The following is a 115,343-nucleotide window of genomic DNA, read 5'->3' on the forward strand; positions in this document are numbered from 1 at the left end:
ACTGCGATAGCTCAGTCGGGCATTCTTATGAATGTCCATTCGATCCTCCGAAGATTCCTAGTTGCTCGTCACAACCAGCTTCTCCGGTCCAAATCGAATGGACAACCTCCTGAAAGATCACAGGTGGCCCTGGTCTCGGTAACGCTTCCCAACCACGCTGAGGGTGGAAATGCGTGAACGATTCCACTTGTGCTTTCCTCGGACGGGTGGGACAATTGCGCAAAATTCATACCTCCCCTGCAAGGAGTTCCAGTGAAATTGCAGATGCGTTTCTTCGTCCGGGCCGCGTCCATGGCGGCTCTTGTGAGCATCTCTTGCTTGCCAGCTATCGTCAAAGCCCAGGCAGCCGTAGATGCGGTGGAGCAGCAGGACATCCAGGCGCGCACAGCCTGGCGCGAAACCATGCACCAAACAGTCGCACCCGCGAGAGGGTGTTTTCATGCCACTTACCCCAGCACGTTTTGGGAAGAAGTGGAATGCGCTCCGGCTCCGGCCTGGCGCTCGGCGCTGCCGTTGGCTCGCAACCGGGAACAGGTGGTCGGCAATGGACACGACTACGTCTTTGGAGCTCCCGCGGGCAGCTTGATCAGCCTGGCCAAGGGCAGCTTTCCGACGGTGAAGGGCGTGACCTCGGAGAAGAGCGTGGGCGTGGCGGCTTTTGGCGATGGAGGCATTCTGGGAACGAATGAATACACGCTGCAGGTCAACACGAACTTTTATCTGGGCTCAGCGGCTTGCGCCGGCTACAAGAACTGCGTTGCCTGGCAGCAGTATGTGCTCTCGACCAATACGCCTGTCTCATTGACCAGCGCCAAATTGACCCGAGACACAGAAGTCTTTATCGAGTATTGGCTGATCGATTACGGCGTCCATAATGGACGCAATATCTGCCCCACCGGATTTATCGACAGCGGCGAAGATTCCTTAGGGCCTGGCGACGATTGCGTGCAGAACACGCCTGCAACCCTGGTGGCCAAAGGACAACTGCCCATTACCGATCTGGCCAGTCTGACGCTTTCAGGCTCCGCCTCGGCCGGCGGTACGGACGCGGCCACCGTCACTTACGACGGGGAAGCGTACACCGCCACCGTCGTCAACAGCTACACCGACATGGCGAGCGGCTGGACGCAGGCCGAGTTCAATGTGTTCGGCAACGCGGGCGGATCTGAAGCGGACTTCAACTCTTCCGGCGTGTCGATCACGGTGAAAGTAGCGGCGACCGACGGCTCTTCGGCTTCGCCGACGTGCGTTGCGCCCTCGAAAGACGACGGCACTACGGGCGAAACCAACAACCTGAAGCTGGGCTCGTGCACAGCCACGGGCGGACGCGCGCCGTATATCGAGTTCACGGAGACGAACTAGCTCCGTTGCCGGGACGCCTTGGGCGCGCCAGTCGAATCGCAAAAAGCCAAAGGCTGCCGCGCCGAATACGCAGCAGCAGGTGCCCCATCCTTTCCGCGCTCTTTGCGGAAAGGGTGGGATAGCAGATGCTCGCAGCACCTAAGCAAATTCGTGAGCAGCACGAACCGCTTTTGCTTTTCTGTCTGTCATTCCCCTCAGGGGAATCTGCTTCTCCCTGAGAAAGCCTAAGACCCCAAGGCGGGTGGCCAGGAGGGGAGAGCCGAGTGCCCCATCCTTTCTACGTTCTTCGTAGAAAGGATGGGATAGCGATTGCTCGCAGCGCCTAACCAAATTCGTGCGCAGCACGAACGCTACAATCCAACATGCCCACAGGTCCGACGGACAAGCCTGTGCAGGAAACGAAGCATCGCTGAGTTCAAGTCTCAAAAGCAAAACCTGGGTAACCGGTAATTTGATTTCAGACCTTGCCACCCGCCAAACATAAGATGAGCCACCCATCAGCTCGCCGAGATTCGTCGTTACATACCGTAAAACCGTTGTTCACCAAAAATAACTATCTACTCATGGCAGAGCCATACTCTGACCTTTTAAGTTCGATGCTGCTTGGGATGACTAAAGTAAGGCTCAGATCTCATTCAAAACAAAAAAATCTCGCTTTACATTAACTATATTGACGCGTATTGTCTTTACCCATATATCACTCAACATGAAAGCCTCTTCGGAGACCTGAGACATCTCATATGGGCAAAAAAACTCGCTTTTCCGACTATTTCCAGTTAGATAAGACTCAAGCGCAGCTTGATTTTGTAGACGTTCCAGTCGAGACAGACATACCGCTCTTTGTGGACCCTTATGCCCTGCATATTTCTGGCCAAGACTGGCTCCGTGAATGTGGAAACTCTGTTGTCGAGTATTTTCAGAAGCTAGTTGATCAAATACGAAAGGGAAACAATAAGGCCGCTCTTCAGCTGCTAGATAACTTTCATGAGCCGAACGAAACACACCTGGGCTTTTCCAGTGCTCGGCCATCAGGACGTGGGTGGGGACCCACACAAGCAAGACAACTTCACGAAATTCTCAAAAATAGCGAAGTCGTTCGAAGCGGCGATTTAAAGGATCTCGGTGACTACGAAATGTTCGTGCCCGGAATTGGACCCGATAAAATCTCCGATTTGGCCACGAATATTCTCAAAAGCTAGCTTCTTATCTATACAGAAAATCAGTGTGAACTACATGGTATCCCGACCGAAGAAGTAAATTCTGGTAGATATTGGGATGTCGGCACAGGAAACTTTGTCTCACGCTATGCCAAACTGCCTTTGTATCGTGGGGCGCCGATCATTCTGGTTCCCAAAACAGCGGTTCGCTTTCGTCTGATTCCAAACTCCGAGAAGTTCTATTCCCGATTCGTACTCGACTATTTGGAAGCTGAACTAATCAATGCAAATGACTCGCTAGTAACAGTACTTAAGAATGGCACAAGGAAAATTCTTAGACGCGATTTGCGCGAACGGTTCCGGTTTAACCGCGAAGATTTGCATAGATTCTCACGCCAGCATCCAGAAATTCTCAAAAAATACAAGGAAACACTTCCTGCGCAAGCGAAACCCATATCAGACTTTGATATTGAGTTACGTCAAAAATATCCCCGGGAAATCAACCTCGCCGATTTGGTGTCTCAACTTGACGGAATCAAACCAGGTGGATCAGATGCTGGCAAGTACCATTCGGCAATACTCGGCATACTTCAAGCGATCTTCTACCCCTCACTCGCCAATCCGAAAAAAGAGGTCCCTGTTGACGAGGGACGAAAACGAATTGATATTACGTTCGACAATGCCGCGGAGTCAGGGTTCTTTTCTCGAATAGTTCATCACCATCAAGTTTTTGCGCCGTATGTGCTCGTTGAATGCAAAAACTATTCACAAGACCCTGAAAATCCGGAGTTTGATCAATTGAAAGGACGTTTCGGCCGTAAACGAGGAAATTTCGGGCTGCTAGTATGCAGAAGAATCGACAATCCCGATCTAATGCTGAAGCGATGCAAAGACATCGTAAACAACTCCGATCAAATCATCCTTGTACTCGAAGATGTCGACATAAGAGAACTAATCCGACTTCGAAATACAAGAGGCGAAGCTGGCGTCACGTCATACATGCAAACAAAATTGAATCAGATTTTAATGTAGGACTACTCGAAGGCGGGTGGCCCTGGCCTCGGTAATACTTCCCAACCACGCAGAGGGTACCCCCGGTCTCGATTTTTGAGACCGGGACAGCGAATCTTCATCAACGGGATAACTCAACGCCCCCTGCCATCTTTCATCCAAGGCTTCAACTTATCCATCTCGTTGGTTACACTATTCCGTCTTACCACCTCTTCCATCTTCGTATCCATCAGCTTATATAACTGATCCTTCCGGTCCACCACCTCAGGCTCCGGCGCGCGATTTGGATGATATGCCGCTTCCCTCGCCCGCTTGTCCCTGAGCCTCCGCGCCGTCACATCCGGCCTCATCCGCATCGAGAGCGCCGCCATCTCCAGATCCCATCCTTCCATCCGGACCTCCACTCGCATCACTCCCATCCGCCGCAGCGCCGCCAGACCCGCCGCCGGATTCAGAAACCTCCGTGGTCTGCCTCTCTTCACACTCACCAGTTCGGCAATTGCGTCTGTCTGTGTAGAAGCCCGAATCGCGAAACTCGCGTCCGTTGCTTCCAGCCACACCTGCCGGAATGCTCCCGCCTGCCAAAGCACTTCAAAGTCGCTCTGCGTGTAGTAGAGCCTCTCCGGAGCACGATCCTCCAGCTTCATCTTTCTCGTCATTCACTCCCCCGACTTTTATTGCGCATCGTCCGGCGCGGATTGCGCAGCGTCTCACCGTGATTGCGCAATGTCCGATTCCGATTGCGCAAAGTCTCACGCTGATTGCGCTTCGTTTCACGAACATTGCGCATCGTCCCGCAGTCTCTTGAATCGAATTTCCAGACGCGCACAGCCTATAATCAACAGTGAAGAATTGTCCCCAGACCCCTGAATTCATCCTAGGGAAACGCACCATAATTCCACGCAATCCTTCTGCATAAGGCCCATGTCGAACGATGCCATCCTCATCCGCGGCGCGCGGACGCACAATCTAAAGAACATAAGCTGCGACATCCCGCACGGAAAGCTCACCGTAGTCTCCGGCGTCTCCGGCTCGGGCAAGTCGTCCCTCGCCTTCGACACCGTCTACGCCGAGGGCCAGCGCCGCTACGTCGAGTCGCTCTCCGCCTACGCCCGCCAATTCCTGGAACGCATTGAAAAACCAGACGTTGACCTCATCGACGGCCTCGCCCCAGCCATCGCCATCAAGCAGAAAAACACCACCCGCAACCCCCGCTCCACAGTAGCCACCGCGACGGAAATCTACGACTACATGCGGCTTCTCTACGCCCGCTGCGGCACCGTCCACTGCATCCACTGCGACGGCCTGGTAGGCCGCGACTCCGTGGACGAGATCGCCGCCGCAATCCTCACCCTGCCCGAAAGTACGCGTCTACACGCCATCTTCCCCATCCGCAGCAAGGCAGAAGACGAGAAAAAAGAGGAAGAAAAACCAGTCCGCCGCACCCGCAAAGCAGCCGTAAAGTCAGCAGAATCAGTAGAAATCTCACCTTCACCGCTGACCGAAGCACTGAAAACTCGCCTCTCCGAACTACGCGCCAAGGGCTTCAACCGCCTCTATCAGCACGGCCAGATCTACGAATTCTCCAGCCCCGAATCGCTCATCGATATCGATTTTTCCCTGCCTGTTTTCGTCTTGATCGACCGCATTGTCGTCGATTCAGAGAACCGCGGCCGCATCGTAGATGCCACTGAAATCGCGTACCGCGAGTCAGGCGAAGTCATCTTCGAAGAAGTCCCACGCGACTCTGAAATCGACCCCAGAGACCGTATAAAGCATCGTTTTTCAGGCGCTTACGAGTGCCGTACCTGCCACAGGCCTGGCCGCGAACCCGAGCCGCGACTCTTCTCGTTTAACAATCCATTCGGCGCCTGCCCGCGCTGCCAGGGCTTCGGCAACACCATCGATTTCGACCTGAACCTGATCGTTCCCAACAAGTCGCTGAGCCTGAATGACGGCGCAATCGACCCCTGGAACCGGCCCAAATACCGAAGCTGGTTCACCGAGCTGAAGCGCCAGTCCAAAGCACTCGATATCCCTATGGATGTGCCGTGGCAGGACCTGACACCGCTCCAGCAGGAAATCCTGCTCTATGGCGACAAGAGCGCCGGAGGCACTGGATTCGCCGGCATCTATGGCTTTTTCAACGAGATGGAGCGCAAGAAGTACAAGCTGCACGTGCGCGTAATGCTCTCGAAATACCGGGGCTATGCGACCTGCCCCGAGTGCCGAGGTCAGCGGCTGCGCGCCGAGGCCCGCGCCGTGCGGCTCAGCGGCAAGAACATCTGCGAGGCCAGCGCACTGACCATCTCCGCAGCGAAGAACTTCTTTGACGCGCTTGAGCTCTCGCCGATGCAGGAGGAGATTGCAGGGCCGATCCTTGAAGAGGTGCGTGACCGCATCAAGTTTCTCGACGCTGTTGGGCTCGACTACCTGACGCTGGACCGCCTGGCCAGTACACTCTCCGGCGGTGAGGCCCAGCGGATTCAACTGGCGACATCGCTTGGATCGCGATTGGTTGGTGCGCTCTATGTGCTCGATGAGCCCTCGATTGGCCTGCATACGCGCGATACGGACCGGCTGATCCGTATCCTCAAGAACCTGCGTGATTTAGGAAACACAATCCTGGTCGTTGAGCATGACCCTGACGTGCTCCGTGCTGCGGATCATCTGCTTGATCTTGGGCCCGGAGCTGGAGAATTTGGCGGTAAGCTGCTTGCCGATGGCACGGTTCCAGAGATTCTTGCAAACTCCAATTCGCTGACCGGCCGCTATCTGTCGGGGCAGCTTTCGATTCCTGTGCCCACACGTCGGCGTGAGCCGGGACGTGAACAGCTGGTACTGCGCGGCGCGCGAGCCAACAATCTCAAAAACGTTGATGTTGAGATTCCGCTGGGAATGCTGGTGGCTATCACTGGCGTTTCGGGATCGGGCAAGTCATCGCTGGTGCATCAAGTGCTTTATCGGGCTGTGGCTCGCGCACTCGGGCAGTCCGACGGAGCAGACCCGACGGGACTATTCAAAGACCTGAAGGGGGCTGAGCGGCTCAATGATGTGGTGCTGGTGGACCAGACACCGATTGGGCGCACGCCACGCTCGAATCCTGTTACCTACATCAAGGCTTTCGACCTGATACGTGAGCTTTTTGCCGCACAGCCTGAGGCAAAGAAGCTCTCGCTTACTCCGGGTCATTTCTCCTTCAACATTCCCGGTGGACGCTGCAAGACCTGCGAAGGGGATGGAACTGTCACGGTAGAAATGCAGTTCCTTGCCGATGTGGAGCTGCCCTGCGAGGACTGCAATGGCACTCGCTATCAAGCAAAGATTCTCGGTGTGCACTACAAGGGCAAGAACATTCACGAGGTGCTGAATCTCACGGTCAAAGAGGCGCTACGCTTCTTCGTTGGCATTCCACGGTTGCTAGACCGGCTTGCTGTGCTGGATGAGGTTGGGCTTGGGTATTTGCGGCTGGGCCAGTCGGCAACGACGCTTTCGGGTGGCGAGGCGCAGCGGGTGAAGCTGGCGGCGCATCTGGCGCAGGTGCGCGCAGCGAATTCGAATGCGAAGCCGAGTCAGGCTAGCCGCGTGCTTTACATCCTCGACGAGCCGACGACTGGATTGCACTTTGACGATGTCTCGAAGTTGCTGACAGCTTTCCGCAAGCTGATCGATGGCGGTGGATCACTGATTGTCATCGAGCACAACCTGGATGTGATCAAGTCGGCGGACTGGGTGATCGATCTTGGGCCTGAGGGTGGTTCGGGCGGTGGGCAAATTGTGGCTACGGGGACACCGGAGGAGATTGCGGCGAACCTGCATTCGTTTACCGGGCAGTGGTTGGCGAAGGTGCTTTGACCTGACCATCCCCGGCGCGACGTACGCAGGAACGTCGTTAGCGCTGTTCTTTTAAGGCTTGGATAATCTAATGGCCAGCCCGGTTCCGTGATAAGAAAAAATCGATTGGCCCTTTGACTTGATCTTGTCGCGGCTCGCACGCTCTTTTCCACCGGCCGGGTCCACGTAGGTACCGTCTGGCCTCTGAAGTATCCAATGTACGCCCAAGGCTGGCCCAATGCACACACAGTGCATGGCACGCTCGTTTGCAGCCAGTGCCATATCACCAATGTCTGAGGACGTACTGTTCTCTGTAAAAGGCAGACAAGCCGCGATCTCGTGGGGATATTGCCATTTCAGCACACCTGCGCTGAAGGTTTTGGCCAAGACCACTGTGCCAGTCATTCCCATATATCTCGCGGCCTCAACCACTCCGCTCGGCATTGAATATCCTGCCTGTCCAGCACCGGAAACCTGATAAATGCCCCGCTGCCATTCAATCAGCCATGGCGCTTGAGCGGTGCTCGGCTTTGCTCTGTTGTTAATAAGTATGCTCAACTTACCGGTCGCGGGCAGACCCGTATTGTCCGGATCGGAATCGAGTTCTAAAGCGGCGGCCAGCACACAGGCAGCGCCGCAGCTTAGGTCAGTGTATTGAGCAATGGTGGCTTTGGGCATAGCCTCCTCTGTGCACAGTTTGTTGGGGTGCGATCAACCTATCACACTAGTAACGGTCTTTCGATTACAGGCTCTCAATCGCCGGCAATCTATAGCCGAGCAGAGTTCGCTCTAGCCATCACACACGCAGAAAGAGCTTCTTCTTGTACATCCAGTAGAGGACATACCAGTAGAGCAGCATGACGGCTATGCCGGTAAGTAGTGGTTCGTAACCGAGACCGAAGATCTGGAATGGGGCGCGGCTGAAATTGATGCGCAGGTTGTCGATGAAGAAGTCTTCCCAGAGATGGGCGATGAGGTAGGCGGCGATGGAGTTCATGCCCACTACGACGAGTGGGAAGGACCAGCGGCGGTAGCCTTTGACGTCAATGATCCATGAGAAGGCGGCGAGGAAGAAGAAGCAGACGCCGCCGCTCCAGAGGGTCCAAGCGGGGGTCCAGATACGCTTGACGATGGGGCAGATGTGACCGAAGTGGAGCGCTAAACCGCCAAGACAGAGCGCGGCTCCGGCAATGAGGAATTTCTTGACTGGAATGCGAGGGGCAGCTTCGCGAAACCACTCACCCGCGCGCAGGCCGAGGATCATGGTGCCGAGGGTGGGAATGAAGCTAAGGGTGAGATAGCCTCCGTCATTGAACAGGAAACGCGAGGACCTTGGAAAGAGATTTAGGAACCAGAGGTCGAAGGCCTGGCCCAGGTTGCTGTTCTTGTTCCAGTGCGATAAGAAACCGGTGAAGTTATATGGCCAGTCTGCCGGCACGCCTACGGCCTGGTAATTAAAGTTTGGTCCCGGTGGGGGATAGAGCGCCCAGGCGAGCCAGTAGCCGAAGAGAAGTAGGCCGAATGCGATCCACTGTACGCGCGGACGGCGGAAGGCAAGCAGGAAGCAGAAAGTGTAGCCGAGACCGATCTGGGTGAGGGTGTCCTCAAAGGTGAAGTAGGTTTGCGAATGGCCCAGAGAGCGCAGGAAGAAGCCTAGGAAGATGAGCACAAGGCTGCGCCAGATGGTGTGCCACAGCAGTTTCTGAAAGCTGTCTCCGCGACGCAGGCGGCTGGCGACGGAATATGGAAGCGCCACGCCAACGAGAAAAGTAAAGCCAGGTTGGATGGTGTCATGGAGGCTCATGCCGGCCCACTCGACATGGCTCTGGTTGTAGGCGAGGATGTGCCAGAAGACGCTGGTGGGATATGCCTTCCAGACATGCCAGAAGTGCATGACTTCGCCCATCATAAGCAGCATGACGAGGCCGCGATACGCATCGACGGCCATGTTGCGCGACATAGCGGCGGTGGGGCGTTCTGTTGCGGTTGGCGGAGGAGGAGCTTTATCTATGACGGCCGTGGCGCTCATAAGGATTCTCTCGTTTGTCTCGCGTCTGTCTCGTGTCGTGCTGGGGCGTAGTTCTTTGAATGCGAAATCATCGCACATCGCGGCGAGGGATTGAAAGCGTTTCCTTTTTAAGGTTTATAGTGTTGCAGTGCAATCGAGAAACAATTTAAGCGTCTGAAATCGAATAGCCCTGTGTGGCGGATTGGGAGAGTGATGAGCGAAGAGTTGCCGGAGTTGGTAAATGACCGTTCGCGAAGAGATTTTTTGAAGCTGGGAGCGGCGTCTGCGGTCGGCCTGGGGGCGGCGGGACTTGGCATTGCATCCTTGCATGCCTCTGAGGTCGAGGGTGCGCCTGCTGCAGCAACGCATGCGGAGACGATGATCGGTGTTCCGTTTGCGGCGGAAGAGGCGAGGATCGGAATTATCGGCGTTGGAGGGCGTGGCACGAGCCTGCTGCAGAATCTGCTGGGTGCGGATGCGAAGGTGCTGGCGCTTTGCGACGTTGTGGCTGAGAAGGCGGAGCATGGGCAGGGGATGGTGGTGAAGGTAGGGCAACCTGCTCCGGAGCTGTATACGAAGGGCGATCATCACTTTGAAGCGCTGGTAGCGCGCAACGATCTGAATCTGGTGATTATTGCCACTCCGTGGCAATGGCATGTGGAGATGGCCATTGCGGCGATGAAACATGGCAAGCATGCGGCGACGGAGGTTCCTGCAGCGACTTCGATTGAGGACTGCTGGAAGCTGGTGAATACGTCGGAGCAGACGCGGCGGCACTGCATGATGCTGGAAAACTGTTGCTATGGTGCGAGCGAGACGACGGTGCTGCGCATGACGCATGCCGGGCTGTTTGGCGATCTGCTGTATGGCGAGGGAGCGTATCTGCATGACCTGCGCGAGGAGTTGTTTTCGCACCAGGGCGAGGGATTGTGGCGCAGAGCCTTTCACACGACGATGAATGGGAATCTCTATCCGACGCACGGACTGGGGCCGGTGGCGAATTACATGAGCATCCAGCGTGGAGACCGGTTCGATTACCTGGTGTCCATGAGCACACCGCAGCGCGGACTGGATGAGTATCGCAAGGCGCATCTCGACAAGAGCGATCCGCGATGGGCAGAGAAATACATCGAGGGGGACATGAACACTTCGCTGATCATGACGGCGAAGGGGTTGAATATTACGGTGAAGCACGATGTATCGAATCCGCGGCCGTATAGCCGGATCAACATGATTGCGGGAACGAAAGGGTTGTTTGAAGATTATCCGCCGCGGATTTACTTCGATGGACAGGCGGGCGGCGAGGAGTGGGGATCGCTGGATGCGTGGAAGCAGTATGAGCATCCGCTGTGGACGAAGGAAGGCGAGATCGCGAAGAAGCTGGGCGGCCATGGCGGCATGGACTTCATCATGCTCTACCGGCTGCTTGAGTGCATGCGCGAGGGATTGGCGCCGGACATGGATGTGTACGATGCGGCGACGTGGTCTGCGCCAGGGCCGCTGAGCAGGGCTTCGGTAGCGGAGGGATCAGCACAGAAGAAGTTTCCGGACTTTACGCGCGGGAAGTGGCAGCAGCGGTCGGCTTCGGCTATCGCAACCTCTTGACAGGTGTGAAACGGACTGGGCGGGGCGCGGCTGAAAACTGCCGTTCTCTGCCCTGTCGCGTCTAACGGCAAGACCGCAGTGGCAAGTGGCCGCGTGCCGGTACACTTGAACTGAGGGTGTTTGTGCGTCGATTGCAGTTTTTGCCGCTTGTTTTGCTTGTTTGTGGATGTGTCTGGGCTCAGGATTCTGCGCCTGCCAAGGATGCAGCGCCTGCCGATAAGCAGGCAGAGGTTTCTCCTGAGATAGCAAAGGCTGAAGCGGCGCTTTCGAAGAGTGACTGGAAGACGGCAGAGCCGGTGCTGGATGCGTGGATTGCTGGGCACCCGAATGATGCGCGGGCGCTGTTTGATGCGGGCTATGCAGCCGATGAGCAGGGCCGGAATGACGATGCCGCGGCGTTTTATAAGCGATCGGTAGCGGCGGACCCAAATAGCTTTAACGCGCAGATTTCGCTGGGACTGCTGCTGGCGCGGATGGGAAAGTCTACTGAAGCGCGTCCGGCGCTATGGGCGGCTACACAGCTCGATCCGGGGCCGGTTGGGTCTGCAGCCAAAGCTAAGGCTTGGCGGGCGCTGGCGCATATCGATGCAGAGGGGAGCAATCCCGATACGCAGCAGGCATCGATCGACCTGCTGGAGGCGCTGAAGCTGAGTCCGGAGACTCCGGAAGATACGCTGCTGGCGGCGCAACTGGCGGAGCGCAATGATGATATGGCTGGCGCGACGGCCGCGTACCGGCGAGCATTGAAGGCCGATCCGGATTCGCGGGAGGCGACAGCGGGGCTGGCACATATTCTGATCACGCAGAAAAAGTATGCCGATGCCGAAGCGCTGCTGACGCCGCTGCAGAAGAAATATCCGACGGATGCGACGCTGACGGCGCAACTGGCCGCAGTTCTGGTGGCAGAGGACAAGGCGGACGCACTGCCTCTATTGGAGCAGTACCACCAGCAGCATCCTCAGGACAAGGCGATGACGCGGATGCTGGCGCAGGTGGAAGCGGATGCGGGCAATTACGAGCAGTCGGACCAGTTGTATGTGGCGCTGCTGGGTGGCGACCCGAGGAATGCCGATCTGCTGGCGGGGCATGGCCAGAATCTGATCCGGCTGAAGCAGTACGGAGAAGCAATGCGGGCCTTTGAGGCCGCAACGATGGCCGACGAGACCGACGGCGAGGCGTGGAATGGGCTGGCATTTGCCTCGTTTGAGATGCACCAGCCTCAAGTGACATTGAAAGCTCTTTCAGCCAGATCAAAATATTTACCCGAATCGCCCATCGTCCTCTTCCTTTATGCGGCATCATACGATACGCTTCGTGACAAGAAGCAAGCCGCCGCCTACTATCACCGATTCCTAGAATCCGCCCAAGGCAAGTTTCCCGATCAGGAGTGGCAGGCGCGACAGCGGTTGGCGCTCATGGAGAAAAACCCATAAGCTGCCGATGAACCGGAAAGTTCCGGAGGTTCGGTATGCGTTGCAAGATTTCGCTTTTCGCTGGCTCTCTGGCTGTTATTTCCATCCTGTTGGCTGCGGCTCCGGCGTGCAAAGCATTTGCGAGTCTGGACGATAAAATACCCAGCGCTCAATCCATTGCTGCGTTAGAGCTAAAGGCGAGTCAGGCTGCTCCTAAGGAGCAATGCTTCCTTTACGCGGAACTGGTGCATGAGATGATCGAGTACTCCTCCGCAGAGTATGCCGCTGGCAACTACGAACAAGGCGCTGACACCCTGAAACATGTGAATGAGTTTGCTCAGAAGATTCACATACTGGTGACGGACAATGAGAAACGCCTGAAGAATGCGCAGATTTTGCTGCGGCACACAGCCTTCCGACTGAACGAGCTGCTGCATTCCACATCCATGGAAGACCATCCACTCATTGAGAAGACGCTCGCTCAGGTCAACCAGGTACAAAACGAAGCGATGCTCCAGGTCTTCCGTAAGTAACGCTTTCCTTCCGAACAAAACTCTCCACGGCATGGCTACAGGTGTGCTTGAATGGTGGCCTGAGAATTCATCGTTTCAAGTGGGCTCTATGTTCAAGAAACTTTCGATTCCCTTCTCCTGTGCGGCATTGCTGCTGTTCGGCTCATGCGGCTTGATGGCCCAACATCAACGAACGGCTTCGCTGACGGATTCTGAAGTAGAAGCTGTGCGAGAAGCGGCTGTGTTTCCGACAGAGCGGGTGAAGCTGTATACGAAGTTTCTGAATGAACGGGCGGACAAGATCAGGGCGCTGACGAATCGGCCGAAGTCCGGACAGCGTGTGCTGAAGCTGGATGACGATTTGCAGGATTTTACGGCGCTGCTGGATGAGGCGAACGACAATCTCGATCAATATGGCGACAGGCATTCGGATATTCGCAAGGCGCTGAAGCCGCTGTCGGATGATTCATCGCAGTGGGCGACGATTCTGCGGGCATTGCCGGGTGAACCGGGGTTTGAACTGTCGCGCAAGGAAGCGATCGAAGCGGAAGAGGATCTGGCCGACCACGCGAAGCGGCTGCTGAGTGAGCAGGATGCCTATTTCGCTACGCATAAGGATGAAAAAGGACAGGAGCGCGACGACGATCAGGTGAAACCGGGAGACACTCCGAAGCCGGATCAGCCTAAGCCGGAATCGCCGCAAGATTAGAGTAGTCAGCCTGAAATATGTGACATTCTTCAGCCAACGGTAGAGCCTAAAGAGACTGCTGAAAACACCCCTCGGGGGCTGAAGCCCTATTGATCTGATTGAATTGAACGGCACGGCTGAAGCCGTGCCCTTTCAAAACAAGCGATCTCATGATTTTTTTGCAGCGGAGGCTAGCTGGAAGGGATTTACTTTGCGAGGAACGGCCGCAATAGCCGTATTGCGAAGATTTGCGCCAGGCCCGAGCCGAGGATTGCGAGCTTTTGTGCGGTTGGTACGCTGGCTCGTGATGTGAAGACGTCGTAGTTGGCGTTTTCGATGCGCTTCAGGAGCTGATGGTAAATGCTGACCAGAACGCGCAAGGCGGGCCGGCTCTCGGCATCGATCAAAGGCAATAGCGCTTGCGCCGAAGCATAGTAGGCCTCTGCCCGGTTGCCGATTTCGCGGAAGAGGTCTCGCTCCTGGCTTGTTGGTGTTGCGGCTGAGTGATGCAACAACTGTTCGAGAGTGACGCCGTGACGATCCAGGTCTTCGAGTGGAAGATAGACGCGGTTGCGCTCTGCGTCTTCGGCAACGTCGCGGAGAATATTGGTGAGCTGGAAGGCGATGCCTGTTTCTTCGGCGAGCTTTTCGGCGCGCTGGTCGGAATAGCCAAAGATGCGAATGCAGACGAGGCCAACGACGGAAGCGACTAAATAGCAGTAGCGGTATAGATCCTGAAACGTGGCGTAGGTATCCGGGGTGGCTGTGTCGGCGGATTCCAGATCCATGGTGGTTCCGGCGACTAGCTCGTCGAGCAGGCTAAAGGGGATTTGGAAACGCGTGGCCGCGTCACGGACAGCTATGAAGACCGGATCGCTGGTTTCTGCTCCTTCGCGAGCCTGCTTCCATGCGGTGAGCCATTCGGTTACCTGACGGCGCCGTTCCTCGCGGGTGAAGCTTTCGTCGTCGCAGAGATCGTCGGCCTTACGCATGAAGGCATATATGGCGCAGATAGCGTTGCGGCGCGCCGATGGGAGCGCCACGAAGGAATAATAAAAATTCTTGGCTTCGCGCCGGGAAATCTCGCGGCAGACCTCATAGGCTTGCTCGATTGCAGGGACAGGCGCGGCAGCTATCGGTCTTTCTGTTCCGTTTACCGTTTGAGGGGTCATGCGGAAGCGATTTCACTCCAGGCCGCGAGGAAGGATCGGCCTTTGAATCTCAGTCTTATCGCAGGCTTGATGGTTATGGTCATTGCAGGGCTGGGCTGACCTATCTATCGTACTGCTTTGCCGAGCGGGTGCGCCCCGTTTGGCAGAATCGCGGTCTTGATGTGGTTGCCATCGTTGCCGCGATCAAGCAGGCGAGCAAAAGCCGATTTCAGATCAGCCAGTGGTGCGTGGCCGGTGATGAACTGGTCAGCTTGCACCTTACCGCTGGCAATGAGGTGGAATGCCTCACGGCAGATTGCCGGCGTGTGATGGAACGTGGCCTTGAGCGTCAGGTCGCCGTAGTGAAGACGGTTGGTGTCGAACTGCACATGCGTGCCGGTTTCAGGGCCGCCGAAGAAGTTAACGACGCCGCCGTTGCGCACCATGTCCACCGCCTGCTCCCATGTCTCGGGGCGGGCAACGGCTTCGATAGCGATATCGACGCCGCGGGCAGCGGGGGTTAACTCGCGAACGGCGCGGGTAACATCGTTTGACGACATGGACGAGAGAATCTGAACAACATGCTCAGCGCCGAGCGCGCGGGCGACTCTGACCTGGGCGTCGTATTTGACGACGGCGATGACGCGGCATCCGTAAAGCGCCGCGGCATGAATCAGCATGAGGCCGAGCGGGCCTCCGCCGATAACGGCAACGGTGTCACCGTGGCGAGGATGCGAGTCCTGCAGGCCATGGAGCGCGCAGGCGAGTGGCTCGGTGAGAGCAGCGAATTCCAGGGGCAAGTCCGAAGGGGCAAGCAGTGTGTTCTTCTCAACGATGCGCGGGGTGATGCGCATGTATTCCGCGTAAGCGCCGTTGTTGAAGATGAGGTCTTCGCAGAGGTTTTCCTGGTGGCGCTCACAGAAGTAGCAGTCGCCGCAGGGAGCGGAGTTGATAGGTACGACGCGGTCGCCGATGGCAAATTCTGAAACGCCTTCGCCAACTTCGGCTACGATCCCGGCGAGTTCATGTCCGAAGAGCGCTGGGGGGCGGATCATTTTGGCGTGATAGCCGCGGCGAAAAACCTTTAGATCGGTGCCACAGGTGAGAGCGGCGGAGACGCGCACGATCAGTTCGCCTGGCTTGGCGCGCGGCACCTCCACCTGCTCAATGCGCACATCTTCCTGTCCGTAGAGGACGGCCGCCGTCATGGTCTTGGGCAGTGTTGCCGCGTCGGCCGTCGGGATCAGGTCTGGAACAGTGGGAGACATGACAGTTACGCTCCGGCCAACGACGTCGCGTGTTCAATGAGAATCTTCATCGAGGTGGCTGAAGGATTGGATGCAACATCAATCGCTTCGACTGAACTTTCTAGTGTAAAGCGATGTGAGATTAGACGGGTAAGATCAAATCCGTTACTGTATCCGCCGAAGACGAGCTCTTCCACCTCCGGCTCAATATCGATGGAGGAAGAGTAGGAGCCGAGCATGAATTTCTCTTCCATGCAGACGACGCCCGGATCGAAAGTGGCTTCGCCGTACTGGGTCTGCGCGAAGAGCAGTACTTTGCCTCCGGGACGGACGGCGTTCATCGCTGTCTTGATAAGCCCATTGCCGCCTACGGCGAGGATGACGGCATCGGCGCCGCGGCCTTCGGTAGCGTCGCGAAGACGCTGGGCAACATCTTCCGTGCCAGCATGAATGGGATGGCGCAGGCCATAGTTTGCGGCGATGACGTGGCGCTCGGGATAGAGATCCGAGGTGAAAACGGTTGCGCCAGTGCGCTGCGACAACGCTGCAAGCAGGATGCCGATGGGGCCCTGGCCGATGACGAGGACGGTTTCGTCCGGCAGCAGGTTGAGTGACTTTACGCCTTTGAGAACGGTGTTGACCGGCTCGACAAATACGGCCTGCTCGAAGGGGATGCCGTCGGGGATGCGGATTACGCCGCCGTCGCGGACGATCCAGTCCATGGCGCGGACATATTGCGCGAAGCCGCCGCCTGAAGGAGTGAAGCCTGCGGTAACTCCGGCGGGCTTATAGACGGGGCACTGAGCATAGGTGTGTTTGCGGCAGTAATAGCATTTACCGCAGGGAACGTGGTGATAAACCACTACGCGCTCACCGATGGAGAAGTTTTCGACGCCTTCGCCTACGGCTGCGATGGTGCCCGCTGTTTCATGGCCGAAGATGCGAGGGGCGGAGTGCGAGCCGGTGTGGATCTTCTTGAGGTCTGTGCCGCAGATGCCACAACATGCGACGCGGATGAGGATCTCGCCGGGACCGATCTCGGGCACCGGCACCGTCTCCACACGCATGTCGTTGACACCACGATAGACGGCGGCGCGCATGGTGGAAGGGATGGAAGTTGAGAATGTTTCCTGCGGTGCTGTCACGGTGCTCATGCTGGACGTGTCCTGCTCTCCTCAATATGGGCTCGGATTTCGAGTTGCAGCCTCTCCGCAGCCAGTTTAGCGCTCTTTGCCATATTGCGGACAGGCGACCATAAAGATGGCCGCAGAGCTACGTGCAGGCCGAAAGCGGCTTCGCGAAATTGTCCTTCGGGAGTCGCGAATTGTTCCATGTCAGGAATTTCGAAGTGGGACTCATCGGAGACTGCTTTGATTACGCGAAAGGAAATGTCATGGGCTCGTGCGAGGCGGGCCACAGCGGCTGCTTCCATATCGACAGCAACAGCGTAATAAGAGATTGCCAGACGCTCTTTTTCCGTGGCGCTCGCGGGAGTTGCCACTGTGACCAGGACTTCGGCCAGTTCGGTGGAATCGGGGTCAGAGATGAAGAAGCGCTCACCGGTTTTAACATCGATGACGATAGTGGGGTGAACGACGTCACCGATATGCAGGCGGGGATTGCAGGCTCCGGCCCAGCCGACGGAGATGAGCTCCGAAGCCGGGCAGAACTGGAGCGCGGCCTCGACGGCGAGGGATGCACGGTGCATACCCATTCCAGCGCAGACGATAACTGCGTCGTCATTCCAATAAAGATGGATGTGGCTGCTCTGCAATTTTTCATCGGTATGCCAGTTTTGAACGAGTGCTGCAACTTCACGCTCGAGAGCGGCGACAAAAATGGGGCGAGGCCGAGGATCGATGGTCATGATGCGGGCGCGTATCCGTGGGCGCGAAACCACTCGATGGCCGCCCGCATGGCTGGATAGACAGCTGTGACGCGGAAGCCGAGTTCCTGCTGCGCGCGTGCGGAGGAAGCGAACATCTTCTTGCGGCCCATCTTCACTTCTTCCAGAGTAGCGCGCGGCTCTTTGCGCAGCAGGCGGCCTGTGATGTTTTCTTCGAAAAAAGCGTAGGTTGCCGCGATGGCGAAGGGGATTTCAGTGGTGGGCGATGGGATGCCGGTAATGGCGGACATCTTGTCGAGTATCTGCTTGAGGGTGAGATTTTCACCGCCGAGAATGTAGCGTCGGCCGGGAGTTCCCTGATCGAGTGCGTCGGCATGGGTTTTGGCGACTTCACTCACATCGACAAGGTTGAGGCCGGTGTCGACGTAGGCTGGAAATCTGCGATTGAGAAAATCGACAAAGATGCGGCCTGTGGGTGTGGGCTTGCTATCGTGCGAGCCGATGGGCGTAGTGGGGTTGAGGATTATCACCTGCTGCCCTGCTTCGGCGGCCTTAATCGCTTCAAGCTCGGCGAGAAACTTGGATCGCTTGTAATGGCCAACCATGTCGGCGAGTGAGACTGGGGTGTCTTCGTTGACGATGAGGCCATCGGAGCGAAAGCCCATGGTGGCGACGCTGGAGGTGTAGACGAAGCGGCGGACGCTGGCTTCGCGAGCGAGGCGCAGCAGTTCACGTGTGCCATCGACGTTGGCGCGGTACATGGCGGCTGGGTCGGGAATCCAGAGGCGATAGTCGGCGGCTACGTGCATGACGGCGTCGCAGCCTGCGAGCGCGGGAGCGATGGTGGATGGATCGGATAGGTCGCCGATAAAGGTTTCGCCGGTGATGCCTTCAAGATTCGAGAGGTTACTGCTTTTGCGGACCAGCAGTCGCAGATCGGCGCCGCGCGAGGCTAGCTCGCGCGCGACGTGGTGACCGACGAATCCGGTGGCGCCGGTGAGGAATATCTTCATACGGGTGAACAGTGAACAGTGGTTAGGACAGTCTATCGCTATAGTCCTAGGCCGGTTCACCTTTGAAGGCAACGGATGGAACCCAATTAGTCCAGGGCTTCGGGGTGCAGGGCAATATTCTTTTCGCCTGCCGCTTTCTTCTCAGCGTACTTCTTGAGCCAGTCTTCCCAGTGCTTGCCTGCGGCGCGATCTTTGCCCGTGAACTCGATACGGGCGATGCTGCCGTAACTTGCTTTGCGCTTTTCCGTGCCCTTGGCTGGGAAGAAGCGCACGAAGGAATCGGCGAGTCCTTTGCCGGTGAAGCGATCGAAGACATAGCCCTCGACGCGCTCGCCATCCTTGAAGGTCAGCGTGATGTCGCCGCGATAATCGAAGGCCTTTTCGAGGGCACTGCGCAAGTCTTCTTCGCTGGCGAGCTCGGGAATCCAGCCTTCGAGATTTTCGTGCTCAAAGCCTTCGACTACCTCAAGCTCATCGATGTTGACTGCGTTGTGCTGCGTGGGCTGGCTCATTCGGCGCTCCTCATCGAATCGTCCTCAGGCATTTGTTTCGCCGAGCTTAGCGGCAGGGGCAATGGTGGTGACGAGGTGTTCGCGCTCGGCAACAAAGCTCGAATGATTGTCGAGCAGAGCGAGGGCTTCCTTGTCGGAGTAGGTAGAGAAGAGCGCAGCCTTGGCCATGGCGAAGAAGCCGGCGAGCGATCCAAAACCATGCGTGACGGCCGTTGGCTCGTAGCCGCAGCTCACCATGCAGTTGGCGCACTTGGGATTGCCGCTGGCGGCGCCGTAGTTCTCCCACTCGGTGGTCTCCATCAGCTCCTTGAAGCTGTCGGCGTAGCCATCCTGCAGCAGATAGCAAGGCTTCTGCCAGCCGAAGATGTTGTACGCGGGCGAACCCCATGGGGTGCACTCGTAATTGCGCTTGCCCATCAGGAACTCAAGGAAGAGCGGGGACATATTGAACTTCCACGACTTCTTGCGGTTCGAGAGGATGGCGCGGAAGAGGCGGCGTGACTTGGCGCGGCCGAGGAAGTGCTGCTGATCGGGAGCCTTGTCGTAGCTGTAACCGGGTGAAAGCACGATGCCTTCGACGCCGAGCGACATTACGGTATCGAAGTATTCACGGACCATGTTGGGGTCGGTGCCGTCGAAGAAGGTTGAGTTCGGCGTAACGCGAAAGCCGCGTTTAACGGCCTCCTTGATGCCTTCGACAGCAAGATCCCATCCGCCCTCACGGCAGACCGACATATCGTGGTGCTCGCGCTCGCCGTCGAGATGCACTGAGAAGGTCAGGTACTTCGATGGGGTGAACTCATGGATGCGCTTCTTGAGTTCGAGCGCGTTAGTGCAGAGATAGATGTACTTCTTGCGCGCGATGAGGCCGTTGACGATCTCGACGATTCTGTCATGCAGCAGCGGCTCGCCACCGGGGATGGAGACCATGGGGACGCCGGCTTCTTCGACGGCGGCGAAACATTCCTCGGGCGTGAGCTGTTTCTTAAGGATGTGCGGCGGATACTGCACTTTGCCGCATCCCGCGCAGGCCAGGTTGCAGCGGAAGAGCGGCTCAAGCATGAGCACCAGCGGATAGCGCTTCTCGCCCTTGAGTCTCTTTCCAACGATATAGCTTGCAACCGTCCACATCTGTGAGATGGGTACAGCCATGGTTCAAACCTCCTGCGCGGCGCTTAAGCCACTGCTTCCATCGCCCGCTTGTATGTGGTCAAAGCCAGCAGCGGGAAATAATTGCGGTACATGTGATAGGCAAGGTAAAAGACTCGTGGGAAGCCCGTGCCAGTGTAGATGGCCTGGCGAGTCATGCCCTCGCCGACTGACTCATCCCACTCGCCATTGGTCTTCTGCCGCTCCAGCAACCAGCGGATGCCCTTGGCGACCGAATCGCTGCGTGTGTCACCGGCAGCGAGCAGACCTAGAATTGCCCAGGCGGTTTGTGAAGGAGTGCTGACGCCTTCGCCGCGTGTGTCGGAATCGTCGTAGCTAAGGCAGCTTTCACCCCAGCCGCCATCGGTATTCTGCACCATGCGGATCCACTCGGCGGCCTGCTGCACCTGTGGCTCGTTGTGATCGAAGCCTATGGCTTCTAGTCCGCGAAGAACAAGGAATGTGCCATAGATGAAATTCACGCCCCAGCGGCCAAACCAGCTTCCATCCGGGCATTGCTCGCGCAGGATGAACTGAATGGCTTTTTCAACACGCGGATCTTTGCGCGTAAATCCGTACGTGGCGAGCATTTCAAGAATGCGTCCGGTGATGTCGACGGTCGGCGGATCCAGCATCGCGTTGTGATCGGCAAACGGGATGTACTGGAAGATCATCTTTGTGTTGTCTTTATCGAAGCTGCCCCAGCCGCCGGCCTTGCACTGCATGGAGAAGAGCCACGCGATGGCGCGTTGTGACACATCGTACTGGTAGCGCTCGCGGGGATTCTCAACCTTGCTGAGCGCCAGCAGTACCTGACCGGTATCGTCGGTGTCGGGATAAAACTCGTTGTTGAACTCGAAGTACCAGCCGCCCGGCTCAGCGCCGCGTACCTTAACCGCCCAGTCGCCCTTGTGACGAACCTCTTTCGAAAGCATCCAGTCAACAGCCTTGAGCAGCCGCGGATCTTCCTTGGAAACACCGGCTTCGCCGAGAGCGAAAACCGCATAGGCTGTGTCCCACACGGGGGACATGCAAGGCTGCATGCGGAAGGTTGGCTCGGAGTAGTCGGGAATGCCTGGATCTTCGATGCCGAGCTTCTCGAACTCATCGCGCGCGCGGATGACCTGCGGATCATCGTCGGAATAGCCGAGGCAGCGCAGGGCGATGATGGAGTTCATCATGGCCGGATAAATGGCGCCGAGGCCATCAGACATTTCTAGGCGCTCCAGCATCCACTTCTCCGCGCGCTTCAAAGCGATCTTGCGCAGCGGACGCAGATAGACGGCTTCGCCCCAATGGAGCATGCGATCTACGACCAAGAAGAAATTACGCCATGTAAAGAGCTTCGACTTGTCCATGCGCAGACGCAGATTTGCGTGTTCACGACCACCGACGAAAAGCTCGTCTATCCCCTGCTCCGGCGCGATTTTCTTATACGGCTTCTTCGCGTAGATGATCGACAGCGGCACGAGAATCGCGCGCGACCAGGAGGAAATCTCGTAGATGTTGAAGTAGAACCAGTTGGGCGCGAGAACGATTTCAGGCGGAACGGCAGGAACTGCGTCGTAATCGTACTGGCCGAGTGCACAGAGGTAAATCTTGGTAAAGGTGTTGCACCCTACGACGCCACCGTGCGCGAGGATCCATTCGCGGGCGCTGATCAAGATCGGATCGTCGGTGCTCATGCCCATGAGCTTGCAGGCGAAGTAACACTTGACCGAGAGCGAGATGTTGCCGGGACCGCCGGGGTAGATGCTCCAGCTACCGTCGTCGTTCTGGTAGCGGAGCATTTCGCGCAGAGCGCGTTCCATGCGTCCGGGATCGCCGCTCTCCAGCAGAACATGCAGGAAGATGTAATCGGCCTCAAGCATCGAGTCTGCTTCGAGTTCTCCGCACCAGAAGCCATCAGGCTGTTGCTGGGAAAAGACGTAGTCGATGGATCGGTCTACGGCTGTTTCGACATCCGTAAGATCTGCGTCAATTCTGCCGAAACGCGGCGCACGAGGCGACTCGCCGGCCGGTCCACCCTTGAACTCACTCGGCAGGCCAGATGCAGCGTGTTGTTTACTCGTCTGAAAATTACTCATGCGCTCTCAAAAGCTGCAAGTTCCCAAGAACTCGCGGTATTCCCCGATGCCCCTTACTCTGAGGCGGTACCTGAGTCATTGCACCAATCACTGGCGCACTGGAACGGATTGCCCACCGCCCGCGCCGCCGATGGCCTGAACGATTTCGGGCGGCAGACCGAAGCGCACATTTTCCGGCATCACTTCTACCTCTTCGACGCTGGAATAACCGTTGCGTTGCAAATAATTGATGACATCTTCGACGAGAACTTCAGGGGCTGAAGCGCCAGCCGTAACTGCAACTGTATCAGCGCCTTCCAGCCACTTCGGATCAATGGCCGCGGAGTTATCGATCAGATAAGCCTGAGTGCCGAGATTATTCGAGACCTCAACAAGGCGGTTCGAGTTCGAACTATTGGTCGAACCGACGACCAGAACCAGGTCGGCGCCATCGGCAACGTTGCGCACGGCAACCTGTCGATTTTCGGTGGCGTAGCAGATGTCCTGCGTATGAGGGCCGGCGATATTGGGGAACTTGACCTTCAGCGCGTGGATGATATCGCGCGCTTCGTCGAGCGAAAGCGTGGTCTGTGTAAGGTAAGCAACGCGGTTCGGATCGGGAACAACGAGAGACTCGACTTCTTCTGCGCTCGAAACAACCTGGGTTGCCTCGGGAGCCTCGCCCAGCGTGCCTTCAATCTCGTCGTGGTCGCGGTGACCAATGAGGATCAGCGAATAGCCCTGCTTGGCAAACTTGACAGCCTCGACGTGGACCTTGGTGACCAGCGGACATGTTGCGTCGATTACCTTTAGGCGGCGAGTCCTGCTGGCTTCGCGGACTGCGGGCGAAACGCCATGCGCGCTGTAAATGACGCGCTGGCCTTCAGGAACCTCTTCAATTTCGTGAACGAAAATCGCGCCCTTTTCCGCCAGTTCATTGACCACGAAGCGGTTGTGCACGATCTCGCGGCGAACATAAATAGGAGCGCCGAAGGTATCGAGTGCGATCTTAACGATGTCAATGGCGCGCACAACGCCAGCGCAGAAACCGCGCGGCTTGAGGAGCAATACGCGCTTTTTGACTTCGACAGCGTCCGAAGGACCGGAATGGGGAATGGGTTCCGAGGCTAAAAGTGTCACACGTCAAGTATACCAAGGAGTTAACCCTTTGGGGCGGCATCCTTAGCCGACCGAATATTAGCTTTAACTTCTTCTACTTGCCGGTCTTGGCGGGTTTCTTGGCGATAATCAAGCTCGCGATCTTATCGTAGGTGGCTGCGGGTACGATGCCACGGGATTTGAGTTGTGTCTTCATGGCGTAGGGGCGACCGTCGATGATCTTCTGCGCGTAAACATCGCCGATTCCGGGCAGCGCTTTGAGCTGGTCTTTCGTCGCGGTGTTGATATCGACGAGCGAGGCGGAAGCGACCGGTGTGGGAGGTGGAACTGCGGAGGATGTGCGAAGCGCAAGCGCCGGCCCTACACCAATAAACAGGGCCAGAATGAATGCGAAGAGGCTTGTGGCGACGCGATTGGCTTTCATTGGCATACTTTCCTCCGATGGGTTCTGAAGCTTTGATTTCGCAGACCCGCCATCATAATGCGAAGTGGGTTGGAGGATGCAAGACGAATCTGAAGCGTCCCGCGTGGGCCGGATTACGAGTTCGGAGCTCGTTCGATTTGGTCTGTATCTTTAAGCCGCCTGGCGTCCAATAGATCCTGCTCCCGTCCAGCTTGGAGCTTATTTCGAATGAGATCGGCTTTCGAGATCACCGGTGCAGATATATTTCCATCGATAAGCCCCTCGATACGATTTTCCCAGGCTTCTTCAAAAGAGACACCGAAAATCTGCTGCAACAGGTCTATTCGCGCTGGAGGCTGACCAATTTGAAAGGCTGAGTTATCTCGGAAATCAGCGGGTGTGAGCCCATCGAGAGGCGCGCCGAACTGCGCCAGTGCTTTGTATACGGCTTCGCTATTTACTACATCGGTTGCGATGAAGAGATCCAAATCCTTCGTAGCGCGCGGCTCTACATAGACACCAAAGGCGTAGCCATCAATGATCAGGTATTTAACTCTTTGCTCGTTGAATGCGAGTAAGAGTTCTTTGAGGTCTGGAGGCATCATGGCCTGCGGCTCCTTTGAAGGCTGCTGCAAAAGCGTACGCGGCTTCGCTCACATCCCAAACAGCCGTAAGACGATCGCCTACTGGCAGACTTTGCCAATAGCGATAAGTTTCAAGTTCCTGCCGGGACGGATCAAGCACCCGCTGAATTGTCCTTGCACTCTGCATGTACTCTTCCATTATAGCTTTCCTCGACAATAACTTACCGGCTGGCGGCGATCATCTGGCTGGCGTGGTGCTGGCTAGCTTCGGTGACGACTGCGCCGCTGAGCATGCGAGCTACTTCTTCTATTCGAGCACGGTCATCGAGCAGGCGAATCTGGGTCTTGGTGCGGCCTTGCGACTCGCGCTTTTCGATGAGGAAGTGCTGATTGGCAAAGGCGGCGATTTGAGGCAGATGAGTAACGCACAACACCTGCTGAACGCGGCTGAGGGCCTTCAGCTTCTGGCCTACGGCTTCCGCGGCGCGGCCTCCGATGCCGATGTCGATTTCGTCGAAGACGAGGGTTCGCGGTGTGACTTTTTTTGCCGAGGATTTGCCAGCGGGGCGGCCAGTTCCCTCTTCGACGCTGACTTTGAGCGCGAGCATGACGCGGCTCATCTCGCCGCCGGAGGCGATCTCGTCGAGTGGCTTTAGGGGCTCGCCGGCGTTGGTGGCGATGCGATATTCGACCTCGTCCCATCCATGGGCTGCCCAATCCGCCTCGTCCTTGCGTGGCGTAACCGTGACCTCAAAGCGCACTTTCATGGCGAGATCGTTAATCTGTTTTTCAGCCAAACGAGCGAGTTTTGTGGCTGCGGCGGCACGCGCCGCGCTGAGCGCCTGTGCATGCTCGGCATACCGCGCGCGAGCCTTTGCCAGGTCGGCACGAAGCTGCTTCAGGATTTCGTCGCGGTCTTCGACTTCAGTCAATTTGCGCGCTACGTCTTCGCCAAACGCGATGACCTCGGCGATGCTGCCGCCGTACTTGCGCTTGAGGCGGTCGAGAGTGACGAGACGTTCTTCTATCTCGGCGAGACGGTCGGGAGAGGCGTTGATGTTCTGCGCATAGTCGCGTAGCGTGTCGCTCAGATCATCGACGATGGCGCGGGCCGAGGCTAGCTGCTGCACTGAATCGGCAAATTTACTGTCGTAGCGTGCAAGTTCTTCGATATTTCGCTGTGCAGAACGAAGCGTTGCTTCCGTGGAGTTTGCCCCGTCGTAGAGCAGGTCGAAAGCCCCCATGGCTGCGGCGTAGATCTTTTCGGCGTTGGCGAGAACACGCTTTTCGTTCTCAATCTCTGTGTCTTCGCCAGCGATGAGCTGCGCAGATTCGATCTCTTTGCGCTGGAAAGCCCACATATCGACCATTCGCAGGCGATCTTGTTCGCCACGTTCCAGATCATCGAGCTTTTGAGCGGCTTCGCGCCATACTGCGTGCGCTTCGGCGACGTTTGTCGTGTCGAGTCCGGCAAAGCGGTCGAGCAGGATGCGCTGCTGGGACTGATCAAAACTCGACAGTGTTTCACTTTGGGCATGAACGAGTGCGAGCTCAGGTGCGAGCAGCCTGAGCACGGCGACGGTAGCCGGTTGATTGTTCACGAAAACGCGGCCTTTGCCGTTGGCGAGAATCTCGCGACGGAGGATGATTTCTGTTCCGGTGGCGTCGATGCCGTTCTCGTCGAGAATGGCGTCTGCGGCAGGCGTCGCTTCAAAAACACAGGAAACAACGGCCCGATCGGCGCCATGGCGCACTACATCTGCCGAGGCCTTGCCGCCCATCAGCAGAGCTAAAGCGTCTACCAGTATTGACTTGCCTGCGCCGGTCTCGCCGGTGAGCAGGTTGAGGCCGGGACCGAAGACAGCAATGGCGTGATCGATGACAGCGTAGTTCTCGGCGCGCAGTTCCACGAGCATGGTGTGTACATTTTCCGCTATCGAGATGCCTGAGGTCCCGGTCTACAATAAATAGTGCGGAAGCCCGGTCGACTGTGAAGCCCGTAGAGGAGCGGATCGAGCGCAGCATATCATGACCCGCACTTGTGGAACCGCTTGAGGAGGCTCCTGGGGATCAACTTACGCATAAGTTGACTCTTCTTGCGCATCTTTGCAGTGAGAATTCGCCTAACAACTTGGATGGTGAATTTTCATCTGCTAATTTTTTAGTTGAGGTATACGCCGATTTTTGCAGCTTCCCTTTTTCTGCTGTATCAGGCGGACGCATCCGCTCCACCTCCACAGGCCGGCTCTGCACTGGTCGAAATGGTCACCAACAGCGGGCCGGTAGCTATTGCTGTTTTGTTGGTGCTGGGCATCGCCAGCGTCTACTCCTGGGCGCTGATCTTCTCCAAAATGAGCAGCTTCGGCAAAGCGACCAAGCAGAGCCGTCGGTTCATCCGGACCTTTCGCAAGGCGACGCGGCTGCAGGAGATTGCCGCGATTACGGCCGACTATACGCCTAGTCCGCTAACGGCCGTGTTTGAAGAAGTCTATGAGGCTTACAAACGGCAGACGGGCGGGTATGGGCCTCCGCGCAATGTCACAACGCTGGAGCGCGCGGCGCAAACGGCAGCCAGCGAGGCGCTGACACGGCTGGAACAGCGGCTGACGTGGCTGGCGACGATTGCTTCATCTGCGACCTTTGTCGGCCTGTTTGGCACGGTTATGGGCATCGTTGAAGCCTTTCACGGCCTCGGAACCGCTGGATCGGCAACGCTGCGTGCGGTAGCTCCGGGCATTTCTGAAGCGCTGATCACGACAGCGGCTGGAATCTTCGTGGCTGTGCCTGCTGGCGTCGCATACAACCAGTTCACTGCCCGGTTGCGCCTTTTTGCCTCGGGTGTCGATGATTTCGCACGCGAATTATTGAATTCGCTTGAAGAGATTCCTCAGCGCTCCGCAGCGCAGGCACAAGGCGGACAGCGTGCGATGGATCCGATAGCCCACATGGGCCGCGGCGAGGTCTAAGTATGGCCTTTACGACATCAGGCGGACGCACGCAGACTTCTCTGGCGGAGATCAACATCACGCCGCTGGTGGATGTGGTGCTGGTACTGCTGGTGATCTTTATGATCACCGCGCCGGTATTGCAATCCGGAATCGAAGTCGCGGTGCCCAAAACAAAGACAGTGAAGGAAATTCAGGACTCGCATGTTGTGGTGAGCATTACCAAGGATCAGACGGTGTACCTGGGCGATCAGCCGATCAATGTGCACGATCTGCCTGCGCGCCTGCAGCAGAGTGGCAAGGACCCGGCGCACCAGATTATTTACCTGCGTGCGGATGAGCGCGTGCCGTTCGGAGCATTCGCAACCGTGATGGACGCGGTGAAACAGGCGGGCATCACCAACATCAGCATCGTTACGCAGCCGCTGGATAAGTCCGGCAACAACCCGTAATCAGGAGTTGCGCGGAGATTCCGTGCAAAACAAGCCGGACTGGCAAGATCGACAGCATGGGCGACGGAATACAGGTCGGTAGTCACTTTGAAGAGATCGAGCGGGAGTTCGTCAAGGACCCGATCGGCCGCTTCACCACCTACGCTCTTCTGTTTCATTTTGCGCTCTTTGGCGGCATTATCGGCTTTGCTTATCTTGAAGCTCTGTTTCCGCACAACAACTGGGGTGGCAACAACGATGGTGGCGCGATCCAGGTGCAACTGGTGAGCAGTGCTATTCCGCTTCCGTCGACGCATCCGCCGAGCGAGAATGTGCTGGCCACGGAAAAGCCAAGCGAAGCGCCTGCCCCGCCTACTCCGAAAACCAAAGAGACCTACGACGAGCAGGCGATTCCCATCCCGTCCAAGATCACGCCTCCAAAGAAGCAGGCGAAGCAAAAGCAGCAGGTCAGCACGCCGCCCAAGCCTATCGCCGCGCCGCCGAACCAACGCACGTCAGCTCATCAGCAGACAGCGCCAAACAACAAGGCAGCCTATGGCGAGCAGGCCGCGAATAATATGCAGCGCGCGATGCAGCCATCCACTGTTTCGAGCAACGGACAGGTTGCGGTCACTGGTGGAGCGCGAGGGTTTAACTATCCGTATTACGTGGACAATATTCAACGCAAGATGAAGGAAAACCTGTACCGCGGCGAGGTCGATACCAGGACCCCGGCAGGTGCGCGCACCTACATTCTCTTTACGATTCGCCGCGACGGCAGTACGACGGATGTACGGCTTGATCGCTCCAGCGGCAGCCCAACGCTGGATCAGGCGTGCATTCGCGCTGCGCGGCGTGTTGACACATTTGGACCTCTGCCTTCGCCACCAAGCGATGGTAATCTCTCTGTCTCATACTTTTGCGACTATGATCAGTAACGTTTGGAAACCCGCACGAAAAGGGCGCTGTAAGCCTATGCAGATGCACTCAGCATCGTGCGAATCAGCTTCGAGTTCGCGAGTTCGAACTCGATTATCCTGGCTCACTCCAGGAGAAGGACAAACATTTCCGATGATTGCTCCTCTTATCAAGCTTCCCCGTATATTGCCTGGCTTTCTTCTCGCTTCTCTTCTATTCCTGATTCCATCCTCAGAACTTCGCGCACAGGACTGGGTGCGCACCGGCAGTGGACTGAATAACAATCCGATTCGTCTGGCCGCCGCGGATATGAAGCCCGTCGGCAACGATCCGCAAATGCCTGAGTTGAAGAACGTATTCGATGCGACGCTCTACGGCGATCTCAGCGCCTCGGGTGTCTTCGACATGGTTTCGAAGAGCATGGCGCCAACGGTCACGCCCGGTTCGCCGCAGGAGATCAATCTGACTCAGTGGTCCGCGGCACCGGCGAATGCTTCGATGGTGGCTCTTGGATCGATAAATGTGACCGGTGGACGCATTACTTTGAGCGGCTGGCTGGTGGATGCGAAAACTCCAGGAAATCCGCCGATTCTTGGCAAGCAGTACGGAGACTCGGCCAGCACGGATAATGCGCGCGCGATCGCTCACCGCTTTGCCGACGACATCATCGCGCAACTCACTGGTACCCGCGGCATCGCAGAGACGAAGATCTTTTTTGTCAGCGCCCGCAGCGGAACGAAAGAAGTCTGGGTGATGGACTATGACGGGCAGAACCAGCATGTGGTCACACATGGCGGTCCATCGCTTTCGCCCCGCGTTTCTCCGGATAACACACGTCTGGCCTACTCTTCGCTTGGCCGCGAAGGCTGGTCGATCCGCATGTATTCTCTGGAACTTGGACGATTTGTTTCCTTCCCGTGCGGCGTTCCTGGGGGCAGCAACTTTTCTCCGGCATGGTCTGCGGATGGCGGCAAGATTGCATTCTCATCTTCGCGTTCGGGCGATCCTGAGATCTGGACCTGCGATGCAAGCGGCGGCAATGCGCGCAAGCTGACTTCGTTCCGCGGGCCTGATGTTTCGCCGACGTGGAATCCGAAGACTGGCGGGCAGATCGCCTGGGTCAGCGGACGCACCGGTCTGCCGCAGATCTACATCATGGATGCGGATGGCGGCAACGTAACGCGCATGACCGATGGCGGTTATGCGATTTCGCCATCATGGTCTCCCAATGGACAGTTCCTCACGTTTTCATGGAATCGCAAGTACGGACCAGGCGCGCCGGGCGGGCAGGACATTTACGTCATGGACATTGCTTCCTTGCGCTGGTCGCAGTTGACACACGACTCTGGCAGCAACGATTTTCCGACTTGGTCACCCGATAACCGACACATCGTATTTGAGCGTGCAATTGGTGGACACACCTCTATTTGGACCATGCTGGCCGATGGCACGGATCAACATCAGCTCACTCGCTCCGGCAAGGACTTTATGCCGAACTGGAGCTGGAAATAGGTTTAGTCCCGGCACGACCGTGGGGCTTTTGAACGACAGGAACAAAATTTCGTAAACAGGAACTTCAAAAATTAAGGAGAAAAGACTTGAGCTCCCGAACCCGTGTTCTCACCTGCCTGGTTATGCTCGCCGCCGTCATTGGCTTTGCTGGTTGTAAGAAGAAATCGGCGGCAGGCAACACCACGCCGCCGGGCATGAATGGCCCGACGCCTACCGCGCAATTGACTGCAACACCCAACACCATTACGGCTGGCGATCAGGTAGTGCTCTCCTGGCGCACAACGGATGCCACGAGCGTTTCGATTGATGGAATCGGCGATGTGCCCAGTTCCGGCGTGAAGACTGTTACGCCTACTGAATCGACCAGCTATCACCTGCTGGCTCGCGGCGATGGCGGCACGGCAGATGCGACGGCTCGGGTTACGGTCAATCAGCCTCAGAATGCAGTCGCGGTTCCCAACAATATGGATGAAGGCAACCTGACCGAAGAGCAGCGGTTTAAGCAGAATGTGCAGGATATCTTCTTCGATTACGATAGCTATGACGTTCGCGGCGATGCGCAGGCCACGATGTCGAAGTCGGCGGCATACCTGGCACAGAACCCGAACATCAAGGTGCTGATCGGTGGCTACTGCGATGAGCGCGGATCGAACGAGTACAACCTGACGCTGGGCCAGAGCCGTGCTGACTCTGCGAAGAAGGCGCTGATACAGGCAGGTGTCTCGCCGGATCGCATTCGCACTATCAGCTATGGCAAGGAGAAGCCATTCTGTACGGAGTCGACGGAAGAGTGCTGGCAGCAGAACCGCCGTGCTGGTTTCACAATTGACCGGTAAACAACCCCGCCTGGGGGCTGTCTCTTCGAAGATAGCCCACGGCGAACTTAATCAACGATAATGTAACTGCATCTGCGGCAGTCGAGGCCTGGCCTTCACTGCCGCAATCCATTTACCGAACAGACTGCGAGATTCTTATGCAACGTCCTTCTTTGTCGCGAATTGTGCGTTTCCGGAATGTGGCTCTGCTTATGGCGGCCACGTTGGTCCCATCTCTGCCCGCGCATGCGGCGTCAAAAGAGATCATCGAACTGCAAACCCAGGTGCAGCAACTTCTGGATATGGTGCAGCGGCTGCAGTCCACGGTCGACTCGCGCTTTGGTGTCTTGCAACATCTGGTGGAACAGAGCGCAGACAACGTAAACCAGATGACTGCGGCCGTGAACGGGATGCAGCAGAAGATCAACTCGCAGTCGGAGGCCACCGGCGGCAAGCTGGACGGTGTTTCGGGCCAGGTACAGTCGCTGAATGATTCGATTGACGAGCTGAAGACGCGCATGGGCAAGCTCGACAAGGAATTGCAGGACGTGCAGTCGCAGCTGCAGACGATGCAGGCGCAATCGGCTGCGGGGGCGAACGCAGCCGGCGCTCAGCAAGGACAGCCTGGCAACCCGCAACAGCCGGGAACGCCCGGTCAGCAGGGGCAGCCCGGCGCTGGAGACAATGGCGGTGGCGCTGGTGCACCGCAAACACCTCAGCAACCGCAGGAGCAGGCTCCACCGCTGCAGGATACCTACCAGAGCGGCCTGCGCGACTATAACGCTGCGCGTTACGACGTAGCCGCTGGTGAGTTCGGCGATATTGTTCACTACTATCCGAACGATCCGCTGGCGGGCAATGCGCAGTTTTATATTGGCGAAATCTCGTACCGGCAGCAGAAATATCGCGACGCCATCAAGGCCTACAATCAGGTGCTCGAGAACTTTGCCGGCAGCCCCAAAGCCCCTGCGGCACAGCTTCGCAAGGGCGAGTCGCTGATACAGATTGGCCAGCGCGAGCAGGGCGTTCACGAACTGCGGGCGTTGATTCAGCGCTATCCGCAAACGCCCGAAGCCTCTCAGGCGCGCACCAAACTCAATGCGATGGGTGTACGTATCGTTCCCCGGGCGGGCGAACGATAGGCCAGCTTATTCTTTCCCGATGACGGTGGCTGAGATTGCAGGCTGATTCCAGGCATAAAAGAAGGAGCTCCAATAGTGGAGCTCCTTCTTTTGTTTGAGATAAATCTACTGCAGGCTGGCCATGACCTTGTCGAGAGCTTCCTTCGAGGGACGAACCACAGACTCGGGCAGTGTGCCGAGCGGCTGATCCACCAGATTGAGCAGATCGGTAAAGCTTGGCTTTTCCGGATTGACATAGAAGACGCCGGTGAGCACTTCCCCACCTTCGTGCGCTTCCATCAGCGCCTTGACGGCGCTGACTTTGTCGGTCGGATCGTAGTCTTCGCGCAGCTTGCGCAGACGCAGACTTGAACCGTCGTGCAGCTTCACATCGGTGGTTGTGCCTGGATCGTACTCGACGCTGATGTCTTCGAAGCTTGGCACAAAGCCGAGCTCGTTGATCGGCTCGTCATGCTCCTGCATGAACTTGTAGCTCTTGGTCGAACCCTCGTGATCGTTGAAGGTGACGCAGGGGCTGATCACATCGAGCATCACGGTGCCTTTGTGGGCAATCGCGGCCTTGAGCATCGCGAGCAGCTGCTTCTTGTCACCCGAGAAGGAGCGGCCAACGAAGGTCGCGCCAAGCTGGATGGCAAGCGAGCAGGTATCGATGGGAGGCAGATCGTTGATGACGCCGGTCTTGAGCTTGGAACCGATGTCGGCGGTTGCAGAGAACTGGCCCTTGGTCAAACCATATACGCCGTTGTCTTCGATGATGTAGATCATGGGAAGATTGCGGCGCAGCAGGTGAACGAACTGTCCCATGCCGATGGACGCTGTATCGCCGTCACCGGAAACGCCAATGGCCTGCATCGTGTGGTTGGCAAGAATCGAGCCGGTGGCAACGGAGGGCATGCGTCCATGCACACTATTGAAGCTGTGCGAACGGTTCATGAAGTAGGCAGGGCTCTTGGACGAGCAGCCGATGCCGGAGAGCTTCATGACACGTTCTGGCTGGACGCCCATCTCATACATCGCATCGATGATGCGCTCTGAGATGGCGTTGTGTCCGCAGCCGGCGCAGAGCGTCGTCTTGCCACCGCGGTATTCAATGACCGGCAGACCAATGCGATTGACCTTCGGAGCCGGAGTCGGTGTTGCGGTTGCTGTAGCCATGACTTAGCGGCCCTCCTGTGCAATCAGCTCTGCCGTAACGGAGCCGGCATCGATCGGCAATCCATTGAAGTGAAGAATGCTGCGGAACTTCATGGCTTCGTTTGCCGCGAGATCGAGCTTCAGCAGGCTGGCAAGCTGCGCATCGCGATCCTGCTCGACGACGTAGATACGGTCGTGCGAGGCGACGAAGTCGTGAACCTCCTGCGTGAACGGGTAGGCGCGAACGCGGAGATAATCGATGTCGAAATCGTGATTCTTCTTCAGCTCATCCAAAGATTCGGCAATCGCGAAGTCTGAGGTGCCGTAAGCGATGATGCCGATCTTCGAGGTTCCGTCTTTCACGATCACGGGCTTGGGAACCAGTGTGCGCGCAGTATCAAACTTACGCGTCAACCGATCCATAATCTCGAGATACTCATCCGGCTTTTCGGTGTAATTGCTCTTGGAGTTGTGCCCCGAGCCACGTGTGAAGTAGGCAGCCTTGGGATGATCGGTACCAGGCAGTGTACGCCAGCCGATAGCATCGCCATCGACGTCGGCATAGCGGGCAAAACCACCGAGACGGTTGAGGTCATCGGCGCTGAGCACCTTACCGCGATCGATAGGCTTTGTCGGATAATCGAACGGCTCAGACATCCAATTATTCATGCCGAGATCGAGATCGGTAAGCACGAATACCGGGGTCTGCAGACGCTCGGCGATGTCGAACGCCTGATAGCCGAAATCGAAGCATTCCTTGACCGAACCAGGCAGCAGGATCACATGCTTCGTATCGCCATGCGACAGGACCGCAGTCGAAAGCAAGTCGGCCTGCGAGGTACGCGTGGGCATACCAGTCGAAGGACCAGTGCGCTGCACGTCGAAGATAACTCCGGGGATTTCGGCAAAGTAGCCCAGACCGGCGAACTCAGCCATGAGCGAGATGCCGGGACCGGAGGTCGAGGTCATCGAACGCGCGCCGGCCCAGCCAGCGCCAAGCACCATGCCGATCGCGGCCAACTCATCCTCTGCCTGTACTACTGCAAAGGTCGCCTTGCCATCCTCGGTAATGCGGAACTTCTTCAGGTATTCCGTTGTTGCTTCGATCAACGAAGTCGATGGCGTGATGGGATACCACGCAACAACCGTCACGCCGGCGAACACCGCACCGAGACCACATGCCGAATTGCCATCGATGATGATCTTGCCGGCAGTGGCGTTCATGTGCTCGATGTAGTAAGGATCGTGCTTGGTCAGATGTTCCGCGAAGTAGGCCGCGCCAGCCTTGACCGCGCCGAAGTTCAGATCGAGCGCCTTCTGCTTCTTGGCAAACTGCTTCTTCAGTGCTCCCTCGACGCTATTCATGTCGATGCCGAGCATCTGGGCTACTACGCCCACGAAGACCATGTTCTTGACGAGCTTGCGAAGCTTCGCCTCAGGACATACCTGAGCGGTGATCTTGTCGAATGGAACGGGATAGCAGATCACATCATCGCGGTACTGCTTGAGGTTCAGATTCTCCTCGTAGATAGCGACAGCTCCGGCAGGAAGCGCGAGGATGTCATCCTTGGCGGTCTCAGGATTAAGCGCGACAAGCAGATCGATCTCTTTGCGGCGCGCTACGTATCCGTCTTTGCTGGCGCGAATGGTGAACCAGGTGGGTAGTCCGGCAATGTTGGAGGGGAACAGATTTTTTCCGCTTACCGGAACACCCATTCCAAAAATGCTCTTCAGCAGTACGCTATTGGCCGATTGCGAACCGGACCCGTTGACCGTTGCGACTACGATGCTGAAGTCATTTACTACACGTTTCGCGGCACTTGGCAGCGCCGCTTCGCTCTGTTCGTGACCCAGAGCTAGGTCTCCTATCGCCATGTGGCGGGATTCCCTTCGAATTGAAATGTCCAGAAAGACAAAGCTCTCTCTTCGACTAATAATTATAGTCACTTAGAGAGATGGATGTCCCTGCAGGGACCCAAATGATTACGGCTCAATTGGATAGATTTCCCAATCAAGCAAGTTATAAAAGGCTGGTCCCAGATTGTGGTTAATTTGAGCTGCTTTATGCGCTGGGTTAGTGGCGAATCTGAGCCAGCAGGTCTTCGACACGCGCTTTCGTTGGCCCATCCAGAGGCAACAGCGGACCGCGTGGCTTGCCGCCATAGTAGCCGTTGAAATCGCAGGCATACTTGACGCCTGCTATCCCCAGTGTGCTGCCCACCACGTTGCTGGCTTCGGCGATATGCCTTTGCTTCTCTTCCGCAAGCGCATGATCACGCTCTTTCCAGGCCGTGTAGATCTCCTGGCATGCCTGCGGAGCGCAGGTGGCAAACGCGAGGATTGCGCCGGTTGCACCAAGGTCGAGCGATTCTTTGAGCGTTGCTGTTGAACCAACCAGCACCTGAAATCCGACCTCTTTGGTGCGAGTGCGAATTGCCGGTGGAGGGGGCGCAATTGCCAATGCAAGAGCGGCTTCTGTTCCGCCGGTGAGACCATCGGCAGGAATGAAATTCATTGGCAGCGCCTTGGGAGTAAGCATGCGGCCCGTGACGGCCTCGAAAACTGGAGTGACGGCAATGGTGCGCTTAGGCGCGTTCTTCGTGGCTTCAATCACCTTGCCGACCCGCTCGACGTTTCCGCTCGATTCCTTGAGACCGATGATGTTGGGATGGTGCGCCAGTTCTGCGACGACTTCGAGAGGAATCTCTGCCTGTGTGAACTTCGGAATGGAGTAAAGGATCACAGGCAGCGGGGAGTGATCGGCCACGCTGCGGAAGTAATGAAGCAGGGATTCCGGAGTCAACTGAGGGCGGTAATAGCAGGGATTACGCACCAGAACGGCATCGTATTTGCGGCCTACCGCGTATTCTGCGAGCTCAACCGTGGCTTTGACGCTCTCGCGGCCGATGCCGGCGATCAGCACTTTCTCGTCTGCTGCGGCACTGGCCGCTACGCTCAGAGCTTCGCGAGTCTCGGCATCATTGAGCGCTACTGCTTCGCCGGTCGACCCCAATACGACGAGTCCAGACAAGGCTGTCAGCGACAACCTGGAGACGTTGAATTCAAGCTTTTTGAAGTAGATGCGCTCGTCTGGATAGAACGGCGTGGTCACGGGAGCGAAGATGCCTTCAAGGAGCATGATTCCATTGTAGACGGCGGTCAAGGAGCCTCGATCCCGCATCCGGATGGTCAATGGGCTGCAAGGCGCGGGCGATCCGGCAAGTCACATTTCAGATACACTTGAGTCACCTTCTTCCGGAGCGGCCAGCATGGATCACGAACTCGCTGAGATAAATCAGGAACCGGAAGAGGTTCTCGTCGAAGAAGAAGAGCTGAGAGTTGCGAACCTCGGCGAACAGGCACTCTGGGTACTGATTAACACGATGGTCGCCGCCGGAACATGGGGCGGCATGATGCTGGCGATCACGCTTGCGCATCCTCAAAGCGTGCCCGCCATCGCCACGTTGGGAGCTTCCTTCTTTCTGCCGCTGGTGGTGGGCTACTTCTTTACCAAGATAAGACAGAATGAGATGGGCCCGCACACGTGGCTGGTGGGGCTGATCTGGTTTCTGATCATCTGCCTCTGGATCCTCGACATGCCAACCGGGCCAAACCAGTGCTACCACTGCGATGCCTCACAGAAGCTTTATCTAACGTTCTTTAGCCTGAACGAAGATAGCGGCCTGATCGATGGCGAAGGCCGGTTTCTCGGCACCTGGCCGACCGCGGCTTTTATCGGCTACGGAATCGGGGCGGGCCTGGCGCTCAAGAAAAAGGCGTAGGCCAGAGCCTACGCCAACACCGGATGAAGCTGCTGTAGCGAAACCACCGAGGTTTTCTGCCGCTGCATGGCTGCGATTCCGTCGGCTGCGGCCCGGGCTGCGGCAACGGTTGTGATGGTCGGGATGCGGGCCAGCACAGCAGCACGGCGGAGAGCTTTCTCGTCGAAGATCGTGTCCTGACCACGCGGCGTATTCACGATGAGTTGAATGCGCTCGCTCTTGATGAGATCGACGACGTTCGGACGGCCTTCTTTCACCTTGAAGACACGCTCGACGGTGAGACCGAGTTTTTCAATCTCCCGCGCCGTACCTTCGGTCGCTACCAGATGGAAGCCCAACTCGACGTAGCGCTTTGCCAGCGCGGCCGCCGCCGCTTTATCCGGATCGTTGACGCTGAAGAAGACCGTGCCGTTGAGTGGAAGCACCTGCCCGGCGGAAAGCTGCGCCTTGGCGAAGGCTTCGCCGAAGTTGTCGGCCACACCCATGACTTCGCCGGTGGATTTCATCTCAGGACTTAGCACTGTGTCGGCACCGGGGAATTTATTCCACGGGAAGACTGGTGACTTTACATAGAAGTGCGGGCCGGGATCGAGATCCTTACGGTGGTTGACCTGATCCGGCAGGAAATCGCGCAGCTTGCGACCGGTCATGAGACGCGACGCGATCTTGGCCAGCGGCACGCCTGTTGCCTTCGAGACGTAAGGCACTGTACGCGAGGCACGTGGATTGACCTCAATGACAAAAACCTGGTCTTTGCCATTGACATCGCGCTGAATTGCGAACTGCAGATTGACCAGACCGACAACCTTGAGTGCCATCGCCAGCTTGCGCGTGTAGGCGCGAATGGTATCGAGCGTCTCGGGGCGAATATCAACTGGAGGCAGCACGCAGGAGGAGTCACCTGAGTGAATGCCGGCCTCTTCAATGTGCTGCATGATGGCAGCGATGACCACATCTTCGGAATCGCAGAGTGCGTCGACATCGACTTCGACCGCCGACTCAAGGAAGTGATCGACAAGAACCGGGCGGTCGGAGGAATACTCGACTGCCGAGCGCATGTAGTGGGCGACTTCTGCCGCGTTGTACGCAATCACCATGGCGCGTCCGCCGAGGACGTAGGATGGCCGCACAAGTACTGGATAACCAATGCGGTCGGCTACGGCGAGAGCTTCGTCGACAGAAGTAGCTGTGCCACCAGCAGGCTGCGGAATCTGCAATTCTTCGAGCAATTTGCCGAAACGCTTGCGATCCTCTGCGAGATCGATTGACTCGGGCGAAGTGCCGATGATGGGCACGCCGGCCTTGCGCAGGCGCTGTGCGAGATTCAGCGGAGTCTGTCCGCCAAACTGCACGATCATGCCGATCTCAGCGCCGGATTTCGCTTCATGCTCGTAGATCGCGAGTACATCTTCGAGCGTGAGCGGCTCAAAGTAGAGACGGTCGCTGGTGTCGTAGTCGGTCGATACGGTCTCGGGATTGCAGTTGACCATGATGGTCTCGTAGCCATCTTCTTTGAGCGCAAAGGCCGCGTGGCAGCAGCAGTAATCGAACTCGATTCCCTGCCCGATGCGGTTGGGTCCGCTGCCGAGGATGATGATCTTGCGCGTCGATGTCGGTGGCGCTTCGTCCTCTTCGTCGTAGGTCGAGTAGAAGTAGGGCGTGTGCGATTCGAACTCTGCAGCGCACGTGTCGACAAGCTTGAAGACCGGACGGATGTTGTGCGCGTAACGTAGCTCCCGCACCAGTGCAATACCGTCGTGGCCTTCGAGATGCCACTCAGTTGCGATGCGCTCATCGCTCAGGCCGTGGCGTTTCCAGCGGCGCAGGTCTGAGGCAAGCACAGTCTCCGGGCTCAGGGTCGAAATGCTGCGCTGCGACTCGGTGATCTCACGAACTTGATAAAGAAACCACGGATCCATGCCGGTGTAGCGAGCTACCTCACGTACGCTCAGGCCGCGGTCGAAAGCAAAGCGGATGTAGTTGAGCCGTTCGGGTTGTGGCGTTACGAGACGCTGCGTCAGACGGCGTGGATTCAGCTCTTCGCTGCCCGTCTTCTTGCCCGTTTCGAGCGAGCGCAGCGCCTTCATCATCGACTCCTTGAAGGTGCGGCCGATGGCCATAACTTCGCCGACTGACTTCATCTGCGGACCGAGCGTCTCGTCTGCGCCGGGAAACTTTTCGAATTGCCACTTCGGAATTTTCGTAACGACATAGTCGATGGTTGGCTCGAAGCACGCAGGGGTCATGCGCGTGATGTCGTTGGGAATCTCATCGAGTGTGTAGCCGACGGCGAGTTTCGCCGCGATCTTGGCAATTGGGAAGCCGGTTGCCTTCGAAGCCAGCGCTGATGAGCGCGAGACACGCGGATTCATTTCGATGACGGTCATGCGGCCGTTGGCGGGGTTCACGGCAAACTGCACATTGGAGCCGCCGGTCTCAACGCCAATCTCACGCATGACGGCGATGGCTGCGTCGCGCATCTTCTGGTATTCGCGATCAGTGAGTGTCTGCGCCGGGGCTACGGTGATAGAGTCGCCGGTGTGCACGCCCATCGGATCGAAGTTTTCGATAGAGCAGACGATGATGACGTTGTCTGCGAGGTCGCGCATGACCTCCAGTTCATACTCTTTCCAGCCGAGCACGGACTCTTCGATCAGGCACTCGTGCACCGGCGAAAGGCTGAGGCCGTTGGAGAGAATCTCCATCAACTCTTCACGGTTGTAGGCAATGCCGCCGCCCGAGCCGCCGAGTGTGAAGCTGGGGCGGATGAGGATCGGGAAGCCGATCTTCTGAGCGAAATCCATGCCGTCGCGGAGATTGTTGACGAGGATCGACTTCGAGACTTCAAGGCCGATGCGCACCATCGCGTCCTTGAAGAGCAGGCGGTCTTCGGCTTTCTTGATGGCTTCGAGCTTGGCGCCGATCATCTCCACGCCATATTTTTCGAGGATTCCGGCATCGGAGAGATCGACAGCGAGATTCAGCGCTGTCTGGCCACCGACAGTCGGCAGCAGTGCGAACTTGCCCGAACCGGGAGCCATCATCGCAGACTCGATGCGGATGATCTCTTCGACATAGGGCACGGTGAGCGGCTCGATGTAAGTGCGGTCGGCCAACTCTGGATCGGTCATGATGGTGGCCGGGTTGGAATTCACCAGCACCACTTCGAAGCCGTCCTGCTTGAGGGCCTTGCAGGCCTGTGTGCCGGAGTAGTCGAACTCGGCGGATTGGCCGATGACGATCGGCCCCGAGCCGATCACAAGTATCTTCTGGATGTCATTTCTGCGTGGCATCTTGTCTTTATTCCCTGCTATCTGCTGTCAAAGTCGTCTGGCCCAAAAAACAGCGGAGCCAATAGCCCCGCTGTCTGGAAATACCGATCCTGTTGCTCGCTGCGAAGGTCATCCCTTCCACTCCTCCATCATCTTGCGGAAATCGCGGAAGAGATAGTGCGAGTCGTGCGGGCCAGGTGCTGCTTCGGGGTGATACTGCACGCTGAAGAGCGGCAGCGACTTATGGCGCAGTCCTTCGAGCGTGTTGTCGTTGAGGTCTACATGCGTTAGATCCACTTCGTTGGCGTTCACCGAGTCAGGATCTACGGCGAAGTTGTGATTGTGTGCCGTGATCTCGACCTTGCCGGTGACATTGTTTTTCACCGGGTGGTTGCCGCCGTGGTGGCCAAATTTGAGCTTGTAGGTTTTGCCGCCGAGCGCTAAACCGGTGAGCTGATGGCCAAGGCAGATGCCGAAGATCGGCTTGCGCCCCATCATCTCCTGAATCGCCTTCACAGCGTAATCGACCGGCTCCGGATCACCCGGGCCGTTCGAGAGAAAGACACCATCTGGCTTGAGTGACATGACTTCATCGGCACGCGTTTCGGCGGGTACTACGGTCACGCGGCAACCTTCGCGCGTCAACATGCGCAGAATGTTGCGCTTGATGCCGAAATCGTAAGCCACTACATGAAGCTTTCGCTCGAAATTACCCGCGTCACGGGTCGAAAGTAACGGATCGCCGGATTGGTTGTTGGCGTCGGTTTCGTCAAAACTGAACTGCGTTTTGGTCGAAACCACGCGAGCCAGATCCGTGCCATCCATCTTGCGGATGGAACGAGCCTTGGCAATGAGCTTTTCGGGATCGGTCTCTGCCCTGGAAATCACGCCGCGCATCACGCCGTTGTTGCGCAGGTGGCGCACCAGCGCGCGAGTATCGATCTCGGCCATTACCGGAACCTGATAGCGCTCCATGTACTCGTCGGTCACCTGCTCCGAACGCCAGTTGGAGCTGACCGAAGAGAACTCGCGTACGATCAGGCCTTCGATATACGGCTTGGCCGCTTCGTTATCCGCCTGGTTGGTTCCGTAGTTGCCGATCTGTGGATTAGTAAGAACTACGATCTGACCGGCATAAGAGGGATCGGTGGCGATTTCCTGATAACCGGTTAAGGAAGTATTGAAGACCACTTCGCCCAGGGCTTCCCCCGGTGCTCCGTATCCTTCGCCCAGAAAAATGCGCCCGTCTTCGAGCGCAAGAGTCGCTTGCATCGCGTCTCCGAGGAGTGGATTCAATCGATTTTAGCAGGTTTCACTCGCGAATATTGTGACAGAAATGAAACATCACTATGTGGGCCAATTCGAAGAGAGACGATAAATCGAAAACCTCAAATTTCGGCAGATTTAGCGGGAAGATTATCGATATGTCTTGGAACCCAACTACCGCACCACACCGACATCCTGAGTGGGCCAGTAAACAAATTCCGCCTTGCCGTAGATGAGGTCGCGCTGGACTGGGCCAAACTCGCGGCTGTCGGATGAGATGGACCGATGATCACCCATGACGAAGTATTCGTCCGGTGGAATCACCATCGGCTCCAGCGATCTTTCGTCACGATATGCCGGCGGAACGTAGGGCTCTTTGATTGCTTTGCCATTCACGAAAACCTGCCCGTCATCGATGCGCAGATGATCGCCCGGCAGAGCAATCACGCGTTTGATGTAGCTTTTGCTGGGGTCGCGCGGGTAGTGAAAGACCACCACGTCATCGCGCTCAATGGCAGTGAAGTGATAGACAAACTTATTGATAAAGAGCCGGTCCTGATCAACCAGCCGGGGAAGCATGCTGGTGCCTTCCACCCGAACCGGCTGATAAAGAAAGGTGATGATCAGGACTGAAGCGAGCGCCGCAAAAAACAGATCGCGCACCCAAAGCTTCCATCCAGGTACTTTTGCCTGGATGAGAGTGTGCTCTGCAGTCTTCTGTGAGGAAGTAGAAGAGAGTGGCAGCTCCGCCTGTGTTGTCTCGTGCTCCGGCTGCGCCACTTCGCTTTCCATTGTTTCTAGTTTACTCGCTTTACTGACAACCCAGGCTGCCTGGTGGGCAAAGCAATTGCGTCTTGCCCAACGCCGGCTTTGCCAACGGTTTCGGTTGATTTGGCGCTGAAATCAAAGAGGCAGGGGCGACCGATGATGCCGGCGTTGCCGACAGGTTCTCGGCCTGTAGGACCAGCGACCTCTGGAAGACCATCTCAACCTGGCTTCCACTTGGTATCTCGACATCGGCACCGCGCGTAAAAAGCGAAACGACGCCTACTGTCGCCGCGCCAGCCGCAAGACCGATCAATCCGCCTGAGATAGGATGACCTGCAACTGCTCCGCCTATCGTTCCGGCAGTCGCTCCAGTCGGGAGAGCTATCTTTGCTGTTTCGCCGGCGTTTCTGCCCTTGCCGCTATCCTGCACAATGGTTCCTTCGCCATCGTTTTTTACCGTCTGGTGCTGAGCGCCGGGCAGGCCGTTTACTCCACCGGGAATCTCGACCACGGTGCCGTTGGGAAAAATCATCGATGTGAAGTGCATGTCGAGCTGGGCTTTGCCTTTGATGCGGCCCGCGCGCACGACGCGGTCAACCACTCCCTGGACATACACTCCGGCGGGAATCAATACGCGCGCACCAACCACCACGGGAAAGGCCGAGGTAAGATACACGCCATCGCCAGGTTTAGCCGATTTGGTGTTGACGCCGCTCTTGAGCTGCAGCAGTACCTTGGTCCCTGCAGGAACCTCGTAGGTTGGCGCACTTGCAGTTACCGCGCCAAAAGAAGCAGGTCCGGCAGATGAGGGCGTAGAGCTGGCTTCGGCCGCTGCTGGTTGCGCGGCAGCTTGTCCGCCGACCTGGGCGGCATCTGGCGCTGGCGTTTGGGCCGCACACACTGCCGCCGCTCCAGAAAGAACCGCTGACAGCACAATATGCCGCAAATCCGACACACCTACCTCCAAGCCTGACAGGCTGATCTGCTTGAATAGACGCCTGCCGCTGGACTCAGGATAGCTCTCCGCCGGTCACGCTGAACAAAAATTCCACTGCGCGGAACGCTGCACAATCTTTCGCGATAGGATGCGAGTCACGAGAGGGATTGGCCGTGACATTCGAATCTAAACTTAAATTTCCCGCCAGCGACGAACGCGGTCCGTTTGCCCAGGCCTACGCCGTCCTCGAAGAGGCAATTCAGGCACGAGCCTTTCCTGGATGTGCTTTTGGAGTTCTGCAGCAAGGCAATATTGTGCTGCTTGACGCTCTCGGCCACTTCACTTATTGGGATGAGGGCGCCAATACTCCGGCTGTCACACCGAATACCGTATACGACATTGCCAGCGTTACAAAGATCGTAGCGACCACGTCGGCAGCGATGCTGCTCTATCAATCGGGAAATCTCGACCTGAATACGCCACTGGGAGAGATACTCCCCGGCTTCATTATCGGGCGGGATTCGTCTGCCCGGGCGCGCAAGGTCACGATCCGTCACCTGCTGGCTCATAATTCGGGGCTTCCCGGATATGTACCGATGTTCAAAACGGCGAATTCAGCGCAGGAGCTGCTGCGCGAATGCCTCCATCTGCCAATCGAAGCCGAACCCGGTGAGCGCGCGGAATACTCCGATCCCGGATTTATTCTGCTCGGCAAGGCTCTCGAAACGATCCTGCACGAGGGCCTGGCCTCATGGACGGCAAAGCATGTCTTCTCTCCGTTGGGGATGAACCAGACGCTCTTCACGCCGTCCACTTCTATCCGGCCAGAGATCCCGCCCACGGAGATCGATGCAACCTTCCGGCACCGACGCATTCAAGGAGAAGTACAGGATGAGCATGCCTGGCTGCTCGGGGGCGTAGCGGGCCATGCCGGACTTTTCAGTAATGTGCCCGATCTGCTTCGATTCACTCATGCCATTCTTAATCCGGCAGAGGTCTCTCTTTTCTCCCGCGAGATGATCGAGACATTTGCGCATCGCGAGCCGCCTGTGGGCTCGTCGCAAGCGCTGGGATGGGATACGCCATCGCAGGAATCCTCTTCGGGAATCTATTTTTCACCGAACTCCATTGGGCACCTAGGCTACTCGGGATGCTCTCTTTGGATAGATCGTGACGCCGGTATCGGTGTGACGCTGCTCACCAACCGCACATGGCCTGGTCGCAGCTCGCAGCTTATCCGCTCCGTACGGCCGGCTTTTCACAATGCCGTGCGAGAGGCTTTGGAGCGGGAAAGAATTGATATCTTAAGAGAGCAATCGGGCTGGAATTGACGATAAAACTACCATCCCCCAAAAGCGTGACAAATCGCACAATCTGAAACCAAACAGTAGGACTACAATCGGGATAGCCAGGGACCAACACGACGATGCCCACAAGCACGATCATGAACGAAGCGCCCACAACAACTGAGAAGCCTAAAAAAGATACAGCGGCGCAGCTCCAACGCTTAACCACCGAGAGCCAGAACGAAGCCTCCCAAGGGCTCGACACCAAGTCCGCTCTCGAAATAGCCCGTATCATCAACCACGAAGACGCGAAGATCGCCGCGGCTGTAAAGAAAGCTTTGCCCGAAGTCGCCCAGGTAATTGATCAGGTGGCCCGCAGCCTCCGCGACGGTGGCCGCCTTATTTATGTCGGCGCTGGTTCCAGCGGCCGTATTGCCGCTCTCGACGCATCGGAATGCCCTCCCACCTACTCCACGGCTTCCGGACAGGTGCAGTACATCATGGCAGGCGGCCCTAAGGCGCTGGCGTCTGCTGTCGAGGTCAACGAAGACTCGGAAGAGCTGGGTCAGCGTGACATTGCCCGCCGCCGCCCCACCCGTAAGGATGTTGTTATCGGCCTTTCGGCATCTGGCCGTACGCCGTATGTAGTCGCAGCCGTTGCGTACGCTCGTGCTCGCGGCGCGAAGACCGCGGCTGTCACCTGCAATTACGATACGGCGCTGGCCGCTGCTGCCGACATTGCTATTGTTGCGGAAGTGGGCCCGGAAGTTGTTTCCGGATCGACGCGCATGAAGGCCGGCTCTGCCCAGAAGATGATCCTTAACATGATCACTACGGGCGCCATGACGCGGCTTGGCTATGTGTACGAAAACCTCATGGTCAATGTACACATGCAGAACTCGAAGCTGGTGGAACGCGGCATTCGCATTCTGATGCGCGCCTGCGACATCGATCGCGAAACCGCGGTGAACACCATCAAAAGCGCCGGACGTAGCGTTCCCGTTGCGCTGGTGATGCTCAAGGCCAAGGTAGACAAGCCGGAAGCAGTACGCCGTCTGGCTAAGTCTGATGGCAACGTTCGCCTCGCAATCGAAGACACCATCTTAGAACTCTAGCGCCGGTATTGCCGCCTGAGATTCCGCGTTTATTGGGTAGAACCAAGCCATCCGCCGCGGAATCTATACTGACAGTTCAGGAGTCGGCAATTTTATGGACAAATTCGTGGTCCGCGGCGGCAATCCGCTGGTAGGTACTATTCGCGTTTCCGGAGCCAAAAACTCCGCTCTTCCCTGCATGGCCGCGGCCATTCTTACCGAAGACAGGGTTATCCTCGAAAATATCCCGCAGGTGCACGACATCGAGACGGAGCGGAAGCTGCTCGCATCGATGGGTGCTGAGGTCGAGCTTGGCTACGGACGCGCCCAGCATCGCACCACTATCAGTTGCCGCAATCTCTCCGACCCTGTCGCCAAATACGAGATCGTCAAGACGATGCGGGCGAGCGCTCTGGTGCTTGGTCCGTTGGTAGCCCGCTGCGGCATGGCACGGGTTGCGATGCCTGGCGGATGCGCCATTGGCGGACGCCCCATCGACCTGCATCTGAAGGGCCTTGAAAAGATGGGTGCCGAGATCGTTCAGGAGCACGGCTATCTGGAGGCGCGCGCTCCACGGCTCAAGGGTGCTCATATCGTCTTCGATAAGATCACCGTCACAGGAACAGAAGACCTGCTAATGGCCGCAGTGCTCGCCGATGGCGAAACGCTGATGGAAAACTGTGCGCGCGAGCCCGAAGTGACCGATCTGGCTGCCCTGCTCACTGCCATGGGAGCGCAGATTGAAGGCGCCGGCACATCGACGATCCGCGTTAAGGGCGTGACCAAGCTGCATGGCGCGCAGCATCGCATCAATCCAGACCGCATCGAAGCTGGAACTTTCCTGGTTGCGGGAGCCATTACCAAGGGCGATCTGATTGTCGCCAATTGCAATCCGGCGCATGTCGGCGCGGTAATCGGCAAGCTGCAGGAGGCCGGCGCACGAGTCGAAATTCTTGGGAACGATTCCATCCGTGTACGCTCCGATGGCGCATTGAAAGCAGCTGATATTTCCACGCAGGAATATCCAGGTTTCCCGACGGACATGCAGGCGCAATACATGGCGCTCGCAACGCAGGCCGAAGGAACTTCGCAGATTCAGGAAAACATCTTCGAAAACCGCTTCATGCACGTGCAGGAACTGGTTCGTATGGGTGCGAACATTGCGGTTGACGGCCGCACCGCGACTGTTCGTGGTGGAACGCATCTGTCTGCCGCTGCCGTCATGTGCTCTGACCTGCGCGCCTCTGCATCCCTGGTGTTGGCTGCGCTCGTCGCGGACGGCGAGTCGATCCTCGACCGTGTTTATCACATGGACCGAGGCTACGAACGCATTGAAGAGAAGCTGCGCGGTGTCGGAGCACAGATTCGCCGCATGGGCAACGTCTTTAGCCGCAAAGAAGAGCCGGTTGCAGCGGTTTAGTCAGATACCTGAGAGATCTTTAACGCCAGCTCACAGCAAGATGCCAACGCAGATGCCGGGCTGACGTCTTGCGCAGCACCGTCTCATACTCTCTTAGCTCGCGTACGACGAACTCCGTCTCGGAGCCGAGCGCAGCCGGAGAAATAGTCAGGAAATCCAGCAAAGCGCGAACCGTCCGCAGACCTTCGTCCGGCGTATACCATTGAGGTTGTGGCAGATGGGTGGTCCACTCTGGATCGCCCGCACCCTGATCAAGCAGCAAAGCCATCGAGTTCCGGTCGGCGGAGAAAAACTCCAGCAGGGGTTGGACGCTCAGTTTTTCCGCAAGCCGCTCCAGCGCATCTTCATTCCGTGCCAGAGCATGACCATTCACGAAGATATCGAAGCCCGGATCTTCCCCTTCCACCACAATGTAGAGGCTTGCGCTCATCGACTTGAGTGTACCTGAAATCCGGTTTTGCGCTCGATGAATCAGCGCGATTGTGTTTCAGGCAAAACCACCGGAGACTGACCCGCTTTGATTATCGACCCTGAACTTTTGCCGCCTACGAAGTAATATCTCTTTTACCTTCAGTCAAAATTCTCGCAAAACTTCCATGAAAAGGTTGCGAACTAACACGAATGCGTGATCTCAATTTTTACTCGGATGAGCGATCCTTGTAAGGATTGAAAGTAAGCGATTCTCTGTAACTAAAAGGTATTTTGTCGTGATCGACGGGGAGATCGCGATACCTTAGCCACGTGATCTGAACATTGCCGGCATGCACTCTTGCCGCTCGGCGGTAAGATCCGTCAGGAGGGCCCATGGATTGGTCGAAAATCCCGGACATCTTGGCCGTTACCTGCCTGGCGTCCGCCTTCTTTTCTATCTCACACCGACACCGAATGCCACAACACCAGCTATGGCTTGCTGGTTGGTTCCTGATCGCGCTCCACTTTTTAGCCTTTCTATTTGCGAACCTCAACGGCATACCCGGAGTCATTAGCACTGCAATCGGCCTAACCACGTTGATCGTAGCGGGCGTCTGCTTCATGTGGGCGACAGTTCCCTCGGAAACGCGCATCAACAGCCGCAAGCTGGCATCCGTGACTGCCGGGTCGATGTCTTTTTACTGCATTCTCGCAACACTCCCCTTCGCGCCACCCAACTGGCTTCTAGACGCGACCGCGCTTGCAATCGGGCTTGCGCCGCTATCCGTCGCACTCTACTATCTGCGTTATTCACAGCATGCACTGCGATGGCTAACCGTTGGTATCCAGTTTGCTCTGGGCGCGGAATTGCTTGTGCTCCGGCGGCAATCGCATGGCAATCTCGACCTGTGCATCGATGCCATTCTCTTTGTTGTGTACTTCAGTTGCTGCCTCTATTTTTGGTACACGCATAAGGTCAGCACTACTGGTTCGGCCATCACGGTCTGCGGATTTTTCGCCTGGTCCCTGGTCTTCATAATTGCCCCGATCTCTGAGCATTACCTGCCGAACCTGAAGATCGAAAACGAGATCTGGAACCTGCCCAAGTATGTCGTTGCGATCGGCATGCTTCTGCTGATGCTCGAAAAACAGATCGAACGCTCGCAGTATCTCGCCCTGCACGACGACCTAACAGGGCTGGCAAACCGCCGCCTCTTTCAGGATCGCCTCAACAGCGCGATGGAGCGCACACGCCGATCGGCAACCACACTGGCATTGATGCAGGTCGATCTGGACGGCTTCAAAGCCATCAACGACAATCATGGCCATCACTACGGCGATCTGCTGCTGCAACAGATCGCTTCGCTACTCCAACGTCGTGTACGCCGTTCCGACACCGTCGCACGAACCGGAGGCGACGAGTTCTCCATCATCCTCGAAGAGCCGTCAAGCCGCGGCGACGCGGAGCTTGTTGCGGAATCGCTGGTGCGCATTTTGCGCGAGCCCATCCTGCTGTCCGGTACACCTGTGCGAGTGGGCGCAAGCATCGGTATTGCGGTTTTCCCTACCGATGCTTCGGATGCTGACTCCCTCTGCATTGAAGCCGATATGCGTATGTATCAGGCGAAGCAGGATCGAAAGGATGTTGTGAACATCACTCGTGAGCGCATGGGCGAGGGCCTTTCATCGCAGACCATGGCAGTTTAAGAAACAATCCCTGATTTCTTGCACACAGTAAAAGGCCGTCCGAAGACGGCCTTTTGGCTTTTCTGCATGAGGCAGGTTTAATTGCCGGAACTGGGTCCGCGACCACCGCCGCCCGGACCAGGGCGTCCGCGGCGACGGCGACGGCGATTGCCACCACCACCTGGCCGGCCACCGCCCTGTCCACCGAGTCCAGAAGGACCGGGATTCTGCGAAGATCCAGGATCCGCCACGTTGAAGTTCGGCTCATTCTCTTCGTCGAACTCCTCTGACTCCTCGAAATCATCGCCACCCTCGATCAAAATCGTGCTGGCGTTCGAAGTCGGCTGACGCTCGTCAAACTCATTGCGCGGACGCTCGATGCGTGGCTTGGGCTGCGCAGGAGCATCGCCCTGCGGTGCAGCGGGAGCATCGACAATGCCGAGCTTCGCCTTCTGCTCCTTAATCAGCGCCTTGCGGCTGAGCTTGATGCGGTTGCCCTCGATTGCGAGCACCTTCACCATCACCTGATCGCCTTCGCGCAGTTCGTCCTTCACATCCTTGACGCGATGCTCTGCAATCTCGGAGATATGCAGCAGGCCGTCGGTTCCGGGAAAGAGCTCGACGAACGCACCGAACTCTGCGAGGCGAACCACCTTGCCGAGGTAGGTCTTACCGACTTCCGGCACTGCGGTGAGGTTGTTGATGATGGCGAGCGCCTGGTTCAGACCATCGGCATCGCTTGAAGCCACATTGACGCGGCCTGTATCGTCCACATCGATCTTGACGCCGGTCTGCTCGATGATGCCGCGAATCGTTTTGCCGCCGGGTCCGATGAGATCGCGGATCTTGTCTGTGGGAATGTGCACCGTCTTGATCTGCGGCGCGTACTTCGAGCGCTCCACACGTGGTCCATCCAGCTCGGCATCCATCTTGTCGAGCAGGAAGAGCCGTCCCTTGCGGGCCTGCTCCATGGCTTCGGATAGAATCTGGCGCGTCAGGCCGCCGATCTTGATGTCCATCTGGAGAGCGGTGATGCCTTTGCGGGTCCCGGCAACCTTGAAGTCCATATCGCCGTAGTGGTCTTCCGCTCCTGCAATGTCGGTCAGAATCGCATAATCATCGCCTTCCTTCACCAGGCCCATCGCCACTCCGGCAACTGCACCCTTGAGCGGAATGCCTGCATCGAAGAGCGCAAGGCTTGCGCCGCAAACCGAAGCCATCGAAGAAGAGCCGTTGGACTCGAGAATGTCGGAGACGATGCGGATCGTGTACGGGGACTCATCCGGATTCGGAAGCACGGCAGAGATGGCGCGCTCGGCCAGTGCGCCGTGGCCAACTTCGCGGCGGCCTACACCGGTCATGCGGCCCACTTCGCCAACCGAGAACGGTGGGAAGTTGTAGTGGAGCATGAAGCCCTTCTTCTGCTCGCCTTCGAAGCTCTCCATGCGCTGAGAGTCGTCGGTGGTGCCGAGCGTAGCAGTCACCAGCGCCTGCGTCTCACCACGGGTAAAGAGCGCCGAACCGTGCGTGCGGGGCAGCACACTGCTCTCGATGCTGATGGGGCGAATTTCGTCAAACTGACGGCGATCGGGACGAATGCGATCCTTCGTTACCTGCTCACGGAAGATGCGCTCGCGCAGCAATTCGTAATACTGGTTTAGCTTCTTCTTCGCATTCGGATCGTCAGCCGGGAGTTCCGCTGCAAGCTCTGTCTTGATCTGCTTGATGAGGTCGTAGCTCTCTATCTTTGAATGCGTTTTGGTGTCGAGCGCATCCTTCAACCGGTCACCGATCTTAGCAAAGAGCTGGTTGTAATACTCGGCATCTTCGACAGGAGCGGTGAATACACGCTTCTTTTTGCCGGCCTTCGACACCAGCTCGTCGATCGCAACGATGATCTTCTTGATCTCTTCGTGCGCAAACTCGATGGCGGCGAGGATGTTTTCTTCCGTCTCTTCCTTGGCGCCACTCTCGATCATCACGATGCCGTCTTTGTGGCCGACAACCATGATGTTCATCGTGCTGCCTGCGCGCTCGGTGTAGGTCGGATTAATCACGAACTCGCCATTCACGCGGCCCACGCGCACCGCGCCAACTGTTGCGCTAAACGGGATATCCGAAAGCGCCAAGGCAGCGGCTGCGGCGTTGATCGAAACCACGTCCGGATCATTCTCTTTATCCGCGGAGAAGACCAGCGCAATCACCTGAGTTTCGTTGCGGAATCCATCGGGAAAGAGTGGACGGATGGGGCGGTCAATCTGGCGGGAGGTGAGGATTTCTTTTTCGCTTGGGCGGCCTTCACGCTTGATGAATCCACCGGGAATGCGTCCGCCTGCATAGGCGTACTCGCGATAATCGACGGTCAGAGGAAAGAAATCGATTCCCTCTTTCGGATCGGGCGAGGCAACGGCGGTGGACAGCACAACACTGTCTCCGAGCGTAACCAGCGCTGCGCCCGAGGCCTGCTTGGCCATACGGCCGGTTTCAAAGACCAGGCGCTTACCACCGGTCAATTCGACTGCTACTTCATGCTTCATAGAGTCCTCTCTCTTTGCATCGTCTCTTCGTGGAAACTTGTGGGAACCGGGCCATAACGCAGGAGAACGAAGCCTTCGCCGCGCGCTCAAACGGGCGCGTCGACGAATATGCCTGAACACACCAAGGACCTGCGCAAGGTGTCAGTCTCGCCGCAGGTCCTGGTTTCATATCATTCTCTTTTCGCCGTGCGACAGATAGGACGAGGCCCGCGAATCTGTACGAACTCGCGGCCCTGACCACGTTTCGGTCTAGGCGATTCCTGGGCAATGTGGGCTCGGGGTGTTCTTCGCTTACTTGCGGATGCCCAACTTGCCGATTACGTCGCGGTAACGATCCGCATCATGCGCCTTCAGATAGTCCAGCAGACGGCGACGCTTGCTGACCAGCATCAGAAGTCCACGACGAGAAGCGTGATCCTTCTTGTGGGTCTTGAAGTGCTCGGTCAACTCGCCAATGCGTGTACTCAGAATCGCAATCTGAACTTCCGGCGAACCGGTGTCAGAATCATGCGTGCGGAAGCGTTCAATCAGTTCTGTTTTCGTTGCAGATGCCAACACAGCTTTCTTGTTACTCCTCAATCCATCTCAATGTCTGGCTTAAGCTTACCATGGATTGAGCAAGCCGTAAAAACCTGGTTACCCGTGGAACTGTCCGCCAATATCGCATCTTTCCCCTATTGATCTCCGGCTGCCCAGTAGTTTTCACGCGCAACAACATGCGCGCCATAGTCCTGCGTGAGCCGTACGTGAAGCGTGTGCAGCCCCGGAGTTGGGTCCGTAGGCGTAAAACTCAGCATGTAACGGTTCCGGACATGCTTGGACATCTCGTCGATCCGGTCCTCAAATCCCTTATCCCGAGTAAAAGGCGCGTACTCCCCACCACTCATCAGGGCAATCTCTTTAGGGATATTTTTCTTAAGCGCCTGCGTCACCATCAGCAGCGTACTGATGAGGCTCATGGTGCGCTGATCGCCGCTATCTTTCACATCATGAAGGAATTCCGCCCGCGACGGCGAAAATGTCAGGCTCAACACCAGCACGTCACTCAGGCCGATCCGTTGCACCAGTTTCTCGGGCCGTATGTGGCTGCCGCCGTGTTCGCGCGGTTCACTGATTAGCAGCAGAACTCGCCGGTATTCCTTGGGCTGGGTCCGTAAAATATCGACCGCGTAGCTGATGGTGTCCAGAATCGCATCTCCTCCATCGCCGGGGTCGAAATGGCGAAGATCGTCCGTCAGATCCGCCTCGGATTGGGTGAAATCTCGGACCAGATGCGGCTTGGAATCAAATCCCACAAGCGCCGCTTCACTCTTTCCATCCCCTAGAAAAAGATCGAGCAGCGGCCCAAGTTTGGCTATTTTGTCGAATTCCAGCCCTGCCATCCGCCCCTGCTCGACTGCTACCACCAACGCCACTGGAGCGGTATCCATGTCTTCTTCCACATGCAGTTTCTGTGGAACGCCGTTATCGGTAAGCTCAAAATCCGTCGGCTTTAATCCGTAAACTACATCGCCATGGTCTTTTTCTACCAGCGTCGGAACGAGAACGACGTTAGTGGTCGCGTGCAGCACCGTCTGGCCACCGTCCGGCGACGGCAGCGCCTTGGGTGGCTCAGGTGGAGGCAATTCCTGGGCTCTCGCCTGAAAAATACTCACCCCAACGGTAACGACAGTCAATATGAGCAATCGGTATCGTCCGAACCTACCTGTGGGGCCAGTCGCCCCAACCCAGCGAACCATGCACTCTCCCGCATTCCATCGAATTGCTTCTATTCAAGAAGATTAGACGACTCTTGCCACTGAACAGGTCGCTTAGGCAACATCCGGCATTATGCGTCTGGCTTCGGTGTCCCGTCAGGACGAGGCTGAGGAGCTGTTCCCGGACTACCCGGCACAGCAAACGGAGCATAAGGGTCAGAGACAGGTTGCTGCGGCGCATTAGAGCTCGGCTGCGAAACAGGCCGTCGCGCCGTGTCGATCGCGCTGCGAATGGCGAAAAACGCCGGCGTTGGACGATACTCGTCGTCAAAGGGCAGTGGCCGCTGGCGTGATCCATCTGGCCGGATTGTCCAAGGCTGCCGGATCTGGTTCAGCCATGTGTGCGCATCCGTAATGCCCCAGGTAAGAAAGGCCTTCACATTGGGCTCTGCCAACACCATTCCCAGATAGCTCTTGTAGACCTCGGCAACTGCTGCGTCCTGCACATCGGAACCGCCTTCGAGCTGGTGGGTATTCACATCCATCTCTGTGATGTAGACCTCAAGCCCCAGCTTAGCGACCTCACGAATCAGGCTAAGAAGACCCGAACCTGGTTTAGGGCCGGTTGCCTGCAGATGGCTCTGAATGCCGATGGCTTGAATCGGAATACCGCGCGCCACCAGCCGCCGCACCAGCAGCAGCACCTGCCCGCGCTTCGCTGTCTGCTCCGGAGTATCGAGCTCAATGTCGTAATCGTTGTAAGTCAGCTTTGCATGTGGATCGGCCTTGGCCGCGGCGGTAAACGCCAACTCAATGTATGATGGCCCGATCAATTGCAGCCACGGCGAGTTGCGCAAACCATCCGGACGGCTATCCTGCAGGTACACCGCTTCATTCACTACATCCCAGCTATGCACCCGGCCTGCGTATCGTCCAGCTACAGTTTGAATATGCTGCGTCAGCAGAGATGCCGCATTATCCTTCGTCGCCACAGAAGAAAACCACGCCGGCAATTGCTCATGCCAGCAAAGGTTATGTCCGCGTACCTGCTGTTGATATGCGGCGGCAAAGGCAAACAGCTTATCGGCAGGGGTGAAGTTGTAGGTGGATGCAGTCGGTCGTAAACTCGACCACTTCATCGCGTTCTCCGCGACAAGAATTCCGGCCTGCTCCGCGACGGTTCGGGTATAAGCCTCGGCGTCCGGGCTTGCGTTGCCTTGATCAAAATCCAGCAATTCCGGCACAACGGCGCAACCTGTAAGGACTCCCGCGGCAGCACCATGCGCTCGCAGTGAATTTGGGCCATTCACATCCGGCCCCGAAGCAGGGGCGAACCGGCGCTCGGCGAGAAGAGGCGGGCACAAAGCAGCCGCTGCCGCCATCCGGCTGAATCGCCTGCGTGTCCACAGAAGACGGGACATCTGTCTCCTTTGCCTCCTGAGCCAATTAGCGGCTGCGCTTCACAGCTCGCTCCAGTTGACCGGTCCATGCCAGAAAGCTAAGGAGTTCCTTGCGCGAATCCCACATGAATGCAAAAACATCCCGTGCGGTAAGCACCTCGGCTTTCTTGCCGGAATAGGTCTCGATCCGCCACTTCAGAAACTCACTCTTCCATGGCGTCAGACGCGCGCCACGCGTGGCGTTCCAGAGAAATCGTATCGAGGCAAACACAGGAAACTCCCTTTGTCCTGAGTATATCGGGCAAAGGGAGTGCTGGATGCAGCGAAAGAAGCGATGTGTCCGAATGCTATAGCTTGTCGAAGAGACTTCCCTGTCCCAGCGCGGCTATCACGTTAATCAAAGCCGTTTGCTGCGACTCGGATAACGAGAGCTGCGATGAAACCTGAGCAACATCTGCTTGCATCAGGTTAGTCTGCACCGTTGTCAATTGCGTTTGCTGATCTGTAATCGCGCTTGAAGCATTCTTGAGACGTGTGATTGAATTATCGATCGTCACACGCTGCTGGCTGAGGTAATTGATTGCATCATTCAATGCCGAGGTGTCCGAAACACCGCTGCCCGAACCGCCATTGGCGTAATCGGCTACTAAATTGTTCAAGGTACCCAGCACATTGGCCGTCGAAGAAAGAAAGACCTGATTACCCGGCAGATTCAGTTGAATTGACTGACCATTCGGAGTCTGAAGCGTATTCACATCCGAGTCGCCGCTGTACGTCACTGTTGCTGGCGTCGTCGAACTGTTCAACGAAAACGGACTGGTCGAGCTCTGGCCGCCTGCGAAGATGTACACGCCCTGATAGCTCGTATTCGCCAGCGACACCACCTCATCGCGAATACCCGCCAGTTCGTTGGACACCGATTGCAGATCGCTCGAGTTCAACGTACCGTTATTCGCTTCTGTAGCCAGCGACAATGCCTGCGTCAGTTGCGTTACGACACTGCCCAGTGCGGAATCCGTCACTTGAAGCATGCCCGTGGTCAGGCTTGCCGTCTGCGTAAACGAGTCATCCTGCTGGATACTGTTGAGAAATTGCACATTCTCCGCCGATGCGACAGGATCTTGCCCAATCGAGTTCACCCGCAGCCCGCTCGAAAGCTCCTGGCTCAGATTCTCCTGAGTAGCCTGCGCCTGATCCAGAGCTCCGCTCAGGTTGTACACATAAAAGGGATCGACTCGCATGTTGTCTCCGTCTCTTCAGAATCGACTTGCGCTTTCACGACACAGCCGTCTCTACACCAAGGTTCAACGCTGAGGCATACACAGTGTTCAGGATGGTGAACGTCTGCGACGCAGCTTGATATGCCCGTTGAAACTGTTCCAGGTTGCTTGCCTCTTCATCGAGGCTCACGCTCGAAAGAGAACTGACCTGCGTCTGAAGCTGTGTCACCGACGCGCTCAGTGCCTGGCTTTCGGTCGTCGTCTGCGAAACCGTTGCACCTAGGGTGCTGACAAGATTCGCGTAGAAATTCGTGGGCGTCTCACCGTTGATGATGTTCTGCGAGCCAAGGTTCGCAGCTGTCACCGCATTCGAATCGTCTCCTGTCCCATCTCCCAGCCCGGCGGCGGCTATTTTATTGGGGTCTGTCATCACCACATGCATGGCGGCAGCACTGCCGGCTACGTGTGTAGGCGCGGCAAAAATATTGCCGGCGTTGCCGTTATCTCCATCGAGATCGGTTCCCACGATGTTCGTCGTCTGCGCCGGCTCCATATGCCATACAGCATCCAGCAGCTCGACACGTGAAACACAGTGCCCGCGATTCAGCATCAGATGCTCCAACAGGGCAAATTCTTTGTTAGTCAGGGAAATCGCGTTACCCGCACGCCGCACAGCATGATCCAGCCGGTCGAGTTCCAGGTCGCCCGCGCGCAGTGTAAGCTTCGTCTCTCGCTTGCGCCGCAGCAGTGCCCGGCAACGTGCGCGCAGTTCATGCAGGCTGAACGGCTTCACCATCAGATCGTCGGCGCCAAGATCAAAACAGCGAATACGCGTTTCTACCTCCTGCCGCCCAGTCAGCACCAGCACCGGAAGATTCGAATCCATCCTGCGCAGATGGCCAAGCACCTGCTCTCCATCCAGCACTGGCAGATTCAGATCCAGAATCGCGAGATCCGGCATTTCGCGCTGCAGCGCCAGCATTGCCACCCCCCCGTCCTCCGCGCGGCTTACCCGATGCCCATCCGCCTCCATACCGCGGGAAAGAAACTTCACCAGAGCCAGATCATCTTCCACGACTAGAACTTTCATCCTGCCACTCTCCACGCCCGCTTCCTATGCGCTCAACGTCCCGCCATCCAACCGTTGCTGAAGGTCATGCGGCGGCTACATCCACACAGTCACCTGAACACGCAGCATGGCTCAAGCAAAAAACCGGCATCACGCACAGCTCTTTCCAGGATTGGGAGAAGCTCAGACAGATTCCCGAAAAGCGACCGATCCCGGGACACTCTGAAGAAAATCCAATGCGCAACCCTATTCAACCTGCACCGTTAACTAGGGAAAGGACAGCGAAGATTTTTCTTGGCCGCTTCGCCTTTATTTCGCTATAATCCGCCCATGGCTGTCACGCGAAGACAAAAAGAGGTACTCGATTTCCTTGAAGCGTTCGTTACCAGCAACGGTTATTCGCCTTCTTTCGAGGAGATCGCACGCGGTCTTGAGCTTAAGTCCCTCGCGACTGTGCACAAACACATCTCAAATCTTGAGCGAAAGGGCCTGTTAGACCGGGTTCACAACCGCAGCCGCTCCATCGATGTGGTTCCGGCGGGCACGCGAACTCGAACCAGTGACCGGCTACCGCTGATGGGCCGCATCGCAGCAGGCCTGCCTGTCGAAGCCGCAGAAAACTCCGAGAGCATTTCGCTGCACGATGTCGTGGGCAACAAAGATGTCTTCGCGCTCGAAGTTCGCGGAGACTCCATGCGCGATGAGCACATTGTTAATGGCGATTATGTCTTGGTCGAGCGCACGCGAACCGCGCGCCAGGGGGAGATTGTTGTTGCTCTCGTGCGTGGCGCAGAGACCACGCTGAAGCGTTTCTATCTGGAAGGTAGCCAGGTGCGCCTGCAGCCTGCAAACCTGGAAATGGACCCCATCTTCGTCCCAGCCAGCCAGGTCTCGATTCAAGGGCGTGTACTGGGCGTGCTGCGGCGTTATAGATAGGCTCGTGGAACTTCTCCACATCAGGCCAAAATCGCGCAAAAACACTAAGGGCCGGAGATGATCTCCAGCCCTTAACCCATCCGATCTTCGATTACTTAATTGACGCCAGCAAGCGAGACTACGCGATTGACCTTCTCCTCGATCACTTCGCGTGGGACATATCCTACGATCTGGTCGGCGACTTTACCGTCCTTGAACAGCAGTAACGCGGGAATACCGCGAATGCCATAGCGCGAAGGCGTAGCGCCGTTGCGGTCTACATCCATCTTCGCAACCTTCAGCTTGCCGGCATAAGCACTGGCCACTTCTTCCACAATCGGAGCAATCGCACGGCAGGGTCCGCACCATACTGCCCAGAAATCGACCAGCACTGGCTGCTCCGACTTGAGCACTTCCTGATCGAACGTTGCATCGCTTACTTCAAAAATTGCGTTTCCGGCCATTTGTCTCCTCGCGGTTCTGACACTTCAGTTCCCTCTAGTCAGTCTAACCGCACTTGCCACTCTTTAAGATGCAAATGATCTCCGAAAGTCGCACCGGTACCTTTTCGGCACCGTGCCGCCGGTTTCTGGTATGTATCGTGAGACAGAACGCGAGCGGGATTTTCTACACAAAATTAAAAGCGCCCGGATCCTATACAGGAACCACGGGCGCTAGAGCAGCCCTCCCCCAGAACTGCCCACACCGTGAATCTAGGTTCTATCTAAGTGCATTGCAAGCAATCTTAGGTAATGCTCAAAGTAATCACCAACGGGGTATCTATTCGCCCAAAACTCCTTTATTTCGAATGCCTCGCAGAGATCTTTGAAAGTCCCTTGTAAACCGAACTTTCGGCAATCTCGTCTATTCAAATCCCCCACCAGATAGTGCAAAGTTGACAGCTAAAACCTCGGCCTCTTCGCCCATGAGCGCTGCTTTCAGAGTTTCCCGTGCTTCCGGCTCAGCCGCCGCATCAATAACCAAGATCACCGCAGGCCCAGCCCCACTCAGCGCAACTCCATGAATTCCGCCTCTCCCTGCCAGCGGCAACAGTTTCGGCAATAACGCGCAGATCGAAGCCCGGTAAGGCTGGTGTACCCGGTCGGCCATCGCGGCCGGTAATAAGTCCGCCCGCGCCTGCGCAAATGCCAGTCCCAGCAGCGAAGCAGCCTGCACATTCGCCACAACATCGGCGCGCGAATACTGTTCCGGCAGCACAGCTCTGGCTTCGCTTGTAGCGAGAGGTTTTCCCGGCAGCACCACCAGGGCCTTCCATGCTTTTGGCGCTTCCACTCGCACATAATGGAGTCCACCGCCAAACTCCGACGCCACCACCAACCCACCAAGCCAGCATGCCGCCGCGTTATCCGGATGCCCTTCGAGCGCACACGCTTCCGCCAGAATCCGCTCACTGCTCCAGCCCAATCCGCCAAAGTGCGTAGCCATAGCAATCGCAGCCAGCCGTCCCGCAGCAGAAGAGCCCATGCCCATCCCAAGCGGAATGCCGTTCTCCATCCGGATCGCCAATGGTACCGGTATCTTGCCTTCGCGCGTCATCAGACTCTTATACGTCTCGAAGATGAGGTTGTTCTCAATCTGCCCGCACTGCTCCGGATTGCGTCCCGACGCTTCAATCCGAAAGACATCGGCCGCCTCTGCCTCTATAGACAAATAAGCAGTTAAGGCAATCGCAGCGGTATCGAAAGCAGCTCCCAGATTTGCCGAAGTTGCCGGCAGGCGCAGATGCAACGAACTCACGAATCCCACCTGCCCTCAATCTCGCCCAGCGCATTCAACACCGCATCCGGAGTCGCCTCAACCTCAACAGCATCCCGGCGCAAACCGGCCATTTCACCCGCTACCTGCGCAGCTTCCTCCGGTTCCAACAGTGTGCCTCGATGGAAACCGATCGTGTAATCGGCATCCTTCAACGTATGTCCCGTCAGCAACAGCACCACCGTATCGGAAGCCTCCACATGCCCCGCGGCCTTTAGCTTCTTCAGTCCTGCCAGCGTCACCGCCGAAGCCGGCTCGCAACCAATGCCTTCCAAACCCAGCTCGGCCTTGGCCACGGCAATCTCGCCTTCGGTCACATCCAGGCACCAACCGCCGGTTTCCTCGATCACTCGAACAGCCTTGCGCCAAGACGCTGGATTTCCAATCCGGATCGCAGTCGCTCGCGTATTCGCAGCTACCGGTTCAATCGACTTGCCCCCGCTCTGCGCAAAACTGCGCACCAGCGGATTCGCGCCTTCCGCCTGAACGATCGAAATCTTCGGCAACCGCGAGATCAACCCCAGAGCCTTCATCTCACGAAATCCCTTGCCCAGCGCCGAACTATTCGCCAGATTGCCACCCGGCACAATGATGTGCTCCGGCACACTCCAGTCGAAGTACTCCGCAATCTCTAGCGCGGGCGTTTTCTGCCCCTCTAGCCGGTACGGATTCACCGAATTCAGCAGATACACCGGAGCTTGCTGCACGATCGTTGACAGAACCTTCATGCAGCCATCAAAGTCCGTATTGAGCTGGCAGGTGACCGCGCCGTAATCCATCGATTGCGATAGCTTGCCCCACGCAATCTTTCCCTGCGGAATCAGCACCAGGCTCCGCAGTCCCGCACGCGCCGCATACGCTGCCATCGCAGCCGATGTATTGCCCGTCGAGGCGCAAGCAACCCACTTGTAGCTGCGCTCCTTGGCAACACTCAGCGCCGAGGTCATGCCCGTATCCTTGAACGACCCTGTAGGATTCATCCCTTGATGCTTGGCAAACAGTTGATCGATGCCCAACGACCGCGCTGTCCGCGTCAGGTGATACAGCGGAGTGTTCCCCTCACGCAGAGTTACTGCATTGCCAAAGCTGTCCAGAATCGGCAGCAGCTCGCGAAAACGCCACACACCGGAGTGATCCAGCAACTCCGAAGACGCTCTCCGTTCACGCCATACCCAGCGCAATGCCCCCGCATTCGGGCGATCCGTGCCGCGCGAAGCGCTTCCCGCAGCCAGATCCCATCCCGGATACTCCACTTCAAACAGATCGCCGCAATCCTTGCAGCGAAAGATCGAGCCGGCCTGCTCCCTGCGAATGCGCACGCCGCATCCGCAGCAGCGCAACTGATGTAAATTGTCGTTCATCTCATGTCCTAGCCTACCAGCCCATCACGAACTTCCCATGAAAGCCCAGTGGAAGATCCACGCTGCCTCCATCCTTCTGTTTAAAATCGAGATGGAGAACCGATGTGAAACTCCAACCTCGCTTTCCCCGTCCCAGATTTCTCCTCGCCGCTCTCTGCATCTTCTGGTCACTGCATGCAGCAGCCTTCGCCCAGCAGGAACCGCTGCGCATCGCCGCTGCCGCAGACCTCCAGCCGGTGCTTCCGCCTGTCCTCGACCGTTTCCATCAATCCACAGGCATCGACGTCCAGGCCACTTATCAGGCATCTGCCGCTCTCACTACCCAGATCCAGAACGGCGCGCCCTTCGATCTTTTCCTCTCCGCGGATCTCAGCTACCCCAAGCGTCTCATCGACGCCGGAGCCGCCAAGGGTTTGCGCGACCCAGCCTCACCCACACCCTATGCACACGGCGCACTCGTCCTCTGGACCCGCAATGATTCCGCCTTCGCTCACCCGTCGCAGGCTACGCTGACCAATCCAAACCTCAAGCGCCTGGCGATCGCCAACCCCGACCGCGCGCCTTACGGACGTGCCGCCATCGCTACCCTCACCAGCCTGCATCTGCTCGACGCACTGCGCCCTAAATTTGCTACAGCCGAAAACATCGCCCAGACCGCGCAGTTTGCAGAATCCGGTAATGCCGACGCTGGCCTCATCTCCATGACCTCCGCCCGCATCGCTCACCTTTCCTCGATCGGCAGCTTCTGGGTCGTCCCGTCTAATCTCTATCCACCTATCGAACAGGGCGCGGCTATCGTCACTAAATCGACCCAGCAAGCCAATGCGCGCCGCTTCCTGGAATTCCTTCTTTCGCCGCCCATTCAGCAGGAGCTTGCCAAAAGCGGCCTAACACCAGTGAACTAAAGCCAGCACTTCTCATGGACTGGCAAGCCTTTTTCCTCACCCTCAAGCTCGCTTCACTCACCACCGCGATCCTGCTTCTGATCGCGATTCCCCTTGCTGCGTGGATTACGCTCAGCCGTTCCCGTTGGCGTGTCCTGATTGAATCCATCTCCGGTCTGCCGCTCGTTCTGCCGCCCACGGTCCTCGGTTTCTACCTTCTTGTCTTGCTCGGGCCACGTACAGCATTCGGACGTTTCTTCGTCGTTCTCCTCGGCCATCCACTAGCTTTCTCCTTCGCCGGACTCGTCGTAGGCTCAGTCATCTACAGCTTCCCGTTCGCGCTTCAACCCATCGTCGCCGGATTCTCAGCTATCGATCCGGGATTCACCGATGCAGCGCGTCTTCTCGGCGCAAACCCGATTCGCTTGATCCGCACGATCTGGATACCCCTCGCAGGCCGCTCCATCCTCACCGCGGCCGTTCTGAGCTTCCTCCACACGCTCGGCGAATTCGGCGTCGTCCTCATGCTGGGCGGCGACATTCCCGGAGCCACCCGCACGCTATCCATCGCTCTCTTCAATCAGGTCGAGGGCTTCGACTACGCCGCAGCAAATCGCACCGCCGCGGTACTCGTCCTCTTCTGCGTCCTTGCCCTCGTTGCCGTCTATGCGCGCCCTCATCTTTTCGGCTCCGGCACGGCATCGCGCGAAAGCGAGGACAGCCGTGCTTGAGCTCGACATCAAAGCGCATCGCGGCCAGTTCGCACTTGCAGCAAGCTGCCGTCTCGTCTCTCCATGGACCGTTCTCTTCGGTCCGTCTGGAGCTGGCAAGAGCACAATCCTGCGTCTCATCGCCGGCCTCGACCACCCAGATCAGGCACGTATCGTACTTGACGATCAGCTACTCACAGATACCGCATCAAATCGCCACATCAAGCCCGGCCCATCGCGCTGCGGTCTAGTCACACAACGCCCCGCACTCTTCCCGCATATCTCTGTCGCTGAGAATATTGGTTACGGCATCACGAATCTCACAAGCACCGAGTGCAGTCAACGCATCGAATCTACACTTGCGCTTGTCGGAGCCAATGATCTGAGTCACCGCCCAGTCCACGCGCTCTCAGGCGGTGAATCTCAGCGTATAGCTTTGGCGCGCGCATTGGCCCCACAGCCGCGTTTGCTCTTACTCGATGAGCCACTCTCCGCCGTTGGCAGTGATGCCCGCGATGCCATCCTCTCCCGCCTGCGCACATGGCTCGCCGAGCACAAGATCCAAACCATCCTCGTCACGCATGATGTCATTGACGCACTCACCACCGATGCCGAAGTCGCGCTCATGCAGGAAGGCCGCATCACTGCACTCGGTCCCGCAGCCGATGTGCTCGCCGCTGAGCGCAACCGTCTTCTCTCACGCCTGCAAATGAGTCAGTCGAACTAACTTAGAAGCCCACCAGAATCGGCTCCATCTCGAGCACAATCCCAAAGTGCGCCTTCACTCCGGCCACCAGCACATCGCGAAGCTCCAGCACATCCGTCGCGGTGGCTCCGCCGCGATTCACAAGCGCCAGCGTATGCTTGGTCGAAATCGTCACCCGCGCCGACTCACTCAGCGAGAACCCCTTTGCAAAACCAGCATGCTCAATCAGCCACGCTGCAGGCAGCTTCACCTGTCCCTCGCCTGCCGGATAACGCGTCGCCCCCACACCAAGCTTTTGCGTAAGATCGGCAAAATACTCCTTTGAAATCACTGGGTTCTTGAAGAAACTGCCAGCACTCCGGCAATCCGGATCACCCTCCACCAGCAACATCCCTTTCGACTGTCGAATCTCACGCACCTTCGCTGCAACCTCCGCGAGGCTCGGCTCGGCATCCGCAGCAAACGCTTTACGCACGTCGGCATATTTCAAGCTTGGCCTCCCACCACGCTTCAGCCTGTAGTCCACGCGGGTCACCAGGAACTGCCCCTTCGCCGTTGTGTTGAACAGGCTGCTGCGATACGCAAACCGGCAGTCCGCGTTCGTCATCTCTATACCGCGCATCGTTTCGAGATCGAGCACGCGCACCCGCTCAATCGTCTCGGCAACCTCTTGCCCATAAGCGCCGACGTTCTGTACCGGCGTTCCACCCACAGTTCCCGGAATCCCAGCAAGACACTCAATCCCGGCACAGCCATCGCTCACCGTACGTTGCACAAACCCGTTCCAGTTCTCTCCCGCCGCGACACGATAGATGCGTTCCTCTCCTTGATCTGCCGACGCAACGCCCTTCAAAGCAATATGCAGCACCATCCCCGCAAAACCTGCATCTGAAACCAGCAGATTGCTCCCGCCGCCGAGCACAAATACCGGCATACTGCGGTCTCGCGCCCACATTACCGCGTCACAGATCGTGTCTTCATCTTCAGCTTCCACAAACCACCGCGCCGGACCACCGATCCCGAAGGTTGTGTAAGGCGCTAGCGCTACGTTCTCCCGCATCTCCATCCCCGTAAGGCTACATCACCGGACACCCTCAACATGGGTAACCATGCCGCTTTCATCCACCCGTGTTACCATCCGCGCTATGAGCATCCTGAATCGCCGCGAATTCCTCGCTTCCAGTGCTCTGACCGCAGGCGCTCTCGCCACCGGCACAGCTTTTGCCGAACAGTCCGCTCTTGCCACACCCCCAGGTTCATTCAATTTCATCTTCCTCACCGACACCCACATCGAGCCCGAACTCGACGCAGCACACGGCTGCTCCATGGCTTTCCGCAAAGCCGCCGCTATACCAGCCGACTTCGCCATCCAGGGTGGCGACCACGTCTTTGACGCGCTCGCCGTCGACCGCAAACGCGCCGACAGCCTCTTTGATCTCTACCACCACACCGAGCAGGCACTCGATCTCAAGGTCCATCACGCCATCGGCAATCACGACCACTTCGGCATCTTTGAAAAGAGCGGAGTCGCCCTCGGCAGCGATGGCTACGGCAAGCAGATGTTCATCGAGCGCGTCGGACCCACTTACTACTCCTTCGATCACAAGGGCTATCACTTCGTCGTGCTCGACTCAATCCAGCCCACACCCGACCGTTCCTGGGACGCCCGCATCGACGACACGCAGCTCGCATGGCTCAAGGAAGATCTCGGCAACGTCATCCACGGAACCCCGGTCATCGTTACCACCCACGTTCCGCTCATCACCGCAGCAGGACAATATGCTGCCCCGGAAGCGCACTCAGGCTCTGGCGTCACCACGGCTTCCACAGTCGTCCATCCACAACTCTCCGTAGTCAATTCATGGCAGGTGCTGCCGCTGCTCGAACAGCACAACACCCTTGCAGTCCTCCAGGGCCACACCCACATCAACGAGACCATCCGCTTTCGCGGCATTCAGTACATCACCAGCGGAGCCGTATGCGGCAACTGGTGGCATGGCACCCGCTGGGGTATCCCCGAAGGCTTCACCGTAGTAAGCCTCCGCGACGGCAAAATTGACTTCCGCTACGAAACCTATGGCTTCAAGACCGTTGATCCGCAAAACACCTGATTCACCTCGGTACTTCGGTATGGACAACAAAGCGGCCAAACCGCGCATCCGTTACAATTGAGTCAACAGGCATTGATTGCCGGAGGTTCCATGTATCCAGAAATTATGGTCATTCCCATGCGCGAAGAACTGACCCGCGCAGGCATCCAGGAAGCACGTACCGCGGAAGATGTTGACGCCGCCCTCGCCAAGTCAGGCACAACCATGCTTGTCGTCAATTCCATCTGCGGATGCGCCGCCGGAAAAATGCGTCCCGGCGTCCGCATGGCGCTGACCCACTCTACGCTTCCCGACCAGAGCGTCACCGTATTTGCCGGCCAGGACCGTGAAGCCACCGAGCGCGCCCGCTCTTACTTTGAAGGCCAGCCGCCCACATCACCGGCCATCGCCATCCTGCGTGACGGTAAGCTTGTCTACCTGATGCAGCGCTACATCATCGAATCCAGCACTGCTCCGCAGATCGCCAGCGAACTCGTCCGTGCCTTCGACGAGCTTTGCACCAAGGCCACCGCGTAAAAATTTTCGTTAAGCAGCTTCGCGGATTCGCCCAACTCAAAAGGATTCGCGCAACTCAAAATAAGAAAGGCTCCCGGCATCGGGAGCCTTTTCTATTCCCCAACAGATCGGCTTTCTCAGTCCCCTTCCGCAGCCGCAGCAAGCTTCTGCACCCTGCTGTGCTTGAGCGAATACGTGAAGTAGATCACCAGGCCAATCACCAGCCAGATGATCATAACGGCCCATGTAAACAGCATCAGCCGGGTCATGAGGTATGCCGCCGACAGAATGCCAAGAATCGGCACCAGAGGCACCAATGGAGTCTTGAAAGGTCGTTCCATATTTGGATGCCGTACGCGCAAGATCCAGACACCTGCACAGACGATCGTGAACGCCAGCAACGTGCCAATGTTCACCAGTTCCGACAGCACATCGATGTTAAAGAACGCAGGCATAACCGCTGCAAACGCACCAAATACGATCGTCGTGATCCACGGTGTACGGAACTTCGGATGCACAGCCGATGCCCATTTCGGCAGCAGCCCATCCTTCGACATCGAATAGAACACGCGTGTCTGGCCGAGCAGCATCACCAGCATCACAGTAGCCAGACCGAAAACAGCACCCACCTTCACCAGCAGCGATCCCCAACCTACGCCGGTCGCATCAATCGCCAGCGCCACAGGAGCCGAAACATTCAGCGTCTTGTAGCTCACAAGTCCCGTCAGCACCAGCGACACGAGAATGTAGAGGATCGTGCAAACGACCAGCGATCCAAGAATGCCGATCGGCATATCGCGCTTCGGATTCTTCGCTTCCTGCGCTGCCGTCGATACAGCATCGAAGCCGATATAAGCAAAGAAGATAGAAGCAGCAGCCGTCGGAATACCACCCCACCCGAAGTTGCCGTGCCCATCCGCAGGCGGCACAAACGGCGTCCAGTTGGTCTTGGCAATTTCAGGATGCTTGAAGAGAAACCATCCGCCGACAAGCAAAAAGACGCCGACAATCGCCACCTTGATGATGACCACAGCGGAGTTGAAGTTGGCCGATTCCTTAATGCCGATCACAAGGATCGTCGTAATCACCAACACAATTAAGAATGCAATCAGATTTACCACGCCCGTCACATGCGGCAGTCCGACATCGCTCACTCCCGGCGGCAGCGACATCAACTGAATCCATTGGTCGTGATAGAAAACCAGCGGTGTGCCAGTGGTAGCGGTGATTTGCGGCGGCAAATAGATATGGAATTGTTGGAGAAGGCTATTGAAATAACCGGCCCATCCCGAGGCCACCGTAGCCGCGCCGAACGCATACTCCAGGCACAGATCCCAGCCGATGATCCACGCCACCAGCTCGCCCAGCGTCGCATAGCCATAGGTGTAAGCCGAGCCGGCAATCGGAATAATCGATGCGAACTCCGCATAGCAAAGCCCTGCGAACGCACACGTAAACCCCGCCAGTACAAAGCTCAACGCCACCGCCGGACCCGCGCGGAGTGCCGCTGCCTGGCCAGTCAGTGTAAAAATACCCGCGCCGATGACCGCGCCGATACCAAGCGTAATCAGGTTAAGCGCACCCAGCGAACGTTTGAGCGAGTGCTCGCCTTCCTCAGACGCCTCTTCTGAGAGCATCGACAACGGTTTAATTCGCAACAATCGGGACATGTACGAGGGCCTTCCTCTTCAAAAAATTTCAGCTTGCTGCTTGCGTTTTGCCGCTGCGCGACCAATAGAGATACACCGGTATGCCCAACAGGACAAGAATCAACCCCGGCCATGTGTATTGCGGCTTGTAGCGAAATAATACGATACAGATCCATGCTGCCGTCACGATATACAGGGCAGGCAGCACCGGATATCCAAGCGCCTTGTATGGCCTCGGTTCATCCGGCCTCTTCGCACGCAGCACGAACAACCCCACAATCGTAAGAATGTAAAAGATCAGCTCCGCCGAAATAATGTAGTCCAGCAGTTGTCCGTACGACCCTGAAATACAAAGCAATGCCGCCCACACCGCTTGAATAATCAGCCCCGCAGCCGGCGTATTGTATTTTGGATGCAGTTTGCCCACGGACTTGAAGAACAGCCCATCGTGGCTCATCGCGTAATACACGCGCGCCCCCGCCAGGCTCAGTCCGTTTGCGCAACCAAACGTCGAAACCAGAATCGCGCCAGCCATCAGAAATGCGCCAGCCGACCCAAATATCTGCTGCAGCGCAGCCGTGCCCACGCGATCTTCAGACGCATACTGCACGCCACGCGCGAGCACCGTTGTTCCATGCGGATCGCCATGTAGCGGAAGCACCAGAATGTAAGCAGCCGAAGCCAGAATGTAGACCGTAATCACAAACCCTGTGCCAAGAATCAGCGACAGCGGAATGTTCCGCTTCGGATTCTTCACCTCACCGGCCGTATATGTGATGTTGTTCCACGCATCCGCTGAAAACAGCGACCCCACCTGAACCACTGCCAGAATCACCAGCAGATTCACCCAAACCGTCGGCCCGCCAACACCCACTTGTACCGGGTGCTGCGTCGACCAACCCGCGTTATGCCAGAAGGCGTGCCAGCCCGCCCCGAAGTTCGCCTCCCATGCGATCTTATTGAAGCCCACGGTAAAGCCCAGAACCACCAGCGCCGCCAGCGACAATCCCTTCGCCGAGGTAAAAATGTTCTGGATCAGCGCTCCCACCTTCATGCCGAAGATGTTCAGAAACGCCAACAAAAAGACAACGCAGATGCCGACAAGATTCGCCGTGCTGACGCCGATGTCCATATTGCCCAGCACCATCGGCCCCACCTGAACCGCTGGTACATGCGCAATATGCCAAAGCCAGTGCGTTGAAGAGATCGACGGAAAGAACACACCAAGAAACTTGCCAAACGCAACAGCAACCGCCGCAATCGTTCCCGTCTGAATCACCAGAAACAGTGTCCATCCAAACAGAAATCCCCACAGCGGCCCAAGCGATTCACGCAGATACACATACTGTCCGCCTGCCTTGGGCATCATGGCAGCGAGCTCGCCATAGCTCAGCGCGCCGATCATCGTCAGTACAGCCGTCACGACCCACGCACCCAGAAACAACGCAGGTGAATCCGTCGTGCGCCCGATATCGGCGTCAACCAGGAAAATGCCCGAGCCGATCATCGATCCAGCCACGATTGCGGTCGAGCTGAACAGGCCGAGCGTAGGCACCAGTTGCGGCTTCGTTTGCGTTGGCGCTTCCTGTTCTGGAGAAGTAGTCGGGATGGTCACTTTGATTGGTTTTACCCGAATTGAAACAAAAAGTCTTGTGCTTTCTTTCTATCTATCCGAGTTGCTTCAGCCAACGCCGAAACTCTGTAGCAGGATCAACAGCACGAAAGATCGCAGCCGAAACTGCAACCGCATCCGCCCCCGCACTCAGAATATGCGGCGCTGTCTCCAGCGTAATTCCCGCTGCCGCTACCAGCACAACGTCCGGCCCGGCAGCCACGCGAAAACGTCTCACCCCTTCAATCCCAATCGGCTGTAGTGGCGTCTGCTTCGTCGTCGTCGGAAACACCGGTCCAAACGCCACGTAATCCGCGATCGTGCTCACACCCTCAGCACCGGCAGAAGTCCCAATCAACGCACCAGGTCCCATCAGCTTGCGCGCTACCTCCACCGGCAAATCACCCAAATCGACGTGCACGCCATTGAAACCAGCCGCCAGCGCCACGTCCACGCGATCATCCATCACCAGCTTCGTATCGGGCATCGCTGCACGCAGCACGCGTGCGTCCGTATACACGTCCGCATCGCTTCCTGGCTTATTGCGATACTCCAGCAACTCAACACCGGCATCCGCCAGCGCCTTTCCCAGCCGGTCCAGAAATACCTCTCGCTCCGGACCAGCCGGGATTGTCGATGAATCAAGAATGGGATACACCTTAGGCAAACGTAACCGCATGGAATCAGCTTACGTCGCCCCGCCCAAAGCCCGTCTCACATCTCATCTACGGATGGCCCATAGCAGCCTGGAATCGGCACGCCCAGCGTCCGCAGGTCACGTCCAAGCTGCGACCGATGATGAATCAGGTGATTCATCACCCACGTCCGGAAGACCTCATGCCGTGGCGAGTTGATCCATGTCTGATCGCCAGCCTTCATCGTCCATTGCCCATCCCATTTCGCGAGCTCAAGTCCTACGAGCAGAGCCCGTGTCTCCGCCGTCTCCTTGTCGAATCGCTCCAACAGTTCCGCCTTGCTGCCTGCCGTCCACGCTGGCGCGCCATCGTACTCGATTCCATCTTTCGACAGCGTTTCCCGTCCCCACTCACCCGGAATCTCCGCCACGTGCGAAGCCAATCTTCCCAGCGTCATCGACTTCGGATTCGCCTTCCAGCTAAGGTCCGCTCCTTCCGGAATCGCGTTCAGCATCTTCCGTGTCGTTGCAACCTCACGATCAAACTCCGCTACCAGTTCCTTCTGAAAATCCATAGCTTTCTCCTCCCGATTGTTCTGCGCAGCAAGCATACGTCAAGGGAGGAGCTTTTGGCGAATAAAAAGCGAATAAAATTCGCCGCAATCGATGACCAGCTCTGCTTAAGCTCTATGGGATGAGTTTTCAGATTTCTGGGGGAAGGGCTTCCGCCTCTATCCCCGCTTCGCCAGAAAACGCTCCATAAACTTCGTATCGAAGTTCCCAGCCCGGAAGTCCTCGTCCGCAAAGATCTCCTGATGCAACGGAATCGACGTCTCAATCCCCTGCACCACGAACTGGCTCAACGCCCGTTCCATGCGCGCCATAGCCTCTGCGCGGTCTTTGCCGTGCACAATCAACTTGGCAATCAGCGAATCGTAATACGGTGGCACCACACCCTCGGCATACTGCGCTGTATCCACACGTACGCCGTTCCCACCTGGCACATTAAATACCGTGATCTTGCCGGCCGAAGGCGTGAACTTCCGCGGATGCTCCGCATTGATGCGGCACTCGATCGCATGCCCACGAATCCCCAACCGCGGCGGCAGTATCTCTTTCAGCGTCTCACCCGAAGCAATACGAAGCTGCGCCTTCACCAGATCCACGCCAGTGATCGCCTCCGTCACCGGATGCTCCACCTGAATACGCGTATTCATCTCAATGAAGTAGATCGAGCCATCCTCATCCATCAGGAATTCGATCGTGCCCGCGTTCCAGTATCCAATGTCGCCCAGGCACTTCTTCAGCGTCTTCGTGATGCGCTCACGAATCTCCGGCGTCACCTGCAGGCTTGGCGCTTCCTCAATCAGCTTCTGATGCCGCCGCTGAATCGAGCACTCACGCTCAAACAGCACTTCGACACTCCCGTGCTCATCCGCCAGTATCTGAAACTCAATATGCCTAGGCCGCTCGATGAACTTCTCCATATACATCTCGCCGTTGCCAAAGGCATTCGCCGCTTCCTGCGAAGCCGCTGCATACAGCCCCGGCAGATCCTCAGCCGAGCGCACAATGCGCATGCCGCGTCCGCCGCCACCGGCCTTCGCTTTCAGAATCACCGGATAGCCAACGCTCTCGGCCCACTTCAGCGCATCCTCGGCATCGGCTACCACGCCATCGGAACCCGGCAGAATCGGCACACCTGCGGCCTTCATCGCCTGCCGCGCCTTTTCCTTCTCGCCCATCAGCCGAGTCACTTCCGGAGGCGGTCCAATAAACTTGATATTCGAAACGCGACAAACCTCGGCGAAGTTCGCATTCTCGCTCAGCAGTCCATACCCAGGATGAATGCCGTCGACATTCGCAATCTCAGCCGCTGCAATCACCGCCGGCACATTCAGGTAGCTGTCCCCCGGTCTCGGCGGACCAATGCAGATAGCCTCATCGGCAAAGCGCACATGCAGCGAGTTGCGATCCGCCTCGCTATACACTGCGACCGTACGGATACCTAGTTCCTTACATGCACTGATTACGCGCAGCGCAATCTCGCCCCGATTGGCAATCAAAACCTTCCGCAGCATCGCCAATTTACGCCGTCCGAATCGCGAAGAGCGGTTGTCCGTACTCGACAGGCTGGCCGTTCGTCACCAGGCGCTTCACAATCTCGCCCGCCGCATCGGCCTCAATCTCATTCATCAACTTCATCGCTTCGACAATGCAGACGATCTGTCCCTTCTCAATGCGATCGCCCGTCGAGACAAAGGCCGCCGATCCCGGCGAAGGCGACTCATAGAATGTCCCCACCATCGGTGACTTCACGATATGCAGATTCTCTTCAGCCACAGGCGCTGTAGCCGGAGTCGAAGCCGCCCCAGCCACTGGCGCAGCAATCGGTGCAGACGCCGCTGCTGGCACAGCAGGAGCAGCTTGCAGCAGCCGCGCCATAGCCGCCAGATCCAGCCCGGCATTACCCACAGGAGCAGCAGGCTGAACCACTGCCGAAGCAAACTTCAACCGAACCTTTAACTCGCCGCGGTCCAGGTCAAACTCCGCAACGTCATTCTCTTTTAGAAAAGCCACCAGCTCTCTGAGCTGATCAAGATCATCTGATTTCATGCGTATCTCGCGTACTCCAGCGTCTTCTTAAGCCTAAAGTCGGGCAACTTCGCCGCTGTTCATAACTCGATCAGCGCCTTCGGAGAATGGGTCAGCACATCACCGCCCGTTCTCGTCACCGCCACCATATCTTCGATGCGGACTCCGAACTCTCCCGCAAAATAAGCGCCGGGTTCTATGGTAATCACCATCCCCGGCGCCAGCTTATCTTTCTGTCCGGCGCCCACACGCGGACCCTCGTGAATCTCCAAACCAACTCCATGCCCGGTCGAGTGGCTAAAGGCTTCGGCCATCCCGGCCTGCCGCAGCACGCTGCGTGCCGCCTCATCCACCGCTCCACATGTCACGCCCGCTTTAACCGCGGCAACCGCTGACTCCTGCGCCGCCAGAACCGTCTCATACACTTCCCGTTCCCGCGCCGTCGGTTTGCCAAGGCAAACAGTACGTGTCATATCCGAGCAATAACCTTTGAGAATAACACCGAAATCCAGGGTAAGCAGTCCATGCCGCGGCAGCTTCGCCTCGCTCGCCCGGCCATGCGGCAGCGCCGACCGCGCACCCGACGCCACGATGCTCTCAAACGACATGCCCTCAGCGCCACGAATCCGCGCCTGATACTCCAGCTCCGCAGCCACAGCAACTTCCGTCAAACCAGGCCGCAGAAATCCCAGCATGTGCTCAAACAGCTTGTCACCCAGAGCAGCAGCCTCAGTCATCACCGCCAGCTCGTCCTCATCTTTCAGCCAGCGCAACGGCTCAACCAGCGAAGAGACAGGTTTCAACAGCTTCTTCCGTAATCGAGCCGGGAGCGATTCGCGCAGCTTCTCCAACTGAGCCACTGTCGTCTGCCCGGCATCGAATCCAACTGCCTCGTTACTCGACGGGGCGCTAAACCTCGTAACGGAGGGAGGCGGGGGTTTCAATCTCCGCAAAGAGCCGCTTGAAGAAAGAGGGGCTTTAGCCGCGGAGGGAATATCGGTTATCCGCACCGCCAGCCACTGCACAGCAGCCACCGCCGGATTCGAAGGCACAATCTCTACCTTCGCCCCATGCACCTCTTCAGCAGCCTGCGCAATGTAGCGGCCATCGGTATACAACCGCGCCTCGCGCCGCGTCACCGCCAACGCCGCGCTCGACCCAGTGAATCCGCACAGATATCGAACATCCGGAAGATGCGTCACCAGCAGAGCCGGAACCTCAGCCCCAGCCATCCGCCGCCGCAACAATCCCAACCGCCGCGAAAAATTCATCCGTTTAGGTATATCACTCCAAAGCCACGAGTTAGGTATATCACTCCAAAGCCACGAGCCGGGCGGCATCAAGAGGGGAGAATAGCGGCAAGGAACAGTCCAAGCAAAGAGCGGTTCAGGGCGAACGCGCTCATCGAAACAGGCACTCTGTTACTTGTGAATAGCTCGCTCTCCGGCAGCCATTTGCCGATGCATCTCGGTGTCACCGTCGAACCATAGGATCAGCTCTTTCCCGTCTTTATCCTTCACGGCAACTACATCGTAGTAGTGACCGTCCTGCATGGAAGTACGATGGTCTACGAACTGTACATTCAATATCGACCCCATGTACATATATTCCTCGCGAATGGTCGCTGCGAACCATGCTGTTTTTGCCGTCTTTCCATCTCCGGAATCCGTGATCGAATTAAAAATCGCGGCGAGAATCAGACGTTCCTTTTCTGCCTCGTTCTGATTGCTAAGTTCGGTTAGAGATCGCCACGCGATGTAGTGGGCATCTACGTCCGCGATATTGTGTTCTTCGATTTCGCGGGCAGCTTTGAGCGCATCTTGAAATTTGTTTTCATTCAACGCTCCATAGCCGGCTTTAACCCTCAAAAAGTCCTGAGACGGATCGCCGACCTCGCCGATCGCCGCCGCAACACGCAAAGCCTTCCAGTCGACGCCCAAATCGCCAGCGCGGACTTTCGCCGCGAGTTCCGCATATTTTGCTTGGGATGCCGCTCGATCGTCTGCGGCCAGAGCCGCCGGCACAAGAATCGAAGCCAGTACAGCTAAAGCTGTGAAGCGTTCAATGGTCATGGCATGCCTACTCGGATCGTTCGGTGAGGTTGACCTGCGTCGTCGATCGACAACTGCCCCATACTGGGTGTCGATCAAGCCGCATGATTCTAAACATTCGTCGCTTAAGGAAGTCGTCTGACGAGTTAATACGCCGCCTTAACCGGCTTCTTAGTCTTAGCCCCAACCTCCGACTCAGGCACCGCCGTAGCCGCATCCGACTGCCGGTCCATCCACTCATCCAGCCGAGACCGCTTGAACCGCCAGCGGTTCCCCAGCTTAAACGCAGGAATAAACGCCTCCGACGCATACTTGTACAGCGTGTCCGGCGAAATCCCCAGATAATCCGACGCCTGGCGAATATCCATCACTTCACGGATCTCAGGCACCAGCAGGTTCGACTTGGCAGCATTGCGCATATCTCATCTCCAAAAGCGGGAAGTTCCGGAGAGCATCTGCCTGGGGAAGCAGCCTGCCGGTATCCCTGTGTATAACGCGGAATCACCTGCTTTTTCAAGGCTTTCTCGGTATTTTTCCGATTCTTTCCGCATCTCTTCGCCTTCGGTTTCGCCCCGGCTATCTAAGAAATCCCGTCATCCAACCTCAACTTTTCCACATCTGGGGTTCATCACTCTGCCCGCCCCAACAGATTGGGCCGTTAGAACAGAAGATGCCTCCATTGCCATCTCGGAACGGCAATCCAGTTTTCCAGCCACACTCAAACAACTTCAGCCCTTCACCTGTGTTTGAATGTCCGTGAGCTCGGAAAGCTCAACGCTCCTGTTTCAAAGGTGCGCCGCAATCCCAGCAACTTTCGCCTCGTGGAGAATCTCATGCCCCAGCCAATCTCCGGCAGGCCTTTTGCTCTCGGTCGTACGCTCACATCCCTCGTGCTTAGCGCACTCCTCCCAGCACAACTGCTTCCCGCCCAGGCCATCTCCCGCACATCGCAACCTGAGGCCACCCCGGCAACATCCACACAGCCGCTAAGTGACCAGGATCGTCGCATCCTCCACCTGCTCAACCGCTTCACCTTCGGCCCCACGCCCGATGAGGTAGCCGAGATCCACTCCCTCGGCCCCAAAGGCATCGACAAGTGGTTTGATCTTCAACTTCACCCGGACCGCTTGCCGTTAACCGATGACGACCATACCCTCCAGGCTCGCCTCGCCGAATTCCCCTCGCTCAACCTGCCGCCGGACCAACTCATCGGCCGCTTCCCCTCCAACGGCATCATCCGTCAAGCCGCTGATAACAAGATTCCCGCGCCCGACGATCCATATCTCTACGCCATTTACTCGCACCACATTCAACAGTTCAAAGAAAAGCAGGCAAAGAAAGCCGAGGAGAAATCCGACAAGCAAGCCCAGCAACCCGGTGTCGCCGCTAACTCAGCACCCAACATGGCGGCAGGATCGACGATGTCCACTCCGTCTGAATCTCAGACTGGAGAATCCATTACAACCGCCGGAAAAGAAGCCGCACCCCGCAAAGAGCTAGTCGATAACTCTGACCGAGACCGTGCGCGTCCCCGCTATGAAGAAGTTCTCTTCCACTCTGTCGTCGATCTTCCTCCGGACAAGCGCCTGCAACGCATTCTCTACATGCCCACCGCCGAGTTTGAACAACTGAACAGAGGTCTCAAGCCTCCACAACGGTTGCAACTGACCGAGGGCTTCAACCCTGAGCAACGTGAGCTCTTCGCCGATCTTGAAAACCCCACGCGCGCCGTAATCTTCGAGCTCCAGGCTCAGCGCCTCTATCGCGAAATCTACAGCTCCCACCAGCTTCAGGAGGTGATGACAGCCTTCTGGCTTAACCACTTCAACATCTACCTACACAAGAACGATGAAACCCCCTATTACCTGACCAGCTTCGAGCGCGATGTCATCCGGCCACGCGCTCTTGGCAACTTCGAAGATCTGCTCGTAGCTACGGCGGAAAGTCCAGCCATGCTGCTGTATCTCGACAACTCCAGCAGCACAGGCCCCGACTCCAAAGTCGCAGAGCGCCAGAAAGAACGCCAGGCCGAAGGCATCGCAAAAAAGAACACGCCTCCCGGCCTTAATGAAAACTACGGCCGCGAGCTCATGGAACTGCACACACTCGGCGTCAACGGCGGATATACCCAGAAAGACGTCACCGAAGTCTCCAAGATCCTCACCGGATGGACCGTCGATCATCCCCAACTAGGCGGCGACACTACATTCGACGAGAACCGCCACGAGCCTGGCACAAAGATCGTCATGGGCCACAAGTTCAAGGAAGATGGCATGAAGGAGGGTCTGAAGCTCCTCCACATGCTTGCTACCAGCCCCGCAACAGCCCACTTCATCTCCAGCGAGCTCGCAATCGCCTTCGTGAGCGACAACCCTCCGCAAACTCTCGTTGATCGCATGGCCAAATCCTTCGAGTCCCACGACGGCAACATCGCCGAAGTCCTCAAAACCCTCATCCACTCGCCTGAGTTCTGGGCCCCCGCTGCCTATCAGGCTAAGGTCAAGACTCCGCTCGAATACGTCGTTTCCGCAGTCCGCGCCAGTAACGCACAAGTCACTAACCCGCAGCCGCTTATCAACTGGCTCAATCAGCTCGGCATGCCACTCTACGCCTGTATTCCTCCCACCGGCTATTCTGACAAAGCAAATGAATGGGTCAGCACCGGCGAATTAGTCACCCGTATGAACTTTGCCCTCTCGCTCGCCAACAACAAGCTCAACGGCATAACAACGCAGTGGCCATCCACTACGGATGAAGCTCCCGATCAATCCGCCAATCAATCCATTGAGAGCTTGCAAGCCAAACTCATCCCCACTGGCGTAAGCGAAAAGACCCGCGCCGCCGTCCTCACAGAAGTAGAGGGCCAATCCCCCTCACCGTCACAGATCACGCCACAATCAGCCACTCCCAAACCCAAAAACTACAACCCGGCCGCGGCACAACAGCAAGCTCAACAGCAGCAGCAAGCCCAGATCGCTGCACTGCTACTTGGCTCCCCCGAGTTTCAACGCCGATAAAGCTTCAGAGGTACCTCAGATGAACACCACGCGACGCTTCTTCCTTCGCAACGGCGCACTGGCCCTCGCCGGCACGACCGCCCTGCCCGCTTTCCTCACGCGAGCCGTCATGGCCGCGACAATGGAAGCAACAGCCCAGGGCAAGAAGCTCGTCGTCATCTTCCAGCGTGGAGCCGCCGACGGCCTCAACATCGTTGTTCCATGGCGCGAGCCCAACTACTACACGATGCGCCCCACCATCGCCATTCCGCAGAAGCAGGTCATCGATCTTGATGGCTTCTTCGGCCTGCATCCCGCCATGGCATCCTTCCAGCCGCTCTTCGCCCAGGGCCATCTCGCCATCGTTCACGCCACCGGCTCACCCGATCACACACGCTCTCATTTCGATGCACAGGACTATATGGAATCCGGCACTCCCGGCATCAAAAGCACCACCGACGGCTGGCTCAACCGCGCTCTCCAGGCCGAAGACCTGCGCCGCGCAAAACTCCGCGAAGCCGCCTTACAATCAAGTCCGTTCCGCGCCATCGCACTCAGCCCAGACGTCCCTCGCACCCTCGCAGGCAAAGTCCCAGCGCTCGCCCTAAGCAATGTACAGGACTTCGCCGTAGGTGGTCGCGGCCCTAAGCCGGCCCCCGCCGCCACCGCCTTTGAAGCCATGTACGACGAGAGCAGCGATTCCCTGCTCCACTCCGCCGGAGACACCAGCTTCGAAGCCATCAAGATGCTGCGCGCCACCGACCCGGCTCACTACTCGCCCACCCCGGACGCAAACTATCCCGACAGCCCGTTCGCCAAGAACATGAAGCAGGTCGCCCAGCTTCTCAAAGCCAACCTCGGCGTCGAAGCAGCCTTCACTGACGTCACCGGCTGGGATACCCACCAGAACCAGGGCGGCGCCGAAGGCCAGCTTGCCAACCGTCTCCGCGACTTCTCTGATTCCATCGCTGCCTTCTGGCGTGACATGGGTCCAGAATCCGAAAACATCACCCTCGTCACCATGTCCGAGTTCGGCCGCACCGCCCGGCAAAACGGCACGGGCGGCACCGATCACGGCCACGCCAACGCCATGTTTATCCTTGGCGGCAACGTCAGGGGTGGCAAGGTGTATGGCAAGTGGCCCGGAGTCGCCGATGAACAACTCAACGAAGGCCGCGACCTCGCCATCACCACCGACTATCGCCAGGTTCTCGGCGAAGTCGTCAGCAAAACCATCGGCGCGCAGAACCTCGACCTGACATTCCCCGGAGCACGACTCAATTCCCGTCAATTCCTCGGGATCGTTTAGCGCGTGACAAAGACCGCTTGCGATTCTATTCGCACCCTTGCATCCATCGGCGCTGGCACAACAGAGTACGGCTCCCACATCTTCCCGAGCAGTTCATCGCCCAAGCGCGGCTTCAATCGGAACAACCCGCCCCACGGCGTGCAAGCCGTCTCATTAAACACCAGGGTGCCATCCTCCAAATGAATCAGATCCACCCGCAGAAAATCCGTTCCCGCAGCAATCTTCTCCGCTATCGCAATAGCCTCATCCAAAGCATCAGGCCGCGGTGCATCCGGCTCGCACTCCTCTAGCGGATACCACACCGGCAGCCGGTTCCATTCGCGATCACACAGCGGTCCGTCTATCTCCTCACGCACCATCAGGCATTCAATAAACGCCACGCGCCCATGCACGCAAAACAACTGAATCTCTGATGGAGGATACCCCCGTGCATTCAGTACCATTTCTTCCGCAAATACCTTCGGCACAATTCCCCGATAGCACGGCTCATAAGAGATCTCGTAATAATCCAGCTCCAGCCACCAGTTCACAAGATCGCGCAGCAATCGCTCATCTGCCCATCGCTTGTCGTGAACGAAAGCATTCATCCCCGAAGCATGATTTGGTTTCAGCACAAACGTCTGCGGCAGAGCTTCGAGAGTAAAGTCAGATGCACTCTCAATAATAGCCATCACGCGCTTCTGCCTGAGCTCGGGACAAATCTCAGCTACAATCTCCCTGCATCGCAGTTTGTCGCTGAATTCCCGCTGCCACCCGGCGCTCTCCCCCGAGAGAATCCGCGCCGCCAGCTTGTCTGTAATCCGTACCGGCTCACGCAATCTGGGCAGCCGCCTCTGGTGCCACAAGAACCGGCCGAGATAGACCCATCGTCCACCGAACATAGCCGACATCCAACGCAGAATTTCACATCGGACGAAGCTTCTTGGCAAAACGACAGCGGGGATTTCGTCCTTTCGCAAAGCCAGCGCCTCAAGCCCCTCGGAGTCTTGCCAACATCTTACTCTGCGATCGCCTTCTCATAACGAAACCCATGCTGGTTGCGCCCATAGAAGTGCTTTGCAGTGGCTACACTTCTATACCCGCATCGCTCATACAAGGCAATCCCCGCGGTATTGGTCTCTTCCACGTGCAGCGCTATACGCAACTTCTCCGCTCTGCGCGCACTCTCCTCTACGCGTTCCATCAGCTTTCTAGCCACTCCGAGCCCGCGATACTCCGGTAAGACTTCAATCGTCCACACATACGCGGCATCGGCATCATCTTCATCCATCAACGCCACAATCGCGAATCCGCAAACAATCCCATCGGCAACGCCAATCCATGTCCGGCACAACTCGCTTGTTGTTAGCTCGCATATCAGCCTCTTGCTGAATCGCACCGGTGGAGCAAAACACTGCTCTTCAATCGCACACACCGCCTTGAAATCCTCTGCCACAAAAAGCCGTGTCTCGATCATCTATCTGCCTTCATTCCGGTACAGCAAAGCCACACAATCTTTACGCCGAAATCTCATCCCGATTGCTATACATCTCTGCCCTCTAACAGAGACAGAACCTAAGCAGCGGATTCAATTCCCCGGCTCAGCCCAGACAAATTCAATCGGCTTCTGCACATCCGGATGCAGGCTTCGATGCACCGGGCAAGTGTGCGTCGCGCGCTCCAGCTTCACCCGATTCTCCGCACTCACAACATGCGGCACATGAATCTTGACCCGCAGCGTGTGAATCATGCGCACCGGCACGTTAGCCATCTCTTTTTCTACCGTCGCCGTCGTACCAGCCAGCTCGATCTCGAGCGTCCGCGCCATAATCCCCATCACCGTCAGGATGCAGCTGCCAAGCGCAGCCGCTACCAGATCCGTTGGCGAAAAGCTTTCGCCACGACCTTGATTATCCTTCGGCGCATCGGTTGTCAGCATTGTTCCCGATGGCCCATGCACCGCCTTGCAATGCAGATCCCCCTGATATTCCAGCTCGATAGAAACCATATCTATTCCTCAAAGAAAATCGCCTCAACACAGGCACGAAAGCGATCAGAATTCATCTGCCCTGCAGCTATACGCAAAAAAAGCCCGGCGCCCCTCAAGTATTGCAGGGGCACCGGGCACGTGAGAACCGAAGCTTGACCTTCGCCTCAAGATCTCTGATCACGTCAAAGAATCGCTGATCCAACCGGCGATTCGTCGCAATCACCTCTTAGATCGCGATGTCCGCGCCCTTCAGCAAAATCATCGGCACCCAGAATCTGGAACCAACCTTCCCGTCGCAAAGCTCAGTCCAGACCATTTTTTTGAAGCTGATTTAACGTAGAAATAACAGCTTTAAGGCATACCAGGCCTTGAGTATGTAAGCTGGCTTTGAACGCCGTGTCATCGTGTACAGTGATTCAGAAAATGCATTCAGCCAACCAGGAGGCGTGACTGGAATCCTATGCAGCAATTGGCTTACGACGACAACTGGCCTGAGTTATGGAAATATACCTTTATCTACGATTCGTTGGAGTTGTGGGGAAGCCGGAAAGATCTAGGCTATAGCTACCAATATCGAAACCGGCATCAATGGATTCTGAACGCTGTAGAGGAATTACTGCCTTCCGGAAGTGAAATCCTCGATGTAGCTGGCGCCAGCGGCAACTTCACGTTGCCTCTTGCAGAGAAGGGATATCGCCTGACGTGGAATGACCTGCGAATCGATATGGCCGGTCTGGTCCAAAAAAAATATGAATTTGGCCAGATCGACTATGTGCCTGGGAATATCTTCGAACTCGCCGATACCTGGGCTGGTCGCTTCGATGGAGTTCTCGCTACGGAAGTGATCGAGCACTTTGCCCATCCTGATCAATTCCTCCAGGTCGCCGCAAAAATACTCAAACCCGGCGGTTTTCTGTTCTTAAGCACTCCAAATGGCCGGTACTTCCGATTTAATCTTCCCCGCTTCAGTGATTGTCCCGATCCGTCAGCCTTTGAGGCCGTACAATTCAAACCCAATTCCGACGGCCATATTTTCCTTTTGGACATCGAAGAATGCCGGATGCTTGGTGACAAGGCCGGCCTCAGGACCGAGCGCATTGATCTGATGTCTAACCCACTCACCAGAGGCCACGTGAAACTGGGCAAACTGCTACCTTATCTTCCCGAATCCCTTGTTCTGACCCTCGAATCGGGAACTCGCAAGCTTCCCCGCCCGTTGCGCGATAAATTGCATTGTCAGATGACCACAGTGATGCGAAAACCTGCCGCTTCAGCCCACTAGTACTTGCCAATCACTTGGCATCCGTAGGCCTATCGAAGATTTGCTTTCTTTGAAGCAGCCCGCACTGATCGCGATTACATAGATTCTGCGCAATCCTGCAGAACCCTCAACCTGCTTTCATAAAAACGTGATCGCGCTCGCCATCTGTACCGCTCAAATACTTCAATAGTCCAGGCATCCATCGCGCCTGCCTCTTCTTCGTGCAGCTCACAATCGCAAAACCTGCTGGAGTATCGTCCAAAAGACCAACAAGAGTCCAGCAGCTCAGGTCCATCCTGAGAGACAGTAGCATCCCTCTGTTAAAACGAAGAGGAGGCGCAGAGCGCCTCCTCGATTACATACACAACAGGCAGATCAGGTTCTTCAAATGGCTGTACCGTCACAATTGGATCTGACTCAAGTACCGCCGCTCGAATCTTTCTCCGCTTTCCTGATCCGAAGCTAGACCTTCGCTTCAAGATCACTGATCACATCAAAGAACCGCTGATCCAGCCGCCGGTTCGTCGCAATCGCTTCCTTGATGGTGATATCCGTGATATCGGTGCCCTTCAGCACTGCAATGCGGCCCCACTTCTGCTCATGCACCATATCGATCGCATGCAGGCCGTAACGCTGCCCCAGCAATCGGTCATACGGCGTCGGAGAACCGCCGCGCTGCGTATGCCCTAGGTTCACCGAACGCGTCTCGAAGCCAGTCTTCTTCTCGATCAGCTTGGCCAGAGCATCGCCGATACCGGAAAGCCGAACATGCCCAAATGAATCCAGCTCAGAGGTTCCAGTCACCTGGCCGCCTTCTGGCAGATGGCATCCCTCAGCCACCACAACCAGGCCATACGTCTTTCCGCGATCGTAGTTGTACTTCAGCAGCGCTGCCACATGATCGATATCGATCGGCTTCTCCGGCACCAGTACCACATCCGCGCCACCCGCAACACCAGAGGCGTAAGCAATCCAGCCCGCATCCCGGCCCATCACCTCAATCACAATCACGCGGTTGTGTGAGTCCGCCGTCGTACGAATGCGATCCACAGCTTCCGTTGCAATCGACACAGCTGTGTCAAAACCAAACGTCGCATCCGTTCCATTGATGTCATTGTCGATCGTCTTCGGCACGCCCACGCCCGGAATACCCGCATCCGTCAACGCCAGCGTCACCGACTGCGTATCATCGCCGCCCAGCGCAATCAGCGCATCGATCTTGTTCGCCTTCAGGACCGATTCTACCTGCTCGATGCCGCCAGGGATCTTCTTCACATTCGTTCTCGAAGAGTGCAGAATCGTGCCGCCCTGCAGTTGAATCCCATCAATCCGCTCCAGCGTCAATGGAATCCATTTGTTATCCAGCACACCGCGCCAGCCATTCAAAAATCCAACAAACTCATCGCCGTACTTGTTGATGCCCTTCTTCACAGCGGCGTAGATCACCGCATTCAACCCCGGGCAGTCTCCGCCACCCGTCAACAGCGCAACTCGCATCGTTACTCTCCTTGAATTTGCCCTGCAAAGACTGGGAACATGTCATCGAGGGCGTCGTTGACAGTGTAATCGCTCAGCCTCGGATGGCTGGTTCGAAACAGCTCTTCAAGTACCCGGAACAGTCTGCGCTCAATACTGCCAGTTCACATTCACCGCACCGGTTCCACTTGCAGGCACCGTATAGGAATGATTCGTTCCGTTCTCCCACACCACATTTCCATTCCCCTGAATATCGATAAACTTGAACTGCACCGTCTGCCCCGCAGGTAGGCTCACGTTCAAAAACCAATTGGGATAATTCGGCGTCAACATCGGCCCAACCGCCGTCTGAAACGTCGTTCCCCAGCTGCCCAGCTCCACCGTGTTCCCCGTCACAAAAATGTAGTCTCCAGGCTGCGTCGGCGTCGCATTGTTCACCGTAAATGTCACTGGAACCAGCTTCCCCGTCAGCACCGTGAACGCAATCGTATTCGCTGCCGCGCCCACGCTGTTCTTCAACTGCACGTTATAGCTCCCACTGCTCACCGATGGCACTGTAAACGTCACCGAAGTATTCGACCAGCTCTGAATCGCCGCCGCAGTCGATCCAAACAGTACCGTTCCCTTCACCACGCCAAAACCATCACCCGCGATGGTCACTGTCATCCCTGGCTGCCCTACCCACGGCCCAATCGAACCCACCTCCGGAGCCGTCGCATTCGCCTGCACTTGCCATACCGCAACACTGTGCGGTGCAATCGTAAAATTCCCCGCCGGATTATTCCCTCCCGACCCAGCCGTCACCGTCAGCGCGCTGCCGCTTTGCAATCCACCAAGATAATCCGTGTAATTTCCAACGGGCAGCGCCGTGTACAATCCCGTCACTGGATAACTCGCCGTATCGCTCTTATTAATCGCCACCAACACCACATCATTAAAGAACTGCCGCTCGTAGATATACACATCACTGCTGATCCATCGCTGCTTCCATGTCCCATACCCAACCGCATCGTTCGCCTGCCGTAGCCCCGCAAGCTTTGTGATGATCTTGTAAGCCGCTGTCGTCGTATCGAACGCAGACATCCAAACACGGTTATACGGATCAGTCCCTGGATTTCCATCCGACCCCGTCGAGTTATTGAACAAGTACTGCTCATCTCCATAGAAAACAATCGGAATCCCACGGCAAGTCAGCAAAAAAGCCAAAGCCTCCTGCAGCCGGTTCTGGTTGTTATTCAGCGTCAACAACCGCGATTCATCCTGGCTGTCAAAGAACGTCACCAGATCATTCGGTGATGTAAAACTCGCGTTCTCCGTCCCAATCGTCGAGTCAATTTCCTGAAATCCGTTGCCATACCCAAACACATCGCGAATCGCCGTGTTCAGCGGAAAATCCAGCAGTGAAATCCCGCTGCGATTCGCAAACTTCACCGAGTCCGCATACAGCGGATCGCTTGTATTCGTCTGCATCCACTCGCCATACAAAAAACTCGGCGCGTTGTTGAAGACCGCGTTCGCAAACGAATACTCCCATCCCCACGTCACATGCTTCACCGCATCCAGCCGGAAGGCATCCACGTGATGCGCCTGCAACTGTGCCGCCGCACCCTTCAGATACGCGTCCACCGTGGAGTTTTCCTGATTCAGGTCCGTCAGGTCATCCAGCGTCAAATACTGCAACTGATATCGATCGTTGAAGTCTCCAATATCCGGATTGTGATGAAATATCCCGTTCGCATCATTCGCCGCCGAAGCCATGAACGCGCCTTGGTTATACAGCGCACCATTCTCGCCACAGTTATCCGGATTCGAATGATTGTTTGCCTCATCCACAATCAACTTCATCCCACCTGCGTGCATCGCCGTCACCAGCGCATCCAGCGCTGCAAACGAATTCGAGTTATCCCCGAAATGCTCCTCCACATTCATGAAGTCGCGATTCCAATACGCGTGATACGGAGCCGACACCACCGAACCACCGCAGTTCAGATTCTCGTTATTCACCACCGGCGACACCCAGATCGCCGTCGCTCCCATCCCCTGGATATACGCCAGCTTTTGCTGCACACCAGCCAGATCCCCACCCCAGTACGCGTGCCAGTTCGTATGGGTCGCATCAAACAACCCCGGACTCTCCGCAGGATTATCGTTCGTCGCATCCCCATCAAAGAAACGATCCGTAACAACCTGATAGATAACCTGCTTCTTGAAGTCCTGGGCTCTCAGACCAACAGCAACACCCACAATGGCAACGATGACAGAGAACGTAGAAATGCGCATGGCATGACTCCCTTTGCAATGGAATCGAAAAACCCGCACCACACAGAATGAGAAGAGATTTGCGAAAATTTGCGCAGCTACGAAGTAGCTCACACACCCGATAGAAGTGTTGCCCTGAAACTAGGTGACGTCAAGCAGAGCAGCGTTTCCCACTATCTCCAAAGTCACACAGTGTACCGTCCGCTCAGATAACTCAGCAGCTCCGTAATCCCGGCCGCAAACTCTTGTAACGGAGCCAGTAAACTCACCACTAACCATCCCGATTCAGCCATCCCGAAGAAATGCCCCGGGTGCACCCAAACCCCACAATCCAGCAACTCCAGCGCCGTTACCTCATCCAACTGCGTCGCCGGAATTCGTAACACCACGTACCATCCACCCTCCACCGCCAACCTGCTTACAAGCCCTTCGCCGCGCGCCGCGCTTGCTGCAATCTGCAGGTCCAGCTCAGCAAGATTGCCCACAACCCGCTCTCGAATCTGCCCCTGCATCTCCTCACGCCGCTCCAGCCACACTGGCAGCGCCCTCTGCACCGGTGCATTCATCGAAAGAAACGTATCCGCCACCACTTCCAGCCGTGCCATCGCCTCGCGCCATCCCGGCCCATCCGCGACAATCCATGCCGCCTTCACCTGCGGCAATCCACAAATCTTGCTGATGCCGCTTACCACAAACACCGGCACACCGATATCCCTTTTGAGAAACGTCTCCCGATCCTGCTCATCCCCGCTCATAAGCGCGTAATCGAGAAACACTTCATCCACAATCAACGCCACGCCATGTTCGCGGCACACGCGCCCAATCTCCTCAGCTTCTGCACCCTTCGTAAAATGCCCCGTCGGATTATTCGGATGCACCAGCACCAGCGCTTTTGTACGCGGCGTGATCCGTCTCTCCAATTCCGCCACATCCAACTGCCAGCCAAAGTCATACACCAGCGGAGCAGCCTCCAGCTCCACGCACTCCGCCCTCGCCAGAAAATCAAACAGCGGATAGCTCGGCTGCTGCGCCAACACCACATCTCCCGGATCGCACAGCAGCTTGAAGAGATAACTGTAAGCCTCGCTCGTGCTTGTAGTCAGCACAACCTGCTCCGCATCAACCTCGGCGCCAAGCTCCGCATAGTATCGGCACACCGCCTCCCGCGCTGCCACGCTCCCTTTTGGATTCGGATCGTAGTCGAGTGCTCGCGCATCCGCCAGCGGAGCCAGCAGATCCTCCGCATACGCAAACCCTGCGCGCGTCGGATTAGAAGCCGTCAAATCCATTACCGGCAGCCCCTGCGCCCTGCGCTCACGATATGCCTGCGCCATCTCGCTCTCGTCCGTATCCCACTCTGTGCGCTTCGAAAACATCGTCTGCTTACTACCCCTCTGTTACAACTTCGTGATCATCAGCCTCATCAAGCACAATAACAGCAGGCCGCTTTCCATCTTCCGGCCCTTACATAAAGGAGATCACGTTGCCCCTACGCGCGGTTGTCTTCGACTACGGCATGGTCCTCAGCGGCCCGCCTCACCTTGAGGCTCGGCAGGAGCTCATGCGCATCACCGGCCTTTCCGAGGCAGACCTCGAGCGCTATTACTGGGTCGACCGCCACGCCTACGACCGCGGCGATCTCACCGGGCTCGCCTTCTGGCAGCGCCTCGTCGCCGCTGCGGGCCTGCCACTCTCTGCCGCGCAAATCGACGAGCTCAATAGCTGGGACGCTCGCATGTGGACCACCACCAACCCCGCTACCCTCGCCTGGCACAAGCAGCTCAAAGCCGCAGGCTTCCGCACCGGCATCTTGTCGAACATGGGCGACTCCGTCCTCGAAAGCATCCTCGAAAACTTCGCCTGGGTCGAAGATTTCGACGTCCTCATCTGGAGCTTCCAGCACAACATGGCCAAACCCGAGCCATCGATCTACAAGTTATTGTTAGATCGCCTCGAAACCGCTCCCCAAGAAACCCTCTTTCTCGACGACAAGCTCGAAAACATCGAAGCTGCACGCGAACTCGGCATCATCGCCCTGCAGTTCTCCACCATCGATCAGCTCCGTCAGGATCTCCTCGACACAGGCCTCGATTCCGACCTGCCTCTCCCAGCTCTCGACACGACCGATATCCCTTAGCCACCCAGCGGAGCGGCATCCAACCCGCTCCCCTCCGCGCGCCTTGTTCCATCCTCCGGCGGTCGCTCCACCAGCGGAACCCACAGCCGGAAGCTGCTGCCGCCCGGCGCGCTTTCCGCCTCGATCCCTCCGCCATGTACAGATAGCAAAGCCCGCACAATCGCCAGGCCCATTCCCGAGCCCTTCACTGAACTCATTGCTGCCCCGCTGCCATTCCGTCCTCGGTAAAACTTCTCAAAGATATGCGGCAAATCGCGCCCGTCGATACCCGGCCCATCATCCTGCACCACAAAATCTAGCCGGTCCTGGCCTCTCTGACTGCGCAACACAATCTTGCTCGTCGACGGTGTATATCGAGCGGCGTTTTCCAATAAGTGCTTCATCACGCGCCCAAGCACATGCGGATCAAACCACACAGTTTTGTCTGGCTGCTGCACGTCAATAGTGACCAGCCTTGCCCCCATTTGCCTGCGGACTCCTTCTAAAACCTGCTCCAGAAATGCCCCAGCCAGCATCGGCTCCAGCCTCACCCGCACGCCGTCCGACTCGATCTCCGCCACCTCCATCGCCTCGCCAATCAGCGCGTCCAGTCTCTCGGTCTCTTCCTCGACAATCGTAGCCAGTTCCGTCCGCACGTCATCATCCAGTTGCTTCTCTTCCACGAGCGTCGTAGCCGCGGCACGTATCGCCGTCAGCGGCGTCCTCAACTCATGCGTCATGGAATCAATCAATGCGCTGCGCAGTTTCTCCGTCGCTCGCGCCGCTTCCAGCCGCGAAGACTCCTCTATCGCTTCAGCTCTGGTAATCGCGATCGCCGCTTGTGACGCAATCAGTGCTGCCACTTCTCTGGAAACCCGGTTCGGCTTCCACGCCAACACCCCCACACTCGATAACCCAAACATCAGATTGCTCGCCACATACCCATACAACAGCGGCGACGCAGCCTCCGTTCCCGGAGAAACCTGTCGTAGCATCACATGGAGCGGCCGCATATCCTCCTCATCCGCAGACGATGGAAGCGAGGAATGGACCGGCTCTTGCCCCCGTACATAAAGCAGCACACCATCCAGATCAAAATTCTGCGCCACCAGCCGGGGAATCTCACGTACCAATCCCGCCGCATCCTCGTGCAGCATCATCTCCTGGCTTAGTTGATACAGCCGCTCCGCGTGTTCTCGCCTCTCTTCCGAATACCTCCTCTGCCTCCTTGCCTGCTCCGCCACACGATTCACAATCGCGCAGGCCACCATGAAGACCAGCATCGCCAGCCAGGCCGTAGCTCCGCGTAAAGCAAACGTGCCCAGAGGTACCAGAAAGAAAAAATCAAAACAAAGCGAAGTAACAATCGCAAGATAGATCGAAATGATCGGGCCGCCAACCGTCGCCGCCCACACTACCGTCACCAGGTACAGAATTCCCGCTGACGTCGAATCGGCACGCAGCCATATCAGTGCTCCGGTCAGCGCCACTATCAGCGCCGATGCCAGCAACCAGTTTCGAACCGCTCTTTGCTTACTAAACTTGTTCAATTGCATCCGTAATCTATTCTCTCCTCATCGCTCCCCTGCATATCCTTCGCTTCTTCATCCTTACGCTTCGCTTATGCTCCTGGCCCCGCATAAAGACTATCCTCAAATCAGGCTTGGACTTGTATGCAAGTCACATGCTGTATCGTTCCTATCAAGGCTCTCCCTCGAAGCAGGCGTCCCGTGGGTCGAGCCTCCAGGATCGATACGCGAGCATAAAATGCAGGAAAGAATTCTCGTAATAGATGATGAAGCCCAGATCACACGGGTTCTACGCGCCTCGCTCACCGCGCAAGGCTATCAGGTTCGCACCGCCAACGACCCCGAGGAAGGCCTCGAAGTCTTCCGCGAATGGTCCCCCGACCTCGTCATCGTAGATTTGATGATGCCCACCATGACCGGCGTCGATGTCTGCCGCTCCATCCGTCTCCTTGGCGCAATCCCAGTCGTCATCCTTTCGGTCCGCGATCATGAACGCTCCAAAATTGAAGCCCTCGACGCCGGAGCCGATGACTACGTCACCAAGCCCTTCAAGCTGCAGGAACTGCTTGCACGCGTCCGCGCACACCTGCGCCGGGCGCCGCAGCGCAGTTCGCCGATAATCGAAGCCGGAGACTTTGTTATCGATCCAGCCTCGCACAGCATCACAGTCGCAGGCTCGCCTATCCATCTCACACCCAAGGAATTTGACCTGCTCGTCTTCTTTGCACGCAACACCGGCAAGGTCATGACCCACCGGGCCCTGCTCACCGCAGTCTGGGGAGCGCAATCAGCCCATCAGCCCGAGTACCTGCGCGTCTTCATCGGCCAGCTCCGCAAAAAGCTCGAGTCCGAAACCGGCAAGCAATACATCCAGACCGAGCCCTGGGTTGGCTATCGTTTCATCGCCGAGGGATGGAAAGACGCCCAGGAAGCAAAAGACGAAAGCGTCGGTTAAACCCGTATCTCTACTGCGCCCCAGAAACAATCGCACAACTGCTTTGAAATGTTGAACGCCCCTGTCATTCGATTGCTATGAATCGAATGACAGGGGCGTCTTGAGTGTTGCGCTACAGCATTTTCGCTTTCCGATGCTTACAACTCGAAGATCGCTGTCGCGGCTTTTCCTTTAAGAAAAGCCGCAACTGGCAGATCTCGAATGTAGAGACTTGAAGCGGAAATGCTTTAATTCACCGTCAGGGTAATGGACCCGTTGGCGGATACTCCGTTGGAGTCAGATCCACTCACCGTGAAGGTGTAATTTCCAGCCGTTGTTCCAGGGTTGCCACCGCCGCCACCGCCACTACCGCCGCCGCCGCCGCACGCAGAAAGAGTCGCCAGCGCGCCAGCCAGCAGGATCAATCCCAGCATCGACCGCCAGTTTCGTCGTCGAGCCGGAATACCCAGCAACACTATGAACGCCAGTACCGCGCCACCTGCTCCAGCCCATTTCTTCAAGCCATTCGCCGCAACCGGTCCGCCAGTCTTCGCCTGTGTCGTCGCTGCGGTCGTCGAAACAGTCACTACTCCTCCGCTACCCGAGCTCGCGCCCGCAGCAATCGTGAAGTTATTTGTGGTAATTGAGCAACTCGGCAAATCGGAAGCGCCGGTTGGGCTGCCCGTAAGCGTGCACGATTTGATCGTCACTGTTGAGGGCCCGACATATCCTGTGCTGCCCGTAGCCGTCAGCGTAAACGTACCAGCAGAACCCGGGCTCACAGTTTGGCTCGAAGCGGAAAACGCCAGCGTCGCTCCGGTTGGCTCAGTCCCGGTGCCCGTGAGGCTGACCGTTTGCGGTGATCCGCTCGCGTTGTCAGTCACGCTAACAGTGGCCGACAACGATCCAGCAGCCGTCGGAGTGAATGTGACATTGATCGTACATGCATTCCCCGCGAGCACGGTGCCCACACAATTGTCCGTCTCCGTGAATGCGGCTGCATTGGTTCCAGTGACTCCAACGCTGCTGATCACCAGGCTCGCTGTACCTGTATTCGTCAAGATTACGATCTGCGCTGTCGATGAAGTGCTCACAGCCTGAGCTGCAAAGCTCAAAGAGCTCGGTGAGAAACCAACAGCTGGAGCTGGAACGGCTCCAGTCCCCGTCAAGCTGACCGACTGCGGCGATCCCGTCGCATTATCGGTAACACTTACCGCCGCTGAGAACGAGCCAGCAGCAGTCGGCACGAAACTCACATTGATCGTGCATGACTTCCCTGCGAGCACGGTGCCCACGCAATTGTTGGTCTGGGTGAACGACGTCGCACCGCTTCCCGTAATCCCAACACTGGTGATCGTCAAGCTGGCAGTGCCCGTGTTTGTCAACGTCACGCTCTGAGCCGTCGAGGTCTCACCGACCAGGGTCGAACCAAACGTCAGTGAGCCCGAGGAGAATCCGACTGCCGGCGCAGGCACTACTCCCGTTCCAGTCAGCGCAACCGTCTGCGGTGAAGCCGTCCCGCCATCCGTAAGCGTTAAGGTAGCCGAGAAGCTTCCACCCGCAGTCGGCTTAAACGTCACATTGATCGTGCAGCTCGCCCCGATCGCTATGCTCGTTCCGCAGTTATTCGTCTCGGTGAACAAACTCGCATTCGGTCCTGAAATCACCGCCGACGTGAAGGACAGCGCCTGGTTCGAGTTATTGGACACCGTGACCGTCTGCGCGGTCGACGTAGTGTTCGTCAATACCGAGCCAAAGGCCAGAGCGGTCTCCGAAACAAAAATATCCGTATTCGGAATCGTGGTGAAGTTATTCACCACATTCGCCACATTAAGCGAGCCAAGTCCAGTTGCCAGATCGAATCCTTGTGTACCGGCCCAGCCGCTCAACACGCCAAATTCGAGACTGCTGCTTCCCGTGCAATCGCTGGTTGAGCCATACACACAGGGCATCGCATTCGTGCCTGTATCGATGTCGTAGAACGAGCAACTGGACCCCGTAAGCGGCGCTGCCTCCGTCGAACAACCGCTATAGGTCTCCTTTGCAGCGAGCTTATAAAGCGCCGCATTCGGGTTGCCTTGATTCCCCCCGGTCTTCTGGTTGATCAGCGCCATCACACCGGCCATCGCAGGCGACGCCACCGACGTGCCGCCAACTTCCAGACCCAATGCGGGCTCCGTTGCGGCGGAATAGCTGCAAGTAGCCAAAGCCGACACGCAAATTACATACGCGCTTCCTGAAAAACCATTGGAGGCAAAAAATGAAACGTCCGGAATGTCTCGTTTGCCATCCGTTGGTATTCCCGTCACGCTCGCCTGCCAGCTTGGTTTCGCATACCCGCCTGTGCAGCTGCTCGCGTGTGCGTTATCGTTCGTCGTGCAGTTGCTCACACCGCCGCTGCCACCATCAACCGACACAAAATCAGGATCAGGAGATGGACCACCCGCCAACAAATTACAGAACTGAACCGCGTTGTAGCTGGTGCTAAATTCTGAGTTATAAGAGGAAATCACCAGTGGATTCGTGCATGTGTCGTTCCACGGAATCTCGGGGATGTATCCATTTGCGCTTGCCTGCGTCGTCGAATTATTCGTCCCACTCCAATAAGTCGATTGAGTCTTCGTCGGATCCCAATAGCCCCAGTTGAAATCCGTGCCACCAACTGCTGTGTCGTAAGGAGTAGACGCCACACCGCTAACTGACAGCCCATACTCCGCCCCGTAAGGCTCTGTAGCGTTGTCGTAGGCATCGCACTCAGCCGAGCCCTCATCACCCGCAGCCGCAAACACTGCGATGCCTTCCGAAGTTGCCGTCTGCCAAAGATTGTTGTAAGCCGCATTACCTGCGGTACCCAGCCCGAGCTCACACAGACCATAGCTGACATTCATGATCGGGGCCAGGTCGTTGTTCACGATATAGCTCGCAGATATCCATACACCATCGTCCGTATATGCATTGGAAGTTCCAGAAGTCGACGCCACTAGAATGATGTGTGCTCCAGGAGCTGTTGCACCAGCCCACTCCACATCCAGGCTGTTCTCGACGAGATCGCCAGCGCATGTACTAGTGGAACTGGAAGCTCCTGGGCAATCTCCTGGATCGGTCGTCGACGGCGGAATCACCACGGAAACACCCGGCTGGTTGACATTCGGATTGGGGCTGCTAGGATATGCCGGCAACCCAAACGCACTACGAAACGCCGTCACATCCGCAAGATTGATATTGCTCCTTCCAACAATGGCAATCGTTTGCCCCGCGCCCGTAATCGGTGTGGCCGCCTGCCACAGCGGCAGCACGTTATAGATCTTCGCAAAATCGTAGGGCGCAACATCTTCGACATTCGCCTCACCACTGGTAGTTCCGCCGGTTCCAAAATCCGGCTTCAGCCCCGCCACAGCGGCATGCAAATCAGCGCCAGTCGCGTTGCCTGGCGTCACCGAAGCACCCCCCACCCGTTTCCAGGTATGCGTCTCCGCATCCATCTCCACTTGCCCACCCAACCGGTGCATCGGATGTGTGAAGAAATTATGCAGCGCCTTCACACCCACCACCACCGGAGCCAGCGCCGCCGGAATCGCCGGGTCCGACATATTCGCGACATGCGCTTCGCCCTTCACCGAGAGACGATGAATCTCCGTATGAAACGCCGACCGCACTAGCCCCGCCGTTCCACTGAACCGGATCGTCATCCGGTCTTTCGTCACCGCATCCACGGTGAATCCCTTGCTCGTCAGCCACTGTGAGATCGTATCGATATCTTCCTGCGCCGGCCCAAACTTTTGGCCGACCTCATCCGGCGTCAGCCACTGGTGATAGTTCGGCGATCCCGTCTCGTACTCGCTCTGCACAAACGCGTCAAAAGCCGCCTGCTGCTCCGCGCTGCGCTTCAACACCAGCAGCATCCCCTTCATCGGGAAATCCGCGGCAACAGCGCCCTGGTCAAACTGCGCTCTTGCCTCCGGCCGGGTGTTACCCCTCAATATCGCGAGGTTGTTCTCATTAACCGCGGCAACAATCCGCTTCACGCCCGGATAGGCGTTCGGCACATTTCCGGTGACGGCCTGCTCGCTCTGTCCTGATGGCATCGCCGCACCATACCCAGGCACCGCAGCTACAGCAAGAGACACAACAAGCGCAGAAACTACGCGGGGGAGTACCAGATTTCGACTAAGCATCGCTTACGACACCGGCCCTTTCTGTCTGAAACATACCAAGTGAATTGTTCGCCCACGATAATCAGCTTTTTAAAAAACAGACTCATCGCGAACCCAAATCACCAAAGTTGACCGGCCAGGATTACCGGTTGATCGTTCTGGCTGCCTTTCCGGAATTAGAGCAACATCCTGGAGTTTCCGGATTGGACTTCCTAGAGAACCACACCAAACTATCGTGGAGCAAGATTTTCTTCTGGCCGCTCCCCCAATCGGGGGATTGAGTCAAAATGCAATCAGCGCTTACGCCTCCACCAAGCTCGTATCGGGGCTCTTATCATAACTCTCCGCCGATTCCGGCAGACAGTCTACGCTCTGCCACTTTCGTAGTACTCTCGACTCATTGCCCCATCTTCTTATTGGCGACCTCGGCGAAGCCGTGTTACCGTCTTTGCAGAGCTAAAACAGCGCGTAAGAATACTTCAATTTGTGGCTTCCACGCTGTAACGCCAGACAGCAGGTTGTCACCTACTCCTTGGATAAGGTAAGGCCCTGACGATGGAAACAACGTCCGCTGGCGCGGGAATGATCGGCAAATATCAGATCATCCGTGTGCTCGGCCGCGGAGGAATGGGCGAGGTTCTGCTCGCTCAGGACGACCTTGGCCGCCGCGTAGCCATCAAGCGCCCATTCCGCTCCGCCCAGGATGAAGGGCTGGCCCGCTTCAAAATGGAGGCTCGCGCCTCCACCCTCACCCATCCCAACATTCCTGTCGTATACGAAATGGGCACCCACGATGGCCTGCCCTTCATCGCCATGGAGTTCGTTGAGGGCGAGCCGCTCGACAAGATCATCGCTTCCGGCAGCAAGATCAATCTGCTCACCAAGCTCAGCATCATCGAGCAAGTCTGCTCCGCTCTCGGCTACGCTCACTCCAAGGGCATCATCCATCGCGACATCAAACCGGCCAACGTCATCCTGCAGCCCAACGGCGTAGCCAAGATCATTGACTTCGGCATCGCCAAGATCACCAATGTCGAGCAGACCAGCGGTCTCACCCAGACCAGCATGATCGTCGGCTCGTTACACTACATCGCTCCCGAACGATTCAAGGGCGACGCCGTTGATGGCCGCGTCGATGTCTTCTCCGCCGGCGTCATCCTCTACCTGCTCCTCACCGGCCAGCTTCCCTTTGGCGGCGGTGAAGCGACCGCTTCCTACAAGATCGTCAACGAGAAGCACAACTCGCTCTCCGACTTCATTCGCGACTACCCGCCTGCGCTCGACCAGATCCTCGACCAGGCACTCGCAAAAGACCCCGAGGACCGTTATTCCACCGCAGAAGATTTCGCCGACGCTCTCCACGAGGTCATCGAAGAGCAGAAAAAAGTCCGTGTCTTCCAGCTCTTCGACGACGCCGAGCGCCTGACCACCGAGAGCCGCTACGCACCCGCGCTCGAGCTCCTCGACGAAGCTTTAAAGCTCGACCCAGCCAACACCCAGGTCCGCAAACTCCGCAAACTTGTCCGTGATCATCAGGACCGCGCAAAACGCGCTGATCGCCTCAAGGAGATGATTTCCAAGGCCGACGAAGCTGTTGCCCAGGAAAACTTCGCCGACGCCCTCTCCCTTCTCAAGGATGCACAGCGCCTCGACTCGGCCTCAGCCGAGATCACCAGCCGTCTCCAGATCGTCGAAGAGCGCAAGCGGCGCTACGATCGCAGCGCCGCCGCTCTTCTTGATGCAGAATCCGCCCGTAACCGCGGCGACATCACCGCGGCTCTGCGCATCGCCGAAGCTGCCCTGCAGGAAGATCCAGAGCACACCAGGCTCCTCGCCGTCCGCAGCACCCTCGCCCGCCAGCTTGAGGTCGAGGCTCAGCGTGGCAAGCTCATTTCTACCCTCGACGCCGCCCGCCGCGAGCTCACTGCTCAGAACTTTCCTGCAGTCGATCAGCTACTCGCCGAAGCCGAGGCCATCGACCCCTCCTATCCGCGCATCGAAGAGATCCGGCGCGATCTCAACCGCATTCGCGAGACAGAAGAGCGCCGCCAGCTCCTCGAGGAGCTCCACCGCCGCGTCAACGATTTCCTCCGCAACGATCAATATGATCAGGCCGTCGATCTCCTCGATCGCGCCATCGACAAGCTTCCCGGCGAAACTTCGCTGCACCGACTCAAGCTCGAGGTAGACACCGCAGCCCGCAAATTCGGTTCCAAGCTCTTCGTCGACTCTGCCATCGCCTCGGCCAAGGAAACCTTCGCCACTGCGCCCGCCGAAGCCCTCGCGGGCCTCCAGCAGGCTATCGAAAAGATGCCCGGCGAAGAGCGTCTCATCGCCTATGAGCGCCTCCTGCGTCAGCAGTACGAAGCCCGCAAGGGTGAACAGCGCCTTGGCGACTGCCTCAGCAGCGCGCGCGCACACATCTCCTCCGATCAGTTCGACAAGGCCATCGAAGTTCTCGAAAGCTACAACCTCGAGTGCGGCGAACAGGCCGACGTCGCTGGTCTGCTGGCCCTCGCCCGCAACGAGCTGGCCAATCAGCAACGCGCCGCCAACATCCGTAAGGCAACCGCCGACGCCCAATCGCTGCTCGCCGCAGGCCGCCTCGACGACGCAGCCGCGGCCCTCGAAGCCTCGGTAGCCGAAACCAAAGATCCCAGCCTCTCGCGCCTCCTCGACGAAGTGCGCGAGCAGCAGGCCGCCATCGCCCGCAAGGCCGAGCTCGTTCAGAAGCGCGCCTCCACGCTCTGGGAGCGTGGCGAGCTCGACGAAGCCCTGCGCATCCTGCAGGAGTACATCTCCACTTCTCCGCAGAACAAGCAGGTTCAGAACCTCTTCGAGTCCCTCCAGGCCGACCGCGAAAAACGCCGTCTGGCTCAGGAAGCTATCATCGCCGCACAACACGCGGTACAGATTCACAACTTCACTGCCGCAATCGACGCCCTGCAGGCCGTCATCCGTGCCTACGGCGAGTCGCCCGAGCTCACCCGCGAGATTCAGAACGTCGAAAGCGCCCGCAATGCCTACGCTCAGGAAGAAGTCGGCAAATCCATTGAGTCAGCCCGCGCAGCGCTCCTCAAGAACGATCCCAACGGCGCACTCGCCGCTCTCAAAACCACCCAGGAATGGGTAGGCTACGCCCCGGAAACCCGTCAGGCTGACTGGAAACGCATCGGTCAGGCTGCCCGCGCCGCCCTGGCCGAGCCGGGCAAGCCCATCACCGTCGCCGATCTCGATGAGCCCATCATCGCCCGTAAGACCCCCGTCTGGATCTTCGTCGCCGCCGGTATCGTCGTCGTCGCTGCCATCGCTGTCGTCGTCTTCGTTCTCAATCGCAAACAACCCACCGTCGCCACCGGCCCCACTGATGCTCACATCGTCATCGCCAAGGCTCCGCCGGGCGCGCAGGTCATCGTCGACAACAATCCGCCTATCACCATCGATGCACAAGGCGGTGATCTCTCCATCACACTCAAGCCTGGCAAGCATCACATCCAGGTCTCCAAAGACGGCTTCTCGTCCTTCACCGATGATCTTTCTCTCGGTAACGGCGAAACCTACCGCGACCCAGCCGTCCTGACCGCGCTCGGCAAGTCCGGTACCCTGATGGCATCCGGCAACGTTCCCGACTTCAAAGTCTTCGTCGATGGTGTTCTGCGCGGTAACATCCACCAGGGCAAGCCGCTGGTCATTGAGGCCGGCACGCACCACGTCCGCTATGCCGCCGCAGGCTTCAAGGATTCCGCTGACAAGACCATCACCATTGCTCTCAATCAGCAGGTAACCGACAGCTTCAATCTCGACCCGCTGCCTAAGCCGGTAGCCAACGCCGCGAATCTCATCGTGCAGTCCAATCCGGGCGCGCAGATTCTCGTGGACGGTGGCAAATACTCCGGCACTGCAAACGCCGAGGGTGAATACACCATCACCAACATCCCGCCCGGCCATCACACCATCGGCGCTAGCCTCGCCGGCTACGTCGCCGTCCCAAGCAAGGGCATCGACGTACAGGCCGGCCAGAACGCCAGCATCAACGCGCAACTGGCTCCGATGCAGCCCACAGTCGCTGATTTCCACGCCGATCCCACAACCATCGAGGAAGGCAAATCGACAACCCTTACTTGGCGCGTAGAAAACGCAACCTCCCTCAATATTGATGGCATCGGCAACGTGCCCATCTCAGGCACGCACACCGTGGAGCCCGACCACACCACGACTTACCGCATCATCGCTAACGGCAATATCGCGCTCAACGCCGTTACCGTCACCGTGCATCCCAAGCCGCAGCCAGTCGTGGTCAACAATCCGCCGCCCACACCGCAGCCGCAGCCCGTTGTGAACACCCCGCAGCCGCCCGATGCCGGCACCCTTCACGCCGCGCTCGCCGGCAGCTACCAGAACATCTTCACCAGCGTCTCGGGCAAAAATGCAAAAGAGTGCCAGAACGCCTTCAACAACTTCCCCGGCGGCGGCCTGAAAGCCCTCTCCAACTGGTGCAACGACGCCAAAGGCTTCGATGTCCAGGACAAGTGCACCGGCGCACCCGAAGGCGACGAGAACTCAGCCACCTGGGGCTGCGAAGAAGTCGTAACCATCGTCACCAAAGACGGCAACCGGCTCCCCGCAAAGCCCGTACACAAGACCTTCCACTTCGCCAGAAAAGACGGCCGGTGGCGCGTCACCGGCTTCGATCAGTAGCTTCTGCAGTTGATCTGGCTTTGGTAGCTACCGCGCCTTTGTAGTTTCCTGTGCTTTTGCAGTTGCCCTTGCTTTTCTCGCCTGTCATCCTCGAAGGGGATCCGCTTCTCCTTCGCGCGTAGCGCGAACCCATAGAACTTACGTCTCCATCGCCGCATTCTTTGCCGTAAAACGCGATAGCGAAAAGCACGTCAGACATATGTAGTGCGAAACCTCATAAATGTGTGGGTCACATCGTAGGCGAAATCCAGTGTCTCAATCGCCCTGCTGATACCATGAAAATGATTTTCCGCTCCAGTAGATCAGACCGCTAGCGCTATCGCGTTTGCCCGCCAAAATTGCTTCGCCCAAAAGGTGTGGACGAGGCCCAGATTCAACAGCGCGCTCGACCGGTTTCTTTCCATAGACCTGCCAGGTATCTAGGAAATCCAAATTTGACACCGATGAGCCGGATACCTTAAATGGAACGCCAGCGCCTAAAAATAAGAACTTATGTAGACTGCTCAACCAAATTGCCATGCCAGATTCGTTGGTAGTCTTTGATTTGATTCGAATGGCATAGTCAATCTTTCCGTCGCCATCGAAATCACCGCGCAAGTAAAACGGATTCATTGAGCCATCGAGTGTATACGACTTCGCAAACTGTCCAAGTTCGACGGACTGAAGAATGTCATTGGGAACATTCTCGACTTCCACTTCTTGCGCCTGACTCCGAAAGCAGCATAAAACGAGTGCCAGAGCTGCGACTACAAATAATTGTCGTTTCGTCATTTGCATGGTCCAATCTCGCACTGAGCGGTATACGGATCTTTGCCGGGTACCGCAGGTCTCAATTCTGAAACCTGATAACCGCCTTCGCGAGTGAGCGCGAACCCCGACAGCCGACTCCAATAAAACAGCCCGGACGGCGATGCCGTCCGGGCTGTTCCCCTTTACTTCACGATCTACGGAATAAACGCTATGCCCGCCAGCGGCACCGGATCGCTACGCAGTCCCACATTGTTGATCGGAATCAACACGTTGCCATAGAAGAGAAAATGCCGCGTCGGATGATACTTCGCACCCACGCTGAAGTTCGCCGTCGTATACGTGTTCGTCTGCGCAACCACCGAAGGCAAACTCGTCGGGGCAATCCCTGTCGGCGGAGCAGGCGCCAACGTCAGCGCCTCAGGCTGCAAAACTTTGCTGTTCACAAACTGGCTTCCCAGCACATCCGCCGCCAGCGTCAACTGGCGAAACACACGATAATCCGCGCCCGCCGCATACTGCACACCACCCGGCAACTGCGCATTCGGAGCCTGGAAAATATTCACCAGTTGCGAATCTGAATTCCACTGGTACCCGATCTTCGCATGCGGCGAAACCTTCCACCGGTACTCGAACAACCCACTCAGATTGAATCCCCACGCGCCCGATCCCAGATAGTTCAGTGCGTCACCGCTCGGGAATCGAATATCGCCGTCCACAGACACCGCTGGACGCCGCCCTTCCTGTCCCATCAGCATCTGCTTCACGCGTACCGTGACATCGCCGATGCCGCTCGCGCTGCCTGAAGTTGGAATCGACTTGTTCGGCTGGCTCTCATTGCTGTACTGCCCAGACTTCGAGTCGTAAAGATACGTCTGAAAATTCGAGGTCGTCACATTCAGCGTTACATTGTTCGCCGGCACAACCACGGTAACGTCCGTAGTCCTGGTCAATCCGTATGTCAAAACGCCCACATACTGATCGAGGTAAAAAGTTACATCTCCAACTTCACTGCCGAAGATCGTCTGCGTATCCGTAGGATCGGCCTGCGAAGGCTGCGAAATACTGTATCCAACCGGCAGCGCATCCAAATTGATCCCGTTGATCGCGTTGAAATTGAAGTGCTGGTAGCTGAAGCCCACAAACAGTCTGTGCTTGCCAACCGTATCCGGCCGGTCCGTCAGAATCGGACCCATATTGTCAAACGGCACACCAAACGGATTTCCCGATGCCTGCAGCGATACAGTACCCACGCTGGCGCTCGGCACCGGCAGCTGTGTCAACTGCGTTCCAATCGACGAATTGACCGCCGCCGAAAGGCTTTGAATCGTGGCATTGCTTTGAGCATTCTGCGCGCCGATAGCAGCCGCCGCCACCGTGGTGGACGTCGTCGGCACTTCGCACACCAGCTTGTTCGACACCAGGCAATTTACCTGCGCGAAACTGTAAGCCGTCGAACCGCAAACCAAGGAAATAAAAATAGCCAGATTTCTCGCTTTCACGGATCCCCCTTGCGCCTCTGGGCGCGAATCTTGAGCGGCGCAGGACCATCGTCCCCGACGGTCCTGCGCCGACTTCGCTTAGTTCACAACCAGCGGCACAACCGCATAGTGATTGATCCCATTCGAATCGGTTGCCACGATCTGCACCAGATAGCTTCCAACCGGCGGTCCGCCCGTCACCGTCGGCGGCCTCGTAAAGCTACCGCCGCATCCGATGCCGTATGACATTCCGATAATCAGCAGCGCGATGCCCAGATATCGCATCAGGTCTTTCCGCCCTTTGCTCTTCCGCGCCGCCCAAGCCAGGAATCCGATCGCCGGCATGCCCCAGAAGGCTGCCGCCGCGAACACTCCGCCATCGCCCTGCCGTCGCAGCGCGGCGCTCGTCGTGCCATTCACCGTAATAGTGATGGACGCCGTAGTCGCATTGCCCGTGATCGGCACGGCCGTCGCCGGTCCCGTGCATGAAATCTCACCGGACGTGATCTGCGCCGTGCCTGAGGTCAAGCCACAGGCAAACGTGTTCAGCGTAGCCGCAAGCGTTCCACCCTGCGGAGGTGCCGTATTGAACACCACGCTCTGCGTCGCCGCCGAGCCTGGCGCCAGGCTGACCGTGCCCGAAGTCGCGATCACATTCACCTGCAGCGTTGCCTGTTGCGTCAGCGCCGGGAACGTGTTGTCCGTTGCTGTCAGCGTCACCGTGTATGTATCAACAGGTGTCGCTGCCGCTGCCGTGACCGTAAATGCTACAGGCGAGCTGCCATTGCCTGCAAGCGTATTTGTGCTCGGCGCGCATGTCAGCGGATTCGTTATCGTCGTCTTGCTCGAGTTCTGCACCGAGCAGGAGAGCGTCAGCTCGTCTGAGAACCCGCCGATCGGTGTGGCCATAACATGAATCGTTCCTGGGCTGAAGGGATCCTTGTCGTTCTCATATCCCTGCGTCACGCTGGTCGGCCCGGTTGGATTGAACGCAACCGTATAGTTCTGCACCGACTCAGCTAACGTTGCCGTGCCCGACTTGAAGTTGCCGTCGGCGCTCACAAACGATGCCGTCACCGTCACATTGCCCGACGTCGTCGGCAGGAAAGCAAACTGGCAGCTGTTCGTGATCGTTCCATCGCCAGGCGACGTCACAATCGGACTGCAGTTGTTTGTAGAGCCATCCGAAGAGGTAAACACGATCGTTCCGGTGGGTGCCTGTGCTCCTGCTCCCGTCACCGGCGGTGAAACCACTGCAAAGTAGTTCACCACTTGCGTCGCAACCACCGTGCTCGCCGAAGACGTCAGCTTGATGACCGGCGTAGATGCAATGATCATCTCTGTTTGCGTGCCTGACGAAGCAGTGAAGTTCGTGTCGCCTGCATACGCTGCTGTAATCGTGTGCGTGCCAACCGATTTCAGCGCTCCTGAGCAGCTCGCAATACCCGTCGACTGTGTCACCGTCGCCGTGCATAGCAGCACCGAAGGCGATGCCGTCGTATCGGTAAACGTCACCGAACCGGAAGGCAGCGTAAGTCCCGTAAACGCTCCCGGCTTCGTAACCGTCGCCGAGAAGGTGATCGGCTCATTCACTGAAGCGCTCGCCGGATTCGGCGTGCTGAACGAAACTGTTGTCGCCGTCTGCCCTACAGCCTGGTTCACGGTTCCAGCCGTCGAGAGGAAATTCGCATCCCCGTTGTACGTTGCGGTCACTGTGTACGGTTGTGATGTTGCCGCTGATGGGAACGAGAACGTGCAGACCGCCGTCGTTACACCACCTGACTGAGAAATCGCCGCTGCCGTGCAGGGGCTCGTCGCCGAAACTCCCGCCTGTGAAAATGTGAAGCTCACACTTCCCGTCGGATAAATCGTCGACAGATTGCCAGTCGTCGATACCGCCGGATTCTCAGCAATTGTCGCCGTATAAGTAACCGCCTGATCCACCGTCACTGCCGACGGCACAGGCGTACCGCCCAGCGCCACCGTCACTGTCGGCGTATCCTGCGAAACCGTCACTGTGGCAGTGGGTGAATTTCCAGGGTTATAGTTCGTGTCCGAAGGCGTAAAGAACGCCACCACCGAGTGTGCTCCCGCCGAAAACGGCGCCACCGAAGACGAAGGCACCACGCAGTTCGGCACTATTCCGGTAGAACTAAGCGTTGTCGTGCAGAGCGTTGCTACCGGAGTAGCCGAAGTGTCTTTGTAAACCACCGTTCCCTGCGGGGTCGGGCCGGTTCCGGAACTGGCGCTTACCGTGGACGTGAATGTCACCGGCTGGTTGGCATATAGTGTTCCGCTCTGACTGCTCGCCAGCGTCACCTTTGTTGTCGAGGCGCTCACTACCTGCTGGAATGCCGTGGAAGCAGAACTGTTGGCAAAGTTCGAATCGCTCGATGTAAATGTTGCAGTAATCGTATGCGTACCCGACGAGGTAAACGGATACTGGCACGCGGTCACTGTTCCACCGGACACAGGCTCCGTGCAAATTGTCACATTCGGCGATACAGACGTGTCGACAAATGCCACCGTTCCCGTCTTCGGTGATGCCGGTCCGGAAGTAGATGCCGCCACCGCCGCCGATATCGTCACATTCTGACCCACATTCGACGGGTTCGGATTCGATCCCGTGATCGATGCCGTTGTCGCTCCAGCGGTCACGACCTGGGGCGTCGTTCCCGCGGTTCCCGCATTGAAGTTGGAGTCACCGAGATACGTAGCCGTGATCGTCGTCGCACTCGACGTCACCGCTCCGAACGCATAGGAGCAGCTCGCCGTTGACGATGTAGTGCCGGGCACCAGCGTTACGCCGCCGCAAAGCGTGGTCGAGCCTTGCTTGAATGTCACGCCTCCGGAAGGCAATGTCGCGGTACCCGCCCCAGTAGGCGGCGCGACCGTCGCGGTAAACGTCACGGACTGATTCACCTGGGCCGATGGGCTCGACGAACTCAACAATGTCTGCGCTGTAACCTTCGATACGGTGGGCGAAGCCTGCCCGTTAGATGCCGTGTAGTTCGGGTCTGAATAAGACGCCACGATGACGTCAGCCGGCGCTACCAGGGACGAAGTCGTGCAGCTCGCCTTGCCGGTGGTAGTGTTAATCGCCGTGTTCGGGCAATCGCCGCTCGACGAGCCATTGATTGTAAAGCTGACCGTGCCTGCAAGGCCTACCGGCGCCGTCACTGACGTCGTCACCGTCGCCGTAATCGTCACCGACTGGTCCACCGTTGGCGATCCAGGATTCGTAGCCACATTAATCGTCGCCGCTGCCTTTGTCACAGCCTGCGAAATCGGAGACGATGGACCAGCCGCCGTATAGTTTGGATCGCTGCCCGGCACATACGTCGCGGTAATGCTGTGCGAACCAACCCCAAGCGAGTTCAAAGAGCACGTCGCCGTGCTGTTCGTCTTGCCGTTTTGCGTCAAAGTATTGTCATTCGATCCAGAGCAAGTCAGCGTCGTCGAACCATCCTGGAACGTCACTGTGCCCGTCGGCTGCGTCTGGCCGGAAGTACCCGTCACCGTTGCTGTAAAGGTCAGCGAAGTGCCGTAAGTCACCGACGACGAGCCCGTGCGTGCCAGCGTAATGGATGGCCCCGTTGTCGTCACAGTTTCCGACACTGTGTTCGATGGACCCGCAGCTACGTAGTTCGGATCGCTGCCAGGCACATAATCCGCCGTAATGCTGTGCGAACCGCCAGCCAGAGTAGAGATCGTGCAGGTCGCCGTACTGTTCGAGCTTCCCTGCGTCAGCGTGTTATCGCCTGCGCCGCTGCAGCTCAGTGTTGTGCCTCCATCCTTGAAGGTCACACTGCCCGTAGGCTGTACCGCACCGGAGACGCCTGACACGGTCGCCGTGAAGGTCAGAGAAGTTCCGTACGTCACCGATGACGAGGCTGGAGAAGTAAGCGCCAGCGAAATCGTCGGCGTCGCCGTCGTCACCGTCTGCGAAACCGGGCTCGATGGCCCCGCAGCGTTATAGTTCGGATCGCTGCCGGGCACATAGGTCGCTTTGATGCTGTGTGAACCGCTCACCGAAAGTGTGGCGATCGTGCACGTCGCAGTACTACTCGATGTGCCCTGTGTCAGCGTATTGTCGCTCGCCCCCGTGCAAGACAGCGTCGTGCTGTTGTCCTTAAACGTCACAGTACCCGTCGGCTGTGTCACGCCGCTGGCCCCCGACACAGTCGCGGTAAATACCAGCGTCGTCCCATACCCAACCGACGCTTGGCCTGTCGTACGGGCCAGCAATATCGATGGAGTCGCATCCTGAATCTGTTGGGTAAGGTTGGACGACGGCCCAATCGCGTTGTAATTCGGGTCAGATCCCGGATTGTACGTGGCATTGATGTGATGCGTCCCAACGCTCAGCGTTGAAATCGAGCACGTAGCCGTGCTGTTCGTCGTGCCATTCTGCGTCAAAGTGCCATCGCCAGATCCTGTGCACGTCAGCGCAGCCGTCCCATCATCAAAAGTCACGGTTCCGGTCGGCTGTGTCGAGTTAGATGTTCCCGTCACCGTCGCCGTAAATTGCAACGATGCGCCGTAAGTAGCCGGAGAGTTGCCATTCGTCAGCGTCACTGCAATCGATGTGGGATCAACCGGCCCGCTTGTCATCGGTAGCATTCTCGTCAGAACAGTAATTTCATTTCCCGGCTGCGACGAAGCGGCATCCGCATTCGCTGTCACCAGCCCTGTCGCCTTACCTGTAGAACTCGCAATCGTCGTCAGCGCCGCCGGACCAGCACCCACGGGCATTACCGCCGTGCTGCCCATCTTTCCGCTGCCCGTTCCAAACAGCACCGACACTGTCGAGTCCGTCGTGTTCGCAACTGCTACATCCAGCTTGCCGTCGCCATCGAAATCGCCAATCGCAACAGCACCAGGCCCATTGCCCACCGCGTAGCTCGTGACCGCCCCAAACGTGCCGTCGCCATTGCCGCTCAGCAACCCAACCGTGTTGTCGCCCGCGCGCGAGACCACCAAATCCAGCACGCCACGCCCTGCCAGATCGCCAAGCCCGATGCCCGCCGGACTGTTGCCAATCTTGGTAGCTCCAGTGCTGGCGCCCGCCGCTGCAAATTGTCCGCTAGCCGATGCCATCAGCACCGTTGCCGTTCCGCCAGAATTGCAGCTCGCGTCGGCTCCGCAACGGTTCGCAACCACCAGATCCGTCATCTTGTCGCCATTCACATCGCCTGCGGCAATCGCAACCGGCTCATAGCCGACCGAATACACCGCGCCTGAATGGAATCCGCCGCCTGCTTGTCCAAACAGAACTTCCACCGTACCCGGCTGCGTGCAACTCTTCGCTCCGCAATCACCCACCACCGCCAGATCCAGCTTCCCATCGCCATTGAAATCACCAACCACAGCGGCAACCGGCGACTCCGATAACGACAGCGACGATCCCTGTTCGAAACTCCCGTCGCCTTTACCCGAAAGCAGCGTAATCGTCTTATCCAGCCTGTTTAGCGCCACAATATCCGGAATGCCGTCGCCATCCACATCCATCAACTGCACCGACACTGGCCCCGCCCCTACCGCATAGTTGTGCGCCAGCGTATACACTCCATTCGCATCCGACAGGAACACCGACACAGAACCACTCTTGGCGCATCCCGCATCCGATCCGCAATAATTCGCCACCACCAGGTCGACCCGGCCATCGCGATTCAGATCCGCGGCCGCCGAAGCCATCGGCATCAACTCTGAGCCATACGCGCGTCCCGCCTGGAATGTGCCGTCGCCATTTCCAAGAGCGACACTGATTGCCTGCGAGCCGCTGTCGATCACCGCAAGATCCGCATGCCCATCGCCGTCAAAATCACCCACAACGCCAGCCGCCGGTCCCTGCCCCACAACAAAGCTCGCGCTCGTGCCAAACGTGCCATCGCCGTTCCCGGTCAGCACGCTGAACGTGTTGCTCGCTTGGTTCACAGCCACCAGGTCCACCTTGCCGTCGCCATTCACATCTGTCACCAGCACCGAAGCTGGTGTCTTTCCAACGGCGTAAGCCTGTGCCGGACCAAAGCTTCCATCGCCCTTGCCGAGCAGTACTGATACAGCATTGCTGCCGGTATCCGTCACCGCCAGGTCCATTGTCCCGTCGTGATCGAAGTCGCCCACGGCAACCGCGGACAACATCCCGCTCCCTGCCGTTACATCGCCATGCGACGCAAATCCGCCATTGCCCGTGCTCACCAGAACGCTGACCGTACCATCGACATTACCGGTCGCCAGATCCGTGCGTCCATCGCCTGCAAACTCGCCCGCTGCAATCGAAGCAGGCGTCTTCTGTAAAGCCGTTGTGATCGGGCTGCCAAGATTCCCATGTCCATCGTTCAGCAGCACAGCCAGCGTGCTTACCTTGCCTCCAACCACTGCAACATCGGCTCCGCCATTGCCGCCAAAGTGACCCGTCGCCACCAGCGCCGGAGCAATCCCCGTCGCATACGTCGCCTTCAATGCCAGCGATCCATCGCCGCCCACCGACAGCACCCGCACATTGCCATCTACGGCATCGCCCAGCACCACGCTCGTGTTGCCATCGCCCATATCGGCCACCGCAATCGCCGAGGGATGGCATCCGCACGCAAACGCCGTGCCTGCTGCAAACGTGCCGCTTCCGTTGCCCAGGTGCACCGTCACGCTGCCGCTCGCCGCATTCGCCGTGATCAGATCCAGCTTGCCATCATGATTCACGTCCGCGGAAGCAACACTGTTCGGCGCATACGACAGCCCATACGAAGATACGACCAGAAACGGTGCCCGCACAGTACCCAGCTTGACCGCTCCCGTAGAGCCACTCGAGTTCTGCGCCATTACCGGCGAAACCATGAGACTCAACACAAACATCACTGGGGCAACGAAAGACATCAGGCCGCGAAGGCAAGACGACGGACGAGCGTTCATACCAGATCTCCACTCATTGGGCCGGAAAGCCGCAACTTCATTCTTGAGTTTTGCCAAGCTCGCAAATTCGCTTGGGGCGGACATTAAGGTTATCCAATCGGTTGCTTTAGAAACGTGGAAGGATAATCGCAAACAGTAAGATCTTAAGAACTGACCGAATCATCAGTTCCGCAACAGTCGGCGCGATACGCATGATGCCAGGAATAAAAGTGCAGGGCGCACAAGTTGATTCCCGCTGATCGCCATTGCGGGCATACAACACTCCGGGAACCAAAAAGCAAAATCACAATGTTTCTCTCGGAGAGAGTGAAAGTACCACGCTCCCCAAGTCAAGTCAAACTAAAAAATCCCGCTCTGACTGCTCGGGTTTCATATACCGGATTGCGCGTATAAACACTCATAACGCGCCCGAACCACCCTATCATCATTCGGGTACTTACACACATAGAAATCGCAATCCGCCTGCTTATCCGTAGTGACCAAAGAAATCGGATCGTTACAACTCCGCCAATATATTCCCGCTATCTTCCCGATATGCGCTTTGCAGGTCGGGCTTTTGTTTCTTGCTTCTCGCAGCAGCCATTCTCGGCGTACACTCTTTGCTGTCCAGATAGGAGTTCACCATGCCAATGCAGGTCTGCATGGGAGCCACAATGCAGTGCACCTTCGGAATGGCCCCCAGTTCTCTTGTTGTGTTGCCTACCAATCGCGTCATGACCAATGAAATGCCCGACGCAAATATCATGGATCACATTCCCATGGTCAACATCATGCCCTTCGGCATGTGCCAGTCCCTCGCCAACCCGGAAGTGGCCTCTGCTACCGCTGCCGCTCTCGGCGTGCTCACCCCAATGCCCTGCATTCCCGCCACGCCCGCGCCCTGGGTAACCGGCGCACCCACCGTCCTGCTGGGCAACTTCCCTACTCTCGATAACGTCTCCCAGCTCATGTGTATCTGGGGTGGCGTCATCACCTTTACCAATCCCGGCGAAGAAACCGTCGAGGTTCCCTAATCCATTCCTCACACCCCCTTGCCCGTAACCACATCCAGCAGGTAGGCTGATGTGTCACAATCCTTGCAAACTTCCGCTACCATGGTGTAACTCCCTCGGGTGGTATCGCGGTCATATCATGAGGCAGATGGAATGGCTCAGGCACCGGCATTCTCTCTCGATTTCGCAGCAGCCACCGACATAGGCTGTCATCGCGGCAACAACGAAGATAGCTTCGGCTACGATACCGACAACCAGCTCTACGTTGTTTGTGACGGCATGGGCGGCAGCGCCGCCGGCGAAGTCGCCAGTAACATGGCTGTGCGCGCCCTCATCGAGTGCTTCGAGTTCCTCATTCAGCAGTCCGCCGAAAATAACGACTCGCAGCCCATCGAAAGCCGCCTGCTTCACTCCATCCACGAAGCCAACCGCCTCGTCCATGAAGCCGCCACAACCAATCCGGAACACCAGAACATGGGCACCACGCTCGTCTGCGCCACGCTTGATGACTCAAGGCTTGTCATCGGCAATGTTGGCGACAGCCGCTGTTATCTCATCCGCAATGGCTCATCCCACCAGATCACGCTCGACCACTCACTGCTCGACGAGCAGTTGCGCATGGGACTCATCACCCCCGAAGTGGCCGCAGCCTCCAATCTGCAATCCGTCATCACCCGCGCCATCGGAACCACCGAAACCGTCGAGCCCGATCTCTTCGCCGTCGACCTCCAGCCCGGCGACATGTTCCTGCTCACCTCAGACGGCCTCACTCGCTACGCCAAGCCTGAAGACATCGCCAACGCAGCGCGTCCGGAGTTCGAGCTCACGGCCATCTGCCAGACATTGATCGATCACGCCAAACAGCGAGGTGGCGTCGACAACATCACCTGCATGATGCTCCGCGCCTTCGAAACGCCCATCGAATCCACAGAACAGGCTACAACGGAGCCCGCACAAGAACCCTCAGCCGAATTCACCGCCGCAACCCCGGAACAAAGCGCCAGCCAGTAGCTACCATCACCACTTGTCATCCGGAGCGTAGCGAAGGATCAGCTTTTGTTCTTGCACTTGCTTTTCTTTCTGTCATTCCCGAAGGGAATCCGCTTCACCCACGCGCGAAGCGCGAACCAGTGTCAATCACCATCAATCGGGGTGCCCCATTCATTCAGCGTTCTGCGCTGAATGAGTGGGAAACCACATAGGCCCGCGCCACCACGAACTATCTCAGGCGCACCTCAAGCCCCGCTCTTCACACTCGCTACTTCACCACCGGCGCCACGCACTGCAGCCCCTGGAAGAACTCCGGCGCCAGCACCTCAGCGCCCGGTCCCGACAGCTCAAAGCTCACCGTCTTCGTATTCGCGCCGCTGATCGCGTGCCCTGCCACCGTCGTCGCCGTGTTCACCGGATAATCCAGCCGTAGCCCCGTCGCCGTCTTCGTGATCTGTGCAGTGCGCACCAGTTGGAAGAGCGACCACGTCCCGGTAAACGACAATACTTCGTTGTTGTCGTAAACCAGCGAAGCCTTCTGCGCCGTCGCACCATCCCAGTGCATCGCCTGCGGCGCGGCGGAAGTGATGCGCTGCCCATCTACCACCAGCGTTGCGTTTGTGATGCCATTGGAAGGTAGGAATCGCAGGTTAAACGTAAACGACGGTGACTTCGCCCCGCCCGGATACAAATCCGTGCTCACCTTCGCCACGTGACTGAAGTACTGCGCAAACCGCGGATTCACCGGCTGCGGTGCCGCTGGAGCCGCGGCATATCCCGCACCCTGTGGCACGAGATATGGCTTCAGGCTCGCGCCAAACACCTGCCATACAGCTCCCGTATCCGGCGTAAAAACATTGTTCACATCCGCAATGCTCGCCGGCACGCTGGCATTCGCCGTGAATGGGTACTTGCTCAGCAGCGGATTGATCGCTCCGCATATCTTCTGTCCGCCGCCATTCGCCGGTGCTCCCGGGCTCGGAGCCAGTCCACCAGCGCACTTGATCGGCTGCTGCATCAGCGCCAGCACCGTCGCCTCCGTGTGGAACTGCGGATCTACATTGAACGCCTGCGCCGTCTGCTGCGCCGCAATGCCCGCCTGCGAAGCAGCCTGTGTCACCGGCGTCCATGCATTCGGATCGTTCGCCGCCGCAGGATTCGCCGCCACCTGATCCAATGCGCCTTGTATTCCCAGTAGCGCATTCACATACGGCGTATTCCCAGGTCCGATAAACCGGTCCTTGTTGTTCGGATCGACAAACGCCTGCGTCGGCTGGAACGTCGACTTGATCTTCTGGTCCGCAACGGCCGTGTTATGCGACACCTGATAAAACAGCGCCAGCAGTGGCGAAGCGGGCCCCGCCAGCGTCGTCAGCTTGCCCGATGTCTCCTTCACTCCCGCGCATCCTGCCACACGCGCATCCGTCAGGAACGTGTGCCACTCCTTGATGTAGTCCGCTTCATACTGCGGCGTCAGGTCCGCGCCAATCTTCGCCGCATCCACCGCCTGCGCGCCATGATCGCCCAGCACCCACGGCTCACCCGCAGCGTACTTCTCTGGATGCTTCAGCGCATCCTGCATCGCAGCAAAGCCATCATGCGTGAACGCCCCGCGCACCGGATGTCCATCACTCACCAGCGTCAGCGTCGCCGGATACATCTTGTTGAAGTCGACCGCCTGCCCTGCCTTGTCCGCGTCATTCAGCATCGCCTGGTAGATGCTCGTCTCCGCCACAAATTTCGACAGATACCCACGCGCATGCTCCACCATCTTCATGTCCGGATCGATCGCATACGGCGGTTGCCTCAACAACTCATTGGCATAGAAATCGATCTGCTTCTGCACCAGCGCCTGCTGATCCGCATCCACCATCCGATTGCCAACCCAGTACTGCTTCACCAGCCGGTCCACAAACACCGGCACACTCTTCTCCGGATGATTCGTCGTAATCAGATAAGCCTTCAGCGGCTCATACGCGGCCACATACGCACCCGAATCGCTCGCATTCTGCGGCGCATCCGGTAGCCCGTTCATCAACGTCGAGAACCCCGCCTGCGCCGGATTCAGAATCATCGGCCGGAATCTGTCAAAGTAAACCTTGCGCGCCTGGGCATCCAGCTTCTCGCCCTGATACAAACCAAACCGGTAAGACAGCGGCGCTCCATCTTTGTTGTACCCATCCAACTGAACAATCGTCTGCCGCAGTGGCTCTAGTTGCTGCAAATCGCTCAAGCTCGGTATCGAAACCGAAGTCGCTCCAGTCGAAGGCAGTGCCTTCGCCGCATTCTGTATCCGATGCTCCACTGCCGCGTTATTCGAATACGACACAATCAGCAGGACGGTATATAGCAGGAACAGAAACGCCAGCGTCCCAAACAAAATCCTGCGGAACAACCGCGCTGGAGCCGTCTGATTCGTCGCCGTCAGTGCGCTGCGGTCCCCAAGAATCGCCTCTGGAAACAGCCGCGCTAGAAACGTCCACTGCGGCACCCGTGTCGCCACCTTAACCGGCTGTGGAGTTGGCTGGCTCTGCTGCCGTCCCATCATCGACAGATTCAAGTACTGCGTAGCACCCGCATCCGCTGCGGGCTGCGGTGCAGCCTGCACAGGAGCATTCGCAATCCGCTCCACAATCTGCGCACGAATACCAGTGAAATAAAACCCGCGTAGATAAGGATTCGCGCTCAACTGGCTCGGCTTGCAAAGCTCCACGAGATACTGATTCAGATTCTTGCGCAGCTTCCCAAACTCACGCGGAAACTCATACACCGGCCCAGCACTTCGCGCATCCGTCTCGCGGTCCAGCATCTCCACGCGAAACTCGCCCAGCTTGTAGCAGAGCGCATCTAACGCCGCTGCAAGCCGCTTCGAAGCCTCATCCACATACACGCCAACCGAGGCTTCGCTCTTCGGCGTCGCCAGCCCCAGCATCTGCCTGACTTCAACCTCGGTCAGGTTGCGCACATACTCAGCAAAGTGCGGCACGCGGTCCAGTTTCGTCACAATCACATACACCGGCACAGCCATGCCCAGCAGCCGGCTTATCTCGCGCAGTTGGCCGCCGACCGTCCGTGCCCCCGCCATCAGCGCCGCGCCTGCATCACCCGCCGTCAACTGCTCCGCGCTCACACACACTACAGCCGCTCTCGGAGCAGCCCCTGACCCAAACGCCGATTGATACGCCTTCGCCCGCGTCCGCTCCACCAGTCGCGTCAGCATTGCGCCGCTATTGCGTATCGCTGCGCCCGCTTCCACAATCGTCGTCAGGCTCGTGAACCAAAGATTGATCACCGTCGTCGGAACCGTCTGCCCCTCAGCCGGTATCGCGCCCGCCACCAATTCCGGATTCAACCCCGACATCAGCACCGTCGTTGTCTTACCCGATCCCGCATCGCCCAGCACATAGATCAGCGGCAGCATGTCCAGGCTCTTCGCGCCCTGCTGCGACTCCTTCAGCTTCCGGTTCGCCTCATTCAGCAGCAGATCCAGTTCGCCCGTAGCGCCCGATCCATCCCCCTCCTGCCCTGCATTCTTCTTCGCCTTGAAGTGCATCACCAGGATCACGATCGCCGCCGCGATCCCCAGCACCAGCACTAGCGTGACAAACAGAATGTAAGCAGTCCCCGTCAGATGCAGCAGAGCGGCAATACCGAACGCAAGCAACGCGGCAACCAGAACAACGACGGCAACAAGCACATAGACGAGCAAGGGAACCCCCGGAATTGCCTGTAAAAATACACAGCCGGATCAACCGGCCAAACTCATGCGACTAACCGATGCTCGAAGCACCCGAGCTCAGCATCATCCAGAACCCACCAAAGGCCAGCACCATCACCACAAACAGCACAATCGCGGCAATTCCCAGCCCTCGGCTCCAGCTATCCACTGCCTTTTTCGCCTTCACTTCAGGCGGAGGAGGCGCATCCGGCAGAAACACCAGCGCCCCACGAATGCGCCCGATCTTTTCCCGCGCCTGCCGCACCAGCGTCTGTATCTCCCCACCGATTCGCGGCGCCGCGCCCTGTTGATCAAAATATCCCGAGCTCAGCGCATACTTACCCTTGAACCCCAGCAGCATGCAAAGGCAATACACCTCAAGGCAATCCGCCGTCTCCTGCGAGTCAGGCTTTGTCAGCAGCCCATGCAGATGCTCAAAAAACACCTCGCCCGCGCGCATGTGCCCAAACATCTCTTCCTGCATCGGCTTCTGCGCCCAGTCGGCGAACGCCGCGCTCTGCATCTTCAGCACGCTCTCATCCAGCAGCGCCACCACGGCAAAAAATGCGAGCTGGTTCACCTCATTCGAATACCCCAGCGACTTAGCCTGCTCCATCGCCGACTTCAGCGCCGCCCGTATGCTCGCGCGAAACCCCTGCGAATTCGCTGCCGCACCCTGCTGCATCGTCGTCAGCCGCAGTATCGTCGTCAACGCGTTCTCATAACAGGAAGCAAGACTCCACGTCCTCGATGCCAACTCGCTCATGCGTTATCCCCGCTCATGCCTGGTCCCAGGTTGTCCTGAACTGCCCTTGCACATAGTGCGCGGCCTCTGCCGCAACTTCACCGCAGGCGCCTTTGCTCACGGCCGATAGTGTCTCG

At 57.4% G+C, this 115,343-nt stretch carries 89 protein-coding genes; 33 read left to right on the forward strand and 56 right to left on the reverse strand.

The genetic code is table 11. The features are described 5' to 3' along the window. Positions 1–252 precede the first annotated feature (252 nt). The 3 genes from OHL22_RS19645 (at position 253) to OHL22_RS19655 (ending at position 3,551) form a co-directional block, all read left to right on the forward strand. Positions 253–1,362, forward strand: a complete 1,110-nt coding sequence (locus OHL22_RS19645; protein WP_263341208.1) for a hypothetical protein — start codon at positions 253–255, stop codon at positions 1,360–1,362. Between the two features lie 740 nt (positions 1,363–2,102). Continuing rightward, on the forward strand, positions 2,103–2,561 hold the full coding sequence (locus OHL22_RS19650; protein ID WP_263341209.1) for a hypothetical protein: 459 nt from the start codon (positions 2,103–2,105) through the stop codon (positions 2,559–2,561). 222 nt (positions 2,562–2,783) lie between these two features. Then, complete coding sequence (locus OHL22_RS19655; RefSeq protein ID WP_263341211.1) at positions 2,784–3,551, forward strand: hypothetical protein; 768 nt, start codon at positions 2,784–2,786, stop codon at positions 3,549–3,551. 113 nt (positions 3,552–3,664) lie between these two features. On the opposite strand, the gene OHL22_RS19660 is transcribed toward OHL22_RS19655, so the two are convergent. Next, complete coding sequence (locus OHL22_RS19660; protein ID WP_263341213.1) at positions 3,665–4,189, reverse strand: hypothetical protein; 525 nt, start codon at positions 4,187–4,189, stop codon at positions 3,665–3,667. Positions 4,190–4,454: 265 nt separating this feature from the next. Here OHL22_RS19660 and uvrA point away from each other — a divergent pair, with 265 nt between their 5' ends. Next, positions 4,455–7,385 carry an excinuclease ABC subunit UvrA gene (gene uvrA, locus OHL22_RS19665; RefSeq protein WP_263341215.1) on the forward strand — a complete coding sequence of 977 codons (2,931 nt, stop codon included), beginning with the start codon at positions 4,455–4,457 and terminating at the stop codon, positions 7,383–7,385. Positions 7,386–7,436: 51 nt separating this feature from the next. Here uvrA and OHL22_RS19670 read toward each other — a convergent pair whose 3' ends face one another. Together OHL22_RS19670 and OHL22_RS19675 are read right to left on the reverse strand one after the other, a co-directional pair. Further along, positions 7,437–8,042 carry a hypothetical protein gene (locus tag OHL22_RS19670; RefSeq protein ID WP_263341218.1) on the reverse strand — a complete coding sequence of 202 codons (606 nt, stop codon included), beginning with the start codon at positions 8,040–8,042 and terminating at the stop codon, positions 7,437–7,439. Between the two features lie 118 nt (positions 8,043–8,160). Beyond that, complete coding sequence (locus OHL22_RS19675; protein WP_263341220.1) at positions 8,161–9,393, reverse strand: acyltransferase family protein; 1,233 nt, start codon at positions 9,391–9,393, stop codon at positions 8,161–8,163. Between the two features lie 192 nt (positions 9,394–9,585). On the opposite strand from OHL22_RS19675, the gene OHL22_RS19680 reads away from it, so the two are divergent. From OHL22_RS19680 to OHL22_RS19695, 4 genes are all read left to right on the forward strand, one after another. Beyond that, complete coding sequence (locus OHL22_RS19680; RefSeq protein ID WP_263341222.1) at positions 9,586–10,977, forward strand: Gfo/Idh/MocA family oxidoreductase; 1,392 nt, start codon at positions 9,586–9,588, stop codon at positions 10,975–10,977. A gap of 122 nt (positions 10,978–11,099) precedes the next feature. After that, positions 11,100–12,410 carry a tetratricopeptide repeat protein gene (locus OHL22_RS19685; protein ID WP_263341223.1) on the forward strand — a complete coding sequence of 437 codons (1,311 nt, stop codon included), beginning with the start codon at positions 11,100–11,102 and terminating at the stop codon, positions 12,408–12,410. 35 nt (positions 12,411–12,445) lie between these two features. Continuing rightward, positions 12,446–12,922, forward strand: coding sequence for a hypothetical protein (locus tag OHL22_RS19690; RefSeq protein ID WP_263341225.1), 477 nt, complete (start codon positions 12,446–12,448; stop codon positions 12,920–12,922). 88 nt (positions 12,923–13,010) lie between these two features. Continuing rightward, a complete protein-coding gene (locus OHL22_RS19695; RefSeq protein WP_263341226.1) occupies positions 13,011–13,610 on the forward strand; it encodes a hypothetical protein in 600 nt (199 codons plus the stop codon). 185 nt (positions 13,611–13,795) lie between these two features. Here the strand turns inward: OHL22_RS19695 and OHL22_RS19700 are convergent, their stop codons facing one another. The 12 genes from OHL22_RS19700 to recN all read right to left on the reverse strand — a co-directional run bounded on the left by OHL22_RS19700 (position 13,796) and on the right by recN (position 26,595). Then, on the reverse strand, positions 13,796–14,761 hold the full coding sequence (locus OHL22_RS19700) for a phytoene/squalene synthase family protein (protein WP_263341228.1): 966 nt from the start codon (positions 14,759–14,761) through the stop codon (positions 13,796–13,798). A gap of 104 nt (positions 14,762–14,865) precedes the next feature. Then, on the reverse strand, positions 14,866–16,008 hold the full coding sequence (locus OHL22_RS19705; protein WP_263341230.1) for a zinc-dependent alcohol dehydrogenase: 1,143 nt from the start codon (positions 16,006–16,008) through the stop codon (positions 14,866–14,868). 5 nt (positions 16,009–16,013) lie between these two features. After that, positions 16,014–17,141 (reverse strand): zinc-dependent dehydrogenase, encoded by a 1,128-nt coding sequence (locus OHL22_RS19710; protein ID WP_263341232.1) that lies wholly within the window; start codon positions 17,139–17,141, stop codon positions 16,014–16,016. Beyond that, positions 17,138–17,854 (reverse strand): phosphorylase family protein, encoded by a 717-nt coding sequence (locus OHL22_RS19715; RefSeq protein WP_263341233.1) that lies wholly within the window; start codon positions 17,852–17,854, stop codon positions 17,138–17,140. The genes OHL22_RS19710 and OHL22_RS19715 overlap by 4 nt, the downstream gene beginning before the upstream one ends. After that, positions 17,851–18,846: a hopanoid-associated sugar epimerase gene (gene hpnA, locus OHL22_RS19720; RefSeq protein ID WP_263341235.1), complete on the reverse strand. Its 996-nt coding sequence runs from the start codon at positions 18,844–18,846 to the stop codon at positions 17,851–17,853. The genes OHL22_RS19715 and hpnA overlap by 4 nt, the downstream gene beginning before the upstream one ends. 86 nt (positions 18,847–18,932) lie before the next feature. Then, positions 18,933–19,358, reverse strand: a complete 426-nt coding sequence (locus tag OHL22_RS19725; RefSeq protein ID WP_263341237.1) for a hypothetical protein — start codon at positions 19,356–19,358, stop codon at positions 18,933–18,935. A gap of 24 nt (positions 19,359–19,382) precedes the next feature. Continuing rightward, positions 19,383–20,510 carry an adenosyl-hopene transferase HpnH gene (gene hpnH / locus OHL22_RS19730; protein ID WP_263341238.1) on the reverse strand — a complete coding sequence of 376 codons (1,128 nt, stop codon included), beginning with the start codon at positions 20,508–20,510 and terminating at the stop codon, positions 19,383–19,385. 23 nt (positions 20,511–20,533) lie between these two features. After that, positions 20,534–22,594 (reverse strand): squalene--hopene cyclase, encoded by a 2,061-nt coding sequence (shc, locus tag OHL22_RS19735; protein WP_263341239.1) that lies wholly within the window; start codon positions 22,592–22,594, stop codon positions 20,534–20,536. 87 nt (positions 22,595–22,681) lie between these two features. Further along, positions 22,682–23,689 (reverse strand): 4-hydroxy-3-methylbut-2-enyl diphosphate reductase, encoded by a 1,008-nt coding sequence (locus OHL22_RS19740; protein WP_263341620.1) that lies wholly within the window; start codon positions 23,687–23,689, stop codon positions 22,682–22,684. Positions 23,690–23,786: 97 nt separating this feature from the next. Further along, positions 23,787–24,116 (reverse strand): ComEA family DNA-binding protein, encoded by a 330-nt coding sequence (locus OHL22_RS19745; RefSeq protein ID WP_263341240.1) that lies wholly within the window; start codon positions 24,114–24,116, stop codon positions 23,787–23,789. A gap of 113 nt (positions 24,117–24,229) precedes the next feature. Beyond that, the gene (locus OHL22_RS19750) at positions 24,230–24,700 is read right to left on the reverse strand and encodes a DUF6036 family nucleotidyltransferase (RefSeq protein ID WP_263341242.1); all 471 of its coding nucleotides are present in this window, start codon (positions 24,698–24,700) and stop codon (positions 24,230–24,232) included. Positions 24,701–24,900: 200 nt separating this feature from the next. Beyond that, a complete protein-coding gene (recN, locus tag OHL22_RS19755) occupies positions 24,901–26,595 on the reverse strand; it encodes a DNA repair protein RecN (RefSeq protein ID WP_263341243.1) in 1,695 nt (564 codons plus the stop codon). 249 nt (positions 26,596–26,844) lie between these two features. Here recN and OHL22_RS19760 point away from each other — a divergent pair, with 249 nt between their 5' ends. The 6 genes from OHL22_RS19760 to ybgF all read left to right on the forward strand — a co-directional run bounded on the left by OHL22_RS19760 (position 26,845) and on the right by ybgF (position 32,442). Further along, on the forward strand, positions 26,845–27,645 hold the full coding sequence (locus OHL22_RS19760; protein ID WP_263341245.1) for a MotA/TolQ/ExbB proton channel family protein: 801 nt from the start codon (positions 26,845–26,847) through the stop codon (positions 27,643–27,645). 2 nt (positions 27,646–27,647) lie between these two features. Next, a complete protein-coding gene (locus tag OHL22_RS19765) occupies positions 27,648–28,076 on the forward strand; it encodes an ExbD/TolR family protein (protein WP_263341246.1) in 429 nt (142 codons plus the stop codon). A gap of 56 nt (positions 28,077–28,132) precedes the next feature. Further along, on the forward strand, positions 28,133–28,993 hold the full coding sequence (locus tag OHL22_RS19770; RefSeq protein WP_263341247.1) for a TonB family protein: 861 nt from the start codon (positions 28,133–28,135) through the stop codon (positions 28,991–28,993). A gap of 133 nt (positions 28,994–29,126) precedes the next feature. Beyond that, positions 29,127–30,485 (forward strand): Tol-Pal system beta propeller repeat protein TolB, encoded by a 1,359-nt coding sequence (tolB, locus tag OHL22_RS19775; RefSeq protein WP_263341248.1) that lies wholly within the window; start codon positions 29,127–29,129, stop codon positions 30,483–30,485. Between the two features lie 86 nt (positions 30,486–30,571). Next, positions 30,572–31,321, forward strand: coding sequence for a peptidoglycan-associated lipoprotein Pal (gene pal, locus OHL22_RS19780; protein WP_263341250.1), 750 nt, complete (start codon positions 30,572–30,574; stop codon positions 31,319–31,321). Positions 31,322–31,458: 137 nt separating this feature from the next. Next, the gene (gene ybgF, locus OHL22_RS19785) at positions 31,459–32,442 is read left to right on the forward strand and encodes a tol-pal system protein YbgF (protein WP_263341251.1); all 984 of its coding nucleotides are present in this window, start codon (positions 31,459–31,461) and stop codon (positions 32,440–32,442) included. Between the two features lie 105 nt (positions 32,443–32,547). Here the strand turns inward: ybgF and OHL22_RS19790 are convergent, their stop codons facing one another. The 3 genes from OHL22_RS19790 to OHL22_RS19800 form a co-directional block, all read right to left on the reverse strand. After that, positions 32,548–33,597: a 2-oxoacid:ferredoxin oxidoreductase subunit beta gene (locus OHL22_RS19790; RefSeq protein WP_263341253.1), complete on the reverse strand. Its 1,050-nt coding sequence runs from the start codon at positions 33,595–33,597 to the stop codon at positions 32,548–32,550. A gap of 3 nt (positions 33,598–33,600) precedes the next feature. Further along, positions 33,601–35,451, reverse strand: a complete 1,851-nt coding sequence (locus OHL22_RS19795; protein WP_263341255.1) for a 2-oxoacid:acceptor oxidoreductase subunit alpha — start codon at positions 35,449–35,451, stop codon at positions 33,601–33,603. Between the two features lie 199 nt (positions 35,452–35,650). After that, positions 35,651–36,739: a dihydrodipicolinate synthase family protein gene (locus OHL22_RS19800; protein WP_263341257.1), complete on the reverse strand. Its 1,089-nt coding sequence runs from the start codon at positions 36,737–36,739 to the stop codon at positions 35,651–35,653. A gap of 106 nt (positions 36,740–36,845) precedes the next feature. On the opposite strand from OHL22_RS19800, the gene OHL22_RS19805 reads away from it, so the two are divergent. Next, positions 36,846–37,358 carry a hypothetical protein gene (locus OHL22_RS19805; RefSeq protein ID WP_263341259.1) on the forward strand — a complete coding sequence of 171 codons (513 nt, stop codon included), beginning with the start codon at positions 36,846–36,848 and terminating at the stop codon, positions 37,356–37,358. A gap of 8 nt (positions 37,359–37,366) precedes the next feature. Here the strand turns inward: OHL22_RS19805 and carB are convergent, their stop codons facing one another. From carB to OHL22_RS19825, 4 genes are all read right to left on the reverse strand, one after another. Next, positions 37,367–40,651, reverse strand: coding sequence for a carbamoyl-phosphate synthase large subunit (carB, locus tag OHL22_RS19810; protein ID WP_263341260.1), 3,285 nt, complete (start codon positions 40,649–40,651; stop codon positions 37,367–37,369). Positions 40,652–40,759: 108 nt separating this feature from the next. Beyond that, positions 40,760–41,902 carry a glutamine-hydrolyzing carbamoyl-phosphate synthase small subunit gene (carA, locus tag OHL22_RS19815; RefSeq protein ID WP_263341262.1) on the reverse strand — a complete coding sequence of 381 codons (1,143 nt, stop codon included), beginning with the start codon at positions 41,900–41,902 and terminating at the stop codon, positions 40,760–40,762. 168 nt (positions 41,903–42,070) lie between these two features. Next, positions 42,071–42,688, reverse strand: coding sequence for a signal peptidase I (gene lepB / locus OHL22_RS19820; protein WP_263341264.1), 618 nt, complete (start codon positions 42,686–42,688; stop codon positions 42,071–42,073). Between the two features lie 19 nt (positions 42,689–42,707). Further along, the gene (locus tag OHL22_RS19825; protein ID WP_263341266.1) at positions 42,708–43,619 is read right to left on the reverse strand and encodes a hypothetical protein; all 912 of its coding nucleotides are present in this window, start codon (positions 43,617–43,619) and stop codon (positions 42,708–42,710) included. Between the two features lie 155 nt (positions 43,620–43,774). Here OHL22_RS19825 and OHL22_RS19830 point away from each other — a divergent pair, with 155 nt between their 5' ends. The 3 genes from OHL22_RS19830 to murA all read left to right on the forward strand — a co-directional run bounded on the left by OHL22_RS19830 (position 43,775) and on the right by murA (position 47,401). Beyond that, positions 43,775–44,932 carry a serine hydrolase domain-containing protein gene (locus tag OHL22_RS19830; protein WP_263341267.1) on the forward strand — a complete coding sequence of 386 codons (1,158 nt, stop codon included), beginning with the start codon at positions 43,775–43,777 and terminating at the stop codon, positions 44,930–44,932. 113 nt (positions 44,933–45,045) lie between these two features. Continuing rightward, positions 45,046–46,002 (forward strand): N-acetylmuramic acid 6-phosphate etherase, encoded by a 957-nt coding sequence (gene murQ / locus OHL22_RS19835; RefSeq protein ID WP_263341269.1) that lies wholly within the window; start codon positions 45,046–45,048, stop codon positions 46,000–46,002. Between the two features lie 94 nt (positions 46,003–46,096). After that, positions 46,097–47,401 (forward strand): UDP-N-acetylglucosamine 1-carboxyvinyltransferase, encoded by a 1,305-nt coding sequence (gene murA / locus OHL22_RS19840; protein WP_263341270.1) that lies wholly within the window; start codon positions 46,097–46,099, stop codon positions 47,399–47,401. A 19-nt stretch (positions 47,402–47,420) separates the two neighbouring features. On the opposite strand, the gene OHL22_RS19845 is transcribed toward murA, so the two are convergent. Continuing rightward, positions 47,421–47,831, reverse strand: coding sequence for a hypothetical protein (locus OHL22_RS19845; RefSeq protein WP_263341272.1), 411 nt, complete (start codon positions 47,829–47,831; stop codon positions 47,421–47,423). 374 nt (positions 47,832–48,205) lie between these two features. Here OHL22_RS19845 and OHL22_RS19850 point away from each other — a divergent pair, with 374 nt between their 5' ends. Next, on the forward strand, positions 48,206–49,519 hold the full coding sequence (locus tag OHL22_RS19850; RefSeq protein WP_263341273.1) for a GGDEF domain-containing protein: 1,314 nt from the start codon (positions 48,206–48,208) through the stop codon (positions 49,517–49,519). A 77-nt stretch (positions 49,520–49,596) separates the two neighbouring features. Here the strand turns inward: OHL22_RS19850 and pnp are convergent, their stop codons facing one another. From pnp to OHL22_RS19885, 7 genes are all read right to left on the reverse strand, one after another. Continuing rightward, the gene (gene pnp / locus OHL22_RS19855; protein WP_263341274.1) at positions 49,597–52,035 is read right to left on the reverse strand and encodes a polyribonucleotide nucleotidyltransferase; all 2,439 of its coding nucleotides are present in this window, start codon (positions 52,033–52,035) and stop codon (positions 49,597–49,599) included. Between the two features lie 291 nt (positions 52,036–52,326). Then, positions 52,327–52,593 carry a 30S ribosomal protein S15 gene (gene rpsO / locus OHL22_RS19860; RefSeq protein ID WP_263341275.1) on the reverse strand — a complete coding sequence of 89 codons (267 nt, stop codon included), beginning with the start codon at positions 52,591–52,593 and terminating at the stop codon, positions 52,327–52,329. A gap of 116 nt (positions 52,594–52,709) precedes the next feature. Next, positions 52,710–53,774: a VWA domain-containing protein gene (locus OHL22_RS19865; protein ID WP_263341277.1), complete on the reverse strand. Its 1,065-nt coding sequence runs from the start codon at positions 53,772–53,774 to the stop codon at positions 52,710–52,712. 89 nt (positions 53,775–53,863) lie between these two features. Next, positions 53,864–55,153, reverse strand: coding sequence for an endo-1,4-beta-xylanase (locus OHL22_RS19870; RefSeq protein WP_263341278.1), 1,290 nt, complete (start codon positions 55,151–55,153; stop codon positions 53,864–53,866). 25 nt (positions 55,154–55,178) lie between these two features. Further along, positions 55,179–55,403 carry a hypothetical protein gene (locus tag OHL22_RS19875; RefSeq protein WP_263341280.1) on the reverse strand — a complete coding sequence of 75 codons (225 nt, stop codon included), beginning with the start codon at positions 55,401–55,403 and terminating at the stop codon, positions 55,179–55,181. A 76-nt stretch (positions 55,404–55,479) separates the two neighbouring features. Continuing rightward, entirely contained in the window at positions 55,480–56,373 is an 894-nt protein-coding gene (flgL, locus tag OHL22_RS19880) for a flagellar hook-associated protein FlgL (protein ID WP_263341282.1), read from the reverse strand. 34 nt (positions 56,374–56,407) lie between these two features. Then, positions 56,408–57,442: a response regulator gene (locus OHL22_RS19885; RefSeq protein WP_263341283.1), complete on the reverse strand. Its 1,035-nt coding sequence runs from the start codon at positions 57,440–57,442 to the stop codon at positions 56,408–56,410. 309 nt (positions 57,443–57,751) lie between these two features. Here OHL22_RS19885 and lexA point away from each other — a divergent pair, with 309 nt between their 5' ends. Next, on the forward strand, positions 57,752–58,357 hold the full coding sequence (gene lexA / locus OHL22_RS19890) for a transcriptional repressor LexA (protein WP_263341285.1): 606 nt from the start codon (positions 57,752–57,754) through the stop codon (positions 58,355–58,357). A gap of 95 nt (positions 58,358–58,452) precedes the next feature. Here the strand turns inward: lexA and trxA are convergent, their stop codons facing one another. The 3 genes from trxA to thrC form a co-directional block, all read right to left on the reverse strand. After that, positions 58,453–58,800: a thioredoxin gene (gene trxA / locus OHL22_RS19895; protein WP_263341288.1), complete on the reverse strand. Its 348-nt coding sequence runs from the start codon at positions 58,798–58,800 to the stop codon at positions 58,453–58,455. Between the two features lie 400 nt (positions 58,801–59,200). Continuing rightward, positions 59,201–60,094: a homoserine kinase gene (gene thrB / locus OHL22_RS19900; RefSeq protein ID WP_263341290.1), complete on the reverse strand. Its 894-nt coding sequence runs from the start codon at positions 60,092–60,094 to the stop codon at positions 59,201–59,203. Continuing rightward, a complete protein-coding gene (gene thrC / locus OHL22_RS19905; RefSeq protein WP_263341291.1) occupies positions 60,091–61,473 on the reverse strand; it encodes a threonine synthase in 1,383 nt (460 codons plus the stop codon). The genes thrB and thrC overlap by 4 nt, the downstream gene beginning before the upstream one ends. A 104-nt stretch (positions 61,474–61,577) precedes the next feature. Between thrC and modA the strand changes: the two genes are divergently transcribed. From modA to OHL22_RS19920, 3 genes are read left to right on the forward strand one after another with little or no spacing between them, the layout of a single operon-like run. After that, a complete protein-coding gene (modA, locus tag OHL22_RS19910; RefSeq protein WP_263341292.1) occupies positions 61,578–62,378 on the forward strand; it encodes a molybdate ABC transporter substrate-binding protein in 801 nt (266 codons plus the stop codon). Between the two features lie 14 nt (positions 62,379–62,392). Continuing rightward, positions 62,393–63,088: a molybdate ABC transporter permease subunit gene (modB, locus tag OHL22_RS19915; protein ID WP_263341293.1), complete on the forward strand. Its 696-nt coding sequence runs from the start codon at positions 62,393–62,395 to the stop codon at positions 63,086–63,088. Beyond that, positions 63,081–63,794: an ABC transporter ATP-binding protein gene (locus OHL22_RS19920; protein ID WP_263341295.1), complete on the forward strand. Its 714-nt coding sequence runs from the start codon at positions 63,081–63,083 to the stop codon at positions 63,792–63,794. Before modB ends, OHL22_RS19920 begins: the two co-directional genes overlap by 8 nt. A gap of 1 nt (position 63,795) precedes the next feature. Here OHL22_RS19920 and OHL22_RS19925 read toward each other — a convergent pair whose 3' ends face one another. Further along, complete coding sequence (locus OHL22_RS19925) at positions 63,796–64,833, reverse strand: UDP-N-acetylmuramate dehydrogenase (RefSeq protein WP_263341296.1); 1,038 nt, start codon at positions 64,831–64,833, stop codon at positions 63,796–63,798. A gap of 85 nt (positions 64,834–64,918) precedes the next feature. On the opposite strand from OHL22_RS19925, the gene OHL22_RS19930 reads away from it, so the two are divergent. Together OHL22_RS19930 and OHL22_RS19935 are read left to right on the forward strand one after the other, a co-directional pair. Next, positions 64,919–65,884 carry a metallophosphoesterase family protein gene (locus OHL22_RS19930; protein ID WP_263341298.1) on the forward strand — a complete coding sequence of 322 codons (966 nt, stop codon included), beginning with the start codon at positions 64,919–64,921 and terminating at the stop codon, positions 65,882–65,884. 90 nt (positions 65,885–65,974) lie between these two features. Beyond that, entirely contained in the window at positions 65,975–66,400 is a 426-nt protein-coding gene (locus OHL22_RS19935) for a BrxA/BrxB family bacilliredoxin (protein ID WP_263341300.1), read from the forward strand. Positions 66,401–66,516: 116 nt separating this feature from the next. On the opposite strand, the gene OHL22_RS19940 is transcribed toward OHL22_RS19935, so the two are convergent. The 9 genes from OHL22_RS19940 to OHL22_RS19980 form a co-directional block, all read right to left on the reverse strand. Further along, on the reverse strand, positions 66,517–68,049 hold the full coding sequence (locus OHL22_RS19940; protein WP_263341302.1) for an amino acid permease: 1,533 nt from the start codon (positions 68,047–68,049) through the stop codon (positions 66,517–66,519). 28 nt (positions 68,050–68,077) lie between these two features. After that, positions 68,078–69,643 (reverse strand): APC family permease, encoded by a 1,566-nt coding sequence (locus OHL22_RS19945; protein WP_263341303.1) that lies wholly within the window; start codon positions 69,641–69,643, stop codon positions 68,078–68,080. Between the two features lie 52 nt (positions 69,644–69,695). Continuing rightward, positions 69,696–70,319 carry a thiamine phosphate synthase gene (locus tag OHL22_RS19950; RefSeq protein ID WP_263341305.1) on the reverse strand — a complete coding sequence of 208 codons (624 nt, stop codon included), beginning with the start codon at positions 70,317–70,319 and terminating at the stop codon, positions 69,696–69,698. A 35-nt stretch (positions 70,320–70,354) separates the two neighbouring features. After that, positions 70,355–70,849, reverse strand: a complete 495-nt coding sequence (locus OHL22_RS19955; protein WP_263341307.1) for a DinB family protein — start codon at positions 70,847–70,849, stop codon at positions 70,355–70,357. Between the two features lie 156 nt (positions 70,850–71,005). Next, the gene (gene accC, locus OHL22_RS19960) at positions 71,006–72,355 is read right to left on the reverse strand and encodes an acetyl-CoA carboxylase biotin carboxylase subunit (protein WP_263341310.1); all 1,350 of its coding nucleotides are present in this window, start codon (positions 72,353–72,355) and stop codon (positions 71,006–71,008) included. A 7-nt stretch (positions 72,356–72,362) separates the two neighbouring features. Then, positions 72,363–72,890, reverse strand: coding sequence for an acetyl-CoA carboxylase biotin carboxyl carrier protein (accB, locus tag OHL22_RS19965; protein WP_263341312.1), 528 nt, complete (start codon positions 72,888–72,890; stop codon positions 72,363–72,365). Between the two features lie 59 nt (positions 72,891–72,949). Continuing rightward, positions 72,950–74,140, reverse strand: coding sequence for an aminopeptidase P family protein (locus tag OHL22_RS19970; RefSeq protein ID WP_263341313.1), 1,191 nt, complete (start codon positions 74,138–74,140; stop codon positions 72,950–72,952). Positions 74,141–74,290: 150 nt separating this feature from the next. Next, positions 74,291–74,941 carry a DUF4919 domain-containing protein gene (locus OHL22_RS19975; RefSeq protein WP_263341315.1) on the reverse strand — a complete coding sequence of 217 codons (651 nt, stop codon included), beginning with the start codon at positions 74,939–74,941 and terminating at the stop codon, positions 74,291–74,293. A gap of 125 nt (positions 74,942–75,066) precedes the next feature. Further along, positions 75,067–75,339 (reverse strand): helix-turn-helix domain-containing protein, encoded by a 273-nt coding sequence (locus OHL22_RS19980; protein ID WP_263341316.1) that lies wholly within the window; start codon positions 75,337–75,339, stop codon positions 75,067–75,069. 414 nt (positions 75,340–75,753) lie between these two features. Here OHL22_RS19980 and OHL22_RS19985 point away from each other — a divergent pair, with 414 nt between their 5' ends. Both OHL22_RS19985 and OHL22_RS19990 read left to right on the forward strand, forming a co-directional pair. After that, positions 75,754–77,937 (forward strand): DUF1800 domain-containing protein, encoded by a 2,184-nt coding sequence (locus OHL22_RS19985; protein WP_263341317.1) that lies wholly within the window; start codon positions 75,754–75,756, stop codon positions 77,935–77,937. A gap of 19 nt (positions 77,938–77,956) precedes the next feature. Then, a complete protein-coding gene (locus OHL22_RS19990) occupies positions 77,957–79,225 on the forward strand; it encodes a DUF1501 domain-containing protein (RefSeq protein ID WP_263341318.1) in 1,269 nt (422 codons plus the stop codon). Here OHL22_RS19990 and OHL22_RS19995 read toward each other — a convergent pair. From OHL22_RS19995 to OHL22_RS20005, 3 genes are all read right to left on the reverse strand, one after another. Beyond that, positions 79,222–80,106 (reverse strand): ATP-grasp fold amidoligase family protein, encoded by an 885-nt coding sequence (locus OHL22_RS19995; RefSeq protein WP_263341319.1) that lies wholly within the window; start codon positions 80,104–80,106, stop codon positions 79,222–79,224. The genes OHL22_RS19990 and OHL22_RS19995 overlap by 4 nt on opposite strands. Before the next feature lie 116 nt (positions 80,107–80,222). Then, the gene (locus tag OHL22_RS20000) at positions 80,223–80,681 is read right to left on the reverse strand and encodes a GNAT family N-acetyltransferase (RefSeq protein WP_263341321.1); all 459 of its coding nucleotides are present in this window, start codon (positions 80,679–80,681) and stop codon (positions 80,223–80,225) included. A 111-nt stretch (positions 80,682–80,792) separates the two neighbouring features. Continuing rightward, on the reverse strand, positions 80,793–81,212 hold the full coding sequence (locus tag OHL22_RS20005; RefSeq protein WP_263341322.1) for an OsmC family protein: 420 nt from the start codon (positions 81,210–81,212) through the stop codon (positions 80,793–80,795). Positions 81,213–81,654: 442 nt separating this feature from the next. Here OHL22_RS20005 and OHL22_RS20010 point away from each other — a divergent pair, with 442 nt between their 5' ends. Continuing rightward, complete coding sequence (locus OHL22_RS20010; protein ID WP_263341323.1) at positions 81,655–82,476, forward strand: class I SAM-dependent methyltransferase; 822 nt, start codon at positions 81,655–81,657, stop codon at positions 82,474–82,476. Between the two features lie 441 nt (positions 82,477–82,917). On the opposite strand, the gene OHL22_RS20015 is transcribed toward OHL22_RS20010, so the two are convergent. From OHL22_RS20015 to OHL22_RS20025, 3 genes are all read right to left on the reverse strand, one after another. Beyond that, a complete protein-coding gene (locus tag OHL22_RS20015; protein ID WP_263341325.1) occupies positions 82,918–83,952 on the reverse strand; it encodes a 6-phosphofructokinase in 1,035 nt (344 codons plus the stop codon). A gap of 129 nt (positions 83,953–84,081) precedes the next feature. Next, the gene (locus tag OHL22_RS20020; RefSeq protein WP_263341327.1) at positions 84,082–86,211 is read right to left on the reverse strand and encodes an alpha-amylase family glycosyl hydrolase; all 2,130 of its coding nucleotides are present in this window, start codon (positions 86,209–86,211) and stop codon (positions 84,082–84,084) included. A 164-nt stretch (positions 86,212–86,375) separates the two neighbouring features. Beyond that, a complete protein-coding gene (locus OHL22_RS20025) occupies positions 86,376–87,566 on the reverse strand; it encodes a pyridoxal phosphate-dependent aminotransferase (RefSeq protein WP_263341328.1) in 1,191 nt (396 codons plus the stop codon). 107 nt (positions 87,567–87,673) lie between these two features. On the opposite strand from OHL22_RS20025, the gene OHL22_RS20030 reads away from it, so the two are divergent. After that, on the forward strand, positions 87,674–88,327 hold the full coding sequence (locus OHL22_RS20030; protein ID WP_263341329.1) for an HAD family hydrolase: 654 nt from the start codon (positions 87,674–87,676) through the stop codon (positions 88,325–88,327). Here OHL22_RS20030 and OHL22_RS20035 read toward each other — a convergent pair. Continuing rightward, positions 88,324–89,862 (reverse strand): ATP-binding protein, encoded by a 1,539-nt coding sequence (locus OHL22_RS20035; RefSeq protein ID WP_263341330.1) that lies wholly within the window; start codon positions 89,860–89,862, stop codon positions 88,324–88,326. The genes OHL22_RS20030 and OHL22_RS20035 overlap by 4 nt on opposite strands. Before the next feature lie 211 nt (positions 89,863–90,073). Between OHL22_RS20035 and OHL22_RS20040 the strand changes: the two genes are divergently transcribed. Further along, positions 90,074–90,790 (forward strand): response regulator transcription factor, encoded by a 717-nt coding sequence (locus OHL22_RS20040; protein WP_263341332.1) that lies wholly within the window; start codon positions 90,074–90,076, stop codon positions 90,788–90,790. A 227-nt stretch (positions 90,791–91,017) separates the two neighbouring features. On the opposite strand, the gene OHL22_RS20045 is transcribed toward OHL22_RS20040, so the two are convergent. Then, entirely contained in the window at positions 91,018–94,944 is a 3,927-nt protein-coding gene (locus tag OHL22_RS20045) for a choice-of-anchor D domain-containing protein (protein WP_263341333.1), read from the reverse strand. Positions 94,945–95,478: 534 nt separating this feature from the next. Between OHL22_RS20045 and OHL22_RS20050 the strand changes: the two genes are divergently transcribed. Continuing rightward, the gene (locus tag OHL22_RS20050) at positions 95,479–99,621 is read left to right on the forward strand and encodes a protein kinase domain-containing protein (protein WP_263341334.1); all 4,143 of its coding nucleotides are present in this window, start codon (positions 95,479–95,481) and stop codon (positions 99,619–99,621) included. 255 nt (positions 99,622–99,876) lie between these two features. Here the strand turns inward: OHL22_RS20050 and OHL22_RS20055 are convergent, their stop codons facing one another. The 3 genes from OHL22_RS20055 to OHL22_RS20065 form a co-directional block, all read right to left on the reverse strand. Then, a complete protein-coding gene (locus OHL22_RS20055) occupies positions 99,877–100,392 on the reverse strand; it encodes a hypothetical protein (RefSeq protein ID WP_263341335.1) in 516 nt (171 codons plus the stop codon). 173 nt (positions 100,393–100,565) lie between these two features. Further along, positions 100,566–101,870, reverse strand: coding sequence for a transporter (locus tag OHL22_RS20060; RefSeq protein ID WP_263341337.1), 1,305 nt, complete (start codon positions 101,868–101,870; stop codon positions 100,566–100,568). A gap of 78 nt (positions 101,871–101,948) precedes the next feature. Then, positions 101,949–108,761 (reverse strand): Ig-like domain repeat protein, encoded by a 6,813-nt coding sequence (locus OHL22_RS20065; RefSeq protein WP_263341339.1) that lies wholly within the window; start codon positions 108,759–108,761, stop codon positions 101,949–101,951. A 623-nt stretch (positions 108,762–109,384) separates the two neighbouring features. On the opposite strand from OHL22_RS20065, the gene OHL22_RS20070 reads away from it, so the two are divergent. Together OHL22_RS20070 and OHL22_RS20075 are read left to right on the forward strand one after the other, a co-directional pair. Next, complete coding sequence (locus tag OHL22_RS20070; protein WP_263341341.1) at positions 109,385–109,774, forward strand: DUF4280 domain-containing protein; 390 nt, start codon at positions 109,385–109,387, stop codon at positions 109,772–109,774. 132 nt (positions 109,775–109,906) lie between these two features. Further along, entirely contained in the window at positions 109,907–110,764 is an 858-nt protein-coding gene (locus tag OHL22_RS20075) for a Stp1/IreP family PP2C-type Ser/Thr phosphatase (protein WP_263341342.1), read from the forward strand. A 247-nt stretch (positions 110,765–111,011) separates the two neighbouring features. Here the strand turns inward: OHL22_RS20075 and OHL22_RS20080 are convergent, their stop codons facing one another. Together OHL22_RS20080 and OHL22_RS20085 are read right to left on the reverse strand one after the other, a co-directional pair. Next, the gene (locus OHL22_RS20080; RefSeq protein WP_263341343.1) at positions 111,012–114,452 is read right to left on the reverse strand and encodes an ImcF-related family protein; all 3,441 of its coding nucleotides are present in this window, start codon (positions 114,450–114,452) and stop codon (positions 111,012–111,014) included. Positions 114,453–114,513: 61 nt separating this feature from the next. Next, complete coding sequence (locus tag OHL22_RS20085; protein ID WP_263341344.1) at positions 114,514–115,227, reverse strand: DotU family type IV/VI secretion system protein; 714 nt, start codon at positions 115,225–115,227, stop codon at positions 114,514–114,516. Positions 115,228–115,343 lie beyond the last annotated feature (116 nt).

The organism is Acidicapsa dinghuensis, assembly GCF_025685685.1.
Classification (GTDB): domain Bacteria; phylum Acidobacteriota; class Terriglobia; order Terriglobales; family Acidobacteriaceae; genus Acidicapsa; species Acidicapsa dinghuensis.

What these genes read in the sequence shown, in the direction of transcription:
- OHL22_RS19770 (WP_263341247.1), top strand. Translation starts at nt 28,133, where the DNA reads ATGGGCGACGGAATACAGGTCGGTAGTCACTTTGAAGAGATCGAGCGG.
- OHL22_RS20065 (WP_263341339.1), bottom strand. Translation starts at nt 108,761, where the DNA reads ATGAACGCTCGTCCGTCGTCTTGCCTTCGCGGCCTGATGTCTTTCGTT.
- OHL22_RS19930 (WP_263341298.1), top strand. Translation starts at nt 64,919, where the DNA reads ATGAGCATCCTGAATCGCCGCGAATTCCTCGCTTCCAGTGCTCTGACC.
- modB (WP_263341293.1), top strand. Translation starts at nt 62,393, where the DNA reads ATGGACTGGCAAGCCTTTTTCCTCACCCTCAAGCTCGCTTCACTCACC.
- recN (WP_263341243.1), bottom strand. Translation starts at nt 26,595, where the DNA reads ATGCTCGTGGAACTGCGCGCCGAGAACTACGCTGTCATCGATCACGCC.
- OHL22_RS19980 (WP_263341316.1), bottom strand. Translation starts at nt 75,339, where the DNA reads ATGCGCAATGCTGCCAAGTCGAACCTGCTGGTGCCTGAGATCCGTGAA.
- shc (WP_263341239.1), bottom strand. Translation starts at nt 22,594, where the DNA reads ATGAGTAATTTTCAGACGAGTAAACAACACGCTGCATCTGGCCTGCCG.
- OHL22_RS19870 (WP_263341278.1), bottom strand. Translation starts at nt 55,153, where the DNA reads ATGTCCCGTCTTCTGTGGACACGCAGGCGATTCAGCCGGATGGCGGCA.
- OHL22_RS20070 (WP_263341341.1), top strand. Translation starts at nt 109,385, where the DNA reads ATGCCAATGCAGGTCTGCATGGGAGCCACAATGCAGTGCACCTTCGGA.
- OHL22_RS20045 (WP_263341333.1), bottom strand. Translation starts at nt 94,944, where the DNA reads ATGCTTAGTCGAAATCTGGTACTCCCCCGCGTAGTTTCTGCGCTTGTT.
- hpnA (WP_263341235.1), bottom strand. Translation starts at nt 18,846, where the DNA reads ATGAAGATATTCCTCACCGGCGCCACCGGATTCGTCGGTCACCACGTC.
- tolB (WP_263341248.1), top strand. Translation starts at nt 29,127, where the DNA reads ATGATTGCTCCTCTTATCAAGCTTCCCCGTATATTGCCTGGCTTTCTT.
- OHL22_RS19935 (WP_263341300.1), top strand. Translation starts at nt 65,975, where the DNA reads ATGTATCCAGAAATTATGGTCATTCCCATGCGCGAAGAACTGACCCGC.
- carA (WP_263341262.1), bottom strand. Translation starts at nt 41,902, where the DNA reads ATGCAAGCGACTCTTGCGCTCGAAGACGGGCGCATTTTTCTGGGCGAA.
- OHL22_RS19650 (WP_263341209.1), top strand. Translation starts at nt 2,103, where the DNA reads ATGGGCAAAAAAACTCGCTTTTCCGACTATTTCCAGTTAGATAAGACT.
- OHL22_RS19940 (WP_263341302.1), bottom strand. Translation starts at nt 68,049, where the DNA reads ATGTCCCGATTGTTGCGAATTAAACCGTTGTCGATGCTCTCAGAAGAG.
- OHL22_RS20025 (WP_263341328.1), bottom strand. Translation starts at nt 87,566, where the DNA reads ATGTTTTCGAAGCGCACAGAGTGGGATACGGACGAGAGCGAGATGGCG.
- OHL22_RS19995 (WP_263341319.1), bottom strand. Translation starts at nt 80,106, where the DNA reads ATGTTCGGTGGACGATGGGTCTATCTCGGCCGGTTCTTGTGGCACCAG.
- OHL22_RS19850 (WP_263341273.1), top strand. Translation starts at nt 48,206, where the DNA reads ATGGATTGGTCGAAAATCCCGGACATCTTGGCCGTTACCTGCCTGGCG.
- OHL22_RS19970 (WP_263341313.1), bottom strand. Translation starts at nt 74,140, where the DNA reads ATGAATTTTTCGCGGCGGTTGGGATTGTTGCGGCGGCGGATGGCTGGG.
- OHL22_RS19705 (WP_263341230.1), bottom strand. Translation starts at nt 16,008, where the DNA reads ATGTCTCCCACTGTTCCAGACCTGATCCCGACGGCCGACGCGGCAACA.
- flgL (WP_263341282.1), bottom strand. Translation starts at nt 56,373, where the DNA reads ATGCGAGTCGATCCCTTTTATGTGTACAACCTGAGCGGAGCTCTGGAT.
- OHL22_RS19985 (WP_263341317.1), top strand. Translation starts at nt 75,754, where the DNA reads ATGCCCCAGCCAATCTCCGGCAGGCCTTTTGCTCTCGGTCGTACGCTC.
- OHL22_RS19790 (WP_263341253.1), bottom strand. Translation starts at nt 33,597, where the DNA reads ATGGCTACAGCAACCGCAACACCGACTCCGGCTCCGAAGGTCAATCGC.
- hpnH (WP_263341238.1), bottom strand. Translation starts at nt 20,510, where the DNA reads ATGGCTGTACCCATCTCACAGATGTGGACGGTTGCAAGCTATATCGTT.
- OHL22_RS20075 (WP_263341342.1), top strand. Translation starts at nt 109,907, where the DNA reads ATGGCTCAGGCACCGGCATTCTCTCTCGATTTCGCAGCAGCCACCGAC.
- lexA (WP_263341285.1), top strand. Translation starts at nt 57,752, where the DNA reads ATGGCTGTCACGCGAAGACAAAAAGAGGTACTCGATTTCCTTGAAGCG.
- accC (WP_263341310.1), bottom strand. Translation starts at nt 72,355, where the DNA reads ATGCTGCGGAAGGTTTTGATTGCCAATCGGGGCGAGATTGCGCTGCGC.
- OHL22_RS19950 (WP_263341305.1), bottom strand. Translation starts at nt 70,319, where the DNA reads ATGCGGTTACGTTTGCCTAAGGTGTATCCCATTCTTGATTCATCGACA.
- OHL22_RS19750 (WP_263341242.1), bottom strand. Translation starts at nt 24,700, where the DNA reads ATGATGCCTCCAGACCTCAAAGAACTCTTACTCGCATTCAACGAGCAA.
- OHL22_RS19795 (WP_263341255.1), bottom strand. Translation starts at nt 35,451, where the DNA reads ATGGCGATAGGAGACCTAGCTCTGGGTCACGAACAGAGCGAAGCGGCG.
- OHL22_RS19765 (WP_263341246.1), top strand. Translation starts at nt 27,648, where the DNA reads ATGGCCTTTACGACATCAGGCGGACGCACGCAGACTTCTCTGGCGGAG.
- OHL22_RS20035 (WP_263341330.1), bottom strand. Translation starts at nt 89,862, where the DNA reads ATGCAATTGAACAAGTTTAGTAAGCAAAGAGCGGTTCGAAACTGGTTG.
- OHL22_RS19865 (WP_263341277.1), bottom strand. Translation starts at nt 53,774, where the DNA reads ATGGTTCGCTGGGTTGGGGCGACTGGCCCCACAGGTAGGTTCGGACGA.
- OHL22_RS19975 (WP_263341315.1), bottom strand. Translation starts at nt 74,941, where the DNA reads ATGACCATTGAACGCTTCACAGCTTTAGCTGTACTGGCTTCGATTCTT.
- OHL22_RS19885 (WP_263341283.1), bottom strand. Translation starts at nt 57,442, where the DNA reads ATGAAAGTTCTAGTCGTGGAAGATGATCTGGCTCTGGTGAAGTTTCTT.
- OHL22_RS19745 (WP_263341240.1), bottom strand. Translation starts at nt 24,116, where the DNA reads ATGAAAGCCAATCGCGTCGCCACAAGCCTCTTCGCATTCATTCTGGCC.
- OHL22_RS19670 (WP_263341218.1), bottom strand. Translation starts at nt 8,042, where the DNA reads ATGCCCAAAGCCACCATTGCTCAATACACTGACCTAAGCTGCGGCGCT.
- carB (WP_263341260.1), bottom strand. Translation starts at nt 40,651, where the DNA reads ATGCCACGCAGAAATGACATCCAGAAGATACTTGTGATCGGCTCGGGG.
- OHL22_RS19715 (WP_263341233.1), bottom strand. Translation starts at nt 17,854, where the DNA reads ATGACCATCGATCCTCGGCCTCGCCCCATTTTTGTCGCCGCTCTCGAG.
- pnp (WP_263341274.1), bottom strand. Translation starts at nt 52,035, where the DNA reads ATGAAGCATGAAGTAGCAGTCGAATTGACCGGTGGTAAGCGCCTGGTC.
- murQ (WP_263341269.1), top strand. Translation starts at nt 45,046, where the DNA reads ATGAACGAAGCGCCCACAACAACTGAGAAGCCTAAAAAAGATACAGCG.
- OHL22_RS20005 (WP_263341322.1), bottom strand. Translation starts at nt 81,212, where the DNA reads ATGGTTTCTATCGAGCTGGAATATCAGGGGGATCTGCATTGCAAGGCG.
- OHL22_RS20015 (WP_263341325.1), bottom strand. Translation starts at nt 83,952, where the DNA reads ATGCGAGTTGCGCTGTTGACGGGTGGCGGAGACTGCCCGGGGTTGAAT.
- OHL22_RS20050 (WP_263341334.1), top strand. Translation starts at nt 95,479, where the DNA reads ATGGAAACAACGTCCGCTGGCGCGGGAATGATCGGCAAATATCAGATC.
- OHL22_RS19710 (WP_263341232.1), bottom strand. Translation starts at nt 17,141, where the DNA reads ATGAGCACCGTGACAGCACCGCAGGAAACATTCTCAACTTCCATCCCT.
- OHL22_RS19925 (WP_263341296.1), bottom strand. Translation starts at nt 64,833, where the DNA reads ATGCGGGAGAACGTAGCGCTAGCGCCTTACACAACCTTCGGGATCGGT.
- ybgF (WP_263341251.1), top strand. Translation starts at nt 31,459, where the DNA reads ATGCAACGTCCTTCTTTGTCGCGAATTGTGCGTTTCCGGAATGTGGCT.
- OHL22_RS19695 (WP_263341226.1), top strand. Translation starts at nt 13,011, where the DNA reads ATGTTCAAGAAACTTTCGATTCCCTTCTCCTGTGCGGCATTGCTGCTG.
- OHL22_RS19675 (WP_263341220.1), bottom strand. Translation starts at nt 9,393, where the DNA reads ATGAGCGCCACGGCCGTCATAGATAAAGCTCCTCCTCCGCCAACCGCA.
- uvrA (WP_263341215.1), top strand. Translation starts at nt 4,455, where the DNA reads ATGTCGAACGATGCCATCCTCATCCGCGGCGCGCGGACGCACAATCTA.
- OHL22_RS19990 (WP_263341318.1), top strand. Translation starts at nt 77,957, where the DNA reads ATGAACACCACGCGACGCTTCTTCCTTCGCAACGGCGCACTGGCCCTC.
- lepB (WP_263341264.1), bottom strand. Translation starts at nt 42,688, where the DNA reads ATGGAAAGCGAAGTGGCGCAGCCGGAGCACGAGACAACACAGGCGGAG.
- accB (WP_263341312.1), bottom strand. Translation starts at nt 72,890, where the DNA reads ATGAAATCAGATGATCTTGATCAGCTCAGAGAGCTGGTGGCTTTTCTA.
- OHL22_RS20000 (WP_263341321.1), bottom strand. Translation starts at nt 80,681, where the DNA reads ATGATCGAGACACGGCTTTTTGTGGCAGAGGATTTCAAGGCGGTGTGT.
- OHL22_RS20020 (WP_263341327.1), bottom strand. Translation starts at nt 86,211, where the DNA reads ATGCGCATTTCTACGTTCTCTGTCATCGTTGCCATTGTGGGTGTTGCT.
- OHL22_RS19725 (WP_263341237.1), bottom strand. Translation starts at nt 19,358, where the DNA reads ATGAGCCAGCCCACGCAGCACAACGCAGTCAACATCGATGAGCTTGAG.
- OHL22_RS19805 (WP_263341259.1), top strand. Translation starts at nt 36,846, where the DNA reads ATGGATCACGAACTCGCTGAGATAAATCAGGAACCGGAAGAGGTTCTC.
- OHL22_RS19700 (WP_263341228.1), bottom strand. Translation starts at nt 14,761, where the DNA reads ATGACCCCTCAAACGGTAAACGGAACAGAAAGACCGATAGCTGCCGCG.
- OHL22_RS19660 (WP_263341213.1), bottom strand. Translation starts at nt 4,189, where the DNA reads ATGACGAGAAAGATGAAGCTGGAGGATCGTGCTCCGGAGAGGCTCTAC.
- OHL22_RS20040 (WP_263341332.1), top strand. Translation starts at nt 90,074, where the DNA reads ATGCAGGAAAGAATTCTCGTAATAGATGATGAAGCCCAGATCACACGG.
- OHL22_RS20055 (WP_263341335.1), bottom strand. Translation starts at nt 100,392, where the DNA reads ATGACGAAACGACAATTATTTGTAGTCGCAGCTCTGGCACTCGTTTTA.
- OHL22_RS19690 (WP_263341225.1), top strand. Translation starts at nt 12,446, where the DNA reads ATGCGTTGCAAGATTTCGCTTTTCGCTGGCTCTCTGGCTGTTATTTCC.
- OHL22_RS19955 (WP_263341307.1), bottom strand. Translation starts at nt 70,849, where the DNA reads ATGGATTTTCAGAAGGAACTGGTAGCGGAGTTTGATCGTGAGGTTGCA.
- OHL22_RS20085 (WP_263341344.1), bottom strand. Translation starts at nt 115,227, where the DNA reads ATGAGCGAGTTGGCATCGAGGACGTGGAGTCTTGCTTCCTGTTATGAG.
- murA (WP_263341270.1), top strand. Translation starts at nt 46,097, where the DNA reads ATGGACAAATTCGTGGTCCGCGGCGGCAATCCGCTGGTAGGTACTATT.
- thrC (WP_263341291.1), bottom strand. Translation starts at nt 61,473, where the DNA reads ATGAACGACAATTTACATCAGTTGCGCTGCTGCGGATGCGGCGTGCGC.
- OHL22_RS19845 (WP_263341272.1), bottom strand. Translation starts at nt 47,831, where the DNA reads ATGAGCGCAAGCCTCTACATTGTGGTGGAAGGGGAAGATCCGGGCTTC.
- OHL22_RS20010 (WP_263341323.1), top strand. Translation starts at nt 81,655, where the DNA reads ATGCAGCAATTGGCTTACGACGACAACTGGCCTGAGTTATGGAAATAT.
- trxA (WP_263341288.1), bottom strand. Translation starts at nt 58,800, where the DNA reads ATGGCCGGAAACGCAATTTTTGAAGTAAGCGATGCAACGTTCGATCAG.
- OHL22_RS19680 (WP_263341222.1), top strand. Translation starts at nt 9,586, where the DNA reads ATGAGCGAAGAGTTGCCGGAGTTGGTAAATGACCGTTCGCGAAGAGAT.